An 83375-nucleotide genomic window follows, 5' to 3' on the forward strand; every position below is an offset into this window, starting at 1 on the left:
TTCGGCTGTAAATTTCCCTCAGTTTTTTGTTGCTTGACCAATTTTTGAACTAAGCTTTTACTGACGGAAAATATGGCGGCTGTTTTTCTGATCGACAGCTTCTGTTCTTGATGGGCTGCTACTATTTTTTTTCGCAAATCAACTGAATATGCTTTCATTGATGTATTTTTAGAATCTCTTCTTATTGTACCTCATAACAGCCGGAAGTGCTGTATAAGGATTTAGAGCTTGCCTAAAGTTGCTTTTTTTTAACCAGTATTTTTTAATGAAAAACCCGGTTTCTCAGAGAAACCGGGTTTTTAATCAACAGTATTTATCCGTCTGTAGAGGGCATTAATGGCTCAATGCAAATTCTGGCAATTTAGGCTCAGATGGACCATCGGGCACTACCTTAACCTGACCGTTTTCATCCACATCAACGATCGCCTTTTGGCCGTCTTTCAGCTTCCCAGAGAGCATTTCCTCAGCCAGTACATCTTCCAACAACCGCATGATTGCGCGGCGCAAAGGTCGAGCACCGTAGCTGGGATTGTAGCCTTCTGTAACTAACAAGTCCTTGAACCGATCCGTCACCGACAAAGTAATACCCTGTTCGGTTAAGCGGCTGAAGACTTGCTGCAACATGATGTCCGCAATCTGCTTCACTTCTTCCCTGTTCAACTGGCGGAAGACGATAATCTCATCCAAGCGGTTGATAAATTCGGGACGGAAAACCTGTTTCAGTTCTTCGTTTACTAAGCTGCGAACGCGGTTGTACTGACCGTCTGCGGCACTTTCAGCAAACTCGAAACCGAGACCGCCGCCGCCTTTTTCAATCACTCGCGAACCGATGTTGGAGGTCATGATCAGCAGTGTATTCTTAAAGTCAACTGTCCGACCTTTAGCATCCGTCAAGCGGCCGTCTTCCAAGATTTGCAGCATCATGTTGAAGACATCCGGGTGAGCTTTTTCGATTTCGTCGAACAAGATGACCGTGTAAGGACGGCGCCGGACTGCTTCTGTTAGTTGGCCACCTTCGTCGTAGCCGACGTAACCGGGAGGCGAACCGATGAGTTTAGAAACCGTGTGGCGTTCCATGAATTCGGACATATCTAACCGAATCATGGCTTCTTCGGAACCGAAGAAATAAGTTGCCAATGCTTTTGTAAGTTCCGTTTTGCCGACGCCTGTGGGGCCGGAAAAGATGAAACTGGCGATCGGGCGATTGGGATTTTTCAAGCCTACCCGTGCGCGACGGATAGCCCGAGAAACTGCGCTGACAGCTTCTTCTTGACCGATCAAGCGCTGGTGCAAAGTATCTTCCATGTGCAGCAGCAATTCCGATTCGGATTCTGTCAGCTTGCTGACCGGTACTCCCGTCCAATTAGCCACGATGTGGGCGATGTCTTCCTCGGTGACGATGGGAGAAGTTTTGAGCTGACTTTTATTGATCGTAGCTTCGGCGATTTCGGCTTCAATTTCTAATTCGCGATCGCGCAATTTTCCAGCTTTGTCGAAGTCTTGCTCGCGCACTGCTGCATCTTTTTCTTTTGTTACTGCAGGCAGTTGCTTTTTGAGTTCTTTAACTTCGGGCGGAGTTTGTGAATTCATCACGCGGACGCGGGAACCTGCTTCGTCAATTAAGTCGATCGCCTTGTCTGGCAAAAACCGATCGTTAATGTACCTGTCTGACAGTGTAGCCGCTGCTTCTAAAGCTGCGTCGGAAATTGTCAGTCTGTGATGCTGTTCGTAAGCCGATCGCAACCCGTACAATATTTCTATTGTTTCAGCCACGCTCGGTTCACCGACTTTGATCGGTTGGAAGCGGCGTTCTAAGGCAGCGTCGCGCTCGATGTGCTTGCGATATTCCTCCAAGGTAGTGGCGCCGACACACTGCAATTCGCCTCTAGCAAGGGCTGGTTTGAGCATATTGGAGGCGTCCATGCTGCCTTGAATTGCGCCTGCACCGACTAAGGTGTGAATTTCATCGATGACCAGAATGATGTTGCCTGCAGCGCGAATTTCGGCCATGATTTTCGTTAGCCGTTCCTCAAATTCGCCGCGGAACTTTGTACCAGCAATCAGCGAACCCATATCGAGGCTGATTACTTGTTTGTCTTCTAAAATTTCCGGGACGTTTCTATTAACAATCCGCTGGGCTAGGCCTTCGGCGAGGGCGGTTTTGCCTACTCCCGGTTCGCCTACTAACACAGGATTGTTCTTCGTGCGGCGACCGAGCACTTGGATCACGCGCTCGATTTCATTTTCGCGGCCCACTACGGGGTCGAGTTTGCCGGCTGCGGCTAACTTGGTCAGGTTTGTGCCGAATTCTTCTAAAGTCGGGGTTTTGCGATCGCCGCTATCTCCCCTACCTCCGGGTACCGCCGCGACTTCTCCCACGGCACGAATTACCTGTGTGCGGACTCTCTGGCGATCGATCCCCAAGTTTTGCAGCACCTTCGCCGCCACCCCTTCATCGTCCTGAATCAGCCCCAGCAGGATGTGCTCGGTACCGATGTAATTGTGGCCTAACTGCCGCGCTTCGTTCAGCGCCGTCTCAAAAATGCGCTTGACGCGGGGCGTAAAAGGAATTTCAGGCGGGAGGAACCCGGAACCTCTACCGATGATATTTTCGATTTCATTGCGCGCCTCTTTCAAGTTGAGGCCCATATCCAGTAATACTTTTGCAGCGATGCCAGTGCCTTCGCCGACGAGTCCCAGAAGAATTTGCTCGGTGCCTACAAAATTGTGACCGAGGCGCCGCGCTTCCTCTTGGGCTAGCATGATTGCTTTAATGGCTTGTTCTGTAAAGCGTTCAAACATATTTTTTCTATCCTACTGTCTGGGCGAGGGCTGTATCGCTGCTGGTGAGGAGCGATTTGGAACACTACACAAATTATAGATGTAAATTTTTGTGTATTTCGTTCTCTAACAATGTATCTTGCTAAGGGAGGAGGGACAGTGGGGAGAGCCGAATAGTAGGGGTGTGGTTGCCGTCCGCTGTCGATCGGATATTAATTGAGAATAATAGTAGCAAAATGGCTTGATTGCATAAATACTATCATTTTATGTACAAGTTGTATTCTTGTTTGAGCAAATAAAGCTTGATTTTTGTTGGCCTAAGTACATGGTTTAATTAAGCATATAACAGTTGCCATGTCAAGACTTTTGACGGTTGAGGGTGGTCGTGTCCTCAGTCAACAGCGAACAGCGACTCGAATCAGATATATTTGCAACTCTCAGGAGAACTCCATGCAATTTCTCTCCCAATACCAAATCCACTGCACTCTCCACGAAGGTATCGAAACGATTATTTATCGAGGAAAAATCCCCACCCACCAGGATACAACCGTACTCAAAATCCTGAAAGCTGAATATCCCACCCTTGATGCAATTACCCGGATCAAGCACGAGTATCGCATTCGCCAACATTTAGACCATCCGGGTCTCGTTAAAGTCATTAGCCTAGAAACCTTTGACAACCGTCTCGGCTTGCTTTTAGAAGACTTTGAGGGCGAATCTCTCGATCGCCTCATGTCCAGAAAAAAGCTCGAAGTCATCACCTGTTTGAGGTTTGGCATCCAACTCATAAAAACCTTAGAATATCTACACCTTCAAAAAATTATTCACAAAGATATTAAGCCGAGTAATATCATCATCAACAGCCAAACAGGAATTATTAAACTGACCGATTTCGGGATTGCTTCACGATTAACCAAAGAAAATCCCCAAATTAATAATATTAACTCGCTAGTCGGTACTTTTGCTTATATGTCTCCCGAACAAACCGGGAGAATGAACCGCACCCTCGACTACCGCACCGACTTTTATTCTCTCGGTATTACCTTATATGAAATGCTGACAGGTCAATTACCATTTATGAGTAACGACCCGTTAGAGATAGTTTACAGTCACATAGCATCTCAAGCAATTGTACCCCATCAAATTAATTCAGAGATTCCACCAGCCATCTCACAAATTGTGATGAAACTGATTGCCAAAAATGCCGAGCAGAGATATCAAAGTGCGGGCGGATTGCTGGCAGATTTAGAAATTTGTTTAAATCAGTTAGAAACTACCGGCAAGATAGTCGATTTTACGCCGGGAAACTTAGATATATTGAGTCAGTTGTTGATTCCTCAAAAATTGTACGGTCGGGAAACACAAGTCAGTCAACTATTAGCAGCATTTGAACGTGTAGCTAATCCTTGCGAGGAAATTTCTTCTCCTTCCCAAATTGAACTGATCCTAGTTTCTGGTTATGCAGGTATAGGCAAATCGGCCGTAGTTAGCGAAATTCAAAAACCCATCACCCGACAGCGGGGTTATTTTATTTCAGGTAAATTTGACCAATTCAAGCGGAATATACCTTACGCATCTTTAATTCAAGCTTTTCAATCTTTGATCCAGCAATTACTTGCCGAAAATAGCAAAAAAATACAAGATTGGCAACATCAACTTTTAGTCGCACTAGGCAATGCCGGACAAGTAATTATTGACGTGATTCCCGAACTAGAATTGGTAATTGGCAAACAGCCTGCAGTTCCCGACCTGGCCCCAACAGAAGCACAAAACCGCTTTAACAGGCTATTCAAAGAATTTATCCACGTATTCGCACAAAAAGAGCATCCATTAGTCATATTTCTCGATGACTTGCAGTGGTCAGATTCAGCGACCTTGAAATTAATGGAATTGCTGGCAACTGACCCAGACAGCAAATATTTACTATTAATTGGAGCCTATCGAGATCGTGAAGTTAGCTCTACACATCCTTTAATGCAAACAGTAGAGTACCTTGAACAAACGGGGACTATTATCAACAAATTGGTGCTGCAACCTCTTTCTTTAGCCCAGGTAACTGAGTTAATTTCGGAGACGTTGAATGACTCAGAAAGAATTCACCCCTTAGCGGAGTTAATTTGGAATAAAACTGGTGGTAATCCTTTTTTCGTGACGCAATTGCTCAACACTCTTTATCAAGAACAACTTTTGAAATTTGACTTTACCCGGCTGCTGTCTACCGGAATAAAAGGGCAGTGGCAGTGGAACATTGAGGATATTCAAGCTATTGGTATTACAGATAAGAGTGTAGTTGAACTGGTAGCCAGTCGCATTCAAAAACTGCCAGAGATTACACGAGAAGTTTTGAAATTAGCCGCTTGTGTTGGGGACAATTTCACTCTAGATGTTCTCTCTACTGTCAACGCAAAATCTCCATCAGCCACTGCTACGGAACTCTGGGATGCTTTGCAAGCGGGGTTAATACTTCCCTTGAATGAGAGTTACCTTATTCCTTTATTTTTAGATCGAGAATCAGCCGTTAATTTAAATTTCAATTCTTCGCGAGTCGGCTATAAATTCTTGCACGATCGCGTCCAGCAAGCTGCCTATTCGCTGATTCCTGATGATGAGAAGAAAGCCACTCATCTTAGCATCGGTAAATTGCTACTTGAAAATACGCCACCCGATAAAGTAGAAGAGAGAATTTTTGATATTATTAACCAGTTGAATGTAGGAATTGATTGTCTCACCCAGCAATCAGAAAAAGATGAATTAGCAGGATTAAATTTAATGGCTGGGCATAAGGCAAAAGCAGCTAACGCTTACGAACCCGCTGTTAAGTATTTGAATGTGGGAATTTCCTTATTAGCACCTGATAGCTGGGTTCGTAACTATGACATGACGCTGCGGCTGTATGTAGAGACGCTGGAAGCGGAATATTTAAACACCAACTTTGAGCAAGCAGAAGTTTTGGCAGAAGTGGTTTTGCGATCGGCTAAAAACCAGCTTGACATAGTGAAAGTGTATCAGCTAAAGATCCTCTTTTATCAGGCTCAAAGCCAGATGCTAAAAGCGGTTGAAACAGGTCTAGAAGTGCTGGAAATGCTGGGAGTCAACCTATTAGATCAGCAAACCATTGCAGTGCCAAAATTGCCGCGAATTGAGGAATTAGAAAACCTGCCAGTTATGACAGATCCTTATCAACTGGCAGCTATGGAAATCCTGACAGCCCTCTATCCTCCTGCTTATATTGCCAAACCAGAAATTGTGTCCTCCCTCGTCTTGACTATGGTCAATCTTTGTATTGATCGCGGTCATTCAGCATTAGCTACTTTTCCCTATACTCTTTATGGAACGATCCTATGTGGCATCGAAGGCGACATCGAAGCTGGCTACTACGCTGGGCTAATCGCTTTAAAGCTGCTAGAACAATTTAATGCTACCCAACAGAAAGCTAAGGTTTCTGTAATGTTTAATGGTCATATAAGAATCTGGAAAGAGTCTACTAAGAATACACTTGCTTCCTTTCTAGAAGGAAGGAGTTTTGGTGTGGAAAGTGGTGACTTAGAATGGGCAATTTATAATTCTAAGCACTATATTGCTAATTTATTTGTGGTGGGAGAACCCCTAGATTTTGTAAAAGAAAAACAAACCATTTATATGGAATTTTTGATAAAAAATAAGCACGAATTTGCCATAGGTTATGCTAAAATCTGGCAAGTAATTGCTTCAAGTTTAAGAAGCAAAACAGCAGAGCAATTACGATTAGTTAGCGGCAGGTTGGATGAACCTGCTGTGATGTCGCGTTGGCAGAAAGAAAATAATCGAATGTCGCTGTTTGCAGCTTATGTTGCTAAATTGATGCTGCTTTATTTATTTAAAGATTATGCTCCGGCTGTTGCCTGCGGTAGATTAGCGGCAGAATACGCAGATGGGGCGATCGGCTTAATCACTGTTGGGGTACACAATTTCTACTATTCGCTGGCACTCCTCGCTCACTATCCTCACAGTGACAATCAAGAAGCATCCCTAGCTATTGTTAACTCTAATCAGCAACTTATGAAAAAGTGGGCATACCATGCACCCATGAATTATCAGCATAAATACGAGTTAGTCGAAGCAGAAAAAGCGCGAGTTATCAACGATAAACTTGGCGCCATGGATTATTATGACTTAGCTATTAAAGGAGCTGCTGCTAACGGTTACATCCACGAAGAAGCATTAGCTTATGAATTAGCTGGAGAGTTTTATCAATCTTTGGATAAAGAGATAAGTGCTCGAGCTTATCTGACCAAAGCTTATTATGCTTACATCCGCTGGGGAGCTACAGCCAAAGTTAAAGACTTAGAATCCCGTTATCATTATTTAGTTGAGCGCCATCAAGACGTAATACATAAAAAAAATGTTATCAGCACTGCCAAAACTACTATGAACAATAGTTTGGTGCTGGATTTTTCAACAGTTGTCAAAGCATCACAAGCTGTTTCGAGCGAAATTATTCTCAGCCGCTTGCTAGAGAAACTCGTACAGCTTGTAAAAGAAAACGCAGGCGCTCACAAAGTATTATTTCTTGCCAATACAGGTAATCAATTATTCATAGAAGCTGGACTTACAGGTCAGTTTAATGATGTAACCGTGTTACAATCTCTCCCGATTGCCGAATCCGATCTCCTCCCACTTTCATTGATTAACTATGTAGAAAGAACCCAAAAATACTTGGTTTTAGATGATGCTACCCGAGCCGAGCAATTCCAATTCGACCCTTATATTGCGACCAATCAACCCCTATCTATCCTCGTATTGCCAATTATCCATCAAGGCAACCTTACGGGAATTTTTTATCTAGAAAATAATTTAACAAAAGGTGCTTTTACTAGCGACAGGCTAGAAATTTTGGGAATCCTGTCTGCACAAGCAGCTATTTCTCTAGAAAATGCTCGTTTTTATAGTATTCTGGAAACGCGAGTGGCCCAAAGAACTGAGAATTTGCATACTGCATTGGAAGAACTGCGCCACACTCAATTGCAGCTAATTCAAAGTGAAAAAATGTCCAGTTTAGGGCAAGTAGTTGGGGGAATTGCTCACGAAATTAATAACCCGATTAACTTTATTTATGGAAATTTATATTACACCAATGAATACGCTGAAAACTTACTACATCTACTACGTTTATACCAAAAAACTTACCCTAATCCCGTGCGAGAAATAGTAAATGAAACAGAGCAAATAGATTTAGATTTTTTAATGAATGATTTCACTAAAATGATAGATTCAATGAGAGTGGGCGCGGCGAGAGTTCGCGATATTGTGCTGTCGCTGCGAAACTTTTCTCGCCTAGATGAATCAGATAGAAAATGGGTTAATATCCACGAAGGTATCGACAGCACGTTGATGATTTTGGATCACAAATTACTTAATATTCAAGTGATCAAGGAGTACGGCAATTTGCCTTTAGTGAACTGCTATCCGGGAGAAATTAATCAGGTATTTATGAATGTATTGACCAATGCGATTGATGCTTTTTGTGGCGAAAGAGGGAGTGAAGTTGACTCGAAACACACTCCGACAATCCAGATTTGCACTGAAGTCGCGGAAGGAAATCAAGTAGCGATTCGCATTGTTGATAATGGTGTGGGGATGAATTCGGAGGTGCTGGGTAAAATATTCGATCCGTTTTTTACTACTAAACCGGTAGGTAAGGGGACTGGTTTGGGATTATCTATCAGTTATCAAATTGTGGTAGAACAGCATGGAGGAAAGTTAATTTGCAAGTCGGAACCTGGAGAGGGCAGCGAGTTTACTATACTGTTGCCGTCTTGATGAATTAAAGCCATCGTGAAAGCAACTGTTCAATTACTTCCACAAAGCCGATCGCAATTTGGATCAATGGCCAGCCCACAAAACAAATTAACACCGCCCAGCGAGTTTGAATATCCAAACCTTGGCGAACCGCCACAATTACAGCTAGCAAACTCCAGACCGCTAATATCCGCTCTATTCCTTCTCCCAGCAAGGGAATTAGCGTTAAAAAATTCAGCACCTGGGGGGCGTAAGCAAAGCCGATCGGAACCAACAACTCGCCATAATTTACGTGCCCCGGCTTCAGCCACTCCCCGATTTTAAAGATAGTGAAAGTCCAAAAATAATAACCCCCCGCGACTGCCAAACCCTCTATGAAAAGTCCTAGAAATATTACTGATAGCTCAGTTCGGTTGATTAACAAGATGATAGCACTGCCCAACACGCGGGACAGCGCAGCTAACATTACAATTGTTAAAGCTATTCGCTTAGTTCTGCCAGTGTAGGGAGTTTTTTCGTAAAAATTGCCGTTCAAAGAAAGTGCGTTCCAAAGCGTTGCCCCCAAACCTGCAATTGAATCTTCTCCCTTCACGTTGAACTCCTGCTCCTCAAGATAGTTGACAACTTTTACAAAATAAGCTCTAATACAGCAGAATCACCGAACTAATTCTAGGTAATTAGGTAATTAATTGGCATTCTACCAGATTTTATTAAATGCTAAGATTGATTTTACGGATACTTGCATGGCTGCGCGGGGGAAGTTTAAATTTGTTGATCGTCGCCGGTGTAATCCTGGTAATTTGGGGCATTCTTTCGCCGGTGGGGACTGTTATATGGTGGCTGAATCAAAATGCCGAAACTTTTGGTATCAAGAAAAATTCGCCGGAGATATTGCCCTCTAAGAAGGGCAATCTAGAAGCGCGTAAGTCTTCGCCACTCAATTGTTATATCATCTTTTTACCGGGAGTTGGCGATTTTTCGGGGGATGAATTAACCCCTGGTGAAGAGTTTTTTCTCAAGCGTTTAGTTAAAAGTCACCCGCAGTGCGTAGCAGTGGGCGATGTTTTTCCTTATTCAGCGTCTAACAAAAGTTTAGGAGGAGAGCGGTGGCTAGCTCCTTTTTGGCGGTTTGCAGAACAGGCAAAAAGCGGGCCGATTGCGGGGGATATATTCATCAAAATTCGCAATCTCTGGAGGTTTGCAATTTCTCTAGATTATCGCTACGGCTTTGCATACAATCAGGGAATGGCTAATGCAATTATCGATCGCATGAATGCTCAATCTCCCATTTCAGTTAATTCTCAACAACCTTTGAAAGTTATTTTAATTGGCACTAGCGGCGGCGCACAAGTTGCTTTGGGTGCTACTCGCTATCTTAAAGAATGGCTGAAGGCAGAAATTACGGTTGTTTCGGTTGGGGGCGTGTTTTCGGGACAAAATGGTTTTGCAGAGGCCGATCGCATTTTCCACTTTCGCGGCACTCGCGATTCAATTGAGGATATTGGCGGCATAGTTTTTCCGAGTCGCTGGTACTGGTACGCGACTTCTCCTTTCAATCAAGCTCGTTTGCAAGGCCGCTATGCAGAAGCTTTGAGTGGCCCTCACAAGCACGACGGCGATGATGGATATTTTGGGGAAAACCTGACGGCGGACGGTAAAAAGTATGTAGATATAACCCTGGACAAGATTAATCAATTGCCTGTTTGGTCTGAGGGCGCGTCCGATTGATGGGTTCGGGCATATTCGATGCCTATACAATTATAATTAAGTTAGGAGGAAAAATTTTAGTTTTAATTTATTCATAAAGAGAGGAGTGGCGGCCATCATTAAAAACTAATTTTATTATAGTCAATAATAATAATAAAACTCTTCTGGGCAGTTGCTCAGAGCAACGCCAGGAATATATAGCAATCCTTGCAGCAGTCGTAAATTTTTGACCCCACCCCAACCCTCCCCTTATCAAGGGGAGGGAGTAAGAAATTCACAAATGATTTAGGATGGCTATACAAGTTAAATACACAACCGCTTAGTCATTAGTCATTCCTTATTAATTGTGTCATTGTTCGTTGTGCGTCGCTTGAAGCTTGGCCTTGCTGGCTTCCCGTCTCTACCTCCAATTCCCGATGCCCGATGCCCGATGCCCGATGCCCGATGCCCAATTCCCCATTCCCTATTATCAATGTCTCGACCAACATTATATATTGCCATCACGAATCACGGATTCGGCCACGCTGTCCGAGTCTGCTGCGTAGCTGCCAAAATTCAAGAGTTAAATCCAGATATTTTACTAATTATCACAACAACAGCACCTCGCTGGCTGCTAGACTCTTACATTGGCGGCGACTTTATCCACCGTCCCCGCGCTTTTGATGTGGGTGTCGTGCAAGCTGACAGTTTGAATATGGATAAAGACGCGACGCTGGAAAAATTGCGGGAAATTCGGAAAAAGCAAAATTCGCTAATTGCGAGCGAAGTTAATTTTATCAAGCAAAATCGGGTGGGTTTGGTGCTGGCAGACATTCCTCCTTTGGCAACGCGAATGGCGGCAGCGGCTGGGGTTCCTTGCTGGATGATGAGCAATTTCGGGTGGGATTTTATCTATCGAGATTGGGGCGGGGAGTTTGCAGAAATGGCCGATTGGATTGCTGAATGTTTCGGAATGTGCGATCGGCTTTTTCGTCTTCCTTTACACGAACCGATGGCAGCTTTCCCAAATATTCAAGATGTTGGCTTAACTGGCGGCAATCCTCGCTACAGTAACGACCACGTTCGGGAAGTATTCGGAATAGAAACACCGCTGGAAAAAACTGTATTGTTAACTTTCGGCGGGCTGGGTTTAGAGGAAATTCCTTATCAAAATTTACAGCTATTTAGCGACTGGCAATTTATTACTTTTGATGCGGGAGCTCCCGATTTGCCGAATTTGATTTATGTTAAAAATCAGGAGTTTACACAATCTTTCCCGATTTTACTGCGTCCGGTTGATATTATGCCTGTCTGCGGGCGCTTAGTTTCTAAACCGGGATACAGCACTTTTGCGGAAGCTTTGCGCTTGGAAATACCTGTTATTTCTATAATGAGAGAAGGTTTTGCAGAAGCTCCGGTGTTGCTGGAATGGCTTCAAAATTATGCGGAACATCAAATTTTGACGGCGGCGGAGTTTTTTGAGGGGGATTGGGAGTTTTTGCGACAACCGCTGCATCCGCCCTGTTTGTCGGATAAATTAGATAAAAATGGTACGGAGGCGATCGCCCAAGCTGTTGTAGACTATTTTTCATAAGTGCGATTAGAAATCGATCTTACACAAACAAAGTCTACCTCCGCCGACTGAAGAGTTTTGCATCAGTCTCATCCAAAATCTAAAATCTAAAATCTAAAATCGAATGAATCACTATCAACAGATACTCAAGATTCAAACTACAGGGAAATCTCTGTGCAAAATCACTCCTAAGATAGAAGAGGCGGTGGCGACTTCAGGTATTAAGACGGGACTGTGTAGCTTATTTTTGCGCCATACTTCTGCTAGTTTGGTGATTCAAGAAAATGCTGACCCAGATGTACTTAAGGATTTGGCTAACTTTTTGGCTAAACTGGTACCGGAGGGCGATCGCTACATTCACGATGCGGAAGGTCCAGATGATATGCCAGCCCACATTCGCACTGCGCTGACTCATACTTCTGAACAAATCCCGATCGATCGCGGCAGGTTGCTGTTAGGAACTTGGCAGGGAATTTACCTGTGGGAACACCGCCAGCGGGGTCACATTCGCGAATTAGTTGTTCACGTCAGCGGCACTTGATCGGAATTTGTACCTCGCTGATTTTAGTTGCTTCCGGCGTCATCGGGGAATTGTAAAAAAAGCGGCGCGGCGGCCCGACTATTTCGTATTCGGGATGTTCTTGAAGCCAATCTTTGAGTTTCTGGAGGTTATTTTCGTAGCTTTCCCAAGTGTAGGCCCCGCGCACGCCGATGCTGACAACCGTCATCGGCGAAGTATCTGTGACTTCTACAGCGGAGTTAACGCTGCTGGGGGCGATATTTGGTGCGGGATAGAGGAACGAAACTTTTGCTTCGGGAACCGCATCGATTTGCCCGGAAGTTTCGGTGTAGCGCGCTTCTACTGGCGTTGTCATCGCAATTTGGTTGTTGCTGATGTGTTGAAATAAGGGATTGAAGGCGATGCCAGTTGCTTGTCGCAAATCGCCCGCGTGGGTGTAGGTGACAGCGCGGTAGTGAGGATATTGCTTAACTTCTATGACTCCAATCTGTGCGGGTTCAGGAAATCCAGTAGGTAATACCATTTGAGATTTAAAAGTTTAGATTTTACATTGAATAATGGGGAAAGACTGACTCCGCAAGGGTTTGGAAGTTGCTTGCAGTTGCATTATTTTTGACAACTGGTATAAATAGGCTGAGATTGTTTGCAGACAATCGTTCAGGCGGCACAATTAGTTTAGCAGTTATTTAAGGCGCTGCTAACTGTCGATCGCCTAGAATTAGTTGAGAGATTATTAATTAACCTCGTAATAATACGGACGGCACTGAGTAAGCAGAGAAACATTAATCTAGTTGTGCTTGAAAAATTAGCGTTTTTCAGGTGTTTGCTATTTGTGTCGGAAAATATTCCGCTGTTGGGCCGATCGAGCTGTGCGTTCTCAGTTATTGGGACGCTTATGGCGTTCAGTAACGCCTATCAATTATACCGCTTTCAGGGAATGACGTATGAAAAAAATTCTAGTGATTGAGGACGAGCAACTAATTCGCGAGAATATTCTCAAACTCCTCAAAGCTGAAGGTTTCGACGTGACGGGTGCAGAAAATGGAGCACAAGGTTTATATGCGGCGGTGTCAAATGTTCCCGACGTGATTATTTGCGATGTGATGATGCCAGAACTTGACGGGTATGGGGTGCTGGTGGCCTTGCGATCTAATCCTGTTACTGCTACAGTACCTTTTGTTTTTCTCACCGGTAAAGCCGATCGCTCTGAAATGCGGCAAGGTATGGAATTGGGAGCAGATGATTACCTGACTAAACCCTTTAGTAAAGCTGAACTTGTGGGCGCGATATCGAGCCGCTTGAAAAAACAAGAAGCTGTCGCCGAACAGTACAATACTTTGCGAGGGCAAGGCAGCGAATTTATCCAAAATACTGCCGACAAATTAGAGCCGATAAAAACCCGTTTGTGCAATGCACTGGAACGAGAAGAATTCCAAGTTTACTATCAGCCGCAAGTCAATGTCCAGACAGGTAAAATTATAAGTGCAGAAGCTTTAGTGCGCTGGCTGCATCCAGAAAAAGGGCTGATTTCGCCCGCAGAATTTATTCCGGCGGCCGAAGAAACTGGCTTCATTGTACCGTTAGGCGAGTGGGTGTTGCAGACAGCTTGCAGACAAATGCAAGTTTGGCAAAATGCTGGTTTTCCGCTCCGAATAGCGGTAAATCTGTCGGCGCGCCAATTTCGCCAACCGGATCTCAGCAGCAGAGTTGCCCAAATTTTAGCAGAAACTGGTTTGGAAGCGAACAGTTTGGAATTAGAGCTGACAGAAAGTTTGATGGTGGAGGATGCCGAAAGTGCGATCGCGACTTTGCAACACTTGAAAAATTTGGGAGTTTGTATATCTCTTGACGATTTCGGAACTGGTTATTCTTCTTTAAGCTATCTGACGCAATACCCATTCGATACTTTAAAAATAGACCGCTGTTTTATCAGCAAGATCACCGACGGTTGCACAAATGCAGCGATTGTAAAAGCTATTATTGAAATGGCCCACAGTCTCTGTCTTGAGGTAATTGCCGAAGGAGTTGAGACGGAAGCAGAAAAAGATTTTCTCTGGCGCTATAAGTGCGATATGATGCAAGGATATTTGTTCAGTCCTCCTTTGACAGCAGCGGATTTTGAACAGTTGTTGCTCGAAGGCAAATAGAAGAGCGGTTAAGTCAATATTGGTCTTATAATTAAATTCGTTTGGGGTGGAATATGGTTTTAGAATCCAGCAGTAATATTGACTCACTCAAATCAAACACTAAAAAAAATAAGGATTTTTACATAGCTGTTCAACTAGCTCTAGTGATAGTTTTTTTAGCTATATTGTCCAAATTTTTTATCATAGTTAACGCTGGAGAACGGGGAGTGCTGATGCAGTTTGGGAAAGTGCAAGAACAGGTACTAGGAGAAGGAATTCACGTAATATTACCCACAGTTTATACTGTAAAAAAGTTGAGCGTCCGGGTGCAAAAACAGGAAAGTTCCGCTGAAGCTTCCTCAAAAGATTTGCAAGATGTTTTCACGGATGTAGCGCTCAACTGGCACATTATCCCAGAAAAAGCCAATGCTATTTTTCAACAAATAGGTGACGAAAAAGAAGTAGTCGCTCGCATTATCGAGCCGGCAGTTCAAGAAGTATTAAAAGCAGTTATGGCAAAATACACTGCTGAAGAAATTATTACTAAACGCGGAGAAGTTAAAGCCGCAGTTGATGATTATTTGACCTTGAGGCTGGTTACATATTACATTGCCGTTGACGATATCTCTTTAGTACACGTTCACTTTTCTGAGCGATTTAGCGAGGCGGTGGAGGCGAAACAAATTGCCGAACAGGAGGCAAAAAGAGGGGAGTTTTTAGCGCTGAAGGCAGTAAAACAAGCCGAGGCTAAGGTGAATTTAGCTAAGGGAGAAGCCGAAGTGCAAAGGTTGCTGCGGGACAATTTGACTCCTGAACTTTTGGAAAGGCAGGCTATAGAAAAATGGGATGGGAAATTGCCGCTGATTGTTGGTGATGGGGGTAAAAATTTATTGGACTTGAGGCAATTGGTTGAGAGATAATTATAATTCTGGAAGCACGGGGGGCCAGAAACCGGGTGTTTTTACGAAAATAGACGGTGTTTAGCTTTTTATGTCGGTAAAAAACCCGGTTTCTTGAGTATTGGTGGGTAAGTCTGAATTATTAATTAGCAGCACCTTGAGTTAATATCTGTTCAAAAGCTTTAGTAATTCCAGTTTGAAAACGCTGTCGGTGCTTCAGTTTTAAAACAGGTTTAATTATTTCCAGAGCTACATTAGAACTTGGTTGGCTATCTATAATTTTAATCGATCGCAGTGTAGATAGCTGCAATTCTTTTTTTACCATCAATTCAGGAATAGCCGCTGCACCTGTGCCGCTTTCCACCACCGCTTTTACCATTTCACTGCTGTTCAACACTAAAGTTACATTCAATTCCTGGGGATTGATGCCCCAACTTTGCAAAGCTTGTTCCAACATTTGCTGAACTCCAGAACCAGCTTCTCGCATCACCCAATCCGTTTTCGCAATTTCCGCTAAACTCACATCTGCACGTTCAAACCAAGGGTGAGATTTGCCAACTACAATCAGCAAGCGTTCGCTGCCTACAACTTCTTCTTCCAGAGTGCTCTTAAGCGAAGCTTTGATGTCTCCCGTCACTAAACCCAAATCAAATGTTCCCGTCGCCGTCCCCGCACAAATTTCTTCGGCATTTGCAAGAGTACAATTCACGCAAATACCGGGATATTGCTGTTTGAACTTGCTAAGTTTATCAGGCAACCAATAATTGCCAATGGTCAGACTGCAACCCAAGTTTAAATCGCCTCGCTGCAAGTCGTTCAACTCCCGCAAACCTCTTTCAGTCAAAGCAACTTGGTCGAGAATTTTCTGAGTTTCAACTTGCAGCAACTTCCCAGCATCTGTGATTTCGATGCGGCGGCCGATGCGGTGAAATAGTTTTACTCCGTATTGCGCCTCTAAGCTTTGGATTGTCGCACTAACAGCGGGTTGGGTGATGTAAAGTTCCTCCGCCGCGCGGCTGAAGTGCAGGTGTTCCGCGACAGCTAGAAAAACTCGCAGTTGGTCAAGTGTCATTCCGGCCATGCTGAGTACCCTTTTACTAAATACAGTTATTTTTTGAGATTAAAATCTTTGGCGGCTCAGCTTTGACCTGAACTTTTCGATCGACTCTATTGTAGAGGTTGGAATTACCAAAAAAGCACGGTTGCCAGCCGCTATTTGAAGTTTCCTTTTAACGTCAAGGGTTTGAGCTTTTGGGGACAGATAGATCTCGTATTCCAACAGTTATTTTCGGGGCGGCACTGCATCACTTGTATTTATTAATTCGATAAAAAACAACATTTGATTCTACCCCTGAAGAGCCTTAAGGTGATAGTTAAGCTTCTAATGCAGGGCCCGATGCTGAAGCAAGATCGATAAGTTTAAGCCGATCGCCAAAAGTCGATCGACAAAAAGAGAGAAGATAAATGACTAAGAAAACGCCAAAAAATCAGAGTGCACACGGCTTAAAGCCGGACTGCCTCTCATTCGGGGAGGTTTTAGCTCAATCCTTTGCCGTCATTGCACCTACAACTATACCCGCATCTAATATAGGTTTAATCGTCGCTCTTTCAGGAAACGGTGCTTGGCTGAGTTTTGCCATCGGCTTGATGGGCCTAGTATTTGTCAGCATCAATATCAACCAATTTGCAAGTCGATCGGCTTCTGCAGGTTCTCTTTATTCTTACATTGTTAAAGGACTTGGCCCGACTGCCGGCGTAATTTGCGGCTGGAGTTTGGTACTCGCTTATCTATTTACTGCGATGGCCGTTTTGTGTGGTTTTGCCAACTTTACGGGTACTTTCATCGGTCATTTAGGCATCCATCCGTCACCGATTACGCTGTTAGCGATCGGGGCCGGCGTTGCTTGGTATGCAGGTTATAAAGATATCCAACTCTCAGCTATGGCGATGCTGTGGCTGGAGGGAGCATCAGTGGCGGCGATCGCACTTTTAGGAATTATCATCTGGGCGCACAAAGGTTTTGCCTTAGATATGTCGCAACTGACTTTGGAAGGCGTAACTCCCGGCAACATAGCGACGGGACTTGTATTAGTAATGTTTGGTTTCTCTGGTTTTGAAAGTGCTACATCTCTGGGCGACGAAGCGAAAAAACCATTAAAAAATATCCCCAGAGCTGTCATGGGCAGTGCTGTCATGGCAGGCTTATTCTTCGTTCTGATGACCTATATTGAGGTTTTGGGTTTTAGCGGTACTGGAGTTTCTATTACTAATAGTGAAGAACCTCTGACTTTTCTATCGCAACAAGTGGGCATGGGCTGGCTGGGAGAGTTAGTGGCTTTGGGCGCTTTATTTAGCTTTTTTGCTTGCGTGCTCGGCAGCATCAATCCAGCGGCGAGAGTGTTTTTTATGATGGCGCGCCACGGTTTGTTTCACTCTTCATTAGGCGTAGCGCATTCATCTAATAGAACTCCCCACGTTGCAGTAACGATGTGTACATTTATGACATTTTTGGTGCCTGCTGTGATGTCTATGTTTAACATCAAACTGTTCGATTGTATGGGCTATTTGGGGGCAATTTGCAGCTACGGATTTTTAACGGTATACATCTTGATTTCGATCGCAGCTCCGGTTTACCTGCACAAAATTGGTAAATTGCGCGTGCAGGATGTGGTGTTCTCGGTGGCGGCGATCGCATTTATGATGATTCCGATTGCGGGCAGCGTGGGCATTCCAGGCAGCACTATGTTCCCAGTTCCCGAAGCTCCTTACCATGCGTTTCCTTACTTGTTCTTGATGTACTTGGTGCTTACTTGCGGGTGGTTTTTCTTGCAGCGGCGGCGCTATCCGGGACTTGTGGTTTCGATGGAGCAGGGTATTGACGCAATTCATGCCAAATTCGAGTAAGAAAATGCAATTTACGGTGGTGTTCGATTCAATGCAGTCCCCTTCGACAGTGGTGGTTTGTGATTAGCAGTTACCAGTTCGCAGTCAGAACGAATAGTTTTTAGCAAAGGGGTTTTTACTGAGATATTGCAGGATTGTCGATCGGCCTTTCAAGGGCGGACTAGGCTCAACAGCCACAATAAAATTTAATTTTTGTGGAACGGGCATCTTGCCCGTTCCGAAGATACGATCCCAGCAAGTACGAAATAAAAATATGAGGAGACACAGAAATGAATGAATTAGTAACAGCAATTTCTACCGCAATGACAGCTTTTACGGCTACGAATCTAGACGACATTCTGATTCTGCTGCTGTTTTTCTCGCAGGTGAATGCAGTATTTCGGCGCCGGCATATCGTCTTCGGTCAGTTTCTGGGCTTTACTGCACTGGTTTTTGTTAGCCTTCCCGGCTTTTTTGGCCGCTTAATCTTTCCCCCAGATTGGATCGGAATGCTGGGTTTGCTGCCAATTGCGATCGGGCTTAGCCGCTTGCTGAATCCAGAAACTGACGATTCGGAAGCTGAGGCAGAATTAGAGCAATCTGAGAAATCTTTTTTTAGCAGTTTTCTGTCTCCTCAAACTTACAGCGTAGCAGCGGTGACGGTGGCAAATGGGGGCGACAATATCGGGATATATGTGCCGCTTTTTGCTAGCAATACTTTAGAAAGTTTGGCGGTGGTTCTGACTGTATTCTTCGGGATGGTGGGCGTTTGGTGCTACGCTGCTTATCGGTTAATTCAGATGCGGGCGATCGCAGATACTTTGACTCGCTACGGCAATCAGCTTGTGCCTTTTGTTTTAATCGGATTGGGAATGGCGATTCTGGTGAAAAGCGGCACTCTGGCAAGCCCAACTTTAAGTATAATATCTTTAGTCGGTTGTGCTTTCTGTTTGATAACTATGAGCAGAAGTAACGCCAGGGAAACGGAAGTCTAGAAAAATTGCAGGGACAGCACATGAATTGGATTGCAGCAGCGATTATTGCCGGGATTACATCTTTTGCCGCAACCAATATCGACGATATGGTGCTTTCGATGCTGTTCTTCGCCCAGGTAAATGATACTTTCCGCCCCCGGCATATCTTTGTGGGTAAGTACCTCGGATTTGCAGCACTCATCGCTGCTAGTTTGCCGGGTTTTTTTGGCGGTTTAATTGTGCCGAAAGCTTGGATTGGCTTGCTGGGTTTGGTTCCGATCGCGATCGGCATCAGTCACTTAGTCAACAGAGAAAATGAGGAAAATGAGGTACAAGCGGTATCGGGCGAATTTAACCGTCAATCTAATTCATCTGCTGTGTCAAAATTAGCAAATCTTTTCAACCCCCAAACTTTGAATGTGGCTGCGGTAACAGTGGCTAACGGGGGTGACAACATCGGTATTTATTTGCCGCTGTTTGCTAGCAGCGATTTGCCGAGCTTGGTGGTGATTTTGGCGGTTTTCTCGGTGATGGTAGGTGTTTGGTCTTATGCCGCTTACCTGTTAACTCGCCAAAGGGCGATCGCCCGTATTTTGACTCGCTATACCAAGGCTGTTGTCCCTTTTGTCTTGATTGGCTTGGGAATATTCATTCTGATTGAAAGCGGCACTTATCGCCTGCTCCCGGCATTTCAATCTAACTAAGAATTAGCCCCGGTTCCGCTACTTACATCCCTCTATAGGTAGATAGTTTTTCCTAACTTCATAAGTTCTAACTTATCATTTTTACCTTACCAATTGTTTTCTTAAAAGGGTGTCTAAATTACTTGCCATATATCACTAAATATGCTAAGTTAATAATGAACTAATTGACCGAGCTAAAAGCAGCTTCAAACTAATTTAGCCTCGAATTTTTACGAAAGATCAAGCCATATTGTGAGCTAGCCAGTTGCCAGACTTAGGCAAGAATATACCTGTCATTTCACTAAATCCTGTAGTGGTGAATCCAACTCAGCTAAAAACTTGAGGAGGAATCCTTAAAATATCGCCCGAACACTTCGCCACTACCCCACGCCGCTCGACTTTGACAATAGGTCTAATCCTAAAAAACCATAATTTTCGATTCTGCAAAATTTGGTTTCTCAGGCCAACCTGTTAAAGAGAGTTCGTTTTTGCCTAAGTCCTAAGATAGCAAGCAAACAGAAAGTGGGAAAAAACCTGACAACCTAGAAAAGGACAAAAATTGTGAAAATCTTCAAATTTGTTTTAGTGCTCTTGGTAATGGTCGCCAATTTAGTATTCGTTCCCCCCTCCTGGGCCGACGCTCCAAAAACGCCGAGATATGCGAGCAATCCCGACTACATAGAGGTGAGTGAAGCTCTGAACACTCTCAAGGCAGCGAAAGACTCACCCGATACCGCCCAGAATTATACCCCTGAGGAACTCAGGAAAAAAATCGCTCAATTGGAGTTTCAAAAATACACTTTAGAAACGGGAAAACCTTGGGGTCAGTGCCGCAACGAAACTGGAAAAACCCTGGCTGTCTACGGCCCCAAACGCAAAAAAGCAGCGGAGTCTTCTTACGAGAATGCCCTTTATTTTCTAGCTGACGGCCAAACAACTGAACATAAATGGGATTGCGATGGCATTTATCTGCCCAGCGATGTCAATGCAACCGATTTAAGGTCAGCAGATCAACCTTCACAACAATTGACTGGCGGTCTAGCTGTTAAGATAGTTGACGGAACTCAAGTTGTAGCGAGAGCTAATCCCGATACGGCGGCTGTAGAATTCAACGTTCCTACTGCTAAAATTTTCCAGCCTGGGGATGCGAATTGGTTTGTTCCTGATGTGACTCAGGCTTACATAGATTCGCAACTTCCCAACGCACCTACTGAGGAAAATGATTAGTTTTGGTGAAGTTGTAATGCGATCGCCTGTGTAAAGCCCGTTGCAACGCCAGAACCCGCCGGGGATCGATCCCCGGCGGATAATCGTCCCAGCGAAAATATATCGGTTTCCCTTCTTAATTTGGCGTTAAAATTAAAAGGTTTATCTATGCTATTAAATTGGAAATCCACGAAAGTAAATACAGAAAAGATTAAGCGACCAAATCCGTCGCGGGTGCGGGATCACTTGGCAAACGAGCGCACTTATTTAGCATGGATGCGGACAGCAATATCGCTGATGGGTTTTGGGGTAGTTATCGTGCGCCTTCGCGCCTTTCATCCCCCTCTGCTGCCAACTCCCGGCAATGGTTGGAAGTTAGGTTTGCTTTTTTCAATAGTGGGTTTACTGACGGTGCTATTATCAACTAAGCACTACTTCGGCGTCCGCGAGGATATCGATTACGATACTTATGAACCTACCGATCGCTGGGTAATTCTTTTCAGCCTCGCGATCGCCATCCTAGGGGCTGGGGTAATTTATTATATGTTCACCGTTCCTTCTAGCTTAGAAGGTTTGATGGCACCAGAATAAGGGCGCAGGTTTTATATCAATCTTAAAGAGTTCGATCGCGTGCAATTATCGTTCAAACCGATGCAAGTAGATGATGAGAAACGAACGCAGCAAAATCTGTCGCGGGCGATCGATCGATCGGCAAATGAGCGCACCTTCTTAGCATGGATGCGGGCTGCGGTCGCCCTCATGGGTTTTGGCGTCGTCATCGTCCGACTTCGCGTCGTGCAAATGCCCGTACAGTACCGCCTGGGGATGGGGTGGAAGTTGGGTTTAATCTTCTCTCTCATAGGTTTGGGGACAGTCTTCATCTCAACTTTGCACTACTTCACCGTTCGCCGCCAAATTGACGAGGATACCTACGAACCGTCAGATTGGTTGATATTCGTCTTCAGTTCGGCTGTCGGCTTATTGGGGATTGGAGTAATTTATTTTATCTTTGCAGCCGCCGTCAGCCCAAGTAGTTTTGTAATACCCGATTGATTGTCAACAGGAGTTAACTATGAACAGCGATACAGTTGCCACGATCGCTTCCATTATCATCTTAGGTGCTGCTATCTGGGCAGCATTCGTAGTGCTGGAGACTGTCGCGAAAATAGTCCGTGACATACTCCTACACCAACTGAGTAAAGTATGGTGTAGGCTTCTTTGCAGCCCGATGAAGGGTATACAAAATTTCCTTCGCGGTACTATCATCCATAGTTCCTACTACAGAAAGATTCCCACTACGGCATTTTATACTGGGGAAAATGTCCAACCCCAGTCTTTTCAAATTAATCGCAGCATTAATATCACGATCGACCATCAAAGAATTTTGCTCATCCCAATAGTCTCGAATACCGCAATCGGTGAAAATAATTTCATTCCGATAACTGAGAACCATTGAGGTATAAGCAGGTTTTTGTGGAATGACGACTGCTCCAGCTTTTTCGGCTATGTAGTCCAGCGTCTTAAAAAAATGACCAAACGCAGCGTCTAACCAAGATTTATTTAGTCCCGATTTAGCTGACTGGCCGTTTGGAAGGTAAGTGCCATTATCATCTTGCTTGACTTTGTTTCGTTTAGTTAAGCCCTTCAAGTTTAAGTCTTCATGAAAAAAGAATTTAGCTCCCGACCTTACTAATTTTTGAGCAGTCTTATAGTGAAAATCTTGACGAAAACGAGCTATTTTTTGGTGTTGTTTTGCTTCTTTTTTAGCTAATTTACGTCTCGACTTAGAACCTCGTTTCCGTTTATTTCGTTTTGTTGAGATACGGTCTAACTTGGCTTGGTTTTTACGAAGCGGTTTTAACGAGGGTAACTTCTCCCCAGACGACGTTGCCAAATAGACATCTTCATTCAGCACTGCATCCAACCCAATTGAATTATCCCAATTTGGGCTAATTTTGTCAGGTATGAACTCGGGAACAGAAGAGTCTTCAAGCATTAATTGAATAAACCAACCATCAACCTTTCTGGTTACACTAGCTTGCTTGATGGTAAATCCATCGGGGATTGAGCGGTGCATCCGAACTTTTATGACCCCTAATTTCGGCAATCGAATATAAATCCAATTCTTGCGAACCAATTTAATCCAATCATTGTTAGCCGTAGAAAAAGTCATCGTTCGGTAATCTGCTTCAGTTTTAAATCGGGGTCTACCCGACTTTCCACCCTTACTATCACCTACGATAAACCGTTCAAATGCTTTATCTACTCGCTTAGATACATCTTGCAGGATAGTTGAGTCTACCTGTTTAAAATCCAAAAGTTCGCCACTATGAAAAACTTTTACCAAGTCTTTCTTAATGACGGGCAATTGTTGCTTTTGCGAGTAGTAGTTGGGCTTTTCCCTGGGTGCAGAGATACTGGCTATCAATGGACAAGCATTCACAGTAGTGCGATTCATCTCCCACCAATCAAAGCGATCACCTAACTGCCTGTTGTACCAATAACGGCAAATTCTCAACCAGTGGTTAAGAGATAGTTTCTGATTGGTGTCGGGATAAAATTGATACTGGTATGTTGTCTTCATCGCGCTACGACCTTTACGCATTTATTTAGTATAAACCTACCCAAAAATGCTATTCCGTGTCAAGCAATTAAAAAATTATATCGAACAACAAGATTGACCTATTGAATAAATATACTTGTTGTGCTTTGATGTCGTCATCCACCTGTTCATTCCTCAAAACTATACTTTTGAGGTCATAAACAGGTGGAATCAGGAGTCTCACGCGCCTTTCATCCCACACTAACCTTCGATCGGTATAGTGTGGGGTTTCCCGTCTGGCTAGCTAAATTGCTGGGCGTGACTGTCGCGATCGGGCTTTTGCTGGTTTACCTGCAATTTTACTGGGGCATAGACAATGCATATCTTTGGCAAACTGTCAAGCATTTGCCTGAAACTTTCAATTTCTCGATCGGCGCCTAAACTAACACTAGCCAGCATTCTCAACAACCTCTCCCGGATAGATATTTTTGTACTGGAAACAAAGTATATTTAGCCGAAAACCCACAAAATACGGTAACTAGATTGACTTACTAGACATAACTCATTTGGGCTGTTAAACTACGGTAAGTCGATCGAGTAATGAGCTATTAACGTGGAAAACGCTAAAAAAGTCATTGAAGAGTACCAGCTTGCAGGACAACTGACCCAACAGTTGCCAGAAGCTAAGGGCTTTAACGAAGTCTGGTTTAAAAAGATCCGAGGCGGGTTGCTTCTGGCAATTGGATATTTGCTATCACCGCTGTGTTGGTGGAACGACATATTTTTCAATCTGCCAATTGCCTATGCCTTTGGGTATATCTGTAGCTTGCTTTCCCAAGATTTACTGTTTCCTTGCACAATTGTCGGCTACTGGCTTTCCAATATTGCGGGAATTCTGTTGATGCAGCTAGGAACTTTAGATTTTTTTACAGACAAACCCAAGGAAAAAAACTTCAAGAAAGAGTTATTGACGGGTTTAGTATCATCAACCGCCTTCACTCTTGTCATTGTGGCATTGATTCATTTTAATGTTCTCGATACTCCCGATTTCTTTGCCGGCAAGGAGTCGGTTAACCTCAGCTCTACTTTACCTATGACGATCGTCACTTCAAGGTAGAAGACAAAATACAAACCCCATAAATCAATCCAGGGTTTTTGATCGGTTACACAGGTACATTTAAGAAAATCAGGGAGCTTTTACACTACAATTTCTGTAGTCTGGTTTATTTGCATTTACTTACTTTTACCAAGAATATTGTTGCTGAGAACGCGGCAACTCTAAAGCCTTGAAGAGACAAAATTTTGGTAAAAAGTATTGAAATGCAAGTGATATTTAGCCTGTGTAGCTGTGTTGTTGTAGCCGCCCAAGTTATCTATTTGTTGGTTGGCAGCGCTTAAATACACAGTTTTTGGGCATAACAGTGAACTACTTATTACTATCGTTTCTCAGCTTTTTTGTGGGCATTATCGTTGGTTTGACCGGAGTTGGCGGAGCGTCGCTAATCACCCCAATGTTAATTTTTGTCTTCCAGGTTCCGGCCTCAATTGCTATTAGTTCGGATGTCGTAGCTGCCACACTGATGAAAGTTGTTGGCGGCTTCAAACACTGGCAGCAAAAGACCCTCGACTTGCAAATAGTTAAGTGGCTGGCTTTGGGCAGCGTGCCCGGTTCGCTTACTGGCGTGTGGATTTTACACTGCATCAAATCCAGCGGAACTCAGGACTTAGACAGCATATTGCTGCGCTGTCTCGGAGTAGGGATTGCACTAATTGTCGCTTTATCGCTGACCAAATTAGTGGTCAAAACATTTTTCCCTAGTTTTAAATTGCCTTCGCCCGCTAAATGGGACTTAAATACTAATTATGGCCGTATTTGTACTGTGGGTGCAGCAGCAATTTTAGGCTGCATAGTGGGAATCACTAGCGTGTCTTCCGGTGCGATGTTTGCACTGTTGCTGATTGCTTTTTTCCGCCTGGATACTTCTAAATTGGTGGGTACAGATATTTCGCAGGCGGCAATTTTGTTGATGTTTACATCTCTGGGACACCTCAGCCTCGGAACGGTAGACTGGAGTTTAGTTTTGCCAATTTGGTTGGGTTCGGTGCCGGGAGTTTTGGTAGGTGCTAAATTCTGCCAAATTATGCCTCAACGCCCGCTAAAGTTTGTTATTTACGGAATGTTGGCGATGGCGAGTTGGAAGTTGTATCAAGTCTGAAAAGTAGGGTAAGGTCAGGAGTATTGCTGTCAACAAATATGCGCTTTCGGTGCAGTCCGGCAGGGGTTTAAACCCCTGCCTCAAAGCTGAAGTCCTCTGAAGAGGACTATTAACTCATTAGTCCTCTTCAGAGGACTTTCGCTTTGAGCCAGGGAATTAATTCCCTGGCGGTCTTTCGGGTTAAGCTGATAGCAATGTCGCTGTAATGACGCTCGCCCCTACTACTATTTAATAATTGCTGACTAATGCTTCGAGTTCCCTGACAGTCGGCAATTCTAAATCTTTGAACAAGACTGTACTGAGGTACCGTTCGCCATAAGAAGGCTGGACAAAAACTATCAATTTTCCAGCATTTTCCGGACGCTTGCCGACTTGAATTGCGGCACACAAAGCGGCGCCTGCAGAAATTCCTGACAACAATCCTTCTTCTCTGGCTAGTCGGCGACTGTAGGCGATCGCATCTTCGTCGCTAACTGCGATCACCTCATCAATTAACTCGGGTTTCAACACTTCCGGGATGAATCCTGCACCAATCCCTTGAATTTTGTGAGCACCAGATTTACCTCCAGAAAGCACGGGGCTGGTGGCTGGTTCAACTGCGATCGTCCTAAAACTCGATTTCCGCTGTTTAATTACCTCAGCAACTCCAGTAATCGTACCGCCGGTGCCAACTCCCGCAACTAAAAAATCTACTTTACCTTCTGTATCTTCCCAAATTTCCTCGGCCGTGGTTTCCCGGTGAATTTTCGGATTAGCGGGGTTGCGAAACTGTTGCAGCATGAAAGCGTCGGGGGTTTCTTCTACAATTTCTTCCGCACGGGCGATCGCGCTTAACATCCCTTCATGTCCCGGAGTTAATTCCAACTGAGCTCCGTAAGCTTTCAGCATCGATCGGCGTTCCGTACTCATCGTATCCGGCATAGTTAAAATCAGACGGTAGCCTTTCGCCGCCGCGATCATTGCCAAAGCAATTCCAGTATTGCCTGAAGTCGGTTCAACTAAAATAGTTTTCCCGGGTTGAATTAACCCCGCCTCTTCTGCAGCCTGAATCATGCTGGCTGCAATCCGATCTTTCACCGAAGCAGCCGGATTCATCCCTTCCAATTTGGCCACAATTTGAGCAACTACTCCTTCGGCTTGGGGAATTTTATTGAGCTGAACTAAAGGAGTTCTGCCAATTATTCCTGTAACATCCTTAGCAATTCTCATGGCTTAATTTCTCTCCATTTAAATGTAGTACATGGGATGTGCTTGTTTGCGAAGATCCCGCTGTTCGCACAAATCTTGTAATGTGTATTTGCCCAAAACCGCCAAAGATGCCTGTTGAGCTTCCTGCCAGATTTCTAGCACCGCAGTTTTTTCTATTGTTGCAGATTCCGAAACTTTTTGGGTGTTGCCGCTGCCGTCACCTTCGAGAGTCGAAAACACCTCTAGCAAAGTAATCTGCCAAGGCTCTTTCGCTAGCAAATAACCGCCTTTAGCGCCCCGCAGACTCTGGACAATACTTGCACGCCGCAGCACGGCAAGTATTTGGTCTAAATAGCGTTCCGGTATCTCTTGAGAAGCAGTAATTTCGTTTACTGTTAGGGGCGAATCCTTCGGATGGTGGCTCGCCAGTTCCAAGAGCGCTAACAGGGCGTATTCTACTCTAGAAGATAGTTCCACATTCCCCACTGGCGATCGAGTTTAAATTGTACATTATATAATAGTACACAATTCCGGTAGGCGTACAGGGGTTAGTATATTTTTATTACAAAAACGGTTGGAGGAATCCCGTGAGCAACGTAAATGTAGGTTTAAGCTGTCGGCACTGTCGGTTTTACGAGCAGCACGGGCACAGGGGCGGAAACTGCCTGATGCTCGGCGTGGGGGTACAGGGTGGGTGGAAAGCTTGCTCCTTCTTGGTTCCACCCTTTGCACCGTCTTGGGAATACCCAGAAGCGGGTAGAGCCCGAAAGTCTCAAATGTTGCAGGAAGCGAGTATTTTAGAGGCAATACCCCCGCCTTAAAGTAACTGCTAAGTAGGTAGGCGGATATATGCTGTGTCATCGTTAAGTTTATTCATACTGATATCTTGCACCATTGTCAGCAACAGGCAAGATGCCTGTTCCACAAGAAAATTTATCTTTTGTGGAACAGGCATCTTGCCTGTTCATAAAAGGCTAATTGAGAATGGTGCAACATATGAGTTCAGACTCACCTACTTAAGGGCAGTCAACAGGTGCGAGATATCGCATCTGTTGGCAGTGAGAAGAAAGAAATCAACACAAATAAAAAAGCAAGTGCGATGTCGCCCTTGCTTTTGAACTTATTGACGAGTCGAGGAGAAAATTTAATTAACGCACCTTCAATACAAATTATTTGTTGTCTAGAAAACTGTGAATTTGCGGGAATATCGCATTGTCACCGAAAAAATTATTTCGACCGCCTTCCTATCACCTACATCGGCGCTAGTAAACAATTAACAGTTAATAACCTTTTATATTTCGTAGTGCCAAACCTCGGAAGGTTGTAGAATAATCCGGTGGAGCGGCAGACGATCGATCAAGCCTTGCTGCTCAAAATGACCAAGGGTGCGAGTGACAGTTACGCGACTTGTACCGATAATTTCTGCAATGTCCTGGTGCGTTAAAATCATATCGATTAGATGTCCTCGCTCTACCTCAGAACCAAACCTCTTAGCCAACCAAGTTAATAGTTGATAGAGCATAAAATCAACTCTTTTGTAACCTCGCATTACCATAAAGTCTTCAGCCTGCTGAATGTGATTGAGCAAAATATCTCTATTTAGCCAGCGATCGCCCGATAGTAAAATTGCTTCGACTTTAGTGAGGCATTCAATTTGAAAAGGATCGCATTTTGATATCGGTTTGCCGATCGTATCGCCAGGCCCCCACAATCCCAAGGTGATAATTGTGCCATCTTCAAGCCACGTTACAGTTCGTACTACTCCAGTTTCAATTCGCCACAGAGCATTGCTTCTGTTGGGCAAGTGCGAGCGACGAGAAAATATATGTCTGCTCGTTTCATCAAAAGTTTTAGTGGAAAGAGAAGCAATAGTCATAGTCAGTTACTGAAAGAATAAAAGTTAGTTTGTCCAATGACAGCAGGATAGTGTGGCTGGCCAAAATCTATATAAATTAAAGCTTTACTAGATTCCTGCACCGTCTAAGAACTGTGTAATGAATAAATCAGAAGACAGGAATAATTCATGTTTTTCGACCTCTGCTTGCTCTGATTGAGTTGTTTTGAGCGGAGATAATTGAGATTTTAAAAAATCCACCTGCTCTTCTAAATCCTTAATTCTATCGAACAAAGCTCGAATCGCTTGAGCTTCCAAATCCGGTAAGCCTTGAGAATTTAGAGGATCTTCCACCTGCTTTTTCCGAGAGATAATGCGACCGGGTATTCCCACAACAGTGCAATCGCTAGGGACATCCCGCAGCACTACCGAACCCGCACCAATCCGAGCATTATTGCCAATTTGAATATTGCCTAAAACTTTAGCACCCGCTCCCACAACTACATTTTCTCCCAGCGTTGGATGCCGTTTTCCTATTTCTTTACCCGTGCCGCCAATTGTCGCTCCTTGATAAATTACAGCATAATCTCCAACGATCGCAGTTTCGCCAATTACCACCCCCATGCCGTGGTCGATAAACACGCCCCTACCAATTTTCGCTCCTGGGTGGATCTCAATACCTGTTAAAAACCGACTCAGTTGCGAAATCAAGCGCGGTACAAACGGCAAGCCAGCGAAATAAAGCCAGTGTGCTATCCGGTGCAAAAAAAGTGCTTGCAGTCCGGGATAGCAAAATAATACTTCCAGCCAGTTGCGGGCCGCAGGGTCGCGTTCGTAAATAATTTGCAAGTCACTGAACATATTTACTCTCGCCGTGTTTGGGTTATACAGTATCGGCAGTGCCGAGGGTTTAAGCTGCATAAAGCAGTATTGATTGTGGCATTCTTACATATAATACTATAACCCGACCGAATTACAGTAGTTAATGAGAAAAAAATTTTCCTTCCCCAGCCCTTTCTAAGCTGCCTCGGATATTTTCCGCGAAACAAACGGTACAGCTTGTCTGACTTCTTGCCGCAGCGGAATCTCGATCGAGAATTCCGTCCCCAATCCCGGTGTAGAATCGCAGCGCAGCGTACCTTTGTGCTTTTCTACGACAATTTTATAGCTGATGGACAGTCCCAATCCTGTCCCTTTTCCGACTGGTTTCGTCGTAAAGAAGGGGTCGAACAGCCGTTTTTTGACATTTTCTGCCATACCGGGGCCGTTGTCAGATATCCGCACAATTATTTTGTCAGGGATTGAATATTCTGTGGTTATGGCGATCGCGATCGGATTGGCTTTCGCTGTTTTGGGCCCGCGATCGAGGTTGTAACTCTCAAGGGCGTCGATCGCATTAGCCAGAATATTCATAAACACCTGATTTAATTGTCCGGCATAGCACTCTACTAAAGGTAAATTGCCGTAGTTTTTAACAATCTCGATCGGCGGGCGATCGCCTGTAGCTTTCAGGCGACTTTGCAGAATTAGCAGAGTGCTGTCAATGCCTTCATGGATGTTGACAGGTTTCATTTCGCTTTCATCTAAGCGAGAGAAATTCCGCAAAGATTGGACTATTTGAACAATGCGATCTGCTCCTATTTTCATCGAAGACAGCAGTTGCGGCAAATCTTTCCTGAGAAAGTCAAAGTCAACCTTTTCTAAATACTCTAAAATTTCCCCAGGAGGGCATAAATAGTGTTTTTGGTAGAGTTTAACCAACTCCAACAAATCGCTAGTATATGCGCTGGCGTGGTGAATATTGCCGTAAATAAAACTAATAGGATTGTTCACTTCGTGGGCGACACCAGCGACTAATAAACCCAAACTAGACATTTTTTCCTGCTGAATCAATTGACTTTGAGTTTGCTGCAACTCTTGCAAAGTTTGTTCTAGCCTTTGAGATTTAGCCGTGCGTTCTGCTGCTATTTTTTCAATTAAAGCGGTATAATTCCACAAGCTCATTAGATAAAGTGTCGCCGCCAAAGTTAAGATTGTCCCAAAAATTAAAACAGTCAAAGAACGCCAAAATCTTAGAGGAGTAATGTACTCTGGCGTTAGCCGCAGTTGCAGCAACCACCTGCGATTTTCAATATTGAGAATGCGGGTGCAACTGCTGCCATCCGGGCAGTAAGCTCTTTCCCCAATTTGAAGTTGATTTTTAATGTTTTCGTCGGTGACGATCCTTTTAGTCTTTGCTTCGTAAAAAGCAAGAAATCTTTCTGCTTCAGGAGCCATAGCATCTTGAAGATACACATTAACAAAGTTGAGTTGAGTTTCCTGTAAAGCTGACTTGACAATAGCATCAACGAGCAAAATTCCCAAAGCAAAACCTTTCAAATTTTCTGGATTTCTAGCAGGTAATTTTTGCGACCCTTCTGCGGTGTCGCCAGCAGAAATTTGACTAAAAATTGGCAGGAACACGAAAACGCTTGGTTGATTTTGTGAAGACCATTTTTGGCGGTCAGTCGCAATAATTTCTTGTCTTTTGGCGGCTTTTTCTAACGCTAGCCGATTGGCAGTCAAATCTAAACCTAAATCTATTTCATCAGTCAGGAATTGCGGAGAGTCAGAAACACTGGGCAGCCAAGCGATCGCCTTCAGGCTCGGATGGCGGTACAGGGCAGAACCAACGAATGTCTTCATTTCTGGTTTTTTAACGCCGTCAAATACGCTGTAAAATGCTCCAGCAGCACGAATTATTTCTAAATTGCTGCTAACATCTTTCTGAATGTCTGTAGCTATTTTGTCCAGCCGGTCTTGCAGTTCGGCTTGCATGGATTTGTATTCCCAATTGTACGCAACTGAAGAGGCGATCGCAGACAGTCCCAATCCTGCACAAAGTGTTAATCCTGCCTGGAGGTAACGGCGATAACTAAGTAAAGTGCTAGTTGCTAAATTCTTGAATTTGTTAGCAGTCATATTCTTCACCTATCTTTTTTTTAGTTCTTCCAGCCTCTGCCTGGGTTTTCTCGTTTTTCTCGTTCTCAGGCTCTGCCTGGGAATGAATTTCAGGAGGCTCTGCCTCCGATTTAGAGCCACGAGACAGCATTACCAGGCACAAGCCTGGTAACGATGTGGGAGCAGTGTTTTGTAGAAGCGCCCCGATAGTATTTTGAGTAAGATGCAGTCGCTGATTTAAATTGAATAAGCAGGGAAAGTCATCGCGTGTTTGGGCTTGACGTAAACGTGCTGATCTCGCGTTAACTGTAGAGAATCGAAGCGCTCGCGACTCACGTAAGCTGTTACTACTTGCTCGGATTCTAACACTAACTCGGTTTGTATTTCCCGCCCTAAATGAATGATGCGACTGACTTTTGCTAATGAAAAACCAGACTCCGGCTTAGTTTTAATTTCCACGTCGTGGGGGCGCAAAAACACTACGTCCGAATGAGCGGCTCCATTATTGCGAGCCGTTGTGCCGTTACTGGCGAACAAACCCGCAGCATTTGAGAGCACATTGACCGGCCCAATAAAACTCATCACAAAAGCTGATGCCGGTTTGTCGTAAATTTCAGCCGGAGTGCCAACTTGTTCGACTCTACCTTTGTTCATCACCACAATTTCATCGGCTACTTCCATAGCTTCTTCTTGGTCGTGAGTCACAAAAACTGTGGTGATGTTAACTTCTTTATGAAGGTTGTGCAGCCACGATCGCAATTCTTTGCGTACTTTAGCATCTAATGCTCCAAAAGGTTCGTCTAGCAGCAGCACTTTTGGTTGAACTGCGAGAGCTCTGGCCAAAGCAACCCGCTGCCGCTGGCCGCCGGAAAGTTGCGAAGGATAGCGATCGCCCAAACCTGTCAACTGCACTAAATCCAAAAGTTCATCAACCCGCCTGCTAATCGAGCCTTTAGGAACTTTGCGAATTTCCATCGCAAAAGCAATATTTTTCCTAATACTCATGTGTTTAAATAAAGCGTAGTGCTGAAACACAAAACCGATATGCCGTTCCTGCACCGACTGATGAGTAGCATTTTCACCCGTCAGGTAAATCTGACCGCTGTCCGGCGGTTCTAGCCCCGCGATCATCCTCAGCAGAGTCGATTTCCCGGAACCGGAAGGCCCCAACAGCGCGACTAAAGAACCCCTTTTAATTTCCAAATTCACGTTGTCAATTGCGTGGAAGGAGCCGAAGTGTTTCGATACGTTCTGAACTGTAATGCTCATGAGTTTATTTACCTATTTCAGGAGTTAGCCAAGCTAACCCCGCTTATCTGACCGATTTACAGTAGTATATCTTTAAAATAATATTTTGCAACACCTGTAACTTTTTGTATTGTATTTCGATGCCCTCCTCATGGTGACTGCGCTTCAAAGTCGACGCTGGCGGGCCCGAAGAGTTAACCGTCAGCGTTTGCAGATGTGGGATTATCGGTGACGTGCGATCGTCCGAGAGTAAGCGATGCTGAAATTACGCAGAAACCGGGTTTGATTGACGAAAATACTGCATCAAAACCTTTAAAACCTTTAATCCCCGTAAAAAACCCGCTTTCTTTGCTGTCGCGGTATATTTTACGGCTGCCGACAATTCCCCGACTCCCGGCGATATTGAAGATTTCAGGTAGGAATTGCTCAATCTGAGCTGCGATCGCACACAATTTAGATCACAATAGTTAATTCAGAAGCCCGCCAGCTTCACCTTTGAGAAACTGACAGAATAGTAAATTCTAACCAGAACACCACTATGGGAAAACCAACAGGCTTTATCGAATTCTTGCGCGAATTGCCCTCCGAACTCTCACCAGTCGAGAGAGTCCACAACTGGGACGAATTTCACCTGCCGATGGAGGAGGATAAACTCCGCACCCAAGGCGCGCGCTGCATGGATTGCGGCATTCCGTTTTGCCACACGGGCACAATTATCAGCGGCATGGCAAGCGGCTGCCCCATTAACAACCTCATCCCCGAATGGAACGACCTCGTATATCGCGGACTCTGGAAAGAAGCCCTAGACAGACTCCATAAAACCAACAACTTCCCCGAATTCACCGGCCGCGTCTGTCCCGCACCCTGCGAAGGCGCTTGCGTGCTCGGCATCAACAACCCCCCAGTCACGATTAAAAACATCGAAGCCGCAATTATTGATAAAGGCTGGGATGAAGGCTGGGTTACTGCCGAACCACCCGCCAAACGCACCGGCAAAAAAATCGCCGTCATCGGTTCCGGGCCCGCCGGTTTGTCCGCCGCCGCGCAACTAAATAAAGCCGGTCATTGGGTAACTGTATACGAAAGAGCCGATCGACCAGGCGGCCTGCTAATGTATGGCATCCCCAACATGAAGCTAGACAAAGAACAAGTCGTAATGCGGCGCCTGAAAGTCCTCGAAGACGAAGGGGTGACATTCGTCTGCAACACCGAAGTCGGCAAAGACTTACCAGCAGAACAACTGCTAAAAGAATACGACTCCGTTGTGCTCTGTACCGGCGCGACAAAACCCCGCGACTTGGGCATCCCCGGCCGCGAATTAAAAGGCATCCACTTCGCAATGGACTTCCTGACTGCGAACACCAAAGCAGTTTTAGACAAGAGTACCAACGATAACTTCATCTCCGCCGAAGGCAAAGATATCGCGATCATCGGCGGTGGCGACACCGGCACCGACTGCGTGGGCACCTCCATCCGCCACGGCTGCAAAAGCCTCGTACAGCTAGAAATCCTGCCCAAACCGCCCTCGGAACGCGCCGCCAACAATCCCTGGCCCGAATGGCCGAAAGTCTACCGTCTCGACTACGGCCAAGAAGAAGCCGCAGCCAAATTCGGCGACGACCCCCGCGGCTATCTCACCACGGCGACAAAGTTCGAGGGCGACGAAAACGGCAATGTCAAAGCTGTGCACACCGTTGAGGTGGAGTGGGCGAAAAACGAGAAAGGGCAGTTTATTCCGAATCACATCCCGGGCACGGAAAAAGTGTTGCCCGCACAGCTTGTGTTGCTAGCGATGGGCTTCCTCGGCCCGGAACAGCCCTTGCTGGATGCGCTGGGATTGGAACGCGACGCCCGCAGCAATGTGAAAGCCGAGCACGAAAAATATACAACCAGCATTCCGGGAGTTTTCGCGGCTGGTGACTGTCGCCGGGGACAAAGTTTGGTTGTTTGGGCGATTAATGAAGGGCGCGGCGTGGCCCGGGAGTGCGACCTTTATCTGATGGGGAGCACTGATTTGCCTTAGTTGGTAGGATTTACAGTACGGACACGGCGCCGTGCCTTTCGTCGCGTCAACTTAAGCTTTTTGTCCGCCAGTCCTCCCGCCTACCCGGCAGTCCGCCAGGGAATGAATTCCCTGTCTAATAGCGAAAGTCCTCTGAAGAGGACTAATCAGTTTACAAGTCTTTTTCTCAGTCCTCTTAAGAGGACTTTCGCTTTGAGGCAGGGGTTGAAACCCCTGCCGGACTGAGGGTTTAACGCCCTTGTTGACAGCATCGAGGACACGGCAGTGCGGTTTCCCTACGGTTGACAGCATCGAGGACACGGCAGTGCCGTTTCCCTACGGTTGACAGGATCAAGGACACGGCAGTGCCGTTTCCCTACCCCAAAATAATCGTAGGGGCGGTGCCCCCGTGCCCGCCCTCTCCTGTGCCCGATCGCATTTCTCCACCACCAATCAACCAAAATTCAACGGATCGACATCAATAGTTAAACTAACAGAACGCGGCGTGCGATCGCGCAATCCGATCAAATCCGACAAATCCACCGACTCATCCAAAGGCAACTTCAGCAAAATCTGCCACCGATAGCGATTTGCCACCCTCATAATCGCCGCAGGTGCAGGCCCCAACAACTCACACCCCGGTACAGACAATCGCTCAATATACTCCTGACAAACAGAGGCCAACTGTACCGCCGTCACCGCCACTTCTGCCGCATCTACACTGCTCAACCGCAACAAAATCAGCCGCCCCGAAGGTGGATAATTCAGCGCCGCTCTTTCTGCTAATTCGGTTTCCACAAAATCTGCATATTCGTGCCGCCTAACTGCTTGAATTACCCGGTGTTCGGGAGTATAAGTTTGAATAATTACCCGCCCCGGATCGTCGCCTCTGCCCGCACGGCCCGCGACTTGAGTTAATGTTTGAAAAGCTCGTTCGCTGGCCCGATAATCCGATAAGTTTAGCAACCCATCAGCAGACACAACTCCCACCAAGGTTACTCCAGCTAAATCTAACCCTTTCGTCAGCATTTGCGTACCCAACAAAATGTCAGCTTCCCCATTGGCAAATTGCGTTAACAATCTGCGGTGGTCCCCCTTATTTCTAGTCGTATCGCTGTCAAACCGAATTGCCCGCAATTCAGGAAACAATCTCGTTAATTCCTGTTCGACTCGCTGAGTGCCACTACCAAAGTTTTTGAAGTAAGGAGAACTGCATTCCGGGCAGTTTTGGGGGTGTCGTTCCGTGTGGTTGCAGTAGTGACAGCGCAATATTTCTGCGGTTGCTTCGCCCACGTGGTGATAAGAAAGCGAAACATCGCAGTTCGGGCATTCCATCACATAGCCGCAACTCCGACAAGAGACAAAGGTACTGTGTCCTCTTCTGTGAATAAATAAAATACCTTGCTGTTGTCTTGCTCGCAATTGTTCCAGGGCATTTTGCAGGGAAGCGCTGAAAATTGAGCGGTTCCCTTGCCGCAATTCTTGGCGCATATCGACTATTTCCACAGGCGGCATCGGGCGCGAATAAATGCGATCGGGCAATGATAAATAATGGATATTGGGTAACGAGTAATAATCTCTTCGCGTCCTGACAAAAGTCTCTAAAGCTGGCGTTGCGGAACCTAAAATTAAGGGACAATTTTCTAATTCGGCGCGCCATTTGGCAACGGTGCGGGCGTGGTAGCAGGGGGCTGGTTGGTCTTGTTTGAAGCTGCTGTCGTGTTCTTCATCGAGGATAATTAAGCCGAGGTGAGGTAAAGGAGCAAAAATGGCCGATCGCGTGCCGATGACAATTTGCGGGGTTCCAGTCAGCATCTGACGCCATGTATCGTAACGTTCGCCGTCGGATAGGGCGCTGTGGTACACGCAAATTTGCTCGCCAAAACGGGCTCGGAATCGATCGGTAAGTTGCGGTGTGAGGCCGATTTCGGGAACGAGTACGAGGGCGGATTTGCCACTGGCTAAGATGGGGGCGATCGCCTGCAAATACACTTCGGTTTTCCCGGAACCTGTAACGCCGTGCAGCAGCACTTGACGGAAACCCGAAAAAGAGTTAATAAACGCTAAGGCTTGAGCTTGAAAATGAGTTAAAGTTTTTGGTGCATCGGGCAATTGAGAAATTCCGCGATCGCCCCTGAGAACTTCCCTTTGGTCAATTACAACGCTACCTTTTTGTTCCAAAGCTTTTACAACCGAAGAACTCGCGCTGCAAATTCTCAACAAATCATTCAGCCACATTTCACCGCCGCCGCGCCGCAAAACTTCCAATACTTCTTGTTGCCGCTTGGTTAAATCTGTGACAAATGCACTAGCAATTAATGTCACTGCCGGTTTGAGTTGTGGTTTGGGAGGATTGGGAGGTTCTAAATAACTTTCTACCCAACCGCGTTTCAATAAATCTTTCAATCCCCGATAACTTCCCTTAACTTGGCGCTGGAGGTATTGCCAAGTGTAATCGCCGTTTTTTTGAGCTTGCAGCAATTGCAAAATTTGACTCGCGGCGGGATTGAGAAATGTTTCGGCATTCGGAGAAATTGCGTCCTTAATTAAGCGAATTCGGCGCACCGAACGGCTTAACAAACCGGGTGGCAGCGAGGCTCTAATTACTTGAATTAAAGGTGTGCAATAATAGGTGGCAGTGCGATCGAGCAATTCCCAGTAAGTCGGTGGGAAAAATCCCGTACTGACAACATCTTCGACATCTTTAACCCGCGCCGGATCTAAGTCGGGCGGCAGTTGAGAAATGAATCGAATCGCGATCGCGCCTACCTGTTGACTGCCAAAGGGTACACTCAAAATATCCCCTGGTTGCACGGTAAGTTCCGCAGGTAAACGATAGGTAAATAACTTATTTTCCTCCCCAGACGAGTCCCCCGCAACCCTGAAAGGAGAGTCCACCAATACCTCGATCCACTCTGCCCGCACGGTGGGGCGCTGTGGCGGTTCGCTGCTGCCGTAGGATGCCCCGGCCTCTGCCGCTATAGGGGTTGACAAACCAAAAGTGACAGTAGACATAGGGTTGCACATCAAACTAGGAGGAGCCGCGGTCAAAGGGAGTTTTCATTATCCCTCAGTTTAGCTCGATCGATCGATCTTAGCTGCGGGAATTGGCGATCGGAATCTCGATCACGAATTCAGTACCTTCTCCCATTGCGGATATGCACTCCAACCTCCCGCCGTGTTTGTCCACAACAATTTGATAGCTAATTGACAGTCCCAAGCCCGTCCCGTGGCCGACTGGTTTTGTGGTGAAAAACGGATTGAAAATTTTCCCTTTTACAGCTTCATTCATTCCCAAACCATTATCTTTGATGCTAATTCTCGTCCAATTTTCGGAAAAAATAGAAGTAGTAATTACAATCTGGCTGGGGTTGGCTTCTATTTCGCCTATGGAAAGCTTTTGATCTCGCTCCCGCACGGCATCAACAGCATTATTAATGATGTTCATAAATACCTGGTTTAATTGCCCCGCATAACATTCAATTTTCGGCAATTGTCCATAATTTTTAACAATTTTTATAGCCGCATGACCGGGTTTTTCTTTAGTCAAGTTTTGCAATATTAACAAGGTGCTGTCAATTCCTTCGTGAATATTAACTGGTTTCTTTTCTGCTTCATCTACCCGCGCAAAATTGCGTAAAGTCAGCACAATTTCGCGGATGCGCTCGGAGCCAACTTTCATTGACGAAAGAGTTTTCAACAAATCTTCGCGCAGAAAGTTGAGGTCAATTTTGTCAATAAAAGCTTCAATCTCTGCATCTGTTTCGGGATAGCGATCCTGGTACATTGCGAGCAATTTTAAAAGGTCGCCAGTGTAATCATTGACATAGGTAATATTGCCGTAGATGAAGTTGACGGGATTGTTGATTTCGTGGGCGATACCAGCTACCAAAATCCCCAAAGCAGACATCTTTTCTGCTTCGATCAATTTGAGCTGCATTGTTTGCTGGTTTTCTAGAGCTTTTTCTAGTGTAGAAATTCTTGCTATTAAAATCTTTTCGGAATCTATAAATTCCGCAGTGACTATTTTTAGCAAAGATTCTTTTTTTTGATTAAGGGCTTCTAATTGGTTGCGTTCGCTTTCCGAAGTTTCGAGTTTTTTCCGCAGGATTCGATTTTCCTTTTCCAGCTCTTTGATTCGGTTTTCCCAGTCTGTTGGTTCCATCGGCTATTATTTTGAACCTAAAAATAGTGTCTGAACAGTTTTATTAATAAATTTAATTGCACCCTTCACCTAGTTAGAATCTCGGCGACCATCGCCTCGGCAACTTTGTCCGGAAAATTCAACACTTCCTTTAGTTTGCTAGATCTAAAAATCTTATCTAAGATACATTCAAAATGTCAACATATTAATAACAAATCTCGTTAAAACCGATCGCTACTTTTCTTCCCTGTACTCGCATTTGTGGGCTTTTCATCCGATTATTGATAAATAAGCAGGGCGATCGCAAACTTATAAAGGCGGGCCCAGCGCAAAAAAATGCCCGATTCAGACAACCTTTGTACAAAACCCGTCGGCAATGCAAAGCGAAAATATTAAATGTGAGTGCGATCAGACTCCGGGGCGACGGGAAAAGTGCGATCGGCTGGGCGCGCGATCGCGCACAAGCAATCTCAAGTAACAAGCTCGTTGCTCTCTCCCAGAACGCAATCACACTATAGCATTGCTGAGAAATCTCACTTTAATGTGTCGATCGTACTCACACACCCGCACCATTTTGTGCTAATAACTACTACTTGTGACAACATCGACACAGCCGTTTATATTTGGAGAGTAATTGATGTCAGGTAGCGAAGTTCGTGCCGATTTTTGGATGAGCGAGTACATTACCCCTTGGGATATTTACGTTCACGGCGTCATCGCGGTGCTCGCTTACAAGAAAACAGCCTATCAAGAAATGTACGTAGTTCAGACCGGTACCTACGGCAAAGGCTTAGTTTTAGACGGTAAGTGGCAATCTTGTACAGGCGACGAGTTTCTGTACCACGAACCCCTGGTGCACCCAGCCATGATTTGTCACGGTTCACCCAAAAAAGTCCTCGTTCTCGGCGGCGGAGAAGGAGCTACGATTAGAGAAGTTCTGCGCTGGAAAACAGTTGAAAAAGTCGTGATGATCGACATTGACGGCGAAGTAGTAGAAGCTTGCCGCGAACACCTGCCAGAAATGCACCAAAATGCCTTTGACGACCCCCGCTGCGAAGTAGTAATTGGCGATGCTTTGGACTATTTAGACAAAACAGACAATGATTGGGATATTGTCATTTCTGACTTGTCCGATCCCATTGAAGAAGGCCCATCTTTCCAGTTGTTTACCAAGGAGTATTTTGAGAAAGTTCGCAGCGTAATGTCACCTAACGGATATTTCGTAGTGCAAGCGGGCCCAGTTTCTCCGGCCGAAATGAAAATGCACGCTCGCATTGTAAATACTCTTAAATCTGTTTTTTCCAATGTTCAATCCTGCACCAGCTTTATTTCTACTTATGGAGCTCCTTGGGGTTTTGCCGTAGCTTCTAATCAAGAAATAAATACGCGACCCGATCCCGAAGTTACTGACAAATTACTCGCCGAGAAAACAACTGGCGGGTTGCGGATGTTCGACGGAATTACACTGTTGGGGTTGATGCAAGTTCCCGGTCACTTGCGGCAGGTAATTGCCGCTGAAACCGAAGTTTACACTATGGCAGCACCGCCTAAATTTTTCGGGAAAGGCTCTGTCAGTCAGTGAAGTTAAATTGAAAGAGAAAACTCGTTTGGAGTAACTGAGATGGGCAATTTACTTCGCATACTCGCTGCAATTTTTGTTCCCCCTCTGGGCGTATTTATGACGGTCGGCATAGGCAGAGATTTTTGGATAAACCTGGTTCTAAGCTGTTTTTTCTTGTTTCCGGGTACAATCCACGCTGTTTGGGTGATTGCTAAGCACGATCGGGCTTAACTTGAGAACCGATCCAGTTTTTGGATAATAAACAGGCAAGAGAAAATAAAATTTCTTTTGCCTGTTTTCACCAATTAATCCGTATTAAATCTGCGTTCATCCGCGTTCATCCGCCTTCATCTGCGGTTAAAAATAAAAAAATCTAAATCATCTCAGAATTAGATTGCACCTCAATTTCTTCACAAACCAATTCAGCAATTTTTTTCGCCGCCCCCGATTCTCCTCGAACCGCACGCAAACGATCGCTTATTTGTGCTAATTTATCAGGATGGATCAAATAGTCGATCGCCAATTGAGCCACAGCATCGGGTTCCAGCTTCCCAATTAACTCCGGCACAATCTCCTCCTGTGCCCAAATATTAGGCCAAGCATAAAGCTTTCCCTTTCCCAATTGCCAGATTAGCCAATTAATCGCAGTCGCAAAAGCTGATCCGACTAACGGCAAATTTGCCAGCAATCCCGGCAATCCGTCCCAAGCTTTCATCGCATCCAATTGCTGCGTCGGAATCAAAACAATCATCGGTACAGCTAACGAACCCAATTCGGCAGTATTCGCTCCCACAGTAGTTAAACACAGGCTGCATTCTGATAGCAAATCGTAGGCGGGCGTCTGCGTCCAAAGTTCTACTTGCAAGTTATTTGCTGTCTGCAAAAACGGCCGTTCTGTTAAATGAAGTTCGGCGCTGGCGTTCTCAAATAAATGCAGGCAAGGATTTTGTTCAGGGTCGGCAAAACCTGCTAGAGTTTGCACATCTATGGTAGGAGCAACGGGAATTACAAAGCGAGTTTCAGGGCGGAGGCGATGGATGGATTGGGCGATCGACAAACATAACGGTACACCTAAAGCTAATTTGGCGGCTTTAGAACCGGGCAACAATCCAATTAATTCTATTTTCCGTAGGGGCGGTGCCCCCGTACTCGCCCTGCCCGATTTCCCGTTCGCTACTTCGGAAATCAAATCTCCGACAACTGTAAATTTCTTAGCATATTTTTCGGGAATTTTAGCAAAAACTTCTGGTTTCATCGCCGCAAATTTATCAATCCAGCGATACCACCGCGCGTCCCATTCAGCATAAATAACAGTGCGATATTTGAGTCTTTTGCCAATCACAACTGTAAAAAATTGATCGCCGCCTAAAAATAAAACAACTCCTGTTTCGTGCCAATCCCAATTTTCAGCAGTTTTGCCAGATAATAGGAATGGAAAAAAATGCTCCGGCGCCTGCACTCTGTCCACTTCAGGGTAGGAACAGGCTATTTCTGCTTCTTTCCCGGTGGCGTGCGGACAGGGGGACAGCACCACAGAGATTCGCGCTTGAGTGCCCGCGTTTCCCAATTGCTCGCGCAAAGCTTGCACGGCGGGACGCACCCAAGTTGCCAATTCTCCGGGGCCGTTGGAGAGGATTAAAATATCTACTGCCATAGGATTTAATATTTGAGAGGATGCAACGGAGATTTTATGACAGATTTAATTAATGCCGTCAAGACGGGTGATGTTGCGGCTGTAGAAAGTGCGATCGAACAGCGTGCAGATATCAATGCCAAAGATGAGGAAGGTGCGACGGCTTTGACGGCTGCGGCTGAGGCTGGCAATTCGGCGATCGTCAAAAAATTGCTGGCTGCTGGTGCGGATGTCAACAGTCACGACAATGACGGGTGGACGCCGTTAATGAGTGCCGCTGCTGCCGGACATACCGAGATTGTACAGCTTTTGCTGGAGGCGGGGGCGGATGTGAATGCTAAAACTAATTTTGGTTTGACGGCTTTGATGAGTGCTGCAGGCAGCGGGCGCACTCAAGTTGTGGAATTTTTAATCGATAAAGGAGCTGATATCAAAGCGTATGATAATAATACTTGGACTGCGTTAATTTGGGCGTCATCGGAAGGTCACAAAGATGCAGTTGAGGTTTTGAAGCTAGCGCGCGATCGCCATTAAAGACTTAGAAGCCGGGTTTATTCGAGAAACCCGGTTTCTGGAGGGTACAATTAATTATCCCACCGAAAGCAGCAATCAGGCAAATCCCGAATAGCTGCGATATTTCTATCCAAGTAAAAGTGTCCCAAAAGAAGATTGTGGTAATAAATTCAACTTGAGATTTCCGCCACCTTCAATAACTGCGATCGTGTCACCGCGGCTGGTTTGGCTAACTCCATTTTGATCGAAGGGCAAGCCGTTCGTTTGGATTGCTAAATCTCGATTATTGTTGGTGGGAACCAGAATGTAGCTATCTAAGGAAGAGTCACTGAGTTTGATTCTATCCTGACCTTGGGTAAAGTTCCGAATTGTAGCAAAACCCGGCCCAATGTAGAAAGTTTTAAATCCACGAAAAAACGCTCTACTGCCTATTAAAGTTTCCCCGAACACGAATGTATCGCGACCCGTACCGCCAATCAGAGTATCGAATTCGTTGCTGCCGTCACTTTCAGTCCCTACGGTGCTGTTAAGGGAGCCTACTTCAACTCCCTTTAATTCGACATCCCCTACCCCTACACCAGTAAGGATATCATTGCCCCGGCTTCCGACAAAAGTAGCGGAGCGCCTCTGCTCAAATTGCCCAAATTTGAAATAATGTTCTCGACCAGTTTTCAAGGCTCCTGAGTTGACAAACGGTGCGATGTCGGGGTTGTCGATTAAGTATTTCGGTTCCCAAAAAGAAGTCGCAAATCTGCCCTCTTTATTTCCGAATTTGATGAAGTGCTGGTAGCCATTTTTGAAAGTTCCGTTCTGAACAAGTGGTAGCAGTTCTGGGTTATTTGCTAAATAAAAATCTTCGTTGTAGTCAGGCGATACGCGAGTGCGGCCTTCTTCGTAGCCAAACTGAATAAATTGGTCTAAACCAGACGCAAAAGGCGCGTTTTGATTATTGGCGGTGCGAACAAAGGGAGCAAGATCTAGATTTTGAGCTAGATAGGTTTCTTCGTCAAAGTAACGCGATACTTTGGTGAGACCGCGGGCTTGACCGAACTTTTCAAAGTGTTCTCTGCCGGATTTTATAATTCCTGCATCAATAGCCGGTTTCACCCAAGGATATTGCGCCAGGTAGTATGGTTCGTCAAAAATGTCATAATTAGTCATAATTTTGGCTCCAAGCTTAGTCTGCTTACTTGTCGATTAAACTTGATCCACTATTACTAACTCTACTAACTAAGTATGTCAAGTTAATTATTATTAAGCCTGTTTTATTATTTTTTTTATGGCAAACACAACCGTGCGATCGCCATTTTTGCGAATGTGCGATCGCACTCCCCAGCAGCAATCAGGTACATCCCGAATAGCTGCGAGAATTCTATCCAATTAAAAGTGTCGCAAAAGGCGATTCTGGTAATAGATTCAACTTGAGATTTCCGCCACCTTCAATAACCGCGATCGTGTCAAAGCGACTAACTTGGGTAACTCCATTTTGAAAATCGGTGGGAAAGCCGTTCGTTTGGATAGCTAAATCTCGATTATTGTTAATGGGAACAATCAAGAATTTATCTAAATCATACCCTGCTAGCTGGATGCTGTCCTGACCTTGGATAAAGTTCCGAATAGTAGCAAAACCCGACCCGATGTAGAACTGTGAGACTCCGGCCGGGTTCCCCTTACTGCCTACTAAAGCTGCACCAAGTACAAATGTATCGCGGCCGCTACCGCCAATGAGAGTATCGAATTCATTGCTGCCATCACTTTCATAATTTCGACCGGAGCCAAAGCCATTACCTGTACCTAAACCTACTTCAACTCCAATTAATTCAACTTTCCCCACCCCGGAACCAGTCAGGATGTCATTCCCGGAAGTTCCGACAAAAGTAGCAGACCGATTTGGCTCGTTTTTCCCGAAATTGACGTAGTGTTCGCGACCAGTTTTCAAGGCTCCCGATTCGACAAACGGCCGAATGTCGAGGTTTTTTTGTAAGTATTCTGTTTCAAAAAATGAAGTCCCAAACTGACCGTCTTTGATGCCGAATTCAATGAAATGCTGGTAGCCATTTTTAAAAGTTCCATTTTGAATAAACGGCTGCAACTGTCGGTTATTTGCTACATAAAACGCTTCGTCATACTCAGCAGATACGCGAGTGCGACCTTCTTCGTAACCATATTGGATAAAGTGGTCTAGGCCCGTCGCAAAAGGTGCGCTTGGGTTGTTGGGGGTGCGGACTAAGGCAGCGATATCTGGGTTGCCAGCAAGGTAAGTAGCTTCGTCAAAATACCGCGAAACTTTAGTTATGCCGCCGGCTTGACCGAATTTTTCAAAGTGTTCTCTTCCAGATTTGATGATTCCTGCATCAATGGCGGGTTTGACCCAAGGATATTGAGCAAGGTAGTATTTTTCGTCAAAAATTGCGTAACTAGCCATGTCTTCCTACTGCGGCTTTAATGAGCTGTTTATGCAATTTATCAATAATCCAGAACTGAGACAATTACCTGACCGGGTGATTTTACCCAACAGTCAAATCTCACTTAAGCTCTATGCTTTATCGCCCATGAAAGTGAGACCGACTGGAGGATTAAAGGGATTTATTATCCCAATCAATTGCAGCTTTAGATTGGCTACGCTATGAATTATGGCAATTGTATCTGCCGAGTGTTGAATTAATAAGTGTCCCGATGATGGACTAAGGCCAACCCTGAATAGCTGCGATATTTATAGCCAAATACAGCGCTAATAACACTAGATCCCACCATAGGCTACTGGTAGATTCAAACTGAGATTTCCGCCACCTTCAATAACAGCGATAGTGTCACCGGGAGTGGTTTCGGTAACTCCATTGTTAACGACGAAGAAGCCCCTCTTTTGAATAGCTAAATCTCGATTATTGTTGATGGGAAATACCAATAATTGATTTGAGTAAAGCCCTATATCGAGCGTATCCTGATCTTGCGTAAAGTTCCGAATTGTAGCAAAACCCGGCCCGATGTAGGACGGGTTAGTGTAAACCGCCGATCTACCACCCCCTAGAGTGCGAGTTCTACGGGTCAACACGAATATATCGCGGCCGCTACCGCCAGTTAGAGTATCGAATTCATTGCTGCCGTCACTTTCATAATATTCGCTGGGGGAGTAAGAAAAATTGTTACTTTTTGTAGTGTAACCTACTTCAAATCCTATTAATCGGGTATTCCCCACCTCTAAACCAGTGAGGAGGTCATAGCCGGAAGTTCCGACAAAAGTAGCAGACCGGTTTGGGTCATTTTTCCCGAAATTGAAGTAGTGTTCGCGACCAGTTTTCAAGGCTCCCGATTCGACAAGCAGCCGAACATCGGGGTTGAATTGTAAATATCCCGGTTCAAAAAATGAAGTCCCAAACTGCTCCTCTTTGAGACCGAATTCAATGAAATGCTGGTAGCCGTTTTTAAACGTTCCATTCTGAATAAACGGCAGCAAAGCTCGGTTAGTCGCGAGATAAAACGCTTCGTCATACTCAGGCGATACTTGGCTGCGGCCCTCTTCGTAACCGTATTGGATAAAGTGGTCTAGTCCGGTCGCAAAAGGCGCGTTTGGATTGTTGGGAGTGCGGACAAAGGGTTTAAGGTCTGGATTTCCCTCAAGGTAAGTATCTTCATCAAAATACCGCGATATTTTTGTTAGGCCCGCGGCTTGACCAAATTTTTCAAAGTGTTCTCTTCCAGATTTGATGATTCCTGCATCAATGGCTGGTTTCAGCCACGGATATTGCGAAAGGTAGTATTGTTCGTCGAAAATATTGTAATTCATTGTTGCTCCTTTAAGAACGTAAAGTGCGATCGTACTTTTTCATACCAGATTAGCCCACAACACACAAAAAAGTCATCAATCATCACTATTAACTGATGACCAATGACTATCCAATCAAGAAAGTACCGTTACCGTTAGATTGTTGGAAGGTCAAATTCAAACTTGCTCCTCCTTCAATCACGCCGAGCACAAATTTAAAAGCCTCGATTGATAAATTGTTGCCAATGGGAATCAAGTCGTAGCTGGTTAAAGAAGTTCCTTGCAGTAGAATCAAGTCCTGTCCTGCTTTGAAGTTCCGAATAGTAGCTTCACCGTTACCCCAATAGAGCGGGAACGAGCTGAAATTCCCGCCTGTAGTAAGAGGAGGTGTGAGTACGAATGTATCAACTCCCGGGCCACCAATCAAGACATCAAACTCATTGAGTCCAGAGCTTTCAAACTGTCGATTGCCTCGGGGATCGATACCTACATCCACTCCAATCAGTTCGGTATTCCCCACGCCAATGGCTGTGATAACATCGTTGCCGGAAGTTCCGACAAAAGTAGCAGAGCGGCTTGGCTCATTTTTACCAAAATTGAAGTAGTGTTCCCGACCCGTTCTCAAGGCTCCAGAGTTGACAAAGGGTACAATGTCAGGGTTTTTCTTTAAGTATTCGGGTTCAAAAAAAGAAGTCCCAAACCGACCTTCTTTGACGCCGAATTGAATGAAATGCTGGTATCCAGATTTGAAAGTTCCGTTCAGAACGAAAGGTCGAAGGTCTGAATTATTTGCTAAATAAAAATTTTCGTTGTACTCAGGCGATACTTGGGTGCGGCGAGTTCCTTCATCGTAACCGAACTGAATAAAGTGATCTAAGCCTGTAGCAAAAGGAGCGTTTGGATTGCTAGGAGTGCGGACAAAGGGTTTGAGGTCTGGATTGCCTGCCAGATAGGTATCTTCGTCAAAGTACCGCGATATTTTTGTGAGACCGCTGGCTTGACCGTATTTTTCAAAGTGTTCTCTTCCAGATTTGATGATTCCTGCATCAATGGCTGGTTTCAGCCACGGATATGAGGCTAGGTAGTATTGTTCGTCAAAAATTGCGTAATTCATGGTTGCTTCTTTAAGAAAGTAAAATGCGATCGTACTTTTTTATAGAACCATCGCCCACCACCAATAAAAAATCATTAGTCATTAGTCATTAGCTAATGACTAATGACTAATGACTAATGACTAACGACCAATGACTATCCAATCAAGAAAGTACCGTTACCGTTAGATTCTTGGAAAGTCAAACCCAAGGTTGCTCCTCCTTCAATTACGCCGAGCACATCTCCAAAACGCTGGATTGACAAATTGTTGCCAACCGGAGTCAGGCTGTAGCCGTTTAAAGAAGTTCCTTGCAGTTGGATAAAATCGCTTTCGATGTCGAAGTTGCGAATGGTAGCTTGACCGTTACCCAAATACAGCGGTGTCGCGGTGGCATTCCCCGCTGTAGCAGGAACTCCGAGTACGAATGTATCAGCTCCCGGACTGCCAATCAGGACATCGAATTCATTGGTGCCAAAACTTTCATACTGGCGGTTGCGGCTGGGATCGATACCTACTTCCACTCCAATGAGTTCGGTATTCCCCACACCAACACCAGTGAGAATATCGTTGCTGCTGCTGCCGACAAAAGTTGCGTCGCGGCTTGGCTCGTTTTTCCCGAAATTGAAGTAGTGTTCCCGACCAGTGTTCAAGGTTCCAGAGTTTACAAACGGCACGATGTCGGGGTTTTCTTTTAAGTATTCCGGTTCAAAAAATGAAGTTCCAAAACGACCTTCTTTGGCCCCGAATTGAGCGAAATGCTGGTATCCTGATTTGAAAGGTGCATTAGGGCCGATAAACGATCGCAGCTCTGAGTTATTTTTTAAATAAAAATCTTCGTTGTACTCAGGCGATACTTGGGTGCGGCGCTGTCCTTCATCGTAACCGAACTCGATAAAGTGATCCAGGCCGGTCGCAAAAGGTGCGTTTGGATTGACTGTGCGGACAAAGGGTGCGATGTCGGGGTTTGCCCCAAGGTAAGTATTTTCGTCAAAATACCGGGATACTTTAGTTAAGCCGCCGGCTTTACCGAATTTTTCAAAGTGTTCTCTCCCGGATTTGATTACTCCTGCGTCAATGGCTGGTTTGACCCAAGGATATGAGGCCAGGTAGAATTGTTCGTCGAAAATTGCGTAGTTAGCCATGTTTTCCCCTTCAGGTTTTGATGAGTTTGAGAGTTTATAGCAATTAGCTTTCCATGAACTCGATCGCAAATCAGGAATTTACACAAAACAGACGTTACGAAATGGCTTTAAATTCCTTGCCAAATATCAATTTGGGTGAGTCAGCAATTATCTGAAGGCTACATTCTGTTTTCAGAAATTATGCCTTTTTTGCATCAGTTAATTGCTCGATCGCCTGTTCTCTCAGTTCTACAAAACTTGGAACTTTTTTCAGGATTTCTTTCTTAATGGTTGGTTAATTTTGAATTCTTTTTATCCAACCACTTAATCCTATACACATAAATTTCTATTTGTCAAGTAAATTTTTGTAAATAAAATTTGGAGTATTTGCTCAAGGAATTTAGAAGAAAATGTAACGAAAAGTTGCCATAAATTTGTCGAATTGTGTCATGTGCAGGCTCAAATCGCCTAATGGCAAGCGTTTTCTGGTAAAAATGCTTATGGGATAAAAAAATTCCCGATTCCCGAAAACAGCATCTTAAAGGAGCCTAACCGGATGTTCACTCACGTCAAGCCCACCATTCGCCACGTCGTGCCGGAAAACTTGCAGGGGCGATCGCTCATGAAGGTGGTCTATGTCGTACTTGAACCGCAGTATCAAAGCGCCCTGTCGGCAGCGGTTCGATCGATAAACAAGAAAAATCCGAATCTGGCAATAGAAATCAGTGGCTACCTGATCGAGGAACTCCGCAGCCCGGAAAATTACGAGGCCTTCAAGCGGGATGTGGCGGATGCCAATGTATTTATTGCTTCTCTAATTTTCATCGAAGATTTGGCCGAAAAAGTGGTAGCGGCGGTGGAACCGCTGCGCGACAGCTTGGATGTCGCCGTCGTCTTCCCGTCGATGCCTGGGGTGATGCGACTCAATAAAATGGGCAGTTTCTCGATGGCACAGTTGGGACAAAGCAAAAGTGCGATCGGCGAATTCATGAAAAAACGGAAGGAAAAATCCGGGAGTTCCTTCCAAGACGGAATGCTGAAACTGCTGCAAACTTTGCCGAAAGTGCTGAAATATTTGCCCATCGACAAAGCCCAAGATGCCCGCAACTTCATGCTGAGTTTCCAGTATTGGCTGGGAGGTTCCCAAGAAAACTTGGAAAACTTCTTGCTGATGCTGTCACATAAATATGTATTCAAAGGCCAGGAACAGCTAACTTTTCAAGAGCCCGTTGTCTACCCGGATATGGGAATTTGGCATCCTTTGGCACCGTCGATGTTTGAGGATGTAAAAGCCTACCTCACCTGGTACAACGCCCGCAAAGATATTTCTGCAGACCTCAAAGACCCCCTCGCACCTTGCATCGGCTTGGTGTTGCAGCGGACTCACTTAGTCACCGGAGATGACGCGCACTATGTAGCAATGGTGCAGGAATTGGAGGCAATGGGGGCGCGGGTGGTGCCAATTTTTGCCGGCGGTTTGGACTTCTCGAAACCAGTCGAAACTTTTTTCTTGGAAGTTGGGACCAAAGGTGTTGCACCGCTACCCATAGTTGATGCGGTGGTTTCTCTGACTGGTTTTGCGCTGGTGGGCGGCCCGGCGAAACAAGATCACCCGAAGGCGATCGAGACTTTGAAAAAGCTAAACTGCCCTTACATGGTGGCTTTGCCGCTGGTTTTCCAAACGACGGAAGAGTGGGAAAATAGCGATTTAGGCTTGCACCCGATTCAAGTTGCTTTGCAAATTGCCATTCCCGAGTTGGATGGGGCGATCGAACCGATTATTTTGTCGGGACGCGATGGCGCAACTGGCAAGGCGATCGCCCTACAAGACCGGATCGAAGCAATTTCCCAGCGCGCCATGAAGTGGGCAATGCTGCGCCGGAAACCAAAATTAGATAAAAAAGTTGCGATCACAGTTTTCAGTTTCCCGCCGGACAAAGGCAACGTCGGAACTGCCGCTTATTTGGACGTTTTCGGCTCGATTTACCAAGTATTGAAAGCCTTAAAAGGCAACGGTTACGACTTGCCAGAATTGCCGGATTCCGCCGAAAAACTGATGCAAGAAGTCATCCACGACGCAACAGCCCAATACCAAAGTCCCGAATTAAATGTTGCTTACCGGATGTCGGTAGCTGAATACGAAGAATTCACTCCTTACTCGGAACGCTTGCAAGAAAATTGGGGCCCGCCTCCGGGACATTTGAACAGCGACGGACAAAATTTGCTGATTTTCGGCAAACATTTCGGCAATGTGTTTATCGGAGTGCAACCTACTTTTGGATACGAAGGCGATCCGATGCGGTTGTTATTCTCTCGTTCTGCCAGCCCGCACCACGGTTTTGCTGCTTACTATACATATTTGGAGCGCATTTGGGGTGCGGATGCGGTGCTGCACTTTGGCACTCACGGTTCGCTAGAATTCATGCCGGGTAAGCAGATGGGAATGTCTGGGGATTGTTATCCCGACAGTTTGATCGGCAAAATTCCTAACCTCTATTATTACGCCGCCAACAATCCCAGCGAGGCAACAATTGCCAAGCGCCGCAGTTATGCTGAAACAATCAGCTATCTGACTCCTCCGGCTGAAAATGCTGGTTTGTACAAAGGTTTGCAGGAACTCAGCGAGTTAATTGCTTCTTATCAAACTTTGAAAGAGACTGGGCGGGGTGTGCCGATTGTTGATGCGATCGTCGAAAAATGCCGTTTGGTGAATTTGGACAAGGATATCGCCCTACCTCCGGAACAAGAAAGAGGCGTTGCTGCGGGAATGACTGCCGAGGAACGCGACAATTTAGTTGGCTTGGTTTACCGCAAGTTGATGGAAATTGAGTCGCGGTTGTTACCTTGCGGTTTGCACGTTATCGGTAAGCCACCGACTGCGGAAGAGGCGATCGCAACTTTGGTGAATATCGCCAATTTAGACCGCGAAGAAGACGGACTGATCAGCTTGCCACGGATTATTGCTAACAGTCTTGGACGCGATATCGGCGAAATTTACACCAATAGCGACAAAGGCATTTTAACTGATGTCGAATTGCTGCAAAACATCACCTTGGCCTGTCGGGATGCCGTTGGCGCTTTGGTGAAGGAACAAACCGATGCTGAGGGCCGAGTTTCCCTTGTTTCTAAGTTGAATTTCTTCAACATGGGCAAGAAAACACCTTGGATTGATGCCTTGCACGCCGCCGGTTACAAAAAAATCGATCCAGAACCGATTAAACCGCTGTTTGAGTATCTGGAATTCTGCTTGCAGCAAGTTTGTGCCGACAACGAATTAGGCGCTTTGTTGCGCGCGTTAGAAGGCGAGTATGTTCTGCCTGGCCCCGGTGGCGATCCGATTCGCAACCCGGATGTTTTGCCGACGGGCAAGAATATGCACGCTTTAGACCCGCAGTCAATCCCTACAACGGGGGCGGTTAAGTCTGCTAAGCTTGTAGTCGATCGGCTGTTAGAAAGACAGCGCATTGATAACGGCGGAAATTACCCAGAAACCATCGCCGTTGTGTTGTGGGGAACCGACAACATCAAGACATACGGCGAATCCCTCGCCCAAGTAATGTGGATGGTGGGAGTGAAGCCAGTTCCCGACGCTTTGGGCCGAGTAAACAAACTCGAATTGCTTTCTTTAGAAGAGTTGGGACGCCCTCGAATCGACGTAGTAATTAACTGTTCCGGCGTATTCCGCGACTTGTTCATCAACCAAATGAATTTGTTAGATAAAGCCGTGAAAATGGCAGCGGAAGCCGATGAACCGTTAGAGATGAACTTCGTCCGCAAACACGCCCTGAAGCAAGCGGAAGAAATGGGAATCAACCTGCGACAAGCAGCAACTCGCGTCTTTTCTAATGCCTCTGGTTCCTATTCATCTAACGTCAACTTGGCGGTAGAAAACAGCACTTGGGAAAGCGAAGCCGAGTTGCAGGAAATGTACTTAACCCGCAAATCCTTCGCCTTTTCTTCCGACAATCCGGGAACAATGGAACAAGACAGGCAGATTTTTGAATCATCCTTGAAAACTGCGGAAGTCACCTTCCAAAACTTGGATTCTGCCGAGATTTCCCTAACCGACGTGTCGCACTATTTCGACTCCGACCCAACTAAATTGATCGGCAGTTTGCGCGCAGATGGGAAGAAACCGACATCTTTTGTTGCTGATACAACCACAGCGAACGCGCAGGTGCGGACGCTATCAGAAACCGTGCGTTTAGATTCGCGGACTAAGCTGCTGAATCCGAAGTGGTACGAGGGGATGTTGTCGCACGGTTATGAAGGTGTGCGGGAGATTTCTAAGCGTTTGGTGAATACGACTGGATGGAGTGCGACGGCGGGCGCTGTGGATAATTGGGTGTATGAGGATGTCAACACTACGTTTATCCAAGATGAGGAGATGCAGAAGCGTTTGCTTAACTTAAATCCTCATTCGTTCCGCAAGATTGTCAGCACTTTGCTTGAGGTGAATGGCCGCGGTTATTGGGAGACTTCGGAGAACAATTTGGATCGCTTGCGTGAACTTTATCAGGAGGTGGAAGACCGGATTGAGGGAGTAGAATAGTAGGTAAGAGGAACCCATTTTGTAGAGACGTTGCATAAAACGTCTCTACAAAGTCTTAATAAGAGACATAAGGTTAAATCATTGTTGTGTGAGAATGAAACCTCCCGAATAGACGTTACGTTTGTGATATATTTACTTTGGATCTAAATCTGTCAGGAGCTATTACCTACAGAAAGCTGAAGCTTCAAGTCCTGGTGCTTGTCTCACTCGCTCTATTTCTTCTCCCAACATATACTTACATTGAGTTTGAGCGTTTTGCCAAGAAATAACGCCTTGAAAAATGGCGTTTGAAGTTGAAGGATTACCAGCATTTATATCGTTTCTGACTCTTGCAACGCAAAAGTTAGTTGCCTCATCTATTTTTTTCCGGACTTCGGCAATTTCTTCGTACCCGACAGTGGAACAGCCGCGTTCACCATCTCGCCACGAAATTTTATTTAGAATAATGGCCTTAGCAATTGTAATACGCCCCGCAGAAATGTCCTCCCAAATATTTTTTGTTAAACCCTTATTATATGAAGGCTGAATGATACTAATAGTTGATATTATCGTATCATTCCCCTTCCCCTTTAGAATTAGTTTATCACTGACAGGCGATAGTGGTACTCCATTAACTTTACTGAGGTTTAAGATGAAATTATACTTACTCGTTGAATCGGCAGTTGTGCTTACATCTTCTTCCGTTTGATCGCGATCTTTTAAAATAACCTTAATTGATGATGGTTTAAAGTCATATCCACTAATTTCAAGTTTGTTTAACCCCTCCCGCTCCAGGTCAACCCGAGCTACGTCAATAGAACTAGGATTCACGATACATACCGCAGGTTCTAAACTTTTAACTGGCTTTAGAGGTATTCTCTCTTGCTGTCCCAGTTTCTTTGCCAGTTCATTCACTTCCTTCGCCAGTTCGTTTCTTATTTCAATCAAGGCATGACGCGATCTTTGGCCTACAAAGTCAGCATTACAGCGACTCTCTTCACCGACGCTAGCAATTCCAGTTTTGATAAGGTCGGTAATTTCGTTTTTGATAATGGACTTTGCATCCGCTGTTAACTGCTTTTGGGAATTTTCCAAAACGCTCTGCCAGCTCCGAGATTCAGTTGCTAGAGTATTGATACCTTTATCCAAAGTTTGGATAGCCTTTTCTAAGTTTTCTATCTCCAGCTTCACCTTCATATTCACATCCACACTATGATCAGAACTACAGCCAGAAAGCAGTAATACCACGAGTAGGTAAAATAATGAATTGTAAGAATTTTTTCTACGTGGATTCATCAAAGCTTTGCTCTCTCTGCTACTGGTATTCATAATATTGCCATTCAAATTTAATATTATTTGATAGTACAGTGACTTGCAAGTAGTCTCCGGAATTTATTTCTTTCTTAATTTATTTTAACATTTCTTAAATTCAAGTTGCAAAATAGATCGCACTCTCATCTTACCCAAAAATGCGGTCGCCCCTATCTTTCCCCTAAGTGCGATCGCCCCTCCGCTTTCCCCCGATCAAACTTTGGGGAGTATTCTCGAAGGGCGATCGCCCTTATTTTCCCAAAGTGCGATCGCCCTGATAGTCCTCAAGTGCAATTAAACTTGACCAGGCAAATCCAAGGCAATTAATAAAGCTTGATTCAGCAGAAGTATTGCTTCATCACTAAGCATTCCTCGTAAACTCAATAAACGAGATTTAGATAATACCCGTACTTGATCGGCCATAGCGATAGAATGGTTGGTTAATCCACCGTCGGGAGCTTTAATTAATACCTGAGTGGGATAAACTCGTTTACCAGTTTGATAAGTAGTGCAGGGAATAGCCAAAACTACAGGGCTATATGTATTGATTGTAGCTCGACTAACGATGATAACAGGACGGGTTCCTCCTTGTTCAGAACCCTCAACAGGCTCAAGTCGAGCATCATAGACTTCTCCCCGGTTCATACAGGAGATTCTCCCAATTGCAGCGCTTCCCAACTTGCTACCGCAAACTCAGCCTCCATCTGTAGCACTTGAGCTTGATACTCTGGATCTTGTACCATTTCAATCAGTGCTGCATCAATTTCCGATCGTTTACCCTGAGTTTGGGTTGTTACCCGATCACGAACCAATGCTGACAATACTTCTAACAGTTGCTGTTGCTCTTCAAGAGTGAGATTTTGAGCCTGACTCAGTACCTCGCTATAAGTAGACATAGATTTTTCATTAAGATTTTTTGCTGATTGTCATTATAGCAATTTAGGATCGAAGGAAGTGCGATCGCCCTTATCTTCCACTGCATGGCAACTTAGTTTTGAAAAATGTTGGCAGGAAGTTTAATGTTATCACCTACGCTTCAAGCTCAGCACACTGAGAAAAAAGCTTGACAAAACCATCTGCAAACCGACAGTCAGGCAAGTGAGCGAGGGAATAACCAAACGCAGAGTTTTAGAAGGATCGAGAGTACCAAAAGCTGTTTCGCTCCAGATAGTTAAGGACAAGAACGAGCCAACTATTCCCATTAAAATCAGCGTGACTCCGACAATCAATCCTGTCTCTAGGGTGACATAGCGAAATATTTTGTTGAGTTTGGGGTCTTCGGGCAGGAATTTCTCGCTGATAGCAAAAATCTTGGTGAAAAAAGCGAAAGTTACTGCTTGAAAACCGATGATAATTGCGATCGCACCATAAAGCAGCGTGTGTACATCAAAGCTGATACTCCCAATCTTTTGAGTACCGGGTAACAGCCAAATGCTAACAATTAGACCCCAAATCATCAGCGCAGTACCCGGATACAAAAACAGCCACCGAGGACTGTAAAGCAGCAAAAATCGCAGGTGTCGCCAGCCATCTCGCCAAGTTCGCAAGTGCGGCGGCCTGCTGCGGCCGTCGGGAGAAAGTACGGTTGGGATTTCAGTTATCCGCAGCTTGTATACAGAGGCCTTGACCACCATTTCGCTAGCAAATTCCATCCCCGTTGTTTGCAAGTCGAGTTTCAAAATAGAGTCTCTCCTAAAACCCCTGAGTCCGCAGTGAAAATCGCCGACGGGACTTGCAAAAAATAGCCGCCCAACCCATGTCAGCACCGGATTTCCTAAATATTTGTGCAGCAGCGGCATTGCACCCGGTTTGATTCCCCCTTGAAAGCGGTTTCCCATCACTAAGTCGAAACCTTCTCGCAATCTGTTGACAAAAGCGCCGAGGTTGGAAAAATTGTAGCTGTCGTCAGCATCGCCCATGATAATATAAACTCCGCGCGCTGCGATGATTCCTCCCATCAGGGCGCTGCCGTAGCCTTTGGCTGCTACGGGCACAACTCTTGCTCCCATTCTGGTAGCGATATCTTGAGAACCGTCAGTGCTGCCGTTGTCTGCTATGATGACCTCGCCTGCAATATCAAGTTCGCGCAGGGACTTCTGTGCCTTCTCGATGCAGATTTCTAAAGTTTCTGCTTCGTTCAGACAAGGCATGAGTATCGATAGTTCTAGAGTATATTCTCCGCTTGGGTTGGTCTGCTCTGCCATATATTTGTTCGACTCTCGATCGCGATCGACCATACTTGATTTTCCCGTATCTCTGCGTAAAATATTAGTGGTAAATAAAACCTAGCCAAACTTAATTAAAGTTTTTCAGGTTTTTGGGAACGGCAATTTTTGATTGTACTATAGGTTAGTAAATTTATGAATAGAAGCGTTTTTATGTTATTGCTTGCTGCAATATTGTGCGGCGTCGCAGGTCAATTTAGTCTGAAGGCAGGAGCTAAAATATTAGGACCCATTGGCGCTGCTAATTTAATAGAAAAAATTATAGCAATGGCTACTCAGCCTTTGATAGTAGGTGGTCTTTCTTTGTATGCAATTTCTTCGATAGGCTTTATTGTAGTTTTGTCGCGGGCAAACCTTAGCATAGTCTCGCCTTTACTGTCAATTAGTTACCTGTTTACTGTTTTAGGCGGCAAACTTATATTTCACGAGCCTTTGCCGCCACTGCGGTTGGTAGGCGTGGCACTAATTATGACGGGAGTAATTTTTGTACTCAGAGGTCAAGCTGGGGGAGTGACTGGAGGCAACTAGCGATCGCTTTTAAGATTGACGCTTGAGTGCTGAATTGAGAACTTAGGTCAAAGGGTGTATTTGAGCCTTCTGTTATGAAATGATGCTGCTGTATGTCTAATATTTCTGAGCCTGTGAATCCCCATCAATTATTGAGCGATCGCACCGCAGTTCTTGCTACCATGCACCAAAAAGAACGGGTGATGGCTCCCGTTTTGGAACGAGAATTAGGCGTAAATATCCTAGTACCTGCGGAGCTTGACACTGACACTTTTGGCACATTCACCCGAGAAGTTAAACGCTTAGGAACACAAATAGAAGCGGCTCGCCATAAAGCACATAAAGCCCTAGAAATTGCGGGCGAAACTCTTGCCTTTGCTAGCGAAGGTACTTTCGGCCCTCACCCAATGATGCCGTATATTCCAGCTAACAGAGAAATCGTACTTTTATTAGATCGAGCCAATAATCTAGAGCTAATCGGCGAATCTTTGTCGGTAGAAACTAACTATAGTCACCAGTTAGTTTCCAGTATAGAAGAAGCAGATGATTTTGCTAAAAAAGCTGGATTTCCCGAACATGGACTGGTGGTTATAGTTGGCGACGCTGCACTCGGTAACGGCGAAATTGTCAAGGGCATTAGGACAGAAAAACAACTTTTTGACGCTGTGACAGCAGCGTTAAAAAAATCGTCAATCGGCCGAGTTCACATCGAAACAGATATGCGGGCGATGTACAATCCAACTCGGATGAAAAACATCGAAAATGCCACTCTCGATTTAGTTAAAAAATTTAAGCAATTCTGCCCGGAGTGCGGTTGGCCGGGATTCGATATTGCTGAGACGAAAATCGGATTGCCCTGCGAACTTTGCTATTTTCCGACTCAGCTAGTGCGATCGGCAATTTATAAATGCAAAAACTGCGGTTATACTAAAGAAAAAGTATTTCCCGACGGTCGAGAGACTGCCGATCCTTCCCTGTGTCAATATTGCAACCCTTAAAAAAATAATTGCACAAAAATAGTAAAACTTGCCACAATATTATTGATAGTTCCCTAATTAAATTCACTAATGATAGCCATAGAAACAGAACGCAACTGGAAACCCGTTATTAAAGAATTTGAGGCTGTAGTCGGCAAAAATGGGGTGGTGCAGCGCCGCGAAGAATTGATTGTCTACGAGTGCGACGGACTCGCCAGCTACCGCCAGCGCCCCGCCGTGGCGGTATTGCCTCGAACTACCGAGGAAGTGGCGCAATTGGTCAAAATATGCGATCGCAACTCAATTCCCTGGGTGGCTAGAGGCGCAGGCACCGGCCTTTCCGGCGGCGCTTTGCCTGTAGAAAACTGCGTGCTGATTGTCACTGCCCTGATGCGAAAAATCCTGAAAGTAGACTTAGAAAATCAGCAAGTTGTCGTGCAACCGGGAGTAATTAATAACTGGGTAACGCAAGCAGTTAGCGGCGCCGGTTTCTACTACGCGCCCGATCCTTCCAGTCAAATTGTTTGTTCAATTGGCGGCAACGTTGCCGAAAATTCTGGCGGCGTTCACTGCCTCAAATACGGAGTCACAACGAATCACGTTTTAGGATTAAAATTGGTACTTCCCGACGGTTCAATTGTCGATGTCGGTGGCGAAATTTCCGAAATGCCCGGTTACGATTTAACTGGTGTATTTGTCGGTTCCGAAGGCACTTTAGGAATCGCCACAGAAGTTACTCTGCGAATTCTCAAAGCGCCGGAATCGATTTGCGTTCTCCTAGCGGATTTTTCCAGTATAGAAGCAGCGGGCGAATCGGTTTCCGACATTATCAGCGCTGGCATTATTCCCGGCGGCATGGAAATTATGGACAACATCAGCATTAATGCTGTGGAAGATGTGGTGGCAACTGGATGTTATCCCCGCGATGCGGCGGCAATTCTACTCATAGAAATCGACGGTTTAGAAGTGGAAGTTGCCACAAACAAACAGCGGATAGCTGATATTTGCAAGCATAACGGAGCACGAAATATCACCACGGCAAGCGACCCGGAAACGCGGCTAAAAATTTGGAAAGGGCGGAAAGCTGCTTTTGCGGCGGCGGGTCATCTCAGCCCTGATTATTACGTGCAAGACGGCGTAATTCCGCGAACGCAAATGGCTTATGTTTTGAAAGAAATTGAGGGTTTGAGCGAGAAATACGGTTATCGGATTGCTAATGTATTTCACGCGGGAGACGGGAATTTGCACCCGCTGATTCTGTACGATAACTCGGTAAAAGGTGCGCTGGAAAAGGTGGAAGAATTGGGCGGAGAAATTCTCAGGCTTTGCGTGAAAGTTGGGGGAAGTCTTTCGGGGGAACACGGCATCGGTGCTGATAAGAAGTGTTTTATGCCCGATATGTTTTCGGAGGTAGATTTGGAGACGATGCAGTGGGTGCGTCAGGTGTTTAATCCGAAAGGTTTGGCGAATCCTGGGAAGATGTTTCCGACGCCGAAGACTTGCGGGGAAGCGGCGAGGGCTAAGGTTGAAACTTTTAAGAAGTTGGAGGGTGCAGAGGTTTTTTAATTAGCTATTTATGCGGGTAAGGTGAGCAAAAAAGCACCTGATAATTCTCTCTACAATGGGGAGGCAAAGCCTCTAAGTATGCGTTCCCAGCCAGAGTCGGGTAACGAGAAAAAACGATTTTTCTCGTTTTTTAGGAGTGCGAACGTCCCGCTCGCTTGTTTGCCTGTATATCAAGTTGGTAAAGCGCGGATTGCCCATTCTGCGCTAATGTGCGATCGGAATTTTGATAGTAAATTCCGTGCCCTTGCCCAATTCCGAAGTACAATATAATTCCCCTTTGTGTCTTTCTACAATAATTTGATAGCTAATTGACAATCCCATTCCCGTGCCTTTACCAATGGGCTTGGTAGTAAAAAATGTATCGAATATCTGCTGTTTGACTTGCTCAGTTATTCCCGGGCCGTTGTCGGCAATTTTAATTGCTACAAAATTGCCGACCACTTCCGTACCAATCCTAATCTGGCTAGGATTTTCTACCATTTGTTGACAATTTTGCCTATTGTTCGCATCTTCTAAAGCATCGATCGCATTGCTGAGAATATTCATAAAAACTTGATTGATCGGCCCAGCAAAACACTCAACAGTCGGCAATTCTCCGTATTGTTTTACAATTTGAATGGGCGGCTTTTCTCCGTTCCCTTTCAAACGGTGATTGAGAATTAACAGCGTGCTGTCAATACCTTCGTGGATGTTAACGGGTTTCATCTGTGAATCGTCATGGCGCGAAAAGTTCCGCAGCGACTGGACAATCTGGCAAATCCGCTCGACACCAACGCTCATGGAAGACAATATTTTAGGTAAATCTTCAGCTAAAAAATCGAGTTCATTTTCTTCTCTTTCCTGTTGAATTTCCGCGACTGGATCGGGATAATGCTTTTGGTAAAGTTCGAGGTGGTGAAACAAGTCTTGAGTATAATTTGTGAGATGAGTGAGGTTGCCGTAAATGAAGCTGACTGGGTTGTTAATTTCGTGAGCGACGCCCGCAAGTAGCAAGCCCAAACTAGACATTTTTTCGCTTTGAACTAATTGGGAATTAGTGGCTTTGAGCTGGTTAAGTGTGGCTGCTAGTTGAGCGGCTTGTTCTCTGCTTTGTGCTTCGGAAATATGCAAGGCTTCTTCAGCTTGTTTGCGCTCAGTGATGTCTCTCTGTACGCCAATAAAATGAGTTAATTTGCCCAGGCGATCGCGCACGGGAGAGATTGAGAAACAATTCCAGAAAGCGGTTCCATCTTTGCGGTAATTCTTTAATATTACCTTGCATTCGCTTTCTGTTTGCAAGGCTTGGCGAATTATTTCTACTGCCGCCGGATCGGTATCGCTTCCGTGCAAAAATCGGCCATTTTTTCCGATAATTTCCTGCCGCCGATAACCTGTCATGCTTTCAAATGCGGGATTGCAATAAATAATTGGATTTTCGGGGTCAGTGGCGTCAGAAATCGTAACTCCGGTGCTAGTAGCTGCTATAGCTCGATCGTACAACCAAAGCATTTCTTCTGCGCGCTTGCGATCGGTAATATCCCGTAGCGTAGCTAAATAAGCCATTTCTCCATCCCATTCCGTTTCCACCACCCGCATTTCTACTACAGCATTTGCTTTTTGCTTGCGAATAGCTTCAACTTCTGTTTGCACGACGCGAGTTCCTGGCGCTTCTGTTTTTCTAACTTGGGGAATAATATCCGTCGCCATCTCAAGGTCGCAAGCTGAAACTTCTACTACTAAATTGCCAAAAAATGCTTGACCTAGAAGTTCCTCTGCCGTGCAGTTAAACAGCGCTTCTGCTGACGGGTTGGCAAAACAGACAAGTCCTCGCTTGTTAACGATTGCGATGCCGTCGGCATTTTTTTCGATCACATTCCGAAACCGAGATTCGCTAGCTTTCAAATCCTGCTTTAGCTGTTCCATTGCTCGCTCCATCTGCTGCAGTTCGCACAGACTAAGACTATAAGCTTCGGAAATGTTGGCATCTGTCGAATTCTCGGCTCTTTTTTTGGGAATCTGTTGGTAGTCGGTTCTGTGAATCATATTGTGAGCAGTTTTTTTATGATTCCTGCTAATATTACTGACCTTATTTTCTGGATCGGCTTCTTGAAAAAACATATTTCTACCCTACCAAGTTATTTTTTCGATTAAGGTATTGCGATCGCCCAATTTTCCGGGAAATTTAGGGAGATAGCAATTTACACCCGATGCTAGCACATTACTTTTCTAATTCATCCTAAAACTTCGTTAAAATTCCTGAGTAATCGCCCTATAATTATCTATTAACTTTTATTAAGTAATTTCAACAACATTTATACTTACGTAGCGATACGAACGGTGCAAGCTGGATATGGCTTCAATCCCTCTCCCACTCACAAAATAATCAGTTACCCGCAAAAGTCTTAAATATTTAAAAGCCACAGGTCAGTATAAATTATTATATAATTTTGCCAAAAAATATACTTAAAAATGAGCGAACTCATCCTTAACTCCTCAAAAATAATCATAATTAGCCATTACCAAATCATCTCCCTGCAGGCAGATGTGATATAGAATATAACCTATCTATTTTTGCGATCGCAACTTCAAACCAATGGCACGTCTAGCACTTCTGAGCACATCCAATAAAAGCGGACTAATCGACTTAGCGCGCACTCTAGTAGAAGAATTTGAATTTGACATAATTAGTAGTGGCGGGACAGCAACAGCCCTCAAAGAAGCAGGCATCCCAGTGACCAAAGTTGCGGAATATACTGGTTCTCCCGAAATTTTGGGAGGGCGAGTCAAAACACTTCACCCGCGAATCCACGGTGGCATTTTAGCACGCCGCGATGTACCGGAAGACCTCGCAGACTTAACAGCAAATCAAATTCGGGCGATCGATCTAGTTGTAGTCAATTTGTATCCATTTGAAGAGACAATTTCTAAGCCAGGAGTTACTCTAGCAGACGCAATTGAGCAGATAGATATCGGCGGGCCGGCAATGTTGAGAGCCTCCGCCAAAAACCACGCTCATTTGACAGTGTTGTGCGACCCAGAACAGTACAATACTTATTTAAAAGAACTGCGGGAAAATGGCGGCGAAGCATCCTTAGAGTTTAGGCAAAAGTGTGCGCTAGAAACCTTCAAACATACAGCCAACTACGATCGCGCGATCGCAACTTATCTCAGCAGCCAATCCGCTGAAAAATCAGCGCTACCCGACGAGTTTAATTTATCAGGAAAAGAGTTGCAAACTCTGCGCTACGGCGAAAATCCACATCAAGCCGCCACCTGGTATCAAAGCGGAAGTACACCGACAGGCTGGACGACTAGCACCATCCTGCAAGGCAAAGAATTAAGCTACAATAATTTAGTAGATTTAGAAGCAGCAAGGCGGCTAATCGTAGAATTCCCCGACACACCCGCCGCCGCTATTCTGAAGCATACAAATCCTTGCGGCACAGCCTTGGGAACAACTATTTCTGAAGCGTATCAAAAAGCCTTCGACACCGATTCAGTCTCAGCTTTCGGCGGCATTGTCGCCCTCAACCGCCCGATTGATGCTGCTACCGCAACGGCTTTAACTCAAACATTTTTAGAATGTATCGTCGCGCCGGGGTGCGAACCAGAAGCAGAACAAATTATCAAGAAAAAGGCGAAAGTTCGAGTATTAATTTTGCCAGACTTGACTCAAGGACCGCCACAAACTGTTAAAGTTATTGCAGGCGGTTTGCTGGTGCAAGACTCAGATAATATAGTAGAAGAAACTAGCAAATGGCGGGTTGTTACTGAGAAACAGCCGACGGCCCAAGAGTTGGAAGAATTGCTGTTTGCTTGGAAAGTAGCGAAACACGTCAAATCAAATGCGATCGTTGTGACGCGCGATCGCACTACAATCGGTGTCGGCGCCGGACAAATGAATCGCGTCGGCTCAGTTAAACTAGCATTAGAACAAGCAGGAGACAAGAGCAAAGGAGCGATTTTGGCCAGTGACGGTTTCTTCCCCTTCGACGATTCAGTCAAAACTGCGGCTGAGGCGGGCATAATTGCGATCGTCCAACCCGGCGGAAGTATGCGCGATCGAGATTCCATCGAAGCAGCCAACCAACTCGGAATCACAATGGTTTTCACTGATATCCGCCACTTCTTGCATTAGGAATAATACCTAAAGCAATTCTCAATTGTGTATTTTATTGTAGGGATACAATAGTGTTCGCGGGTGTCAACTTAAGTTGAAAAGCTTTCATAAATCTCGTTTCTCCCCGAGTCTAGATCCCCCTAAATCCCCCTTAAGAAGGGGGACTTTGAGAAGAATCCTGTCCCGTCTTAAGACGGGAGACTTTGACACTCTTGTCTCCCCCTTAACAAGGGGAACTTTTACACTCTTGTCCCCCCCTTTTTTAAGGGGGGTTAGGGGGGATCTGGAAGGCTATTACACCAATCAACACTGTTATGTCCTACCAAATTCCCAGTTGCGTCCTTCAAAAATTATGACTTACACTCAACCGCAAATTAAACCCCAAGACATAAAAGTCAAAATCCTGCTCACTGGCGGACATCAATGCACCGTCACGCTCAAATCTGATACACCATTATTGCACAGCCTGATCAAAACATTAGTCGATCGCACTCAACCAACACCCGGTTTTTCCACCTTATTTCAAATCCCTATAGACGGAGGTCGTTCCGCCCTTTCTTTTCCCGGCGAAAACCTAGTGGGATTAGTCACCGAACCCCCAATTTACTTGCAGGAACTGCAACCGCAGCAGCCTGCAACTCCCGTAGAAATTCCCGCCGCAGAAATTCCCGCCCCTGCGCCTGTAAATGACGATTTAATATCTCGCTACGCCCAAATAGACAACTTTTTGACACCTGCAGAAAAGAATAAACTCATCAAATATGTCTTAGCAAAAGAATCAGAATTTGTGAGTACCAGCACCTCAACTAATGCCGAAGATTACCGCCGTTCGATGGTACTCCACTCGTTCCCCGAATTTTCGGAACTGATGGTTAATCGCATCAAAGCAATTCTGCCCGACGTGCTGAAAAGTTTAAATATTCCGTCATTTCCCCTGGGTGAGATAGAAGCTCAGCTAACCATGCACAATGACAACAACTTTTATAAACTTCACAACGACAGTGGCTCGCCAGATACGGCCAGCCGATTTTTTACTTACGTTTACTATTTCTATCGAGAACCCAAGGGTTTTTCAGGTGGCGAGTTGCAGATTTATGACAGCAAAATCGAGAACAATTTTTATGTGGCGGACAAGACATTCAGAACCGTTGAGCCTCGCAATAACAGCATCGTATTTTTTCTAAGTCGCTATATGCACGAAGTTTTGCGAGTTAGCTGTCCCTCAAAAGCTTTTGCTGATAGCCGCTTTACTATTAACGGCTGGGTACGCAAAGCAAACTGAGGTTAATATCGATTCCGGTTGCACCGTCCGTGCTTGTTGACTGTTGACTGTTGACTGTTGACTGTTGACTGTTGACTGTGAGTCCAAAAAATGAAAATTGCGCGAATTATTTGTTGCGAGCTTGATTCGACTTTACCCCCGACGATGAAGCGCCGATTTGATATCATTCCGGCGCTGCCGGAATTGATATAATTCATCATCTTGGACGCACTAATCACCTACTTTTGCCATTCTGAGTGAAGCGAAGAATCTCAATTATTGCCACAGCCTTACAGTGCGTAAGTTCCGATATGTGAGCTTCTTCACTTCCCAAAGCCTACCCTCAGAATGACAGAATTACCTTACTCAAAACTATTTAATTCTTACTCCAGTGATCCAGCACTTTTGAGCAATTTCACCACACTGGAATAACCCTTATACTCAGCCAGCATTAAAGCTGTATAATTTCCAGGATTTTTGTGGTTTAGTTCTGCACCCGCATCAATTAAAATTGTTACTGCCTCAGCATAACCCCGATGTGCGGCCCACATTAAAGCAGTTGCGCCCGAATCATCCAGCAAGTTGACATCCGCACCTTTTTCGACTAATAATTGGACGATCGCAATATGACCCCGATCGCACGCCTTCATTAAAGCCGTTTTCCCCAAATCCGCCGGGACATTGGGATCGGCACCGCCGTCAAGCAAAGCCTTTACCGTCTCGGTATGTCCGTGAAACGCAGCCAGCGTCAAAGCCGTCTCCCCAAAGTTTTTAGCATTCAGAAAATCAGCCGGATTTGAGTTTACTTTTTGCAGTAAAGCCGATACGATCGCACTATGGCCGTGAACAGCCGCCACCAGTAAAGGCGTATCGCCCAACCGATTTCTAGCACCGACACTAGCACCTCGGTTTAAAAGCAATTCCACGACATCTTCGCAGCCTTCAACCACGGCAAAATTCAAAGCAGTTTCATCATCTTTATCCTTAGCGTTGATATCGGCGCCAGCATCGAGTAAGATATGGGCGATCGCCGCATTTCCCCCAGCAGCAGCCGCCATCAAAGCCGTGCCCCCATCTCCATTTTTCACATTCGCATTAGCACCCGCACCAAGCAAAGTTTGCACTACATCAGTATTGCCGGCATCCGCAGCCAAAGTTAAAGCAGTTTCTCCGTTTTTGTCGGGAATTTCGACATCAGCACCAGCAGCCAACAGCGCCTCGACAACAGCCAAATTTCCCGCCGTCGCAGCCAGCATCAAAGCAGTTTTGCTCTCTAGATTTTTAACATTAGCATCCGCCCCACAATTGAGCAAAATTCGCACAATTTCAGCGCTTCCTTGACGGACAGCTAAAAACAGCATAGAATTGTCAGCAACCGCACCCGCATCCACCAAAGCTTTTACAACAGCTAGATGACCGGATAAAGCAGCTATTTTCAGAGCAGAATCTCCATCTTTATCTTGGACATTTACATCAGCATTAGCATCAAGTAACATCCGCACAACATTGATATCGCCCTTGAGAGAAGCCGCCATTAAAGCCGTACTTCCATCATCATTTTTAGCATTTACATCAGCACCTGCAGCCAGCAACAGCCGCACAGAGTCAGCCTGTTTGTGAGCCGCCGCCAGCATCAAAGCCGTTAGCCCAAAACGCCTGCTCACCTGGTTGACATTAGCGTCATTGTTTAGTAGAGTACGCACGATTTCTGTATAGCCCTTTTGGGCAGCAAACATCAAAGCCGTCGTCCCCTCAGAGTCTTTGGCGTTAGCGTTAACATTCTTAGCGAGTAAAGCTTGGACGTGAATAATGTTGCCAGTCTTGGCGGCTTGAATCAATACAGCGTCTTGTTTAGTGGCAGGCATAATAGTCTCTCATACCGTATATTTTTACCGTCGCACGAGACGGCCTGACTGGTATGCTAAGTTTTATGAAGTATGTTTGCTAATCCTCAGAACACTATGAATCTCGAAATTCCTCAGTCAGTGAAAGTTTGGAGCCAATTCATCCACCCAATTTTAATGTGGGTACTGCTGGCCATCTCATTTTATGCTTTGTATCTCGGCATTCAAATCCGACGTACCAGAAGTGCGGAAGGCGAACTCAAAAAAGAGTTAATTAAGGGCAAATTCAACGTCAAGCACCACCAGATGGGTTCTTTGCTGTTAGCCTTGATGATTACGGTTGCGATCGTCGGGATGGCCGTCACCTACATCAACAACGGCAAGCTATTTGTCGGCCCGCACTTGCTAGCAGGGTTGGGAATGATGGCAATAATTGCGATCGCAGCCTCGCTGACTCCTTTGATGCAAAAAGGCAATGATTTGGCCAGAAACGCCCACATCTTTCTGAATGTTGTGCTGTTAGGGCTGTTTGGCTGGCAAGCGGTATCAGGCGTGGAAATCCTGCAAAGAATTATCAGCAAAATGTGATAATTTGGGTAAGATTGCTAATCACTAATTGTTTTGGGGCGATTAGTGATTAGCAATTGAATTGTCATATTTTTTAAGTGGGATTGCCGAGCCAGTAACTTTTATTTGTATATATTTGCCTCCTTCTTCCTACTTGGGAATGATTATGTAGATTTGCTATTTCTTACTGGTTCGGTACGCTTGATGCGGATCGCTAGGATTTTCAGGACGAACATACTCAAGCTGACCCGTACCGATCAGACGGTTGAGATAGTTACTTCGCAGGTAAACTTGACTGCGGCCAAGAATAGCAGCAAGGTCTGAAGAAGATAACTCGCGCCATTGGCAAAGCAGCAGAATTACGGAGTCTACTTTTTGCTGATCCTTGGCTCGTTCTCCTAGTCCCTTAACAGCGTTCCTCAAATTGTCTGGCATCTGATCTAAGTAATTTGGCTCAGAATCCTTATCTATAGGGCTACCCGCTAGATTAGCGTTGTCTTGGGCCACTAACCCGCTAGATAAGCTGTTATCTACAGGGCTACTCGCTAGATAAGGACTATCTTGTGCAGCTAGTCCGCTAGGTAAGTCTTCCCCTAAAATATTTGGGCTGAGGGTATAGTAAGTTGCGGAGCCTTTTCCCTTCTGTTCCAGCAAGCCCGAATCCCGCAGATGTCTTAAGCGTCCGCTAGCTGTTAGCGTGTCTACGCAATTGATAGAGCGGTATATAAAGTTACTTATTCCGCCAATTTCCCTAACTATAATTAGCGCTCTTGCTTCATCATCATTAAGATTATAATCCTTAAATTGTGCTAACCATTCCACATCTTCAGGGCTTAACAGATGATGAACTAAAAGTTTAACAGTGAAACTATCTTTCTCTGAAATTGATTCAAATAAAGGAATCGTTAGATTTGCCCTGTGCATTTCATCAATCATAACGCGGATGCCTGTACCCTTTGTCTCTGCAATACCTACGTCATGCAAAACAGCAGCTATTTTTTCGTTGCGGGTAATGGAACCTGGTTCGCCCAGACTCTCGAAAGGCTTTAGGGAATAACCTGGATTACGAATTTCAAGGCGATTGGAAAACCTAATTACCTGTACAGGTTGGCGTGTACGATAATTACGGTGCATGAGAGAATTGACTATCGCTTCCCTAATAACTGTTCGCGGAATCAAGGGTACTTCTTGGCGGTAAATGTTGTTATCTCCCAGTGTAAATGCTTTGGGAATATCGTTTAACACAAGGCTGATTAGCTTAGGTATTGATAGTATTAACGGGTCAATAATTTCAACAGTTTGATAACGATTATTTGGATCGGGAACCCACTCACGTCCTTCTACTATGATGTAGTCTATACGGCTCATAGGGAAGTAACGCCGTAAAGATGTTGCCTTTCCAAATAAAAGAAGTCCGCCAATTGTCGCGCAAAGTTGTCCTTGATGCTTTGTTGTAGCGGCTACAGAATAGAGTAAATCAGACTCAGTGTAATTGAGTTCCGCGGCGCTGGGATTGACATTACTTCTGGTACGTCTATACTCTGCGATCGCCTGCGGGTCAAAATCATCTAAACTAGACTCAGGTACAGGGGTTTCATCGAAAGTGCGGTGCTGACGTAACTGGTACAAAAGAGCAATATCCTCATCCGTACAATGTTGGTCTGTTGGCCCTATGCGGCGAAAAGCACCTTTGGGAAGCCCTTTGCTCTTTATATAAACAGGCTTTTCATGGGGTTGAGCTTCTGGAATGAAAGCTAAGATTACATTCTTGCCATTGTGACTAATAACCTCAATCTGAGGACGAATTGCCACATTAAACAGCTCACGGCATTGATTAGCAAAATTAGATTGACTTTGGTCGGGGTCAGGAACTCCGGTTATTTGGTACTCATTAGCCGATTCATCATCCGATCTTTCTACTCCGAGTATTAGATAGCCACCTCCACGCCCCGGTTCATTGGCAAAAGCTGAAACGGTTTCCATCATACTTTTGCCAATGTCAGAGGCGCGTTTGGCTTCTATCAAAACTGATTCGTCATGGCTTGATAGTTTTTCCCAAAGTTCACCAAAACTTAATTCTTTCATAGGATTATGCCAAGACTCTGAACTTATTAGTTTAGCATCAAAATTTTACTTACTTGCTTAGGTTGGTTCATGTTATTTCATCGTATACCGCCAACGCCGCTAAATCAGACCGATACTAATAAAGGCTCCGCCCTACCTCGAATCAAAAATCCTTTTCCCGTCCCCGTAAACCTTTATATCCGGGTTAAGCTAACATTTTTGTTGTTAGTCTAGGTTTGGAGAAACCTGCAACTTTAGCCGTAGCAGATGCGATGCTCGCACACAAAGTTCTTACCTAGCGTAGCATCCGCCAGCTACTCAGCGAGAATTACAAAATTCTTAACCGAGAACGGCCACTAAAACACTCCTCATCCCATGAACGTCAAAATGCCCACAGAGTATTTGCTTTCAATCTATTCGGAGAATCCGAGTTAGGTCAATATTTTGGCAGATAACTGGCGAAAGAGATTGTTGCGATCGCACAAAAATACCCCGCTGACAGCAGGGACAAAACTCTGTCATCACTGACAAACAGTTTATTAATTTAGAAATTAAAAAAGGCGGCACCCAGATTTGAACTGGGGGTGGAGGTTTTGCAGACCTCTGCCTTACCACTTGGCTATGCCGCCGTCACGTCGGAAATTTGACGTTTTCTTATAGTACACCAAATCTCGATTATTTCAACATATTTGTCAAAAATTTCGTGCAGCGAAACTATCCCGTAGGGAATCGCCCTTTTTTCCCATATCCCCAAAACCCATCCGAGGCTATTCTAGAACTACATCGATCGCCCGCAACACCAGCCATGACACCAGTTTCTCCCTTACTCGTCGCCCAAATCACCGACACTCACTTGTTTGCAGAGATCGATCGAGAATGGAAAGGCCTCTCAACAACCCGCACCCTCCAAGCAGTTCTCGATCGCTTGCAACAGATACAGCCGCCGCCCGACTTACTCCTACTCACAGGCGACTTGTCGCAAGACGAAACACCCGAATCCTACCAGCGCCTCGTATCCCTCATCGCCACCCTCGGAATACCCGCCTACTGGATACCTGGGAACCACGACAACATCCCAGTCATGGCAGAAATCTTAAATCAGTCGCCTCTTTCCCCTGAAAAATCATGGATGCTAGGAAACTGGCAATTTCTATTACTTTCGAGTGTGGAAGCGGGATGCGACGGCGGGCGGCTTTCCCCAGAAAGCTTGCATTGGCTCGACTCTCAACTGCAACAAACTGGCGATCGACCTGTTATCATTGCGTTGCACCATCATCCTTTGCCGATAGACTGTGAAATCATGGATGGAATGATGCTGCACAATGCCGATGAATTTTTCGCAATTGTCGATCGATACCCTCAAATCAAAATAGTCCTCTGCGGCCACATTCACCAAGAATTCCACCAACAGCGGGGCTCAGTTACCTACTTGGGGACACCCAGCACCTGCATCCAACTTTTACCGAAAAGCCATCCGATTATCCTTGACGAAATCCCGCCGGGATTTAGATTGCTGGAATTGGCGATCGACGGTACTTGGAGCACAAAAATTGAGCGAGTTATCGCACCATCGCGACCAAATTAATTTTTTGTGTCTGCCTAAAATAATTATTATCAAATTCACTTTCTGTTGTCAATACATCAACAGATAGATTGTTTTGAGCAGCCCCATCTATTATGATATTTATAGATCACAGATTGCAGGCATAGCTAGAGGGCTCGGCAACCAACAAAAATATATCTAGCAACATTACAAAACAGGAAAAACTAAATTTATGTCTGAACTAAATGGCGTGATGATGCAGTATTTCCACTGGTACAATCCCGCTGACGGGAACCTGTGGAATCAGCTAGCCGAATCTGCAAAAGATTTAGCCAAAATAGGCATTACATCCCTTTGGTTGCCACCCGCGTATAAAGGAACAGACGGCGCTGAGGAGGTAGGTTACAGCGTCTACGACTTATTCGATTTAGGCGAATTCGACCAAAAAGGGTCGGTACGCACGAAATACGGGACAAAAGATGAGTATTTGCGCGCGATTAAAGCTGCACAAGATGCAGGAATTCGGATTTATGCCGATGTTGTCTTCAACCACAAATTAGGTGCCGATGCAGAAGAAGAAGTCGAAGCTACACCCTTCCATCCCGAAGACCGCAATGCCCCAGTAGGCGAATATCAAAAAATCAAAGCTTGGACGCATTTTACCTTCCCCGGCCGCGACAAAAAATATTCCAGCATGGAGTGGCATTGGTGGCATTTTGACGCCATTGATTACAACATTTACAACACAGAAACCCATGCCGTTTACCTGCTAAAAGGCAAAGAATTCGATCAAGGAGTAGACTTAGAAAAAGGTAATTTTGACTACCTCATGGGTTGCGATTTAGATATGGACAACCCAGAAGTCACCGGCGAATTAAAATACTGGGGTGAGTGGTATGTCGATACAACAAACGTTGACGGCTTTCGCTTCGATGCCGTCAAACACGTTAAAGCAAAATTTTTCCAAGAATGGTTGGAACACGTCCGCCACTATGCCCAACGCGACCTATTTGCCGTCGGCGAATATTGGTCTTACGAAGTGGAAGCTTTGCACTACTTCATCGAAGCAACGGAGGGTAAAGTCTCCTTATTTGACGCGCCCCTCCACTACAACTTCCACGCTGCTAGCAAAGCCGGTAATAGCTACGATTTGCGAACAATTTTTGATAACACCCTCGTCCAACAGCAACCAGCCCTCGCCGTTACCTTGGTTGACAACCATGATTCCCAACCCTTACAATCCCTAGAATCAGTTGTCGAGCCTTGGTTTAAACCCCTTGCCTACGCTTTAATTCTGCTGCGGCGCGAAGGATATCCGTGCATTTTTTACCCGGATTATTACGGCGCTAACTATAAGGATAAAGCAAATGATGGCAATGAATACGAGATTTGGTTAGACCAACATCAGTTTATGGTAGATAAATTCTTGTTAGCGCGCCAAACTTATTCCTACGGCAATCAGTACGATTATTTCGACCACCCCAACACTATTGGCTGGACGCGACTGGGAAATGAAGAACATCCAGGCGGCATGGCTGTGGTACTCAGTAACGGAGGCGATGGCACTAAGTTTATGGAAGTCGGACAGCCGAATCGAACTTATATTGACATCACCGAACACATCCAAGAACCCATCACCACGAATGAGGATGGTTGGGCTGATTTTAGGTGTAACGCCGGTTCAGTCTCTGTCTGGGTTCCGCAGCCGTAAAAACTGTGTTAACAGCAAAAAGTAAAAAGCAAGATATGTTTTGACTTTTTGCTTTCATATTTTTGATAACTAAAATCTATCTATAGTTAGGACTAAAGCTCTCTCTTTAGTCCTATTTTTAGAATGTGCGATCGTGTATTATAATGTGATTTTACATAAAAAATAATTATGAAACTTTCACAAAAAGTTGCCGTTATTACTGGCGGAGGGTCGGGAATTGGTCGTGCAGCAGCAATTTTAATGGCTAAGGAAGGCGCAAAAGTTGCTGTTATCAATCGCACTTTAGAAACCGGCCAAGAAACCGTCCGCCAGTTGGTGGATGAAGGAGGCTGCGGGCTAGCTATTGCAGCAGATGTGGCCGATTATATGCAAATGCAACAGGCATTTCAAACCATTTTTGATGAATATCAAAGAATTGATATTGTGTTGGCAAATGCGGGTATTAACGGTGTATGGTCGCCGATAGAAGAGATAGAACCTGAAGAGTGGGACAAGACAATTAATACCAACCTCAGAGGAACATTTTTGACTGTTAAGTATGCTGTTCCTTATCTGAAAAAACAAGGAGGTTCCATCGTCATTACATCGTCGATTAATGGCACCAGAAGTTTCAAGAAAGTTGGCGCCACAGCTTACGCTTCCAGCAAAGCGGCCCAAGTAGCTTTAGCGAAAATGCTGGCGCTAGAACTTGCTCCCAGCCACATCAGAGTCAATGTTATATGTCCGGGCGCGGTGGAGACTGGCATTGAGGGAAGCACGGTTAAGCGCCATCTTGATGACATTCCACTCGAGCCTGATTCCCTTCAAGACCTGATTCCTTTGACGGATAATACCCCCGGTTCTAGCGAAGAAATCGCCCAATTAGTTTTATTTCTGGTATCCGATGCGTCCAGCTTTATCACAGGTACTGAAGTCTGGATTGATGGTGGCGGTTCTTTGATTTAAAATCTCTATAGCAGCAATTTAAAGAAGGTTGCTACCAATTATCAATTACCCATAATTAATGACTGAATATCAAGCAATTTGGTCACAAGCCCCCGGATTTATCAGTAGGCTCAATTCTTCAATCTAAAATCTAAAATCTAAAATCTAAAATCGATTGACTCTCCATTGTTTGACAGCAGTTTGCAATGTCTGCGGCAGCCACTTATCGTACTGAGGATAAACAGGCAAACGCTTTACGAGTTGCCATCCCGATGCTGCTAAAATTTCTGTTAAAGTTTGGTGTTGCAGGTGAGGATAATCGGGATTAACTTCATCCCGCGGCCCAATTCCTCCTAAATCTCTAGCACCTGCTTCTAAACAAGCCAGCAATATGTCTGGCTGTGCAACTAAATTTGGGGGAATTTGCAGCCTGATTTCAGATGGTAAAATGCTGCGGGCGCTCGCAATTACTTCGGGCATTTTTGTAGCATCAAAAACTTCACCGTCCCAACTTTGCTGGTTTCCCGGACTGTGTGGCTGGAGGATAACTTCTTGAATGTGATTGTAACGCGAATGAATCCGGGCGATCGCCTCCAGCGTCTCAATCCAATCGGCCTGACTTTCCCCAATTCCCAGCAGCAAACCAGTTGTGAACGGAATCTTCAATTCCCCAGCCCATTCTAACTGTTGCAGCCGCAGCGCCGGCACTTTACTCGGTGCGTGTCGGTGAACAGTTTGTAACAAATGTGGCGCAAGCTCTTCTAGCATCAGCCCCATCGATACATTTACCTTTTTTAACTGTGCCATCTCCTCAAAGCTGAGCGGCCCCACATTAGTATGCGGCAAAAACCCCAGAGCAAGTGCCAGTTCGCACAAATCACAAATCCGCTGCAACCAAGCTTTTCGCCGTTGACTGTGAGGATGTACCTCGCCGCTGAGGATGAGAATTTCAATTACACCTTGAGTTTGCAGCAGCAAAAGCTGTTTTTCGGCTTCTGCGAGTGTCAGCCAAGGACTTTGCAGCGGTTCTGCCCGAAAATTGCAATAGGTGCAGCGGTTAAAACACTCGTAAGTGGGAACCAGAGTATAAGCAGGGCTGTAGGTGACGGTGCGGGACATTCCTTGGGACTTTTATCGATCGGACTTACGCAACAACATATATCTGTGCAGTGCGAGTTTTGCGGTTGGCGATCGCAACCCTTCATCTATCTTAACACTGACGCAAGCCCGGAATCTCGTTGCCCAGGTAGATTATGAGTATTCTTCATTTGTGGGCGATCGTCCACAAATTCCGCATTCTGCTTTTAAACTCCTTATACAGCAAGTCTTATGGCTTTTAACCAGCATAATTTATGACACCTATAAGAAAAACTGTGCTTAGAAGGCCTTTACAAACTGAAATAAAAGCTTTATGTTTATTTACATGGCGGAACATAAAGCCGTCACGAACATTGAAAACCAAATAAAGCAATCATAAACAAATGACAACAACCTTACAGCAGCGCGAAAGCGCCAATGTCTGGGAACGCTTTTGTGAGTGGGTAACAAGCACAGACAACCGCATTTATGTAGGTTGGTTCGGCGTCTTGATGATTCCTACCCTCCTGAGCGCCACCATCTGCTACATCATCGCCTTCATCGCTGCCCCTCCAGTGGACATCGACGGCATCCGTGAACCAGTAGCAGGTTCCTTGATGTACGGTAACAACATCATCACAGGTGCTGTTGTTCCTTCTTCAAACGCAATTGGCTTACACTTCTACCCAATCTGGGAAGCAGCTTCCCTCGATGAGTGGTTGTACAACGGCGGCCCTTACCAATTGGTAATTTTCCACTTCCTGATCGGTGTATTTTGCTACATGGGTCGTGAATGGGAATTGTCCTACCGCTTAGGTATGCGTCCTTGGATCTGCGTCGCTTACTCTGCACCAGTTGCAGCAGCAACCGCAGTATTCTTGATCTACCCAATTGGACAAGGTTCGTTCTCTGACGGTATGCCCTTGGGTATCTCCGGTACATTTAACTTCATGATCGTGTTCCAAGCCGAGCACAACATCCTGATGCACCCGTTCCACATGTTGGGAGTTGCTGGTGTCTTCGGTGGTAGCTTGTTCTCCGCCATGCACGGTTCTTTAGTTACCTCTTCCTTGGTTCGTGAAACAACCGAAACCGAATCGCAAAACTACGGTTACAAATTCGGTCAAGAAGAAGAAACCTACAACATCGTTGCAGCCCACGGCTACTTCGGTCGTTTGATTTTCCAATACGCTTCATTCAACAACAGCCGTTCTTTGCACTTCTTGTTAGGTGCATGGCCAGTTGTCGGCATCTGGTTTACCGCTTTGGGTATCTCCACGATGGCTTTCAACTTGAACGGTTTCAACTTCAACCAATCGATTATCGACTCACAAGGTCGCGTTATCAACACTTGGGCTGATGTCATCAACCGCGCTAACTTGGGTATGGAAGTAATGCACGAGCGCAATGCTCACAACTTCCCTCTCGACTTGGCTGCAGGTGAAACCACTCCCGTAGCTTTGGTTGCTCCTTCTATCAACGGCTAAGTTTTAGCTTTTGATTGATAAAAAGCGCTCCTAGAAATAGGGGCGCTTTTTGTTTGGGGAATTTTTTTTTTAGAGACCTGCTTCTATCCCTTAAATCCCTTAAATCCGTTACCCCCTTACCTCCCTTACATCCATTCGTGGCTTTCCTTCTTCCTTTTTACTTGTTTTTTCTTCCTTTATTCTTTAATTTTTTATGATTACTATAGAACATAGCCACTAGGCCGATCGAGATACTGTGACATACTCCACGGGCGAAATCTTATATGATGGTCTAGGATTCCAATAGTCGGATTCAGGATATGTTGGGCTTGCTATAAAGTGTTCGCTAGGAGCAATGCAATTGTGTCAATTCCAGAATCTAACCATAGACAAATGTAGCTGATCGGGAGTCGCTCCTCACCGTCCCAAGCGCTCTATCTGTAAGGAGAATTTGTATTATGAAAGATGGACAAGAAGTACGCCGCGTCTCCACAGCCGTCATTGCCGGTGTTTGCGGGTTGGCTTTACTGGCGGGAGGGGGCATTGCCTGGTGGACCGCGAACCGTTCGCCAACCCCCGCAGGTACGCAGTCTTCTGCTCAAACTACCGCTCCGCCGCTGTCCCCAAGCCCTGCGGAATCTCCTGCTGTAGTTATCCCCGTACCCCCTCCAAATCCTGTACAAGTGCCACAGGTTCAGACGCCACAGGTTCAGACGCCGCAGGTTCAGACACCTCAAGCTCAGACGCCGCAGGCTCTAGTCCCAAAGTCGGCGCAGCCAAAGCCTTTGCCGCAGACGGATGTCCAGACAGTGCAAGTCTACTGGGTTAAAGATGCCAGCGGTAAATTTGAGGGAGTTCCTACGAAAGTAGCTGTCAAACAAGCTGACCAGCCTGATGCAGCTTTACAAGCTGCTTTTAACAGTTTGTTGGCCGGGCCGAAGGATGGAACTGTTTCTAGCGAAATTCCTAAGGGGACAAAACTCAGGGGTTTAAGTGTTAAGAATGACGGAGTTTATGTCGATTTGTCAGCCGAATTTACTTCGGGGGGAGGGAGCAATTCGATGACTGGCCGGTTAGGGCAAGTTATCTATACCGCTACGAGTTTAAAACCGAATACCAAGGTTTGGATTTCGGTGGAAGGGAAGCCTTTAGAACTTTTAGGCGGCGAAGGTTTGGAGGTGGCTCAGCCGAGTACCCGCCAAAGTTTTGACAAAAATTTTCCCCTTTAGTAATTATGAGTCATTAGTTACAAGCCATTAGTCATCGGTCTGAAGGCCGATCGTAGGAATTGATAACTGATGACTCATGACTGAGGACTGAGAACTGGCAACTAATTTTCAGTGCTTCGTAGTTAGGCTAAATGCCCGAAAGTGTAGGGCTTGCTGTTCGATCCTGCTGGCAAGCCGATCGCACACCATATTACACAGCTCAAAAATTAACTCGTCCTGCACCTTATAATAAGCTGAAGTTCCTTCACTCCGGCGAGTGAGGATACCAGCTTGGAGCATGAGTTTTAGGTGCTTAGAAACATTGGCTTGACTCGTTTGAGTAGCTTCCACCAATTCTTGCACGCATTTTTCGCCGTCGCGAAGCAAGTTCAAAATTCGTAAACGCATGGGTTCGCTCAAAATGCTGAAATACTCAGCAACTTGTTGCACAACCTCTTGCGGGACAGGCTGGGATGACTTCATCAAACTCACCGGAGAGAAGTGATCGGGAAATATTAGCATTTATTCTGTCCATAACAATAAAGTAATCCTTCAATCCGGATTAATTCGCATCAACACTTGACCGTATTCGACAGGTTCGCCATTTTGAACTAAAATTTCCATCACTTGACCGGAGACTTCATCCGCATCGATCTCGTTCATCAGTTTCATCGCTTCGATAATACAGACTGTCTGATTGACCTTGATGCGATCGCCCACATTGACAAAAGGCGGCTCGTCAGGAGCAGCAGCGCGATAAAAGGTTCCTACCATCGGCGAGATAATTGGCACCCATTTCGTATCGACAGAAGCAGGTACGGCAGCAGGTACGGCGACAGGGGCGACGGGTACAGGGGCAGCCAGATCCGCTGCTAAATTTTGGTCAACAGCAGCAGGTGACGCTAATGTGGGGCTAGCAACAGCGGCCAACGCGCTCGGAGCGACAGTCGCCACGGCAGCAGGGAGCGCAGCAGAGGTGCCTGCTGAACTTGCCAGAATGCCTTTGCGTACTGTCAGTTCAATATCCCCACTTTTTAAGGTCAGTTCCGAAATGCCAGTTTTGTCTAATACAGTTAGCAGGTCACAAAGCTGGTTTAAGTCTAGTTGCACAGCAGATTCAAGGGTAATTGAGAATTGAAAATTGAAAATTGAAAATTGAAAATTCAGAATCAGGCGAAGCTAGGAGCATCAACGACTTTGGAGGCAAAAGGGAGAGTTTTTAAGCTGTGAGCGATGAGTATTGAATTTGGACTTCTTTAACTCATAACTCAAAACTAAAAACTAAAAACTCCCTTTTCCTCCCTCGTTTCTACTCTCGGCCGAGGTACTTGTCTTCACGAGTATCAATCCGAATCCGTTCTCCAATAGAAATAAACAGAGGCACCATAATCTGAGCGCCAGTGGAGAGGATGGCGGGTTTGCTGCCACCAGTGGCAGTATCTCCTTTGACTCCGGGATCGGTTTGTATCACTTCCAAGACAACAGAGTTGGGCAGTTCCACTTCCATGATTTGGTCGTTCCAGCGCAGGATGCTGACTTCCATACCTTCAGTGAGGTACTTGACACGATCGCCTATTTGCTTAGCACTGAGCCGACTTTCCTCGTAAGTTTCCATATCCATAAAGACGAGCTCGTCGCCCTCTTTATAGGTATGTTGCATCACGCTCTTTTCCAGGTTGGCTTGAGGCATTGTCTCGCCCGCCCGGAAGGTTTGTTCTACTACGTTTCCGGTTTGGACGTTTTTTAATTTTGTCCGCACGAAAGCCGAGCCTTTTCCTGGCTTGACGTGGAGGAATTCGATAACCCGCCACACGCCGTTATTCCATTCAATTGAAACACCTGGTCGAAAGTCGTTACTGGAGATCATATAAATTTTTGCGGGCAATCCCGTCGCCTTGCGGGCACGGGGGAACTACAGTCAGGTTAAAGCCGCAGTCTAGCTGACGGCATCAAAAAGCAATTGGCATTTTATTTTACCGTTCAAAGGGAGCAAGTGCTGTACGGAAATGTTAATGGCAGGGGGCAAGGGGCTGTTGTTAGTGGGTAACTACCTCCCGGGCCGAAGGAACAGACACTTTAGATGGGTAGCAGCTTAGAGGGCGGGCAGCGCTGTGGGAAGATAATAGAGGCAATAAAAGTTAAAGTTATGTTGCATTGGCCTAATTTCTCGATCGATACGTGCAAGCGCTGGGTCAAAACCGTCGCTTTAGCGCTCTTGCTGTTCACTCTCTCCCTGAGTTTCAGTGCAGTCTCCCATGCCAAACGGCCCAGCAGCAGTATGCCTGCAGGGAATGCGATTACGGACGGCCGGGCGCTGCTGCGCTTCGCTTTACCTATTGACAATCAGACTGTGCGAGAGTTGCAAATCAGTCTCGAAGACATTGGCAACCACATACGGTCTAAACGTTGGGGGCCGATTAGCAGTGATGTCAGCAAGGCTTCCAGGATTCTCAACCTTCGGGAATCTGACCTTTTAGAGAGTATTCCCGACACCAAAAAGCCGGAAGCTGAAACTCTAGTTGCAGCAGTCAAGAACGGAATTGCTCAACTGGAAAAGGCTGTTGAGGCTAAAGACAAGGAAAAAGTGATTGACTTGAAAGCCACAATCCTCGGTTCGGTAGGCGAAATCGAAGAGTTGATGGTGACAAAGTTTCCATTTGAAGTGCCGGCCAAGTATGCTAATCTGCCTCAACTGAAAGGGCGCGCTACTGTGGCTGTACAAACTGAAAAAGGGGAAATTACTGTTGTGGTTGACGGCTACAGCGCCCCGGTTACGGCTGGTAATTTTGTGGATTTGGTCGATCGAGGTTTTTATGACGGTTTGCCGTTTATTCGATCCGAAGAATCCTACGTTTTGCAAACCGGAGACCCCGAAGGCAAGGAAGAGGGTTTTATTGACCCAGCTACTGGCAAATACCGGAATGTGCCGCTAGAAGTGCTCGTCAGGGACGAAAAAGAACCTATTTACGGGATTACTCTAGAAGATGCGGGGCGTTATCGCGACGAACCTGTTTTGCCTTTTTCTGCTTTCGGTACTGTGGCCATGGCCCGTACAGAAACTGACCCTGATAGCGCTTCTTCTCAGTTTTTCTTTTTCTTGTTTGAGCCTGAACTCACGCCCGCCGGTCTGAATTTGTTGGACGGGCGATATGCTGTTTTTGGTTACATGATTGAAGGAAAAGAAGTTTTGGAGCAACTGAAGCAGGGAGACAAGATTGTATCTGCTAAGGTAGTTAAAGGAATCGAAAATTTGGTGCGACCTCAAGTTTAATTAATGACGGCGATTGAAATCGCTGCTTGTCAAAAGTGACGGCGATTGAAATCGCTTTTACACAAACAAAGCCCGCCTGTGCGGGCTGAAAAAATCAATAGTGACTGCGATTAAAATCGTTTCTGGATGGTGAAGGAGATTGAAATCGCTTCTGCACAGATACATCCCGCCTCAGCGGGCTGGAAGAAGAGATAATTTTTATAGTTTCGTTATTGAAATTAGGAATTAAATCGAGAATATGGCTATTTTACAATTTTTATTGGTAATGGGTTTGGGCGGATTCGCAGGCTTGTTGATTGTGAAAAATGTGAATGAAAGCAAGCAAAAACAGCGGTTGGATGAGGCTTTTTATCAGTTATTGGAAACTCAAAACAGTCAAATTTCGTTGATTCAACTGGCGGCTAATGCTAGGGTTGAGGCAGAAGTGGCTCAGCAGTATTTAACTCGGCAAGTTAAAATTTTTTCGGCGGTTTTAGAGGTAGATGATGAAGGAGATACTTTTTATAGGTTTCCTAGGTTGCGCTTGCCCCCGAGTTCGGGTAAGGAATGGTGAATTGAGAAAGTGCGATCGACTAATTCCCAATTATGAAAGTTAAAGATATCGGTGAACAAGGCCTTTTAAGAATATTGCAAAAATTCTGCCCCGCAGAGATAGTGGGTGATGATTGCGCTGTCATGGCTACAACTCCCAACCAATCTCTCGCTATCACTACAGATATGTTGGTGGATGGAGTGCATTTTAGCGATCGCACTACGGGGCCTTATTACGCAGGATGGCGCGCCGCAGCAGCGAATTTGTCGGATCTCGCGGCGATGGGAGCAAAGCCTCTGGCGGTGACTGTAGCCCTCGCTGTGGCGGCGGATACGGCTGTGGAGTGGGTTGAAGAGTTTTATCGGGGGATGACGGCTTGCTTGCAAGAATATGATACGCCGATCGTCGGTGGCGATGTTGTGCGATCGCCCGTGGTGACGGTGGCGATTACTGCTTTCGGACAAGTTGAGTGCGATCGTACCATTAGTCGATCAAATGCGCGATCGAATTGGGCGATTGTGGCTACCGGCGTTCACGGAGCCTCCCGCGCGGGATTAGAATTGCTGTTAAATCCAGAATTCGGGCAAAATCTTACAGAAGTCGATCGGGCTTCTTTAATTCTCGCTCACCAGCGCCCTAAACCGAGACTCGATGTTTTGCCGGTTGTTTGGGAAATATTAGGTTCCGAAGGCGCGATGGAGCCCCCCCTCAGTCCCCCCCTTGGTAAGGGGGGGAAGCAAGATTTCACTTCTCCAAGTGCGATGGAACCCCCCCTCAGTCCCCCCCTTAGCAAGGGGGGGAAGCAAGAGTCCAATTCTCCCCCCCTTAGCAAGGGGGGGCCGGGGGGGGTCAATTCTCCCCCCCTTAGCAAGGGGGGGCCGGGGGGGGTTCAATCCTCAATTGCAATCGCAGGAATGGACAGCAGCGACGGTTTAGCTGATGCGATTATTCAAATTTGTCGGGCTAGCGGTGTTGGCGCAAAAGTCGATCGCACAAAAATACCAATTCCCAATATTTTCAGCGAAATCGTATCAACCGAAAAAGCTTTAGATTGGGCATTATACGGCGGAGAAGACTTCGAGTTAGTGCTGTTTTTGCCGATCGCGAATGCTCAGTTATTGGTAGAACAAATCGGTAATGGTGCTGCGATTGTGGGAATCGCTACGGATAGCACCGATATCTGGTTGACTGATAGCAGCGGCATTTACCCTGATGCTATATTAAAGCTCGATCGAGGATTTCAACACTTCTAAATTCTCTCTTATCTCTTAGTGGGCGTCCGGCGGACATCGTTTGTATAGACGCGGTTTCAACCGCCGAGTCTCTCTTCCGCTTCCTGTAAAATATTATTAACGGTAATGGTTGAGTTTTATTCTTGTTCAGTGGGCGATCGCACTTCGACCGATTCCTGTAACATATCATTAACTGGTGGACTTTGGGAATGGGGCAATCTCGGAGGTTCAGGCTTACGCCGAAACCATCTGTACTTATTGATTTTCCACGCACCATTAATCCAGCCCACCAATCCAGAAACCACGATTACCGCCAAGAGACTCCACAACAGACTAGCTACAGCCGGATGAATGCGATCGCCATTTTGAGGTATTCTGAACACTATGTCTCTCTCTACATAGGGCTTGCTGAATAATCGAGTGCATATTGCGTCGCGAAAGGTTTCGAGCGCGCGAGCGAGAATAAAGTGCAAGATAAACAGGTAAAATAGGTCAAAACCCGTGCATCACCACCTGAGCTCATGTACAAAAAGGTTGAGCTTGCTCCCATCC

At 45.4% G+C, this 83375-nt stretch carries 68 protein-coding genes and 1 tRNA gene; 36 read left to right on the forward strand and 33 right to left on the reverse strand.

All coding sequences use genetic code 11. The features are described 5' to 3' along the window. Window positions 1–333: 333 nt before the first annotated feature. Window positions 334–2802, reverse strand: a complete 2469-nt coding sequence (locus QUB14_RS10780; protein ID WP_190662089.1) for an ATP-dependent Clp protease ATP-binding subunit — start codon at window positions 2800–2802, stop codon at window positions 334–336. A gap of 429 nt (window positions 2803–3231) precedes the next feature. Between QUB14_RS10780 and QUB14_RS10785 the strand changes: the two genes are divergently transcribed. Continuing rightward, the gene (locus tag QUB14_RS10785; protein ID WP_333216942.1) at window positions 3232–8580 is read left to right on the forward strand and encodes an AAA family ATPase; all 5349 of its coding nucleotides are present in this window, start codon (window positions 3232–3234) and stop codon (window positions 8578–8580) included. Window positions 8581–8584: 4 nt separating this feature from the next. Here QUB14_RS10785 and QUB14_RS10790 read toward each other — a convergent pair whose 3' ends face one another. After that, window positions 8585–9151: a hypothetical protein gene (locus tag QUB14_RS10790; RefSeq protein ID WP_333216944.1), complete on the reverse strand. Its 567-nt coding sequence runs from the start codon at window positions 9149–9151 to the stop codon at window positions 8585–8587. 122 nt (window positions 9152–9273) lie between these two features. Here QUB14_RS10790 and QUB14_RS10795 point away from each other — a divergent pair, with 122 nt between their 5' ends. From QUB14_RS10795 to QUB14_RS10805, 3 genes are all read left to right on the forward strand, one after another. Continuing rightward, window positions 9274–10287, forward strand: coding sequence for a hypothetical protein (locus QUB14_RS10795; RefSeq protein WP_333216946.1), 1014 nt, complete (start codon window positions 9274–9276; stop codon window positions 10285–10287). Window positions 10288–10738: 451 nt separating this feature from the next. Further along, on the forward strand, window positions 10739–11839 hold the full coding sequence (locus QUB14_RS10800; RefSeq protein WP_333216948.1) for a glycosyl transferase: 1101 nt from the start codon (window positions 10739–10741) through the stop codon (window positions 11837–11839). 103 nt (window positions 11840–11942) lie between these two features. Then, a complete protein-coding gene (locus QUB14_RS10805) occupies window positions 11943–12359 on the forward strand; it encodes a secondary thiamine-phosphate synthase enzyme YjbQ (protein WP_333216950.1) in 417 nt (138 codons plus the stop codon). Here QUB14_RS10805 and QUB14_RS10810 read toward each other — a convergent pair. Beyond that, window positions 12346–12861: a heme-binding protein gene (locus QUB14_RS10810; RefSeq protein ID WP_333216952.1), complete on the reverse strand. Its 516-nt coding sequence runs from the start codon at window positions 12859–12861 to the stop codon at window positions 12346–12348. The genes QUB14_RS10805 and QUB14_RS10810 overlap by 14 nt on opposite strands. A 421-nt stretch (window positions 12862–13282) precedes the next feature. Here QUB14_RS10810 and QUB14_RS10815 point away from each other — a divergent pair, with 421 nt between their 5' ends. Both QUB14_RS10815 and QUB14_RS10820 read left to right on the forward strand, forming a co-directional pair. Continuing rightward, on the forward strand, window positions 13283–14485 hold the full coding sequence (locus tag QUB14_RS10815) for an EAL domain-containing response regulator (protein ID WP_333216954.1): 1203 nt from the start codon (window positions 13283–13285) through the stop codon (window positions 14483–14485). A 53-nt stretch (window positions 14486–14538) separates the two neighbouring features. Then, window positions 14539–15384: a prohibitin family protein gene (locus QUB14_RS10820; protein ID WP_333216956.1), complete on the forward strand. Its 846-nt coding sequence runs from the start codon at window positions 14539–14541 to the stop codon at window positions 15382–15384. Between the two features lie 121 nt (window positions 15385–15505). Here the strand turns inward: QUB14_RS10820 and QUB14_RS10825 are convergent, their stop codons facing one another. Next, window positions 15506–16435: a LysR family transcriptional regulator gene (locus tag QUB14_RS10825; protein WP_333216958.1), complete on the reverse strand. Its 930-nt coding sequence runs from the start codon at window positions 16433–16435 to the stop codon at window positions 15506–15508. Window positions 16436–16827: 392 nt separating this feature from the next. Here QUB14_RS10825 and QUB14_RS10830 point away from each other — a divergent pair, with 392 nt between their 5' ends. The 6 genes from QUB14_RS10830 to QUB14_RS10855 all read left to right on the forward strand — a co-directional run bounded on the left by QUB14_RS10830 (window position 16828) and on the right by QUB14_RS10855 (window position 22162). Then, complete coding sequence (locus tag QUB14_RS10830; protein WP_333216960.1) at window positions 16828–18267, forward strand: APC family permease; 1440 nt, start codon at window positions 16828–16830, stop codon at window positions 18265–18267. 269 nt (window positions 18268–18536) lie between these two features. Next, window positions 18537–19241 carry a cadmium resistance transporter gene (locus QUB14_RS10835; protein WP_333216962.1) on the forward strand — a complete coding sequence of 235 codons (705 nt, stop codon included), beginning with the start codon at window positions 18537–18539 and terminating at the stop codon, window positions 19239–19241. Between the two features lie 20 nt (window positions 19242–19261). Next, window positions 19262–19924: a cadmium resistance transporter gene (locus QUB14_RS10840; protein ID WP_333216964.1), complete on the forward strand. Its 663-nt coding sequence runs from the start codon at window positions 19262–19264 to the stop codon at window positions 19922–19924. A 540-nt stretch (window positions 19925–20464) separates the two neighbouring features. Beyond that, window positions 20465–21130 carry a hypothetical protein gene (locus QUB14_RS10845; RefSeq protein ID WP_333216966.1) on the forward strand — a complete coding sequence of 222 codons (666 nt, stop codon included), beginning with the start codon at window positions 20465–20467 and terminating at the stop codon, window positions 21128–21130. A gap of 147 nt (window positions 21131–21277) precedes the next feature. Next, complete coding sequence (locus tag QUB14_RS10850; RefSeq protein ID WP_333216968.1) at window positions 21278–21700, forward strand: DUF202 domain-containing protein; 423 nt, start codon at window positions 21278–21280, stop codon at window positions 21698–21700. A 39-nt stretch (window positions 21701–21739) separates the two neighbouring features. Continuing rightward, entirely contained in the window at window positions 21740–22162 is a 423-nt protein-coding gene (locus tag QUB14_RS10855) for a DUF202 domain-containing protein (RefSeq protein ID WP_333216970.1), read from the forward strand. A gap of 130 nt (window positions 22163–22292) precedes the next feature. Here QUB14_RS10855 and QUB14_RS10860 read toward each other — a convergent pair whose 3' ends face one another. Next, window positions 22293–23714 (reverse strand): transposase, encoded by a 1422-nt coding sequence (locus QUB14_RS10860; RefSeq protein WP_333216972.1) that lies wholly within the window; start codon window positions 23712–23714, stop codon window positions 22293–22295. Window positions 23715–23876: 162 nt separating this feature from the next. On the opposite strand from QUB14_RS10860, the gene QUB14_RS10865 reads away from it, so the two are divergent. The 3 genes from QUB14_RS10865 (at window position 23877) to QUB14_RS10875 (ending at window position 25867) form a co-directional block, all read left to right on the forward strand. Continuing rightward, window positions 23877–24092 carry a hypothetical protein gene (locus tag QUB14_RS10865; RefSeq protein ID WP_333216974.1) on the forward strand — a complete coding sequence of 72 codons (216 nt, stop codon included), beginning with the start codon at window positions 23877–23879 and terminating at the stop codon, window positions 24090–24092. Between the two features lie 172 nt (window positions 24093–24264). Further along, window positions 24265–24768, forward strand: a complete 504-nt coding sequence (locus QUB14_RS10870; protein WP_333216976.1) for a hypothetical protein — start codon at window positions 24265–24267, stop codon at window positions 24766–24768. A gap of 304 nt (window positions 24769–25072) precedes the next feature. Next, window positions 25073–25867 (forward strand): sulfite exporter TauE/SafE family protein, encoded by a 795-nt coding sequence (locus tag QUB14_RS10875; RefSeq protein WP_333216978.1) that lies wholly within the window; start codon window positions 25073–25075, stop codon window positions 25865–25867. Window positions 25868–26095: 228 nt separating this feature from the next. Here the strand turns inward: QUB14_RS10875 and cysK are convergent, their stop codons facing one another. After that, window positions 26096–27076, reverse strand: coding sequence for a cysteine synthase A (gene cysK, locus QUB14_RS10880; protein WP_333216980.1), 981 nt, complete (start codon window positions 27074–27076; stop codon window positions 26096–26098). Between the two features lie 18 nt (window positions 27077–27094). Continuing rightward, window positions 27095–27532, reverse strand: coding sequence for an Rrf2 family transcriptional regulator (locus QUB14_RS10885; protein ID WP_333216982.1), 438 nt, complete (start codon window positions 27530–27532; stop codon window positions 27095–27097). 110 nt (window positions 27533–27642) lie between these two features. Here QUB14_RS10885 and QUB14_RS10890 point away from each other — a divergent pair, with 110 nt between their 5' ends. Then, on the forward strand, window positions 27643–27876 hold the full coding sequence (locus QUB14_RS10890; protein WP_333216985.1) for a hypothetical protein: 234 nt from the start codon (window positions 27643–27645) through the stop codon (window positions 27874–27876). A 470-nt stretch (window positions 27877–28346) separates the two neighbouring features. On the opposite strand, the gene QUB14_RS10895 is transcribed toward QUB14_RS10890, so the two are convergent. The 5 genes from QUB14_RS10895 to QUB14_RS10915 all read right to left on the reverse strand — a co-directional run bounded on the left by QUB14_RS10895 (window position 28347) and on the right by QUB14_RS10915 (window position 33529). Further along, a complete protein-coding gene (locus tag QUB14_RS10895) occupies window positions 28347–28931 on the reverse strand; it encodes a Crp/Fnr family transcriptional regulator (protein WP_333216987.1) in 585 nt (194 codons plus the stop codon). An 87-nt stretch (window positions 28932–29018) separates the two neighbouring features. Beyond that, window positions 29019–29750, reverse strand: coding sequence for a serine O-acetyltransferase (cysE, locus tag QUB14_RS10900; protein ID WP_445251833.1), 732 nt, complete (start codon window positions 29748–29750; stop codon window positions 29019–29021). Window positions 29751–29906: 156 nt separating this feature from the next. Further along, window positions 29907–31850, reverse strand: a complete 1944-nt coding sequence (locus QUB14_RS10905; protein WP_333216991.1) for an ATP-binding protein — start codon at window positions 31848–31850, stop codon at window positions 29907–29909. Between the two features lie 216 nt (window positions 31851–32066). Beyond that, window positions 32067–33098 carry a sulfate ABC transporter ATP-binding protein gene (locus tag QUB14_RS10910; protein ID WP_333216993.1) on the reverse strand — a complete coding sequence of 344 codons (1032 nt, stop codon included), beginning with the start codon at window positions 33096–33098 and terminating at the stop codon, window positions 32067–32069. 173 nt (window positions 33099–33271) lie between these two features. Further along, complete coding sequence (locus tag QUB14_RS10915) at window positions 33272–33529, reverse strand: hypothetical protein (RefSeq protein ID WP_333216995.1); 258 nt, start codon at window positions 33527–33529, stop codon at window positions 33272–33274. Between the two features lie 86 nt (window positions 33530–33615). Here QUB14_RS10915 and gltD point away from each other — a divergent pair, with 86 nt between their 5' ends. Continuing rightward, window positions 33616–35100: a glutamate synthase small subunit gene (gltD, locus tag QUB14_RS10920; RefSeq protein WP_333216997.1), complete on the forward strand. Its 1485-nt coding sequence runs from the start codon at window positions 33616–33618 to the stop codon at window positions 35098–35100. Between the two features lie 432 nt (window positions 35101–35532). On the opposite strand, the gene priA is transcribed toward gltD, so the two are convergent. Both priA and QUB14_RS10930 read right to left on the reverse strand, forming a co-directional pair. Then, the gene (priA, locus tag QUB14_RS10925) at window positions 35533–38094 is read right to left on the reverse strand and encodes a primosomal protein N' (RefSeq protein ID WP_333216999.1); all 2562 of its coding nucleotides are present in this window, start codon (window positions 38092–38094) and stop codon (window positions 35533–35535) included. Between the two features lie 79 nt (window positions 38095–38173). Beyond that, entirely contained in the window at window positions 38174–39244 is a 1071-nt protein-coding gene (locus QUB14_RS10930; protein ID WP_333217001.1) for an ATP-binding protein, read from the reverse strand. A gap of 381 nt (window positions 39245–39625) precedes the next feature. Here QUB14_RS10930 and QUB14_RS10935 point away from each other — a divergent pair, with 381 nt between their 5' ends. From QUB14_RS10935 to QUB14_RS10945, 3 genes are read left to right on the forward strand one after another with little or no spacing between them, the layout of a single operon-like run. Next, a complete protein-coding gene (locus QUB14_RS10935; RefSeq protein ID WP_190737957.1) occupies window positions 39626–39871 on the forward strand; it encodes a hypothetical protein in 246 nt (81 codons plus the stop codon). Beyond that, complete coding sequence (locus QUB14_RS10940) at window positions 39861–40805, forward strand: fused MFS/spermidine synthase (protein ID WP_333199769.1); 945 nt, start codon at window positions 39861–39863, stop codon at window positions 40803–40805. Before QUB14_RS10935 ends, QUB14_RS10940 begins: the two co-directional genes overlap by 11 nt. Window positions 40806–40844: 39 nt before the next feature. Beyond that, complete coding sequence (locus QUB14_RS10945) at window positions 40845–41015, forward strand: YqaE/Pmp3 family membrane protein (protein ID WP_333217004.1); 171 nt, start codon at window positions 40845–40847, stop codon at window positions 41013–41015. Between the two features lie 142 nt (window positions 41016–41157). Here the strand turns inward: QUB14_RS10945 and QUB14_RS10950 are convergent, their stop codons facing one another. Then, window positions 41158–42438: a lipid-A-disaccharide synthase gene (locus tag QUB14_RS10950; protein WP_333217006.1), complete on the reverse strand. Its 1281-nt coding sequence runs from the start codon at window positions 42436–42438 to the stop codon at window positions 41158–41160. A 36-nt stretch (window positions 42439–42474) separates the two neighbouring features. On the opposite strand from QUB14_RS10950, the gene QUB14_RS10955 reads away from it, so the two are divergent. Beyond that, window positions 42475–42951 carry an ankyrin repeat domain-containing protein gene (locus QUB14_RS10955; protein WP_333217008.1) on the forward strand — a complete coding sequence of 159 codons (477 nt, stop codon included), beginning with the start codon at window positions 42475–42477 and terminating at the stop codon, window positions 42949–42951. A 105-nt stretch (window positions 42952–43056) separates the two neighbouring features. Here QUB14_RS10955 and QUB14_RS10960 read toward each other — a convergent pair whose 3' ends face one another. The 5 genes from QUB14_RS10960 to QUB14_RS10980 form a co-directional block, all read right to left on the reverse strand. Continuing rightward, the gene (locus tag QUB14_RS10960) at window positions 43057–44091 is read right to left on the reverse strand and encodes a calcium-binding protein (RefSeq protein ID WP_333217010.1); all 1035 of its coding nucleotides are present in this window, start codon (window positions 44089–44091) and stop codon (window positions 43057–43059) included. 211 nt (window positions 44092–44302) lie between these two features. Beyond that, entirely contained in the window at window positions 44303–45355 is a 1053-nt protein-coding gene (locus QUB14_RS10965; protein ID WP_333217012.1) for a calcium-binding protein, read from the reverse strand. Between the two features lie 315 nt (window positions 45356–45670). Then, a complete protein-coding gene (locus QUB14_RS10970; RefSeq protein WP_333217014.1) occupies window positions 45671–46714 on the reverse strand; it encodes a calcium-binding protein in 1044 nt (347 codons plus the stop codon). 106 nt (window positions 46715–46820) lie between these two features. Next, complete coding sequence (locus QUB14_RS10975) at window positions 46821–47807, reverse strand: calcium-binding protein (protein ID WP_333217016.1); 987 nt, start codon at window positions 47805–47807, stop codon at window positions 46821–46823. Window positions 47808–47941: 134 nt separating this feature from the next. Beyond that, complete coding sequence (locus QUB14_RS10980) at window positions 47942–48928, reverse strand: calcium-binding protein (protein WP_333217018.1); 987 nt, start codon at window positions 48926–48928, stop codon at window positions 47942–47944. 535 nt (window positions 48929–49463) lie between these two features. Between QUB14_RS10980 and QUB14_RS10985 the strand changes: the two genes are divergently transcribed. After that, window positions 49464–53459 (forward strand): magnesium chelatase subunit H, encoded by a 3996-nt coding sequence (locus QUB14_RS10985; protein ID WP_333217020.1) that lies wholly within the window; start codon window positions 49464–49466, stop codon window positions 53457–53459. Window positions 53460–53621: 162 nt separating this feature from the next. Here the strand turns inward: QUB14_RS10985 and QUB14_RS10990 are convergent, their stop codons facing one another. From QUB14_RS10990 to QUB14_RS11005, 4 genes are all read right to left on the reverse strand, one after another. Then, the gene (locus QUB14_RS10990) at window positions 53622–54767 is read right to left on the reverse strand and encodes a hypothetical protein (RefSeq protein ID WP_333217022.1); all 1146 of its coding nucleotides are present in this window, start codon (window positions 54765–54767) and stop codon (window positions 53622–53624) included. A 276-nt stretch (window positions 54768–55043) separates the two neighbouring features. Further along, window positions 55044–55394 carry a type II toxin-antitoxin system PemK/MazF family toxin gene (locus QUB14_RS10995; RefSeq protein WP_333217024.1) on the reverse strand — a complete coding sequence of 117 codons (351 nt, stop codon included), beginning with the start codon at window positions 55392–55394 and terminating at the stop codon, window positions 55044–55046. Next, window positions 55391–55645 carry a hypothetical protein gene (locus QUB14_RS11000; RefSeq protein ID WP_332960837.1) on the reverse strand — a complete coding sequence of 85 codons (255 nt, stop codon included), beginning with the start codon at window positions 55643–55645 and terminating at the stop codon, window positions 55391–55393. Before QUB14_RS11000 ends, QUB14_RS10995 begins: the two co-directional genes overlap by 4 nt. Window positions 55646–55774: 129 nt before the next feature. Next, window positions 55775–56986, reverse strand: a complete 1212-nt coding sequence (locus QUB14_RS11005) for a glycosyltransferase family 2 protein (protein WP_333217026.1) — start codon at window positions 56984–56986, stop codon at window positions 55775–55777. A gap of 141 nt (window positions 56987–57127) precedes the next feature. Between QUB14_RS11005 and QUB14_RS11010 the strand changes: the two genes are divergently transcribed. The 3 genes from QUB14_RS11010 (at window position 57128) to glcD (ending at window position 60024) form a co-directional block, all read left to right on the forward strand. After that, window positions 57128–57502, forward strand: a complete 375-nt coding sequence (locus QUB14_RS11010; RefSeq protein WP_333297190.1) for a transporter — start codon at window positions 57128–57130, stop codon at window positions 57500–57502. A 92-nt stretch (window positions 57503–57594) separates the two neighbouring features. Continuing rightward, window positions 57595–58479, forward strand: coding sequence for a DUF6671 family protein (locus QUB14_RS11015; RefSeq protein WP_333217028.1), 885 nt, complete (start codon window positions 57595–57597; stop codon window positions 58477–58479). A 69-nt stretch (window positions 58480–58548) separates the two neighbouring features. Continuing rightward, the gene (gene glcD / locus QUB14_RS11020; protein WP_333217030.1) at window positions 58549–60024 is read left to right on the forward strand and encodes a glycolate oxidase subunit GlcD; all 1476 of its coding nucleotides are present in this window, start codon (window positions 58549–58551) and stop codon (window positions 60022–60024) included. A 204-nt stretch (window positions 60025–60228) separates the two neighbouring features. On the opposite strand, the gene QUB14_RS11025 is transcribed toward glcD, so the two are convergent. Beyond that, window positions 60229–62121, reverse strand: a complete 1893-nt coding sequence (locus QUB14_RS11025) for a PAS domain S-box protein (RefSeq protein ID WP_333217032.1) — start codon at window positions 62119–62121, stop codon at window positions 60229–60231. Window positions 62122–62596: 475 nt separating this feature from the next. Here QUB14_RS11025 and purH point away from each other — a divergent pair, with 475 nt between their 5' ends. Continuing rightward, the gene (purH, locus tag QUB14_RS11030; RefSeq protein ID WP_333217034.1) at window positions 62597–64141 is read left to right on the forward strand and encodes a bifunctional phosphoribosylaminoimidazolecarboxamide formyltransferase/IMP cyclohydrolase; all 1545 of its coding nucleotides are present in this window, start codon (window positions 62597–62599) and stop codon (window positions 64139–64141) included. A gap of 334 nt (window positions 64142–64475) precedes the next feature. Beyond that, window positions 64476–65405: a 2OG-Fe(II) oxygenase gene (locus QUB14_RS11035; RefSeq protein ID WP_333217036.1), complete on the forward strand. Its 930-nt coding sequence runs from the start codon at window positions 64476–64478 to the stop codon at window positions 65403–65405. Between the two features lie 362 nt (window positions 65406–65767). Here QUB14_RS11035 and QUB14_RS11040 read toward each other — a convergent pair whose 3' ends face one another. Then, complete coding sequence (locus tag QUB14_RS11040) at window positions 65768–67249, reverse strand: ankyrin repeat domain-containing protein (protein WP_333217038.1); 1482 nt, start codon at window positions 67247–67249, stop codon at window positions 65768–65770. 96 nt (window positions 67250–67345) lie between these two features. Between QUB14_RS11040 and QUB14_RS11045 the strand changes: the two genes are divergently transcribed. Further along, on the forward strand, window positions 67346–67816 hold the full coding sequence (locus QUB14_RS11045) for a DUF4079 domain-containing protein (RefSeq protein WP_333217040.1): 471 nt from the start codon (window positions 67346–67348) through the stop codon (window positions 67814–67816). 156 nt (window positions 67817–67972) lie between these two features. On the opposite strand, the gene QUB14_RS11050 is transcribed toward QUB14_RS11045, so the two are convergent. Both QUB14_RS11050 and QUB14_RS11055 read right to left on the reverse strand, forming a co-directional pair. After that, window positions 67973–69880 (reverse strand): ATP-binding protein, encoded by a 1908-nt coding sequence (locus QUB14_RS11050; protein ID WP_333217042.1) that lies wholly within the window; start codon window positions 69878–69880, stop codon window positions 67973–67975. A gap of 537 nt (window positions 69881–70417) precedes the next feature. Next, window positions 70418–70488, reverse strand: a tRNA-Cys gene (locus QUB14_RS11055). Between the two features lie 14 nt (window positions 70489–70502). On the opposite strand from QUB14_RS11055, the gene cpdA reads away from it, so the two are divergent. The 3 genes from cpdA (at window position 70503) to QUB14_RS11070 (ending at window position 74058) form a co-directional block, all read left to right on the forward strand. After that, window positions 70503–71444, forward strand: coding sequence for a 3',5'-cyclic-AMP phosphodiesterase (gene cpdA / locus QUB14_RS11060; protein ID WP_333217044.1), 942 nt, complete (start codon window positions 70503–70505; stop codon window positions 71442–71444). Between the two features lie 190 nt (window positions 71445–71634). Continuing rightward, the gene (locus tag QUB14_RS11065; RefSeq protein ID WP_333217046.1) at window positions 71635–73113 is read left to right on the forward strand and encodes an alpha-amylase; all 1479 of its coding nucleotides are present in this window, start codon (window positions 71635–71637) and stop codon (window positions 73111–73113) included. Between the two features lie 168 nt (window positions 73114–73281). Beyond that, complete coding sequence (locus QUB14_RS11070; protein ID WP_333217048.1) at window positions 73282–74058, forward strand: SDR family NAD(P)-dependent oxidoreductase; 777 nt, start codon at window positions 73282–73284, stop codon at window positions 74056–74058. 144 nt (window positions 74059–74202) lie between these two features. Here QUB14_RS11070 and cofG read toward each other — a convergent pair whose 3' ends face one another. Beyond that, on the reverse strand, window positions 74203–75156 hold the full coding sequence (gene cofG / locus QUB14_RS11075; protein WP_333217050.1) for a 7,8-didemethyl-8-hydroxy-5-deazariboflavin synthase subunit CofG: 954 nt from the start codon (window positions 75154–75156) through the stop codon (window positions 74203–74205). A 362-nt stretch (window positions 75157–75518) separates the two neighbouring features. Between cofG and psbA the strand changes: the two genes are divergently transcribed. Beyond that, window positions 75519–76601 carry a photosystem II q(b) protein gene (gene psbA, locus QUB14_RS11080; RefSeq protein ID WP_333060032.1) on the forward strand — a complete coding sequence of 361 codons (1083 nt, stop codon included), beginning with the start codon at window positions 75519–75521 and terminating at the stop codon, window positions 76599–76601. A gap of 437 nt (window positions 76602–77038) precedes the next feature. Then, window positions 77039–77809: a GerMN domain-containing protein gene (locus QUB14_RS11085; protein WP_333217052.1), complete on the forward strand. Its 771-nt coding sequence runs from the start codon at window positions 77039–77041 to the stop codon at window positions 77807–77809. A gap of 108 nt (window positions 77810–77917) precedes the next feature. On the opposite strand, the gene QUB14_RS11090 is transcribed toward QUB14_RS11085, so the two are convergent. The 3 genes from QUB14_RS11090 to efp form a co-directional block, all read right to left on the reverse strand. Further along, window positions 77918–78310 carry an ArsR/SmtB family transcription factor gene (locus QUB14_RS11090; RefSeq protein ID WP_006631662.1) on the reverse strand — a complete coding sequence of 131 codons (393 nt, stop codon included), beginning with the start codon at window positions 78308–78310 and terminating at the stop codon, window positions 77918–77920. Between the two features lie 30 nt (window positions 78311–78340). Next, a complete protein-coding gene (gene accB, locus QUB14_RS11095; protein ID WP_333064832.1) occupies window positions 78341–78898 on the reverse strand; it encodes an acetyl-CoA carboxylase biotin carboxyl carrier protein in 558 nt (185 codons plus the stop codon). Window positions 78899–79097: 199 nt separating this feature from the next. After that, window positions 79098–79655 (reverse strand): elongation factor P, encoded by a 558-nt coding sequence (gene efp / locus QUB14_RS11100; RefSeq protein WP_190659475.1) that lies wholly within the window; start codon window positions 79653–79655, stop codon window positions 79098–79100. Window positions 79656–79934: 279 nt separating this feature from the next. Between efp and QUB14_RS11105 the strand changes: the two genes are divergently transcribed. From QUB14_RS11105 to thiL, 3 genes are all read left to right on the forward strand, one after another. Further along, complete coding sequence (locus QUB14_RS11105) at window positions 79935–81059, forward strand: peptidylprolyl isomerase (protein ID WP_333217054.1); 1125 nt, start codon at window positions 79935–79937, stop codon at window positions 81057–81059. A gap of 238 nt (window positions 81060–81297) precedes the next feature. Continuing rightward, window positions 81298–81612 carry a hypothetical protein gene (locus QUB14_RS11110; protein WP_190739081.1) on the forward strand — a complete coding sequence of 105 codons (315 nt, stop codon included), beginning with the start codon at window positions 81298–81300 and terminating at the stop codon, window positions 81610–81612. Between the two features lie 32 nt (window positions 81613–81644). Beyond that, the gene (gene thiL / locus QUB14_RS11115) at window positions 81645–82844 is read left to right on the forward strand and encodes a thiamine-phosphate kinase (protein WP_333297192.1); all 1200 of its coding nucleotides are present in this window, start codon (window positions 81645–81647) and stop codon (window positions 82842–82844) included. A gap of 116 nt (window positions 82845–82960) precedes the next feature. On the opposite strand, the gene QUB14_RS11120 is transcribed toward thiL, so the two are convergent. Further along, window positions 82961–83206, reverse strand: a complete 246-nt coding sequence (locus QUB14_RS11120; RefSeq protein WP_333217059.1) for a hypothetical protein — start codon at window positions 83204–83206, stop codon at window positions 82961–82963. Window positions 83207–83375: the final 169 nt, after the last annotated feature.

Source organism: Microcoleus sp. B3-D2 (genome assembly GCF_036705345.1).
In the GTDB taxonomy this organism is placed as follows: Bacteria; Cyanobacteriota; Cyanobacteriia; order Cyanobacteriales; family Microcoleaceae; genus Microcoleus.

Excerpts from the sequence above, each read along its gene's own strand:
- QUB14_RS10780 (WP_190662089.1), bottom strand. The coding sequence starts at position 2,802 with ATGTTTGAACGCTTTACAGAACAAGCCATTAAAGCAATCATGCTAGCC.
- QUB14_RS10785 (WP_333216942.1), top strand. The coding sequence starts at position 3,232 with ATGCAATTTCTCTCCCAATACCAAATCCACTGCACTCTCCACGAAGGT.
- QUB14_RS10795 (WP_333216946.1), top strand. The coding sequence starts at position 9,274 with ATGCTAAGATTGATTTTACGGATACTTGCATGGCTGCGCGGGGGAAGT.
- QUB14_RS10800 (WP_333216948.1), top strand. The coding sequence starts at position 10,739 with ATGTCTCGACCAACATTATATATTGCCATCACGAATCACGGATTCGGC.
- QUB14_RS10805 (WP_333216950.1), top strand. The coding sequence starts at position 11,943 with ATGAATCACTATCAACAGATACTCAAGATTCAAACTACAGGGAAATCT.
- QUB14_RS10810 (WP_333216952.1), bottom strand. The coding sequence starts at position 12,861 with ATGGTATTACCTACTGGATTTCCTGAACCCGCACAGATTGGAGTCATA.
- QUB14_RS10815 (WP_333216954.1), top strand. The coding sequence starts at position 13,283 with ATGAAAAAAATTCTAGTGATTGAGGACGAGCAACTAATTCGCGAGAAT.
- QUB14_RS10820 (WP_333216956.1), top strand. The coding sequence starts at position 14,539 with ATGGTTTTAGAATCCAGCAGTAATATTGACTCACTCAAATCAAACACT.
- QUB14_RS10825 (WP_333216958.1), bottom strand. The coding sequence starts at position 16,435 with ATGACACTTGACCAACTGCGAGTTTTTCTAGCTGTCGCGGAACACCTG.
- QUB14_RS10830 (WP_333216960.1), top strand. The coding sequence starts at position 16,828 with ATGACTAAGAAAACGCCAAAAAATCAGAGTGCACACGGCTTAAAGCCG.
- QUB14_RS10835 (WP_333216962.1), top strand. The coding sequence starts at position 18,537 with ATGAATGAATTAGTAACAGCAATTTCTACCGCAATGACAGCTTTTACG.
- QUB14_RS10840 (WP_333216964.1), top strand. The coding sequence starts at position 19,262 with ATGAATTGGATTGCAGCAGCGATTATTGCCGGGATTACATCTTTTGCC.
- QUB14_RS10850 (WP_333216968.1), top strand. The coding sequence starts at position 21,278 with ATGCTATTAAATTGGAAATCCACGAAAGTAAATACAGAAAAGATTAAG.
- QUB14_RS10860 (WP_333216972.1), bottom strand. The coding sequence starts at position 23,714 with ATGCGTAAAGGTCGTAGCGCGATGAAGACAACATACCAGTATCAATTT.
- cysK (WP_333216980.1), bottom strand. The coding sequence starts at position 27,076 with ATGAGAATTGCTAAGGATGTTACAGGAATAATTGGCAGAACTCCTTTA.
- QUB14_RS10895 (WP_333216987.1), bottom strand. The coding sequence starts at position 28,931 with ATGACTATTGCTTCTCTTTCCACTAAAACTTTTGATGAAACGAGCAGA.
- cysE (WP_445251833.1), bottom strand. The coding sequence starts at position 29,750 with ATGTTCAGTGACTTGCAAATTATTTACGAACGCGACCCTGCGGCCCGC.
- QUB14_RS10905 (WP_333216991.1), bottom strand. The coding sequence starts at position 31,850 with ATGACTGCTAACAAATTCAAGAATTTAGCAACTAGCACTTTACTTAGT.
- QUB14_RS10910 (WP_333216993.1), bottom strand. The coding sequence starts at position 33,098 with ATGAGCATTACAGTTCAGAACGTATCGAAACACTTCGGCTCCTTCCAC.
- gltD (WP_333216997.1), top strand. The coding sequence starts at position 33,616 with ATGGGAAAACCAACAGGCTTTATCGAATTCTTGCGCGAATTGCCCTCC.
- priA (WP_333216999.1), bottom strand. The coding sequence starts at position 38,094 with ATGTCTACTGTCACTTTTGGTTTGTCAACCCCTATAGCGGCAGAGGCC.
- QUB14_RS10930 (WP_333217001.1), bottom strand. The coding sequence starts at position 39,244 with ATGGAACCAACAGACTGGGAAAACCGAATCAAAGAGCTGGAAAAGGAA.
- QUB14_RS10940 (WP_333199769.1), top strand. The coding sequence starts at position 39,861 with ATGTCAGGTAGCGAAGTTCGTGCCGATTTTTGGATGAGCGAGTACATT.
- QUB14_RS10945 (WP_333217004.1), top strand. The coding sequence starts at position 40,845 with ATGGGCAATTTACTTCGCATACTCGCTGCAATTTTTGTTCCCCCTCTG.
- QUB14_RS10950 (WP_333217006.1), bottom strand. The coding sequence starts at position 42,438 with ATGGCAGTAGATATTTTAATCCTCTCCAACGGCCCCGGAGAATTGGCA.
- QUB14_RS10955 (WP_333217008.1), top strand. The coding sequence starts at position 42,475 with ATGACAGATTTAATTAATGCCGTCAAGACGGGTGATGTTGCGGCTGTA.
- QUB14_RS10960 (WP_333217010.1), bottom strand. The coding sequence starts at position 44,091 with ATGACTAATTATGACATTTTTGACGAACCATACTACCTGGCGCAATAT.
- QUB14_RS10965 (WP_333217012.1), bottom strand. The coding sequence starts at position 45,355 with ATGGCTAGTTACGCAATTTTTGACGAAAAATACTACCTTGCTCAATAT.
- QUB14_RS10970 (WP_333217014.1), bottom strand. The coding sequence starts at position 46,714 with ATGAATTACAATATTTTCGACGAACAATACTACCTTTCGCAATATCCG.
- QUB14_RS10975 (WP_333217016.1), bottom strand. The coding sequence starts at position 47,807 with ATGAATTACGCAATTTTTGACGAACAATACTACCTAGCCTCATATCCG.
- QUB14_RS10980 (WP_333217018.1), bottom strand. The coding sequence starts at position 48,928 with ATGGCTAACTACGCAATTTTCGACGAACAATTCTACCTGGCCTCATAT.
- QUB14_RS10985 (WP_333217020.1), top strand. The coding sequence starts at position 49,464 with ATGTTCACTCACGTCAAGCCCACCATTCGCCACGTCGTGCCGGAAAAC.
- QUB14_RS10990 (WP_333217022.1), bottom strand. The coding sequence starts at position 54,767 with ATGAATACCAGTAGCAGAGAGAGCAAAGCTTTGATGAATCCACGTAGA.
- QUB14_RS10995 (WP_333217024.1), bottom strand. The coding sequence starts at position 55,394 with ATGAACCGGGGAGAAGTCTATGATGCTCGACTTGAGCCTGTTGAGGGT.
- QUB14_RS11000 (WP_332960837.1), bottom strand. The coding sequence starts at position 55,645 with ATGTCTACTTATAGCGAGGTACTGAGTCAGGCTCAAAATCTCACTCTT.
- QUB14_RS11005 (WP_333217026.1), bottom strand. The coding sequence starts at position 56,986 with ATGGTCGATCGCGATCGAGAGTCGAACAAATATATGGCAGAGCAGACC.
- QUB14_RS11010 (WP_333297190.1), top strand. The coding sequence starts at position 57,128 with ATGTTATTGCTTGCTGCAATATTGTGCGGCGTCGCAGGTCAATTTAGT.
- QUB14_RS11015 (WP_333217028.1), top strand. The coding sequence starts at position 57,595 with ATGTCTAATATTTCTGAGCCTGTGAATCCCCATCAATTATTGAGCGAT.
- glcD (WP_333217030.1), top strand. The coding sequence starts at position 58,549 with ATGATAGCCATAGAAACAGAACGCAACTGGAAACCCGTTATTAAAGAA.
- QUB14_RS11025 (WP_333217032.1), bottom strand. The coding sequence starts at position 62,121 with ATGTTTTTTCAAGAAGCCGATCCAGAAAATAAGGTCAGTAATATTAGC.
- purH (WP_333217034.1), top strand. The coding sequence starts at position 62,597 with ATGGCACGTCTAGCACTTCTGAGCACATCCAATAAAAGCGGACTAATC.
- QUB14_RS11035 (WP_333217036.1), top strand. The coding sequence starts at position 64,476 with ATGACTTACACTCAACCGCAAATTAAACCCCAAGACATAAAAGTCAAA.
- QUB14_RS11040 (WP_333217038.1), bottom strand. The coding sequence starts at position 67,249 with ATGCCTGCCACTAAACAAGACGCTGTATTGATTCAAGCCGCCAAGACT.
- QUB14_RS11045 (WP_333217040.1), top strand. The coding sequence starts at position 67,346 with ATGAATCTCGAAATTCCTCAGTCAGTGAAAGTTTGGAGCCAATTCATC.
- QUB14_RS11050 (WP_333217042.1), bottom strand. The coding sequence starts at position 69,880 with ATGAAAGAATTAAGTTTTGGTGAACTTTGGGAAAAACTATCAAGCCAT.
- QUB14_RS11065 (WP_333217046.1), top strand. The coding sequence starts at position 71,635 with ATGTCTGAACTAAATGGCGTGATGATGCAGTATTTCCACTGGTACAAT.
- QUB14_RS11070 (WP_333217048.1), top strand. The coding sequence starts at position 73,282 with ATGAAACTTTCACAAAAAGTTGCCGTTATTACTGGCGGAGGGTCGGGA.
- cofG (WP_333217050.1), bottom strand. The coding sequence starts at position 75,156 with ATGTCCCGCACCGTCACCTACAGCCCTGCTTATACTCTGGTTCCCACT.
- psbA (WP_333060032.1), top strand. The coding sequence starts at position 75,519 with ATGACAACAACCTTACAGCAGCGCGAAAGCGCCAATGTCTGGGAACGC.
- QUB14_RS11085 (WP_333217052.1), top strand. The coding sequence starts at position 77,039 with ATGAAAGATGGACAAGAAGTACGCCGCGTCTCCACAGCCGTCATTGCC.
- QUB14_RS11090 (WP_006631662.1), bottom strand. The coding sequence starts at position 78,310 with ATGCTAATATTTCCCGATCACTTCTCTCCGGTGAGTTTGATGAAGTCA.
- efp (WP_190659475.1), bottom strand. The coding sequence starts at position 79,655 with ATGATCTCCAGTAACGACTTTCGACCAGGTGTTTCAATTGAATGGAAT.
- QUB14_RS11105 (WP_333217054.1), top strand. The coding sequence starts at position 79,935 with ATGTTGCATTGGCCTAATTTCTCGATCGATACGTGCAAGCGCTGGGTC.
- QUB14_RS11110 (WP_190739081.1), top strand. The coding sequence starts at position 81,298 with ATGGCTATTTTACAATTTTTATTGGTAATGGGTTTGGGCGGATTCGCA.
- thiL (WP_333297192.1), top strand. The coding sequence starts at position 81,645 with ATGAAAGTTAAAGATATCGGTGAACAAGGCCTTTTAAGAATATTGCAA.